This is a genomic window from Thermobifida alba (assembly GCF_023208015.1).
Taxonomy (GTDB): domain Bacteria; phylum Actinomycetota; class Actinomycetes; order Streptosporangiales; family Streptosporangiaceae; genus Thermobifida; species Thermobifida alba.
Genome location: NZ_CP051627.1, coordinates 227,927 through 341,715, shown reverse-complemented (window position 1 = coordinate 341,715; position 113,789 = coordinate 227,927). Strand labels below are relative to the sequence as shown.

Genomic DNA, 113,789 nt, shown 5'->3' with positions numbered 1-113,789 from the left:
CTGGGCGGCGGCGACGTGCACGCCCGCGTCTCCGGGGTGGTCGACCACATCGCCGACGACGACGCGCACGCCCTGGACATCGTCCGCCGGATCGTCGCCACCCTCGGCCCGCGGCCCGCACCCGCCTGGGAGGTGCGCCCGCCCCGTCCCCCCGCGGCCGACCCCGAGGAGCTCTACGGCGTCGTCCCCACCGACACCCGCACCCCCTACGACGTGCGCGAGGTGATCGCGCGGATCGTCGACGCCGGTGAGTTCACCGAGTTCAAGGCCGAGTACGGCCCCACCCTGGTCACCGGGTTCGCCCACGTCCACGGCCACCCCGTCGGCGTCGTCGCCAACAACGGCATCCTGTTCTCCGAGTCCGCGCTGAAGGGCGCGCACTTCGTGGAACTGTGCGACCGGCGCTCCGTCCCGCTGCTGTTCCTGCAGAACATCTCCGGCTTCATGGTGGGCCGCGACTACGAGGCCGGCGGCATCGCCAAGCACGGCGCGAAGATGGTCACCGCCGTGGCCTGCGCCCGGGTCCCCAAGTTCACCGTCGTCATCGGCGGCTCCTTCGGCGCGGGCAACTACAGCATGTGCGGCCGCGCCTACTCGCCGCGGTTCCTGTGGATGTGGCCCAACGCCCGCATCTCGGTGATGGGCGGCGAACAGGCCGCGTCCGTCCTGGCCACGGTGCGCCGCGACCAGCTGGCCGCGCGCGGCGAGGAGTGGCCCGCCGAGGCCGAGGAGGAGTTCAAGGCCCCAATCCGGGCCCGCTACGAGGAGCAGGGCAACCCCTACTACTCCACCGCGCGCCTGTGGGACGACGGCGTCATCGACCCCGCCGACACCCGCACCGTGCTGGGACTGGCCCTGTCCGCGGCCCGGCACGCCCCGCTGGAGCCGGTGGGCTACGGCGTCTTCCGCATGTAGGCCGGCCGAGGAACGGAGCCCGTGATGACGACCCCCTTTCCGACCGCCCTGTCCGGGGCGCACACCGTCCTGGTGGCCAACCGGGGCGAGATCGCGGTGCGGATCATCCGCACCCTGCGGCGGCTCGCGCTGCGCGCGGTGGCCGTGCACAGCGACGCCGACGCCGACGCGCCCCACGTGCGCGCCGCCGACGCCGCGCTGCGCGTCCCCGACTACCTGGACGCCGCCGCGATCATCGAGGCCGCCCTGGCCGCCGGGGCGAGCATGGTCCACCCCGGCTACGGCTTCCTGGCGGAGAACGCCTCCTTCGCGCGGGCCTGCGCCGCGGCGGGACTGGTCTTCGTCGGCCCGCCGCCGGAGGCCGTCGAGACGATGGGCGACAAGATCCGTGCCAAGCGGACCGCGGCCGCCGCGGGGGTGCCGCTGCTGCCCGGTTTCGCCGAGACCCCCGGCCGCCCCATGTCCGACGCGGAACTGGCGGAGGCCGCCGCCCGGGTCGGCTACCCGCTGCTGCTCAAACCGTCGGCGGGCGGCGGCGGCAAGGGCATGCGCCTGGTGCGCCGCCCCGCCGACCTGGCGGAGGCAGCGGCCGCCGCGCGCCGGGAGGCCCGCTCCGCCTTCGGCGACGCCACCCTGCTGGCGGAGCGGTTCGTGGAACGCCCCCGCCACATCGAGGTGCAGATCCTCGCCGACGCCCACGGCAACGTCGTGCACCTGGGGGAGCGCGAGTGCAGTCTGCAGCGCCGCCACCAGAAGATCGTGGAGGAGGCCCCCTCGCCCCTGCTCACCCCCGACCGCCGCGCCGCGATGGGGAAGGCCGCGGTGGCCGCCGCCCGGGCCTGCGGCTACGTGGGCGCCGGCACCGTGGAGTTCGTCGTGCCGGCCGCCGGGTCGGCCGTCCCCGGCACCGCGGCCGACCACTTCTTCCTGGAGATGAACACCCGGCTCCAGGTGGAGCACCCGGTCACCGAGGCCGTGGCCACGATCCGCGGTGAGCGCGGCATCGACCTGGTGGAGGCGCAGCTGCGCCTCGCGCTGGGCGAGGCGCTGCCGTTCACCCAGGACGACGTCTCCTGGAGCGGGCACGCGGTCGAGTGCCGGATCTACGCCGAGGACCCGGCCCGGGGCTTCCTGCCCACCGGGGGCCGGGTGCTGCTGCTGGACGAGCCCGCCGGACCGGGGGTCCGGGTGGACTCCGGGATCGCCGAGGGGACCGAGGTCACCTCCGCCTACGACCCGATGCTGGCCAAGGTCGTCGCCTGGGACCGCGACCGGGCGGGCGCGCTGCGGCGGGCCGACGCCGCACTGGCCCGGTACACGCTGCTGGGCTGCGGGGTGAACACGGCGTTCCTGCGCGCCCTGCTGGCCCGTCCCGAGGTGGCCGCCGGGGACCTGAGCACCGAGCTGACCGAGCGGCTGCGGCCGGAACTGGCCGCGGGCGGGCAGGCGGGCGAGGAGGTCCTGGCCGCCGCCGCCCTGGACCGCCAGCTCGGCCTGCGCCCGGCCGCCGGCACCGCGAACCGCTTCGCCGTGCCCGACGGCTGGCGCCTCGGCGCCCCCGCCTGGACCGTCTGGCGGCTGCGCCCCGCCGGGGGCGACGCCGTCACGGTGCGGGTCCGCGCCGAACCGGGCGCCCCCGACCGCTTCCAGGTGCGTCTGGGCGACGGCGAGCCCGTGCCCGCCACCGCGGCGCGCTCCGCCGACGGGCGCGGCCTGCACGTCGTCCTCGGCGGGCGCGCCCACCGCTACGCCCGCGCCGCGGCAGGCCGCGACCTGTGGCTGGGCCGCGACGGCGCGGCCTGGCACATCCGGGAGGAGACCCGCACCGCCCCGCTGCGGCGCACCGCCGCGCCCGCCGACGGCGCGGTGCGCAGCCCCATGCCCGGCACGGTGCTGGCCGTGCCGGTCGCCCCGGGCGACACCGTGCGGGCGGGCCAGACCGTCGCCGTGGTCGAGGCCATGAAGATGGAGCACCCCGTCACCGCCCCGTGCGACGGAACCGTCGCCGAACTGCGGGCCCGCCCGGGGCAGTCCGTGGTCCTGGACGCCCTCCTGGCCGTCGTCACGCCGGCGTCCGGCCCGGAGCGCTCCGCACCCACCGCCACCGAGGAGCAGAGTTGATGCCGCACCGTCTCAGCCCGGAACACGAGGAACTGCGCCGCACCGTCGAGGAGTTCGCCCGCACCGAGGTGGCTCCCGTCATCGGCGACTACTACGAACGCTCCGCCTTCCCCTACGAGATCGTCGCCAAGATGGGCCGGATGGGCCTGTTCGGGCTGCCCTTCCCCGAGGAGGTGGGCGGCATGGGCGGCGACTACTTCGCGCTCTGCCTGGCCCTGGAGGAACTGGCCCGGGTGGACTCCTCGGTGGCGATCACCCTGGAGGCGGGGGTGTCGCTGGGGGCGATGCCGATCCACCGCTTCGGCACCCCCGAGCAGAAGGCGACCTGGCTGCCCCGGCTCTGCTCGGGCGCGGCGCTGGGCGCGTTCGGCCTGACCGAACCGGGCGGCGGCTCCGACGCCGGAGCCACCCGCACCACGGCCCGGCTCGACGGCGGCCAGTGGGTGGTCAACGGCACCAAGTGCTTCATCACCAACTCCGGCACCGCCATCACCGCGCTGGTCACGGTGACCGCGGTGACCGGGAGGCGGCCCGACGGGCGGCCGGAGATCTCCGCGATCATCGTCCCCTCCGGCACCCCGGGCCTGTCGGTGGGGCAGAAGTACTCCAAGGTGGGCTGGACCGCGTCCGACACCAACGAACTGGTCTTCGCCGACTGCCGGGTCCCCGAGGACAACCTGCTGGGCGAGCGGGGCCGCGGCTACGCCCAGTTCCTGCGCATCCTGGACGAGGGGCGCATCGCCATCGCCGCGCTGGCCGTGGGCCTGGCGCAGGGCTGCGTGGACGAGAGCCTGCGGTACGCGGGCGAGCGGCAGGCGTTCGGCCACGCGATCGGCCGCTACCAGGCGATCCAGTTCAAGATCGCGGACATGGCGGCCCGCGTGCACACCGCCCGCCTGGCCTACTACGACGCGGCCGCGCGCATGCTGGCCGGGCAGCCGTTCAAGAAGGAGGCGGCCATCGCCAAACTGGTGGCGTCCAACGCGGCCATGGACAACGCCCGCGACGCCACCCAGATCTTCGGCGGGTACGGGTTCATGAACGACGTCCCCGTGGGGCGGTTCTACCGGGACGCCAAGATCCTGGAGATCGGCGAGGGCACCTCGGAGATCCAGCGGATGCTCATCGCCCGGGAGTTGGGCCTGCCCGCCTGAGCCGGGGCGGCGTCCGGCCCGGGGAGAAGGCCTGACGAGGCAGACCGACCGGCCCCTCCCACCGGCACGCCACCCGGCACGCATCTCGCCACCGCCGGGCAGGAACAGCAGGAGACGAAAAGGACGGAAGTGTTGCCCGCAGCGCGGTTTCCCACCCGGTGGTCGACGTGCCGGTTTTTCGAGAAATGAAGGAAAACAGCCTGGAACGCTGGTAAAGTCGCAGGTCGTTCAGTATGCTCCCCGCGCACGCGGGGATGGTCCCTGACTAACTGATGCGCGTCACACCACGCGCCCATGCTCCCCGCGCACGCGGGGATGGTCCCTGGTCGGGGTGGCTGTCGGCGATGGCGGTGAGATGCTCCCCCCACACGCGGGGACGGTCCGCTCGATGATCTTGACGGAAACGGCCCGTGTCCTGCGGTTCGGTGCCCCACGGTGTCACGATCACGGCCGGTTCCGGCGGGCGCGGGGGCCGGGAGGAGTGGGCGTGCATCCCCTCTCCCCTCTTCCCCGCCGGACCACGACCGCCCCGGCCGCGCTGCGCGCGGCCGGGGCGGCTCCGTTCGCGCACGCTCCCGGGCGTCGGCGCGCTCCCGGCCTCCCGTCGGCCCCTCTCCCCGTTTCCGGGAGGGGCCGCGCCCACGGGTGCGGGCGGCCGGTGGACCGGTCAGGAGACGTGGTCGGCGGGACCGGACTTGATCGCCTCGACCAGGCGGCCGATCTGGTCCTCGGGCAGGTGCTGGGCGAGGTCGGCCTCGCTGACGATGCCGACCAGCTCCCGGTTCTCGATCACCGGGAGCCGTTTGATCTTGTGCTGGGTCATCTCCTGCAGCACGGTCTCGATGTCGGCCGAGGCGTCCACGTAGAACGGCTTGCCCTGGGCGAGTTCGATCGCGTTGCAGGTGTCGGGGTCCTTGCCCTCCGCCAGGCACTTCACCACGATGTCGCGGTCGGTGATGATGCCTTTCAGCTTGCCGTCCTCACCGCAGATGGGCAGGGCACCCACCCCCAGGTCGCGCATCATGCGGGCCGCGCTGGTCAGGTTGGTGTTCGCCTCGACGCACTCGACGCCCCGGTGCATGATGTCCTTGGCTGTGGTCATGAGATCCCCCTTCTCTCGTTCCGCGGGCCCGAGCCGGCTCGGGCGGAACGTGTCGGGGCACCTACCCGGCAACCGTGACGACATCCATCACAGCGGACAAATCACCCGGCAAGCGCCGCGGGGGTCTCAGCGGCGGCGGCAGACCATGATCTCGGTGGTCGGGCTCTCCGTCCGGGCCCGCACCAGGCGCCGTTCCAGCGGGTAGAGGGCGGCTCCGGCGAGCCACCCGGTCGGCTCGGTGAGCGTGGCCGCGCGCAGCGTCCCGCCCCACACCTTGCGCCACACCGGGCCGGCGTCGACCTGCGCGTTCATCAGCACCAGGAACGGGGCCCGGTGCAGCACGTCGAAACCGGCGCGGTCCAGGCAGGCGGTGATCCACCCGATCGTGCGGTTGACCTGGTTGGCGCCGCGCTGGGTCGGACGGTGCAGGAAGTTCTCCGAGAGCACGAAGTACCCGCCGGGCCGCACCAGCCGGGCGATCGACTCCACGGCGGCGGTGTAGCGGTCGTCGTCGGTGATGTGGAAGAGCACGTCCATGCAGGAGACCGCGTCGAAGTCGGCTCCGGCCAGCGCGTCCCCCGGGTCGGCGATGTCCAGGCGCTCGAAGCGCAGCGCGGGGAAGCGGTCGCGCAGCCGTGCCACGGCCGCCTCGGTCAGGTCGCTCCCGGTGATCGAAGCGGCGCCCAGCTGCTGCCAGGCGCGCACGTAGAAGCCGGTCCCCGAGCCCACGTCGAGCACGCTCGCCCGGCTCCAGTCCACTCCGAGGGATCCCATCCGCTCCAGGAACACGTCCCGGCGCACCCGGTACATCCACTCGTTGAACGGTCTGCCCAGAGCCCGGTAGCCGACCCCGGTCTCCGTCCAGTCCGTCCCCAGGCGCTCCTCCCAGAAGGCCCTGCGTTCGTCGTGGGAAGTCATGCCCGCATGATTCCCGGTCGGCCTCCGCGGGTCCAGCATCCCGCGCCGGGAGGCACGGCAAAGAAGCGGGGCACGACACACCCGGTGCCGGACCCCGCCCGTCTGCTTTGCCTACCGCCAGGAGGGGTGACCGCCGGTGGGGGTGGTCTCCGCGGAGGCGTCGCCGACCGCGATGGCGTGCTCGACCAGACGGATCAGGGTGGCCTTGGTGGACGCCCTGTCCCGCGCGTCGCACTGCACGATCGGGATGTCCTCGCTGAGCGTGAGGGCGTCGCGCACCTCGCTGATGGAGTGGGGGTAGTAGGAGTCGAAGCCGTTGATCGCCACGATGAACGGCAGCTTCGCCTCCTCGAAGTAGTCGATGGCCGGGAAGCAGTCCGCGAGTCGGCGGGTGTCGACCAGGACCACCGCTCCGATGGCTCCTTTGACCAGGTCGTCCCACATGAACCAGAAGCGGTGCTGGCCCGGGGTGCCGAACAGGTAGAGGATGAGGTCGGAGTCGAGGGAGACCCGGCCGAAGTCCATGGCGACCGTGGTCGTCTGCTTGTCCGGTGTCTTGGCCAGATCGTCCACGCCCACGCTGGCGCTGGTCATGACCGCTTCGGTGGTCAGTGGAACGATCTCAGAGACCGACCCCACAAACGTCGTCTTCCCGACGCCGAAGCCCCCGGCGACGACGATCTTCACCGACGTCATCGCGTTCGCCACAGCACCGCCCTCGTCGGCTGGGCTAGAGCTTGCGAAGTCCACTGAGTACCCTTTCAAGCAGGTTGACGTTGGGCCGGCTGTCGGTGTTCAGCGACGACCTGATCTGCACAAGACCCTGTTCTGCCATGTCCGCCACCAGGACCCGCGCGACACCGAGCGGTATCCGGCACAGGGCGGAGATCTCCGCCACGGACCGCCACTCCTGGCAGAGGTCGCTGATCGCCTGGCACTCGGGGGTGAGGGTCCCGAACTCGCTGCGCGCCGTCGCCGTCGTGGAGATCAGTGCCTCCAGCGGCAGGTTGGTCTTCGGCTTGGTCCGACCGCGGGTCACCGCATAGGGCCGTACCAGCGAACTGGGCGCACTCTCACCGATCGACCACTGCTGTCCGGTGACCTGTTGGGCCGTTCCCGGCAGCTCCCCGCCGCTCGGCGGCTCGGGCAGCGGCCTGGGCGCACCGGCCGGCGAGTCGCCGAACCACGAGGTGCTCCCGGTGTCTCTACCGTGAGGTGGTGCCACCACTTCCTCCTGTCGGTGGTGGGTCAGTGGATGCCCGGGGTACGTGCCGCCGGGGTCAGTGCCCGACCGGCCCGCTCGACGAGCAGTGTCATCTCGTAGCCGACCAGGCCGAGGTCGCATTCGGCGGCAGCGAGCACCGCGAGGCATGATCCATCGCTGATAGCCATGATAAGGAGCAGCCCGCGCTCCATTTCGACCACGGTCTGGGCGACCGCTCCCCCTTCGAAGACCCGGGCCGCGCCTTGGGTGAGGCTGGAGAGACCGGAGGCGATCGCAGCCAACTGGTCGGCACGATCGGTGGGGAATCCGGCTGAGGCCGCCAACGGTAGACCATCTGACGACACCACGATCGCGTGTGCCACGTCGGGCACGCGGTTGGCGAAGTCAGTGATCAGCCAGTTGAGTTCGTTCACCGGTTGACTCATCTGCTCTCCTGTCGGTCCCAGCCTTCACATCGGCCGATCTGGTCAACGGCCGACAGCCGAGAGTTTCTCGCGGATGACTTGATTGCGATCCCATGTCCGAGAAGTGCAGATGATGTTAATTCATTACTCATCGGGTATCCACTCCTCAGTACGGGCCCGGATGGCCTCGCCGCCACAAGACACCGACCTTCGAATCGGACATTACTCCTCCTGGGACGAGCGCTTGTTCAGGGCGTCCCGCCCCTGCCGGATGCCCTGCTGGAAGCTGGAGAACCGGCTGCGCACCCGATCCGCGGAGCGCGAGGTGATCTGCTTGAAGTTCTCCGGTGCCGGCGCGGTGCCCGGGACCAGGTTCGCCTTGGGCACCCGCTTGGGCAGCCCCGAGGCCGTGATCCCGCCCGCGATCGGCTCGCTGGTCCGCTCGGCGGCGGTCTTCCACCCGACGTCCGCCTCGGAGCGCCACTCGTCCTCGGGACGCGACGGCGTCGGGGACGGCGTGGGCGGCGTGGGCGGCTCGGCCGCGCCGAGCCCGTCGGGGGTGCTGACGGCGCTGATCGGCCCCGTCTCGGCCGCGGTGACCGCCGGGTTGACGGTGCGGCGGCGGAACCAGTTCGACTCGATGGAGTCGAAGATCGGCAGCGGGTCGTTGGACTCGTGCTCCGGGGAGGGCGGAATGATCGTGTTCTGGCTGCCGCCCGCACCGTACCGCTTGGACAGGTAGGCGGTGGAGCCGTAGCCCTCGCGGACCTCCGGCCGCTCCGGGGCGTCGCCGCCGCTGCCGGGGTAGGGCCGGGACAGCGGGTTCTGCCAGTTGCGGCCGTCCCCCGCGCCCCGGTTCGGGTCCTCCAGCGGGTTGGCCGGACGCTGCTGCTCGGGCCGGTCCACGGAGTAGCCGTAGACGCTCTGGCGGTCGGAGCGCGGCGGCTCCGGAGCGGCCGGCCGCGGTCCCGAGGCCGCCGGCGGCGCCGGGGGCCCGGACACCGGCGGCGCCGGGGGCCCGGACACCGGCGGGGCCGTCGGACGGTCGGGCTCCGGCGCGGGGGAGGCCGCCGGTTCGGCGGGAGCGGGCCGGGAGTCGGCGGAGGCGGTGCGGGAGCGCTTGGCCCAGCCCGCGTCCCACAGGTCCTCTCCGCTGGGCGGGTGCTCCGGCGTCTGCTGGGCCCGCTGCGCGGCGCGCGTGGCCGGGTCGGGGCGCTTGGGCAGTCCCGACGGCGTGCTGCTGCGCTCCCACACGGGGCGGTCGTTGCCCTCGGGCGGCTGCCACACGCTGTCGGCGGGGTCGGCGGGCGCCGGGGAGGAGGCGAAGGCGGCGGTGGCCTCGGCGTAGGTGTCCGGCACGGTTCCGCGCGGCGGGTTGAGCGCCGGGGTCGCCGGCTCCACCGGCGTGATCAGCAGGTCGTTGGGCAGCGTCACGGACGCGGTGATGCCGCCGTTGTGGGCGGCGCGCAGCCGCACCTGGATGCCGTGCCGGTTGGCCAGGCGGCTGACCACGAACAGGCCCATGCGGCGGGAGACCGCGACGTCGATGAGCGGCGGCTCGGCGAGCCTCTGGTTGGTGCTCTCGATCTCCTCGGGCGCCATGCCGATGCCCGAGTCGGTGATCTCGACGACGACGTCCCCGCTGTCCGTCGGCTGGGCGCTGACCGAGACCTGGGTGTCGTGCGAGGAGAAGACGGTGGCGTTCTCCACCAGCTCGGCGATGAGGTGGATGACGTCGTTGACCGGGCGGCCCAGGACCGAGATGTGCGAGGGGGCGCGGACGTTGACCCGCGCGTACTGCTCCACCTCGGAGACCGCGGCGCGCAGCACGTCGACCAGCGGGACCGGCTGCGCCCACTTGCGGGTGTTGTCCTGTCCGGAGAGGACCAGCAGGTTCTCGTTGTTGCGGCGCATGCGGGTGGCCAGGTGGTCGAGCTGGAACAGCTCGGCCAGGCGGTCGTCGTCCTGCTCGCTCTGCTCCAGGTGCTCGATGAGGCGCAGCTGCCGTTCCACCAGGCTCTGGCTGCGCCGGGAGAGGTTGACGAACATCGCGTTGACGTTGGCGCGGAGTGCGGCCTCGTCGGAGGCCAGCCGCAGCGCGGCGCGGTGGACCTCGTCGAAGGAGCGCGCCACCTCGCCGAACTCGTCGGCGGACTCCACCTCGATCGGGGTGATCTTCACCTCTCCCGGACGCACGTTGGTCTCGCGCATCCGGCCGATCGCGTCGGGCAGGTCCCGGGCGGCCACGCGCATGGCCCCGTCCCGCAGGAGGCGCAGCGGGACGACCATGCTGCGCGCCACCCACGAGGTACTGAGGAAGACGAAGACGATGAGGAGGAGCACGCCGAGGCTGTCCAGCAGCAGCAGGGCGCGTCCGTTCTCCTTGTGCAGGGTGGCCTCGGAGCGCACCAGGGTGGCCATGGAGCTCTCCACCTGCGCCAGCGCCTCCATCGCGCTGATGGCGGTCTCCCGGTAGCTCTCCGGGTCGTCCCCGTCGGTGATGCCGGTCAGGCTCTGGCCCTCCTCGGCCCGCAGCAGGGCGCGCAGCCGCATGGTGCCCAGCCGGCTGACGTCCAGGCCCCCGTAGTTCTCGTCGAACAGCGCCTCCTGCTCGGGGGTCGCGCTGTTGCGGAAGTTCCGGATCTCGTTGTTGTAGCGCGCCTGGGTGCTCTCGATGGAGTCCTGGACGCCGCCCGACATCGAGTCGCGGATCAGGGAGTGCAGCATCAGCGCGGTCTCGTAGGACTGGTCGTCGCGGGCCCTGCCCAGCGCGGTGAGCGCGCGGATGCTCTCACGCAGCGCCGAGGAGGTGTCGGTGGTGCTGGCCAGCGCTTCGACGAAGTCGGTGAGGGTGCCGATGATCTGGCGGTACTTGGTGACCGCCGGAAGCATCGTGACCCGGGTGTGGGCGACCTCCTCGCGCACCCCGTTCAGCTTCTCCAGGGAGTCCAGCATGGCGTCCAGGCGGTCCCGGACGATCGGCTCCCCCGGGTCGCCCATCTCGTTGGCCGCCGCGCGGACGTCGTTGAGCTCCTGGTCGACGACGCTCTGCTGCTCCTGCAGCTCGACCGCGCGCTCGTTGGAGCGCCGCTGCGGGTTGGGGTCGTCCGCGATGTAGGCGGCGACGAGCATCCGCTCCTTGCCCAGCTCGTTGCCCAGCTGCACGATCTCCTCGGCGAGGATCGCCATCGCCTCGGTGCGTTCGTTCCTGAAGGTGTCCAGGGCGCTCTCGGACAGCCGCGCGGCGCCCAGGACCAGCGCCGCCGCCGTGGGGACGACGACGAGCGCCACCAGCCGGGAGCGGACACGCCAGTTCCGGGGGTCCCACCACCGCCTGGCGGGCTGCTCGGCCGCGGCCTCTGTCGTCTCGGCCTGCTCCGGCACGTCGTCGTTGGCGTCAGCGCCGTTGTTTGTCGCTCGTGTCGACACGGACCCTCGCAACCTTTCGTGTCACCGCCTGGGGCACCGGGGTCAAGAGCCCCGTGGGGGTGGGTACCGGACAGCACCACGCGGCCCGCTGTGGTACACAGTGCGCCGTCTGAGGTGTCATGTGTAGGGAACCCGGTATCAGGAAGGGAGATCTTGCCGCCGCAGGACTCACCTCGTGGGGCTGAGGCTTCGCGCAGCGCCGAACCGGGAACAGCGTGCGTGAGCCGTTAGCGTACCAATTAGGACAGGCACCCCGCACTACCCCGATCCACCCCTAATCACCGGAGTCACCTAGGACCGGTTTATACCGCTTGGCCCTACTGGTCTAGTCTTTCGCGCCTTCTTCGCCGAAATTTCTCGCACCGCGGGGTCGGATCGGCCTCATTCCATCACATGGATAACTTTTTGCACACGTCCCGCCCGCGGCCTGGGGACAACCTCCCCGGACGGGCGCCGCCGGAGCGCTCAGGTCCCCGTCCCCGACCCAATCCGCAGCTCGAAGGAGCCGAGCGTCCCCCCGTCCACGAAGAACTCCTCCCCGGCCGCGAGCGGCCGGGTCCGCGCCGGAAGCGAACCGACCGGAGCCCCGCCGGTCCCGGCTCCCCCCGCGAACGGGCCGTCGACCGTCCCGCCCGCCACCACGGCGCCGTCCGCGCTCACCTCGACGGCGAGCACGGCGCCGGCGGCCTCCTCCGCGGTGACGAGCGCCGGCCCGAGGGTCAGCGCGACCGGCTCCTGCCGCGGCGTGCTCCACAGGCAGGCGAGCGTGTACCCGGCGACCTCTCCCGTGCCGTGGTGGAACGCGACCGCGCCCGCCTCGGCGACCAGCGCCGCGGCCCCGGCGGGGAGCACCACCCCGTCGTCGGTGCCGCGCACCAGCGCCGGGTCGGCGGTGACGGGGCCCGACCCCGCGCGGTGCAGCGCGACGGGGCGGTCGGGCACCAGCGGGGCGCACAGCCGCGTCTCGAACTCCACGATGACCTCCACCGGCGCGGCCAGCGCCCGCCGGTGGGCGCTGCGCAGGGCCTCGGCGCCGTCGGCCAGCAGCCGCAGGACGTCCTCGTGTCCCGGGTAGCCGAGGACACAGCCGTCGTCCACCACTCCCGGACGCCGCTCGCCCCCGCTCGGGGAGAGATAGGTGACCCAGCGCATCGTCCACCCCCTGTCGTCCGGGCGCACCGTGGGCCCGGACACCGGTCCCAGGGGGAAACCTACCGGTTCCGCCCGGCCGGGCCCGGGCGGGCGGCGCCGGCGGGGCTCACAGCGGGTTGTGCTCCCTGCCGGTGCCGCCGCACATGCGGCACTGCTCCAGCACGCGGATCCAGCCGATCACTCCGGCGGCGTCCCGCCTGGGACGTTCCGGCCGCCACTGGCCCGTCCCGCCGCAGTAGCGGCACGGCAGGTCGGACCGGTCGCACCACTCGCACCCGTCCACCTCGCACCGTGCCCGGAGCGTCTCCACCGGCACTCGACCGCCCCCTGTCGTCTCCTCCGTCACTCTCGGAGGTCAGCGTGGCACAGCGGGACAGGTCCCGTCCACCGGAACGGACCCGGTGTGCGGCGGGGTCATCCGGACTCCCGGATCATCAGGTGCGTCTCCAGGATCAACTGGACCGGCTCGGTGGTCTCCCCCGTGATCCGGTCGACCAGGAGCCGCGCCATCTCCCTGCCCATCAGCTCGGTGGGCTGGTTGACGCTGCTCATCGGCGGCTCGGCGTGTTCGGCCACGGTCGAGTCGTCGTAGCCGATCACGGCGACGTCCTCGGGCGCGCTGCGCCCCGCCGCGCGCAGCACCCGCAGCGCCGCCAGCCCCATCAGGTCGGAGGCGGCGAACACCGCGTCCAGGTCCGGGGCGCGCTCCAGCAGTTCCCGCATGGCGGCCGTGCCGCTGTCGTAGGTGAAGTCGCCGTAGCTGACCAGGTCCTCGTCGTACTCCAGGCCGGCGTCGAGCAGCGCCTCGCGGTAGCCCTGGAGGCGCTCCACGCCGGCGACCATGTCCTGGGGGCCGGCGATGGTGGCGATGCGGCGGTGCCCCGTCTCGATCAGCCGCTGGGTGGCCTGGCGGCCGCCGCCGAGGTTGTCCATGTCGACGTAGGACACCTGCTCCTCGGGGACCTCCAGCGGCCGGCCGCCGTAGACGTAGGGCACCCCGGCCTCGTCCAGCATCTGCGGCAGCGGGTCGTCGCGGTGCAGCGACAGCAGCAGGACGCCGTCGACGTGCTGGCCGGCCAGGTAGCCGCCGAGCCGTTCGTGTTCGGCCCCGGAGCGGCCGGTGGCCAGCACGAACTGGAAGCCGCGTTCGGACAGGGCCACGCCCACCCCGAGGACGATCCCGGCGTAGAAGGGTTCGGCGAAGAGCCTCTGGTTGTCCTCCGACACCACCAGGGCCACGGTGTCGGTCCGTCGGGTGACCAGGGTGCGGGCCGCACGGTTGGGCACGTAGCCCAACTCCTTGATCGCCCGCTTCACGGCCTCCCGCGTGGCCGGACTCACCTGGTCGGAGCCGTTGATCACGCGGGACACCGTCCCCCGTCCGACTCCCGCCAGGGCGGCCACCATCTCCAGTGTCGGACGCCGCCGACGCTCCATGCTCTTCCCCCAACCCACGGCCGCGCCGTCCCGATGTCCTCCTTTTGTATCCTGGGCGACACCGGGACGGCGAGGTTTTGATCTGTTTTCTCGGAACAGAGCCGGCTAGCGCTGTCCGATGATCCCTCCGTCACGGATGACCCGCGAGTACCACCGGCCGCTGTCCTTGACCGTGCGGACCTGGCTCTCGTAGTCCACGTGCACGATGCCGAAGCGCTTGCCGTAGCCCAGCGCCCACTCGAAGTTGTCCATCAGCGACCAGGCGAAGTAGCCCTTGAGGGGGACGCCCGCCTCGATCGCGGCGTGCACCGCGCGCAGGTGCGCGTCCAGGTAGGCGATCCGGTCGGTGTCGTGCACCGCGCCGTCGACGAGCTCGTCCTCGAAGGCCGCGCCGTTCTCGGTGACGTACAGGGTCAGCCCCGGGTAGTCGGCGGCCAGCCGGGTGAGCGTGTCGTACATGCCGCTGGCGTCGATCGGCCAGCCCATCGCGGTGACCGGCAGACCGGGGTCGACGTCGACGACGTGCTCGCTGCCCACCGACGGCGAGTAGTCGTCGGACGGCAGCCGGTCGGATCCGCCGTTCTCCCGGTTGCCCGACACCCAGCTGGGGTTGTAGAAGTTGACGCCCATCATGTCCAGCGGCGTGGAGATGGTCTCCAGGTCGCCGTCCTGGACGAAGCCGTAGTCGGTGATCTTGGCGACGTCGGCGAGCAGGTCCTCCGGGTAGCGCCCCTTCACCAGGGGTTCGGTGAAGATGCGGTTGCGCAGCGCGTCGATGCGGCGCGCGGCGTCCACGTCGGCCTCGCTGTCGGTGTAGGGGCGCACCGTGGTCTGGTTGTGCACGATGCCGACCAGCGGGGTGCGGCCGGCCTGGCGGCCCAGGTCGCGGATGACGTTGACGGCCAGCCCGTGGCCCAGCATCAGGTGGTGCGCGGCGGCCAGCGCGGCGGCGGGCTCGCGGCGGCCCGGCGCGTGCACGCCGGAGGCGTAGCCGAGGAACGCCGAGCACCACGGCTCGTTGAGGGTGTTCCAGTGGGTGACCCGGTCGCCCAGGCGGTTGTAGACGATCTCCGCGTAGTCGGCGAAGCGCTTGGCGGTGTCCCGGTTGGGCCAGCCGCCCGCGTCCTCCAGGGCCTGGGGCAGGTCCCAGTGGTAGAGGGTCGGCCACGGGTCGATGCCGGCCTCCAGCACGCAGTCCACGAGCCGGTCGTAGAAGTCCAGGCCGGCCTCCAGGGGCTTGCCCCTGCCCTCGGGCTGGATGCGCGGCCAGGCCACGGAGAAGCGGTAGGCGCCGACGCCCAGGTCGCGCATGAGCGCCACGTCGTCGCGGTACCGGTTGTAGTGGTCGCAGGCGGGGTCGCCGGTGTCGCCGTTCTCGACCTTGCCGGGGGTGGCGCAGAAGGTGTCCCAGATGCTGGGCCCGCGGCCGTCGGCCGTGGTGGACCCCTCGATCTGGAACGCGGCGGTGGCCACTCCCCACACGAAGTCCGCGGGGAAGTGGACGTCCGGTTTCGGTTTCTCCTCGGCCTGGCCGAGGGGGGCGGTCGACTGTGAGGTCACTTGATGGCACCTTCCATGATCCGGCCGATCAGCTGGCGGCCGAGGACGAAGAACAGGATGAGCAGAGGGAGTGTGGCGACGACGGACCCGGTGAACATGAGCGCGAAGTCACGCGAGTACGCCGACTGGTTGAGCTGGTTGATGGCGAGCTGGACCGTCGGGTTGGCCGGGGTCAGCACGGCCAGCGCCCAGGTGAACTCGTTCCACTGCGTCATGAACGTCAGCAGGCCGAGCACCACCATGGCGGGCCGCAGCGCGGGCAGGACCACGTTCCAGTAGATGCGGAAGGTGGAGCAGCCGTCCATACGCGCCGCTTCGAGCAGTTCGTCGGGGATCGCCTGGACGCAGTACTGGCGCATCATGAACACGCCGAAGCCGCTGACCATGAAGGGCACGATGATCGCGGTGAGCTGTCCGCGCCAGCCGAACCACTCCATGAGCATCAGCAGCGGGATGATCCCCATCTGCACGGGCACGGCCATGGTCAGCACCACGCCGACGGCGGCGGCGTTGCGTCCCCGGAAGTTCAGCTTGGCCAGGGAGAATCCGGCCAGCGAGGAGAAGAGCACCACCGACAGCGCGAGTACGGTGGCGGAGACCGCCGAGTTGATCAGACCGAGCGTGAAGTTGGCGGAGGTGTTGGCGAAGAGGCGCTCCAGGTTCTCCAGGAAGTTGCCCCCGGGCCACATGTAGGGCGGACGGGCCGAGGCCGCGGCCGAGTCGCGGCTGGCCACGACGAACATCCACCACAGGGGGAAGACCGACAGCAGGACGGTGAGGGAGAGCCCGATGTAGGTCAGCGGGGTGGCCTCGCGCATCCCGGTGCTGCCGCCGTTCTTCCGCTTCCGCTTCGCGGGCTGGGCGGCCGCCGGGGCGGCGTCCGGGGTCGGGGTCAGGGTGGTGGTCATCATGCCCCCTTGATCCTGCTGCTGAGCAGCGCGTTGAGTGCGCTGAGCGCCACGACGAGCATGAACAGCGTCCAGGCGATCGCGGAGCCGTAGCCGTAGTTGTTGAAGCGGAAGGCCTCCTCGAAGATCAGCATCATCGTGGTCTGGAACTGTCCCTGGGAGCCGCCGGAGACGCCTCCGAAGATCACCGGCTCGGTGAACAGCTGCATCTGGCCGATGGTGGAGACGATCACGGTGAAGATGATCGTGGGCCGCAGCATCGGAACGGTGATCTGCCAGAACTGCCGGGTGCGGGACGCCCCGTCGATGGAGGCGGCCTCGTAGATGTCCCGGGGGATGGCCGACATGGCCGCCAGGTAGATCAGCGCGTTGTAGCCGGTCCAGCGCCAGTCGACCATCACCGCGATGGCGATCCAGGAGGAGAAGGTGCCGCCCTGCCAGTTGATCGGGTCGATGCCGATGAAGCCCAGCGCGTAGTTGATGAGGCCGAACTGGGTGCCGAACAGCTGGGAGAAGACGATCGCCACGGCCGCCACGGAGGTCAGGTAGGGCAGCAGCAGCCCCATCCGGAAGAAGTTGACCGCGCGGATCCTGCGGCTCAGCGTGTCGGCCAGGTACATGGCCAGCAGCAGCTGGGGGACGACGGCGATGATGAAGATGCCGAAAGTGTTGTACAGCGAGTTCCAGAACTTGGCGTCCTGGACGAGGCGGATGTAGTTGTCGATCCCGACGAACCCCTGGTTGCCGCCCAGCAGCGTCCAGTCGTGCAGCGACACCCAGACGGTGTAGAGCAGGGGGAACAGGCCGAAGATCGCGAAGAGGATGAAGAAGGGAGAGATGAACAGGTAGGGGGAGACGCGGAGGTCCAGGCGGGTCCAGAAGATCTGCCTGCGTTCCTTCTTCGCCCTGGCGTCGTTCCCGGGCGGGGGGAGGGCGGGTTCCTCCGTGCCCCCGGGCGGGGCGCCGCCGCGTCTGAGAAGAGTCACGTCAAGCGCTCCTCGTCATGAGAGATCAGATGTCAGATGGAAGAGAGGAGACGGTCCGCCCGACACGGGGGGAGGGGTTCGGGGGGGTCGGGACGGGCCGTCTGCTCTGGGTTCGTCCGTACGGGGTCCGCGGACCCGTCCTGTGGAGGGGCCCGCCGCGGTCGGCGGGGGCACGGGACGGGTCCGCGTTCACCTGCGGCCGGTGGACGTGTCCGGTCCGGCGGGTTACTCGCCCGAGGCGCGCTTCGCGCCGTCGAGCGCCTGCTGCCAGGCCTCTTCAGGGGTGGCCTGGCCCTGCTCCATGGCCTGCATCGCCTTGCGGAACTCCTCGGAGACCTGGGCGTTGTTGACGCCGTAGTAGACCGGCTTCAGCTCCATGGCGGTCTCGGAGTAGATCTTGCCGACCGGGGCCTGGTTGAAGTAGTCACGGGTGAACTCGGTGACGGCCGGGTCCTCCAGGGCCTGCGGCGAGGAGGGCAGGGTGTTGGCGGCGTTCCACGCGGAGATCTGGCCCTCGGGGCTGGTCAGGAACATGGCCAGCTTGGCGGCCTCCTCGGGGTGCTCGCTCTGGGTGGTCACGGCCAGCCAGGAGCCGCCCCAGTTGCCGCCGTTACCGGGGACGCTGGCGACGTCCCACTGGTCGCGGCCGCTCTCACCGGCGGTGTTCTCGATGTGGCCGAGCATCCAGGCCGGGCAGGGCAGGGTCGCGAAGACGTTGTTCTGGATGCCCGTGTTCCACTCGTCGGACCACATCTCCAGGTTGGCGGAGAGGCCCTCGTCGATCATCTTCTCGACCAGGTCCCAGCTCTCCAGGATGACCGGGTTGGAGTCGGCGACGAGGTTGTTGTCCTCGTCGAAGAAGGTGTGGGTGCCGCCCTGGGCGTTGATGGCGTTGAAGTAGGGGGTGACCGTGGAGACGAAGGCGGCGCCGGTGTCGGCCTTCTGGAACTCCTTGCCGACCTCGATGAAGTCTTCCCAGGTCTCCCAGCTCGCGCTGACCTCTTCGCGGTCGGTGGGCAGGCCCGCGTCCTCGAAGAGGGTCTTGTTGTAGCACATGCTCATGCCGCCGATGTCGGTCCCCAGGCCGAGGATCTCCCCGTTGGGTCCCTTGCCCATCTCCCACTTCCAGGGCAGGAAGTTCTCCTCCAGGTCGGCCGCGCCGTACTCGGCGAGGTCGACGAAGTTGTCGCCCTGGCTGAGGAAGAACTGCTGGATGATGCCCTCTTCGATGGCGACGATGTCACCCGCGCCGCTGCCCGCCGCGATGTTCTGCTGCAGCTGGGGAACGTAGTCGGCGTTGAGGTCGGTGACGTTGTTCTCTTCGATGACGATGTCCGGGTTCTCTTCCATGTACTGCTGGAAGAGCTCGTCGTAGCCGAAGACGCCGAAGGTGTCGACGGTGAGGGTGATCTTGCCGTCCCCGGCGGAGTCACCGTCGCCGCCGCAGGCGGCGGTGCTGAGGAGCGTCACGACTCCCAGCGCCGCAGCGGCCGTCTTCCAGTGCCGACGATCAAAAGTTCGCATGTGTGCGACCCCTCGCTCAAAGTGGAATGTCTTGGATCGCGTCCCGTGTGGTCCCCCGCTTTGGGAGCGCTCCCAAGAGAGTGGCCCACACCACTGGGATCCGTCAATCCCAGATCATGCCTGCGCAACACAACCGTTACCTGAAAAGTCTTGCGCACGCCCGGAAAAAACGGAAAACCGCCCGGTCCCGCAGGGGGACCGGGCGGCAGACGCTCCGCGCCGGCATCCGGGGCCGCGGATCAGGCCCGGTCGCCGACCGCGAAGACCACGCCCTGCCAGGTCTGCTCGACGTACTCCCGCACCTCGTCGCCGGCCAGCAGCTCGCTGAGCGTGCGGATCGCCGGGTCCTCGGCGTCCTCGGCCCGGACCACCAGTCCGTTGGCGTAGTTCTCGACGTACTCGGCGGAGTCGCTGGGCTCCCAGGCCAGTTCGTTGGCGGTCTCGGTGAGGTCGGCCTCGATGGCGTAGTTGCCGTTGACGACCGCGGCGTCCACGTCCGCCAGCGACCTGGGCAGCTGCGCGGCCTCCAGCGGGATCACCGTGATGCCGCGGGGGTTGTCGGTGATGTCGGCCTCGGTGGCCAGCGCCCCGGCCTCGGGGTCCACCGTGATGAGCCCTTCGGCCTGGAGGGTCTGCAGTGCGCGGTCCAGGTTGGCCGCGTCGTTGGGGACCGCGATCTCGGCCCCGTCGGGCAGGTCCGCCACGCTCTCGTGCTTGTCCGAGTACAGCCCCAGCCGTTCCACGTGCACGTCGCTGACGTAGACGAGCTCGTCGTCGGGGTTGGCCTTCTGCCACTCCGCCAGGAAGGTGCGGTGCTGGAAGTAGTTGGCGTCCAGCTCCCCCTGGGCCAGCTGCGGGTTGGGCTGGTTGTAGTCGGCGATCTCCACGATCTCCAGGTGCAGGCCGGCGTCCGCGGCGAGGTTGTCCTGGACGAAGCCCAGGATCTCGCCGTGCGGCACCGGGTTCACCCCGATCCGCAGCGTGGTCAGGTCCTCCTGCGCCGCCTCCGTCCCGCTGCCGGCGTTCTCGCTGGGAGCGCCGCACGCCGACAGCGCCGCCGCCAGGGTGAGTGCTCCGATCGCCGCTGTCGTCTTGCGCATGCCACTGCCCTTTCTCGTGTCTTCGGTTCGCGTCCGGCCCGCCCGCCCTCCGGGCGGGCGGGGTCGTGGCGTCTCACCGGTGGGAGACCCGGCGGACGAGGAGGTCGCCCGTGCTCTGCACGGCCTGGACCACCAGGACCAGCAGGACGACGGTGGCCCAGAGGTAGTACTCGTCGAAGCGCTGGTAGCCGTAGCGGATGGCGATGTCGCCGAGCCCGCCGCCGCCGATCGCCCCGGCCATGGCCGAGTACGAGATCAGCGTGACGACCGTCATGACCAGTCCGGCGATCAGGCCCGGAAGCGCCTCGGGCAGCAGGACCTTGGCGACGATGACGGTCCGGCGCGCCCCCATCGCCTGCGCCGCCTCGACGACGTCGCGGCCCACCTCGCGCAGCGCCGTCTCCACCAGCCGGGCGTAGAACGGGATGGCGCCGATGCTCAGCGGGACGATGGCGGCGGTGGGCCCCAGCGTGGTCCCGGTGATCAGCCTGGTCAGCGAGAGCACCGCGACCATCAGCACGATGAACGGCAGCGAGCGGCCCACGTTCACCACCGCGCCGAGCAGCGCCCGGACCGCCGGGGCGGGGGTGAGCCCGCCGCGGTCGGTGCAGACCAGCAGGACGCCCAGCGGGAGGCCCAGCACAGCGGTGACGAGGGTGGCCCACACCACCATGTAGAGGGTGTCCAGGGTCCCCAGCCACAGGACCGGCCCCATGTCGGGCCAGCGCTCGACCAGCTCGTCCAGCCATCCCGTCATGGGACCTCCTCGACCAGCACGCCGTTGTCGGCCAGGTGGGCGAGCGCCTCCGCGCGGCGCTCGCCGGCGATCCGCACGGTGAGCCGGCCCACCGGATGCCCGGCGACCTCCTCCAGGGCTCCCGCGACCATGCCGACGTCCACGTCGAAGAGCCGGGTGAGCTGCGACACCAGCGGCTCCCCGGCCTTGTCCACCCAGGTCAGGGTCACGGCGCCGGGCCCGGGGTCGGGCGGGGGCGCAAACAGGGAGCGCGCCAGCAGCGACCCCGGGGTCCGCAGCAGGTCCAGGACCCGTCCCGCTTCGGCGAAGGAGCCGCGCTCCATGATCGCCACGGAGTCGCAGACCCGTTTGACCACGTCCATCTCGTGGGTGACCAGCAGGATGGTCAGGCCGAGTTCGCGGTTGAGGTCGCGCAGCAGGTCCAGGATGGCGGCCGTGGTGGCCGGGTCCAGGGCCGAGGTGGCCTCGTCGGACAGCAGCACCTTGGGGCGCGGGGCGAGGGCGCGCGCGATCCCCACCCGCTGCTTCTGCCCGCCCGACAGCTGGGCGGGGTGGGCCGCGGCCTTGTCGGCCAGCCCCACCAGGTCCAGCAGTTCGGCCACGCGGCGGCGGCGCTCGGCCCGGGGCACGCCCGCGATCTCCAGCGGGAAGGCGACGTTGCCCGCGACGGTGCGCGAGGACAGCAGCGCGAAGTGCTGGTGGATCATGCCGATGCCGCGCCGTGCCGCCCGCAGCTGTGTCGGACTCAACTCGGTGAGATTCCGCCCGTCCACCCGGACCTCCCCGCGGTCGGGGCGCTCCAGCAGGTTGACGCAGCGCAGCAGCGTGCTCTTGCCGGCGCCGCTCTGCCCGACGACACCGTAGATCTCGCCCTGTCGGACCCGCAGGTCGACGCCGCGCAGCGCGGCGACCTCGCGGCCCCTCAGCCGGTAGACCCGGTGCAGGCCCACAGCGTTGATCACGGTTTCCCCCGGAGCGGTCACATGACGAACAAAGGCACCCGTGCCCCCACAAAGTGCCAGGTCAGGACAGTATCAGGCGGAGAGCCGGGACTGTGCCACCGCCCTCTGGACGCCTAAAACCCATAATATCAGTAGAAATTAGGAGTTTTCCCTCCGCTCCGCACTCCGGAGCATCGACGCGGTTTCCGGTCCGCAAAGCCGCCTACACTCGGTTCCGCCGGGCCAGTTGCGGCCGCCCGATCCCCCGACACCTCAGGAGCGGCCCCGCGGCCCCACCCCAGGAGCAGGGGCCCGCCTCCCGCAGGGCGACGACCACCCCGCCCGCAGGACCTCTGTGTGCGTACCGAGGAGCGAAGACGTGCTGCCCAAGCATTCGAGCGGCGACGGCCGAGAAGACCCCTACGCCGATTTCTGGGCGCCCGACCCGACCGACGCGACCTGGCGCGACCGCCTGGCGGACCTCGCCGAGGCGTTCGCCGTCCGGGCCGGCGGCCCGCGCCGGCTCCCCCTGGCGGCCGCGGCGCTCGGCCTCGTCCTGGCCGCCACCCCCCTCTCCGTGCACACCGCGCCCTCCGCGGCCGCGGCCCCGGCCGCCCCGGTGGTGCCCGCCGAGAGCCTGGACTCGCTGCTGGACCGGGCCGAGGCGCTGAGCGAGGAGTACAACGGCGAACTCCGCGACATGGAGGCCGTCATCGAGGAGGCCGAGCAGGCCCAGGAACGGGCCGACGCCACCCGCAAGGAGGTGGACGAGGCCCGCGAGCAGGTCCGCTACCTGGCGGTGGCCACCTACACCAGCAGCGGCCTGGACCCGGCGCTGAGCCTGCTGCTCGACTCCGAACCGCAGGAGATCATCGACACCGTGTCCGTGGTCGACCACCTGGCCAACACCAACAACGACAAGATCTCCTACCTGGTCGAGGCGATGGAGCGCGACGAGAAGGCGCAGGCCAACGCCGAGGAGAAGCTGGAGGAGGTCGAGGCCGACCTGGACGAGCTGGAGAGCCGCCGCTGGGAGGTCCGCCGGCTCATCGCCGACTACCCGGTCCAGCAGATGGGGCCGCCCGACAACCTCACCCCGCGGACCCGCCAGATGCGGGACCTCATCATCGAGAAGTTCGGCCGCAACGACGCGAACGGGGGCGTGGGCTGCTACCGCCCCCACGGCGGCTGGGTCGTGGGCGAGCACCCCAAGGGGCGGGCGTGCGACTTCATGGTCAACGCCAACGGGCAGATGCCCACCCCCGAGCAGCAGGCCCACGGCCAGGCGATCGCCGACTGGGCCGTGGAGCACGCCGAGGACCTCGGCATCATGTACGTCATCTGGCGCCAGGAGATCTGGGACATCCGCCGCGACAGCGGCTGGCGCCCCATGGCCGACCGCGGCAGCATCACCGAGAACCACTACGACCACGTGCACATCTCGATGTTCTGACCGCGCGCCGCGGGGCGGGTCCGCGGGGCGGGCCCGCCCCGCTCACCCGGAGAGCAGGGGGGTGTACAACCAGACCGTGCACCCGACGCAGACGGTGAGCGTCACCACGATCGCGGTGACGAAGACGAACCAGGACACGAAGCCGTACCTGGGCGGCTTCCCGTACTCGGGCGGCCCCGCGCGAGACGGCATCCTCGGCCCCCTGTGTCTCCGCCTCTCCAGTACCGCCACCCTACGTCCGCGGCCCCGCTCCCCCCAGGGCATTCGCCTGGTCCGGCCAGAGGGGTTTACCGGGCGGCCCGGGGCCCCGGAAACGTGAATACCGCGTTTCCCGTCGTCACAGGAAGAAAGCGTGCGGTCACCCCGTCCGCGCGGCAGACCGGTCGGTCTTTTTCACGGGTTTGCGGCCATCCGCCCATCTCATCGATAGCAATCGGACAACAATCCGGTACCGGACGGCCGCCGTGTGTTCCAAAAGGGTGACGATTCCCCCTTTTCCTCCCCGAGGGGACCGCCGGGGCCTCATTCTTGAGAGGGATAGGATCTGAAGGCTTTGTCATGAGCGCAGGGCTTCACCCCGGTCGAACCGCGGTCCTCAGCGGTCCCGGGAGAACACCAGACGGAACCGTGAAAGAGTCAACGCGCGTCCCAGTCCTGACGTAAGCAGCTGGCGCGAGGGGAGTCATGAGCGACAACGGACCCTACACCCAGCCACCTCAGTACCCCGGTGGCGAGGGCAACCCAGGCGGGCAGCCCGGACCGTACGGAGGCGCCTACGGTCAGGGCGGACACCCCGATCCCAACACCGGGGGGCAGCCCGGCTACCAGAGCGGGCCCTACCAGAGCCCCTACGGGGACGGAGGCACCGGCGGACAGCAGCCTCCCGGGTATGGCTCGGGTCCGTACCCCGCTCCGGGCGGCCCGCAGTACCACCAGGCCAACCAGCCGCCCTACCCGAACCAGGGCTACCCCGGCCAGCAGCCGCCCCCGTCCGGCAAGAGCAACGCGGGCCTGTGGATCGTGATCGCCGGCGGCGTGGTCATCGTCCTGCTGGTCGTCGCGGTGATCGTGGTGCTGTTCAGCCGCGGCGGCGGCGACACTCCCCCGGTCGCCGAGTCCCCCCGGGCCGAGCAGACCCAGGAGCCCCAGGACACCGCGCCGGCGGACGACGACAACGGCGGCGGCGACGTCACCCCCGCGGGCGGTCCCCCCTACGCGCCGCCCGAGGACCCCTGCTCCGTGCTGTCCGAGGGGCTCCTTTCGGAGTTCGGCGCCTCCTCCAGCAGCAAGAACATCACCGACAACTCCTCCAGCTGCAGCTGGAGCACCGAGGTCGACGGCCTCTACGGAACGCTGCGGGTGGAGTACGCCACCCCCTACGGGGGCTCCGACTCGGTCGAGGCGGCCAAGGAGGACTACGCCTTCGACTACGACTACGCCACCGACGAGGAGGACTCGATCTTCGACCTTGAGGTGATCGAGGAGCAGGAGCTCGACTACGGCAGCGAGTCGGTGCTGATCTTCGCCGAGGAGGAGATCATCTCCCCCGGCAACCGCACCACCGTCCTGATCCGCCAGGACAACATCAACATCTCCGTGGAGTGGAGCGTCAGCGACTTCAGCTCCAACAAGGCCCCGCAGAGCTTCGGCGACGTGGAGTCCGTCATGAAGCGGGCGGCCGAGGAGGCGCTGGGCGCGCTGTAACCCCCGAGTCCCCGACGGGAGCGCGTGGTCCCCGACCCGCGCTCCCGTTTCTTTTCCCGGCGGCGTCCGCTCCGCGGCGTTGTCAGTGTCCGGAGGGGGCGGGATACTACTCCCTCGCAGAGCGCCCCAGCCCGCTGGTTCCGGAAGGACGTCCCCGTGATCACCGTCGTAGGCGAAGCACTCATCGACCTCATCAGCGCCGAGAGCGGCACCTACCGCTCCGCTCCCGGCGGCGCGCCCGCCAACACCGCGGTCGCGCTGGCCCGGCTGGGCGTGGAATCCTCGCTGCTGGCGCGGATCAGCACCGACCGCTTCGGCCGGCAGTTGCGCGCCTACGTGGGCTCGCGCGGCGTGAGCACCCGCGACCTGGTCACCGCCGAACAGCCCACCACCCTGGCCATCGCCGCCCTCGACGAGACGGGCCGGGCCGACTACGACTTCTACGTCAGGGGCACCGCCGACTGGCAGTGGCGCCCCGAGGAGCTGCCCGACCCCCTCGCCGACGACGTGGTCGCCCTGCACGTGGGTTCGCTGGCGATGGCGATGCCGCCGGGGGCGGCCGTCCTGGAGGAGTGGGTGGCCCGGCAGCGCGGCCGGGTCGTGGTCAGCTACGACCCCAACATCCGTCCCGCGCTGGCGGGCAGCCCGGCCGCCGCCCGGGAGCGGGTGGAGCGCCAGGTGGCGCTGGCCGACCTGGTCAAGGTCAGCGACGAGGACGTGTACTGGCTGTTCGGGCACGACGGGGCCGCCGACCCCGCCCTGCTGCTGGAGGCCGCCCGCTCCTGGCTGCGGCGGGGACCGGTCCTGGTCGCGGTCACCTGCGGCGGGGAGCAGACCCTCGTCGTGGTGCGGGGCCGGGAGGACCGTCCGCTGTCGGTGGCGCCCGAGCCGGTGGAGGTAGTCGACAGCGTGGGCGCGGGCGACGCGTTCTGCGCCGGGCTGCTCGACGCCCTCGGCCAGGCCGGGGCGCTGGGCGCGGGCGGCCGCGAACGGCTGGCCGCCCTCACCGACGCCCAGCTCGCCGTGTGCGTGGCGCACGCCCACCGGGTGGCCGCCCACACCTGCCGCCGCGTGGGCGCCGACCCGGGCGAGCTCGACCTCGCACCGCTGGAGTTCTGAGGCCGCTCCGGGCGCCTCGGGGCCCCGGTTCCGGAGTCTTTCCGGACCGGGGTCCGCCACGCCCGTGACTTCTGCGCAAACCGGCCTACACTGGAAGCTTGTGGGTCCTTGACACACACGTTCGGCCGGGGCGCGCCCCGGCTGCCCCGCCGGCGGCTGCCCCGCCGGCACCCCGGACCCGGAACGGCTCCGGGCGATCACCCGCGTCCGCTGTCCGTTCCCCGCCCGGACGACTCTCCAACCGTGCCGTCCCGGCACGCCACACCGGAATCTTCGTCTGGAGGGACGGGCCGATGTCCGTTGCGTACGCCCGCGACTACCTCTGGCTTCAGGAGAGCCAGCCCGACCTGGCCGAAGCCTACTGCCTGAGCTATGTCAGAGGGCTGTCCCGGCCCGAGGCGCTGCGCCGTTTCGGCGCGGACGAGCGGGCCCTGCGTTCCCTGCCCATCGTCGAGGCCGTGGAGGCCTGCCTGTGCGCCGAGGAGGACCTGCCGCTCACCGTCCACGCCCTGTCCCTGGGGGAGTGGACCGTGATCGTGGAGCCGACGGGCTGCTCCTGCACCCGGCCGCAGGTGTACCGGAAGCTGTCGGTGGGGACCGAACTGGTCTGCGTGCGGGTGGTCATGGGGTACCGCTACGAGTTCCGCTGGGTGGTCGACGGGGTGCTGCGCTTCTTCTTCGACGCCCGCCTGCCCGACCAGCGGGGCGGCTCCGATCCGGACCGTCTCGCCGCGGACCTGCTCGCACTGGGCCTGACCGAGCCGGCCGAGCCCGGCCGGGCCGATCCCGGTCCGGCCCTGCTGGCGCTGGCCGACCGCGTCACCGGGGTCCGGCTGCGTCCGGAGCACCTCAGCGGTCCCCTGCTGGGCGCCGAACTGGACGCGCCGCTCCCGGCGGCCGCCCGCTGAGGGTCCGGCGGACCGGCCGGATCAGGCCGGGGAGCGGTCCGGCGCCGGGTCCACATCCACTCCGACGGCGTCGGCGACGGAGGTGTAGCCCTCGCGGCGGGCCAGCGCGGCCAGCCCCCGGTGGATCCGGCGCGGCCACAGCGGCCCGCCGTAGATGAGGCCGGTGTAGCCCTGGACGAGGCTGGCGCCCGCCCGGATGCGCGCCCACGCGTCCTGCGGGGTCTCGATGCCGCCGACCGCGACGAGGACCAGCCGGTCCCCCACCCGGGCGCGCAGTCGGCGCAGCACCTGCAGGGAGCGCTCCTTCAGCGGCGCGCCGGACAGTCCGCCCGCGCCGATCGCGGCGACCTCGTCGGGGTCGGTGGCCAGCCCCTCGCGGGAGATGGTGGTGTTGGTGGCGATGATGCCGTCCAGTCCCAGGTCCAGGGCCAGGTCCGCGACGGCGTCCACGTCCTCGTCGGCCAGGTCGGGGGCGATCTTGACCAGCAGCGGCAGGTCGGGGCGGCCGGCCTCGTCGAGGGTCCGGCGCACCGCCTCCAGCAGCGGCCGGAGCCGTTCGGCGGCCTGCAGGTCGCGCAGCCCCGGCGTGTTGGGCGAGCTGACGTTGACCACCAGGTAGTCGGCGACGTCGGCGAAGCGGCGCGCGCTCGTGACGTAGTCGGCGACGGCCTCGTCCTCCGGGACGACCTTGGTCTTGCCGATGTTGACGCCGATGAGGAGGTCGCGGGCCCGGCGGGCGCGCTGGGCCCGCAGCCGCCGCGACACCGCCTCGGAGCCCTCGTTGTTGAATCCCATCCGGTTGACGACGGCGCGGTCGGCGACCAGGCGGAACAGGCGGGGCCGGGGGTTTCCGGGCTGGGGGTGGGCGGTGACGGTGCCGATCTCGACGTGGCTGAAGCCCAGGGCGGTGAGCGCCGGCACGCCGCGGGCGTTCTTGTCGAAGCCCGCGGCCAGGCCGAGCGGTCCGGGGAACTCCCGGCCCAGCACGCGCACCCGCAGCTCCGGGTCGCGCGGGCCGAGCAGGCGTCCCATCAGGCGGGTCGTGCCGGGAACGGCGCTGAGCGCGCGCAGGGAGGCGAAGCTGGCCCGGTGGGCCTGCTCGGCGTCGACGCGGCGCAGCAGGGTGTGGAAGAGGAACTGGTAGAGCACGTGGTGGACTCTATCCTTCGGAGCCGCGGTTGTGCTCGGCGAGGAAGCGCTCCAGTTCCGCGCCCAGTTCCTCGGCGGTGGGCAGTTGCGACTCGTCCTCCGCGAGCAGCGAGTCGACGTCGAGGCCGCTGCGGGCGGCCATGAAGTTGTCGTACTGGATCTCCAGGTTGCGCACCACGCGCTGGACGTCCTCGGAGGCCTCCACCTGGCGGTTGATCTCGCCGTCGGTCCGCCGGGCCTCCTCGGCGAGCTTCTCGGTGGGCAGGGCCAGTCCGGTGGCGCCGGCGACGTACTCCAGCACGGCGAGTCCGGCGCGCGGGTACTCGGACTGGGCGAGGTAGCTCGGCACGTGCACGGCGTAGCCGATGACGTCGTGCCCGGCCTGGCCCAGCCGGTACTCCAGCAGCGACATGGCGTTGCCCGGCACCTGGATCCGGCCGACCCAGGGCGTGTGGTCGGCGACGAGGTCGGCGCGGGTGGCGTGCGGGGTCGCGGTCACCGGGCGGGTGTGCGGCACCGCCATGGGGATGCCGTAGAAGCAGACGGTCAGCCGCACCGACAGGCGTTCGACGAGCTGGCGGACCGCCGCGGTGAACGCCTCCCACTCGCGGTCCGGTTCCAGGCCGTGCAGCAGCAGGAAGGGGGTTCCCTCCAGGTCGTGCAGGAGGGAGAGGGACAGCGCGGGGTCGGCGTAGTCGACCCAGGTGGTCTCGTCGAAGGTCATGACCGGGCGGCGGGACCGGTAGTCCAGGAGCCCGTCGACGTCGAAGTCGGCGAGTACGGTGGTGCGCAGTTCGCCGAGGAGGGCCGCCACCGCCTGTTTTCCGGCTGCGCCTGCGTCCACGAAACCGTCCAGCGACACCAGCAGGACCGGTGCGGACAGTTCGGGAAGGTCGGATCGAAGCTCGTAGAGATCAGCGGGATCTCGCACCTGGACGGGTCTCCGTTCTCACGCTTCCGTGTGATCGGATCTTCAGGATACCGATCCACGGTTGACTGGCCTGAACACACCTCAATCGCCAACAACCCGGCATCCTGCCGCTCTATTTCCGTTCTTGGCACTGCCTGCGGATTCTGAGGGTCCGCAGGCGGTTGAGGACGGCGGCGACCTCCTGGCGGCGCACCGCGGCGTAGTCGCCGTGGTAGCCGCGTCCCAGGTAGGTGACGCCGTGCTCGCGGAGCCGCTCCTCCAGCAGGTCCAGGGCCTGCCCCAGGGTCCGCTCGCCGTCGGCGATCCCGTCCTCGACCAGGGCGCGCAGCGCCAGGCCCGCCCCGACGACCTGGGCGGGGTCCACCAGTTGGGCGAGGTGGCGCAGGTCGATGTCGGTCTCGCCGAAGGTGAGCACGTCCATGTCGCGCCGTTTGATCCGGACGCGTCCGCGGGCCGAGGCGTCCACCGAGGCGGGGTCGACGACGCGGCGGGCCGGGGCGGACAGGTCGGCGTCGCGGCGCGGCCGGGCCAGGGCGCGGGCCTGCCCGGTGACGTCGCGGGCGCGGTAGGCGTCCAGCATGACCACGTGGTCGGCGACGTCGAAGTAGTCGCCGCTGGCGCCCATGACCAGCACGGTGGAGACGCCGTGGACGCGGTGCAGCGGCCGGACGAGGTCGACGAAGGGGATGAGGGGCTCGCGGTCGCCGTGCACCAGCCGCTGCATGCGCTCGTCGCGGACCATCAGGTTGGTGGCGGTGGTGTCCTCGTCCACCAGCAGCACGGAGGTCCCGGCCTCCAGGGCCTCGGCGATGTTGGCGGCCTGGGAGGTGGAGCCGGAGGCGTTGTCGGTGGTGAAGTCGGAGGTGTCGGCTCCGGTGGGCAGGTTGCGCACGAACGCGCTGACGTCGGTGCGCACCACGCGGCGCCCCTCCTCGGCGCGGATCTTCACGGCGTCGGCGCGGGTGACGACGAGTTCGCGGCCGTCTCCGGGCACGTGGTCGTAGACGCCGCGCTCCAGGGCGTGCAGCAGGGTCGACTTGCCGTGGAAGCCGCCGCCGACGACGAGGGTGATGCCCTCGGGCACCCCCATGCCGGTAACCGTTCCCCGGTGCGGCAGCTCCACGGTGACGCGCAGGCTCTCGGGGGAGGCGAACGGGACGGCGTCCGGCATCGGCAGGTCGCTGACGCCGCTGGCGCGGGGCAGGATCGCGCCGTCGCCGACGAAGGCGACGAGCCGCAGCTCGGCGAGGCGGTCGCGCAGCGCGACGGTGTCGGCGACGCTGTCGGCGAAGGCGGTGGCCGCCGCGGTGTCCAGGGCGTCCCAGCACAGGGCGTCGACCAGGTCGGGGACGGTCCGGCACAGGGCGCGGCCGGCGCCGCGGCCGTCGATGCGGCGGCCGTGTCCGGGCAGGTCCACGCCGAGCCGCAGCAGGACCGCGCCGTCGCGGATCTGGCAGGAGGAGCGGTCGAGGACCTGCTGGCCGCCGGCGTCGATGCGCACCCGCGAGTCGCGGAGCCTGCGGCGGGCGCAGCGGGCCAGGTGGTCGGCGGTGGCGCGGCGGCGCACCGGGTCGCGCCAGGCGTGCTCGGGCATTCCCGCGGTCGCGGCGGGCACGTGCACCAGGATCCGGGAGGGCGGGGCGAAGGGGTCGGCCTGGACCTTGGCGACGGTGAGGGTGAAGTCGCCGAAGTCCCAGTCGCCGGCCAGGGACCGGTAGCGGCCGTAGGGGGCGCCGTCCATGCGGCGCAGCTCCTCCTCCAGCCGCCGGGCGTCGCGGTGTCCCCGGATCGGTTCGGCCTCGCGGCGCCGGTGGTGCTCCCCGCTGCCGTGGTCGTCGCGGTCCCGTCCGCGCCGCCGTCCGCCGTACCCCGCCGACATGGCCGTGTGCCCCCCCGTGTGCTCGGTTGCCACGTCCCAGGATGCCACGGGGACCCGCGCCGGGTGCGCTGCGCGGGTCCCCGTGGCCGGCGGGGCTCAGCCCTGGGCAGTGTCGGTGGCGGCGACCCTGGTCAGGTCGCTGCCGCGGGTCTCCCGCGACACCCACACCGCCACCAGGGTGAGCGCCGACGCCGCGGTCACGTACAGCGCGACGGGCAGGCTGGAGCCGAACGCGGCGAGCAGGCTGGCCGCGATGAGGGGGGCCACCCCGCCCGCGGCGATGGACGCGAGCTGGTAGCCGATCGACGCGCCGGAGTAGCGGACCCGGGTGCTGAACAGCTCGGAGAAGAACGCCGCCTGCGGGCCGTACATGGCGCCGTGCAGCACCAGGCCGACCGTGGCGGCGAGCACGACGAGGCCGAACCTGCCGGTGTCGATCAGCGGGAAGAAGGCGAAGCTCCACGCGGCGACCCCGGCCGCGCCCAGGGCGGTGACCGGCCGGCGGCCCAGGCGGTCGGAGAGCGCGCCCCACAGCGGGATGGAGACGAAGTGGACGGCCGAGCCGATGAGGACCGCGTTGAGCACCAGGGAGTTGTCCAGGTTCGCCTGCTGGGTGGCGTAGACGAGGATGAACGCGGTCACGACGTAGTAGGAGACGTTCTCGGCCATGCGCACGCCCATCGCGATGAGGACCTCGCGCCACTGGTGGCGCAGCACCTCCAGGATGGGGGCGCGCTCCGGTGCGCCGCTCTGCTCGGCGCGCCGGGCCGCCTCCTGGAAGACGGGGGACTCGCTGATGGCCATGCGGATCCACAGGCCGATGAGGACCAGGACGCCCGACAGCAGGAAGGGGATGCGCCAGCCCCAGTCGAGGAACACCGCGTCGTCCATGGTCACGGCGAGGACGGCGAGGACTCCGGTGGCCAGCAGGTTCCCGCCGGGCGCGCCGCCCTGGGGCCACGACGCCCAGAAGCCGCGGTGCCGGTCGCTGCCGTGTTCGCTCACGATGAGCACCGCGCCGCCCCACTCCCCGCCGAGCGCGAAGCCCTGGACCACGCGCAGCAGGGTGAGCAGGATCGGGGCGCCCAGTCCGATGGCCGCGTAGGTGGGCAGCAGGCCCATGAGGAAGGTGGCGCCGCCCATCATGAGCAGGCTGATGACGAGGAGTTTCTTGCGTCCGAGCCGGTCGCCGTAGTGGCCGAAGACGAGTCCGCCCAGGGGGCGGGCCACGAAGCCGACCGCGTAGGTGGCGAAGGAGAGCAGGATTCCGGTCATGGCGCTCTGCTCGGGGAAGAACACCGGGCCGAAGACGAGCGCGGACGCCGATCCGTAGAGGAAGAAGTCGTACCACTCGACCGTGGTGCCGACCAGGCTGGCGCCGACGATCTTGCCGATCCTGGTCCGCTGCTGCGGCTGGGGTTGGGTCATCTGGGGTCCACCACTCCGTGTTCCGGGGGGCCGGCGGTTTCTCGGCCGGCGCGGGGAGCGGGTGTGCGGTCGTCCGGCTCCCCGTACCGCCCCACGGTAGGAATCCGCTGTGATCCGGGACACTGCGCGGTGGCACACCGTGCGGGGGGGCGGTCGTGGTGGTTTCCCACACCCGCCGCGGCGGCGGCCGCGACCCGCCCGGTCTCCGTCGGCGGCGCCGCCCGGCCGTGCCGGATCCCGCGGCCGGGCGGCGGGGTCCGGGTCAGTCCGCCGGGTGGCGTCGCCGCCACTGCGCCCCGGCGGACGGGGCGGCGGTGAAGGCGGCGACCAGGTCGTCGGCCAGGTCCAGCAGGTCGGCGCGGCCCTCCAGGCCGTCGGCCAGTGCCGGGGGCAGCGCGGCCTCGCCGTGCCGGGCGCCGAGGAGGTTGCCGCAGACCGCGCCGGTGGAGTCGCTGTCGCCGGAGTGGGTGACGGCCAGGGCGAGGGCGTCGGTGACCTCCTCGGGGGTGCGGTGGACCAGGGCCGCGTACACCGCGATGGCCAGCGCCTCCTCGGCGGTCCAGCCGCCGCCGAAGGACTCGACGGTCTCGGCGTCCGGGGTGCCGTCGGCGGCCGCGGTCCGTGCCGCGACCAGGGCCTTCGTGGTCTCCTCGTGGCCGGGGCGGGTGCGCAGCGCGGCCAGGACCGCGTCGAGGGCGGCGTCCAGGCCGTCTCCGGCGAGGAGGCGCCGGACCAGCAGCGCCGTGGCCCCCGAGGCGAGCCGTCCGGTGGGGTGGCCGTGGGTGAGCCCGGCGGCCCGGTCGGCCCAGTCGAAGACGTCGGCGTCGGTGGCGGCGTGCGCGGGGAGCAGTCCGAAGGGGGCGCTGCGCATGACCCCGCCGCAGCCCTTGGAGGCGTTGGCGGCGGCCTCTCCCCTGCCCTGCCGTCCCAGGTCGGCCTCGCGCAGGGCGGTCAGGCAGGTGGTGCCGGGGGCGCGCTGGGCGTACAGCCACTCCCGGCCGGCCAGCCAGCCGGTGTGCCCGCCGGTGGGGGCCGGGGCGTGCTGGGTGTGGTACCAGCGCAGGTAGGCGTCGTGCACGGCGGGGACCGGGTCGAACTCTCCGCCGTGGACCGCCTGTCGGCTGCGGGCGCGCAGGAGGCCCTCGACGGTCCACAGGGTCATCTGGGTGTCGTCGGTGACCCGCGCCCGCGGGTCGGCGTGGGACCGCACGCCTCTCGGGCCGTGCGCGGCGCGGATCTGGCGCAGCGTGTGGAACTCCACGGGGGCGCCGAGCGCGTCGCCGAGGGCGCCTCCCAGGAGGCAGCCGCGGACCCGCGACCGGTACGCGGCGGTCCGTTCGCTGTCGGGTGTCAAGGACCCTCCTCATCCGTCGGGGGAAGGAGCAAGGGCCAGCATGCCACCGGTCGGCGGGGGCGGGGAGCGCCGCTGCGGGGCGGCCCCGCGGCGGTCAGGAGCCGCGGTGGTGGCGTCCGGTGGGGCGGGTGAGGACGGCGATCCGCCGGGCCACGACGGCTCCGGCCGCGACGACGACGGCGAGGGTGAGTCCGGCCGAGGCGAGGGGCGCCTCGGTGGAGACCAGGTCGAGGGCGGGCTGGCCGACCTCGGTGCCGGCGGTGGTCTGCCCGTCCTCTCCCGAGGTGTCGGCCGGGCTGTCCGGCGCGGGCTGCTGGTCGCCGGGGGACGCGGCGTCCTGGGGCGGTTCCGCGGCGGCCGGGGCCTCCTCCTCGGCCCCGTCCTGGTCGGACTGCTGCGGCTGCTGCCCGGCGTCCTGCTGCGGCTCCTCCGCCGCGGCCTCCTCCGGGGTGGCCTCCTCCTCCGGGGTGGGGTCCTCCGGCTCGGGCAGCGGGGAGACCGCGCTGTCGCAGGGCTCGGAGGGGTTCTGGAAGGGGTGGGGGGTGCCCGGGGTGCCGTTTCCGTCACCCCACTCGGTGATGTAGTACTCGACGTTGATGTGCCCGGCTCCGCCGGTGACCGTGTAGCTGGTGTCGTTCCAGGACTCCCCGGTCAGCTCGGCGAAGGTCTTGCCGTCGATGTCGAGCATCACGTTGCAGCCCTGCGAGGGGTCGCCGGGGCCGCGGTCGCCGATGAAGAACTCGGCGGTCTTGCCCTCGTAGACCACGTAGCCTTTGGTTCCCAGCGGCCAGCTGGGCGCCGCGAACAGGCCCTTCTGCATGGGCTCGCCGGAGGCGGGCGGCCCGGTGTCGCCGTTGATGCCGGAACCGTCGTCCCAGAAGTAGGAGGCTTTGACCTCGCCGTGCAGCAGCACGTCGTCGGTGGGCGTGGAAGGTGTCATGAGAGAACCAAGGGGTCGGCGGCGGGAAGGTCGCGGAGCCCTGGGTGGTGCCCCGGCGCTCGCGGGGAGCGCGGCGGGGCGCCGCGGCCGCGGGGCCGGGCGTGCGCTGTGCGGTCACCGTCACAGACAGCGGTTCTGGGGGCGGCGGAGCACTGGCCGTGCTCCGCACCGCGTGGCGGGCTCCACCCCCCACGAGCGCCCGTGGACGCGCGAGAGGGCTGGTTGGTTGACCTGGTTTGATCAAACTCTCGTTACAAACCGGTCACGAGGACTCTAATCGACAAAACACCCCAAACAAGAGTAAAAAGGGTAAAATTACCTAAAGTGACCCTCCCGCCACGCCCGCGGGGGTGCGGACACGCCGTGGGGGCGGCCCGGATCCCCGGACCGCCCCCACGGTCGACGCCCTCTGTGCCTCAGGTCACCTGCGCGCGCCGGGCGAAGCGGGGGTCGCGCCACTCCTCCGAGGCGACGACCTCCACCAGTGCTGTGGCCGCGTCGTAGACGTCCACGTGGCGCAGGTACAGCGGGGCGAAGCCGAAGCGCAGGATGTCGGGGGCCCGGAAGTCCCCGACGACGCCGCGGGCGATGAGCGCCTGGACCATCGCATAGCCGTCCGCGTGGCGCAGCGCGACCTGGCTGCCGCGGCGGGCGTGCTCCAGCGGCGTCACGCACTCCAGCCCCGCCGCCGCGGTCACCTCCAAGAACAGGTCGGTCAGCGCCAGGCTCTTGGCGCGCACCTGGTCGAGGTCGACGCGCTGCCACAGCTCCAGGCTCGCCTCCAGCGCGGCCGCGGCGACCAGCGGCTGCGAGCCGCTGAGGAACCGGCTCGCCCCGGCCGCGGGCTCGTACTCCCCGGCGAAGTCGAACGGCCGGGCGTGCCCGTGCCAGCCGCTCAGCGGCTGGCGGGCGCGCTCGTGGTGGCGGCGGGCCACGTAGGTGAAGGCGGGCGCGCCGGGACCGGCGTTGAGGTACTTGTAGGTGCAGCCCACCGCGAAGTCCGCGCCCGCCCGCGACAGCTCGACGGGCAGCGCGCCCACGCTGTGGCACAGGTCCCACACCACGAGCGCGCCGTGGGCGTGGGCCAGCTCGGTGACGGCGGCCATGTCGCGCAGCACGCCGGTGCGGTAGTCCACGTGGCTGAGCAGCACCACGGCGGCGTCGCCGGGCTCCAGCGCGGCGGCCAGCGCGGCGGCGTCGTCCACGTCGGCCCGGCGCACGCTCGCGCCGTCGAACAGCTCCGCCACGCCCTGGGCGATGTACAGGTCGGTGGGGAAGTTCCCGGCCTCGGCCACCACCACGCGGCGGCCGGGGTTCAGCCGCAGCGCCGCCACCAGCGTCTTGAACAGGTTCGCCGACGTGCCGTCGCCCACCACGACCTCGTCGGCCCCGGCCCCGACCAGCGGCGCGAGCAGCGCGCCCAGCGTGCGCGGCTTGTCCCACCAGCCCGCCTCGTTCCAGCTGGCGATGAGCCGCTGCCCCCACTCGCGTTCGACCAGCTCCGCGACGCGCGCGGGGGTCGCCCGGGGCAGCGCGCCCAGGGAGTTGCCGTCGAGGTAGACGACGCCGTCGGGGAGGACGAACTCGTCGCGGAAGGGCGCCAGGGGGTCGGCGGCGTCGCGCGCCGCGCAGTCGTCACGGGTGATGGGGGTGGTCACGGTTGTCGACTCCTTCACTCGCCGGGGCGTGCGTCCACGGCTCAGATCCCGGTGCGCAGCTGCCAGAGCTCGGGGAAGACGTCCTGCTGGACGTTCCCGCTCAACCATCGCAGACCGGAGGACCCGCCGGTTCCCGGTTTGGCGCCCAGGGTGCGCTTGACCGCCATCAGGTGGCGGTGCCGCCAGCGGGTCACCCGTTCGGCGGTGTCGAGCAGGGCCTCGGCCAGGGCCAGCAGCTCGTTGCCGGGCCGGTCGTCGGCGTAGACCAGCTCCCAGGCGCGCACCACCTGCGGGTGCGGCTCGACCGGGAGGGTCCAGTCGCGCTCCACCCGTTCGGCGGGCACCGGCAGGCCGCGCCGGTGCAGCAGCCGCAGCGCCGCGTCGTACAGGCTCGGCTCGCCCAGCGCGCGCCGCAGCCGCGCGCCGGCCCGCGGGTCGGCGCGGTGCGGCCGGATCATGGCCGCGGACTTGTTGCCGAGCAGGAACTCCAGGTGGCGGTAGCTGTACGACTGGAACCCGGAGGCCTCGCCCAGGTGGTCGCGGAACCGGTTGAACTCGGTGGGCGTCAGCGTGGCCAGCAGCTCCCAGGAGTCGACCAGCACGTCCTGGGCGCCGTGGCCGCGGCGCAGCGCGGCCAGCGCGGCGGGCACGTCGTCGGCGTCCAGCGCGTCGCGGGCCCGCTCCCACTCGTGCCGGACGAGCGTGAACAGCAGTTCCATGACCTGTGTGGCGATGATGAACGAGGTCTCGGCGGGCTCGTCGGTGGCGGGCCGCTGCAGCGACAGCAGGGTGTCGATGGCGCCGTAGCGGGCGTAGGGGGTGGTGCCGTCGAAGGCGAGGGTGGGGCGGCCGCGGTTGCGCTCGGCGCGCTCCTGGCGGGAGAGGGCGGCGGACGAGGGCACGGGGGTCACCTCCCGGGGACGGGGCGGGTCCTGGCAGGTCTCCAGGATGCCGCCGACCCGGCCGCCCGGGAAGGAGAAATAAAAGGCAATTCGGGCCTTTCGGCCGCACAATCGAAGGCGTTTCCCGTTTTTCCCTTATGATCGGCAACCATGGTGGATGCGGTGGACTGGCGGATCCTCACCGAGCTGCAGGAGGACGGCCGCCTCTCCTACAACGAGCTCTCCCGCCGGGTGGCGCTGTCGCCCCCGGCCGTCGCCGAACGGGTGCGCCGCCTGGAGGAGCGCGGCGTGATCACCGGCTACCACGCCCACGTCGACCTGTCCGCCGTGGGCCTGCCGGTGGTCGCCCTGGTGCAGATGGGCTGCTACGGGCCGCTGTGCCTGCTGCGCGACGAGGCGGCGCTGGCCCGCCCGGAGATCCTGCAGCTGCACCGGGTCACCGGCGACGCCTGCTGCGTGCTGCTCGTGGGCGTGCCGTCGATGGAGCGCTTCGAACGGCTCATCGACGACCTCGCCGAGCACGGCCGCCCCTCCTCCACGATGGTGCTGTCCTCCCCGGTCGGCTGGCGGGCGGTCACCCCCGCGGCGGCCGACCGGTAGCCTCGGTGCGGTGAGCGTCCTCATCGATCCGCCCGCGTGGCCGGGGCCGCGCGGCCTGCTCTGGTCCCACCTGGTCAGCGACTCCTCCTACGCGGAGCTGCACGCGTTCGCCCGCGCCCTCGGGGTGCCGGAGCGCGCCTTCGACCGGGACCACTACGACGTGCCCGAGACGCTCTACGCCAGGGCGCTGGACCTGGGGGCGCTGCCGGTGTCGAGCCGCACGCTCGTGGCGCGCCTGCACGCCTCAGGGCTGCGACGGCGCAAGCCCCGCCGCCTGCTCCGCTAGCCGGGCGATCTCGGCCTCCAGGTTGGCCCGGGCGCGCTCCTCCCACCGCTCGCGGCCCCGCGCCGTGCGGTACAGGCGCGGCGCGGCCAGCAGCTCGCGCAGCACCGCGGTGCGGCCCCGCGCGAAGTCCACGTCGCCCACGTGCGCGTACTCCTCGCGCACCGCCGCGGCGTAGGCGGCGTACTCCGCCTCGTCCGCGGCCAGGACCGCCAGGTCGGCGTCGCACAGCACCTCGGCGTCGGCGTCGCCCGGGGCCGGGGCGTGGTCGGCGGTGGTCCGCACCAGCCGGGCCACCTCGGCGACCCGGTCCGCGTCCAGTCCGCACGAGGGCAGCAGCAGTTCCGCGAGCTGGGCGCTGTTCTCCTCGTCCGCGCCGGGCTCCCCCCGGTACACCGCGTCGTGGAACCAGGCGGCGTAGCGCACCAGGTCGACGTCGCGGGCGGCGTCGGCGAGCTCCGCCACGGCGGCCAGCACCGCCTTGAGGTGGTCGAGCGTGTGGTAGCGGCGGTGCGGCTCGGCCCACCGGGCGAGCAGTTCGGCGCCCACCGACGCGGCCCCCTCTCCCGGCCCGGCCAGCCGCTTCCACTCCCCGGCCAGCTCGAACAGCAGTCGGGCCATCGGCGTCTCCTCCTCCTGCCGCGTGTCCCCGCCCCTCCGGCGGCACCCCGAGGATGCCCGTTCCTGCGCGAATCTACCCGTCCGGCGGCCCCCGGCCGGGGACCCACGCCCGTCCCGCCGGCCGCCCTCCCTGCCGAAAGTCAGGGGCCGCTCCTGCCGGTCGCCGGATGCGGCGCCCGGCCCGCGCTCCGTAGCGTCGGGACCGCACACCCGAGGACGGAGGAGAGCACGTGATCAGCCTGCGCGGACTGACCAAGCGCTACGGCGCCAAGACCGTCGTGGACGACCTGACCCTGGACGTCCTGCCCGGCAGGGTCACCGGGTTCCTCGGCCCCAACGGGGCGGGCAAGAGCACCACGATGCGGATGGTCCTGGGACTGGACCGCCCCACCAGCGGCAGCGCCCTGGTGGGCGGCCGCCCCTACGCCGCCCTGCGCCACCCGCTGCGCGAGGTGGGCGCGCTGCTGGACGCCAGGGCCGTGCACCCGGGCCTCACCGCCCGCACCCACCTCACGGCGCTCGCGCGCAGCAACGGCCTGCCCGTCTCCCGGGTGGCCGAGGTGCTGGAGACCGTGGGCCTGACCGAGGTGGCCGACCGCCGCACCGGCTCCTTCTCCCTGGGGATGGGGCAGCGCCTGGGCATCGCCGCCGCGCTGCTGGGCGATCCGGCCGTGCTGCTGTTCGACGAGCCGGTCAACGGCCTGGACCCGGACGGGGTGCGCTGGGTGCGGCGCCTCATGCGGTCGCTGGCCGCCGAGGGGCGCACCGTGTTCGTCTCCAGCCACCTGATGAGCGAGATGCAGGCCACCGCCGACCAGCTGGTGGTGCTCGGCCGGGGGCGGCTGATCGCCGACGCCCCCGTCGCCGAGGTGGTCGCGGCCGGTTCGGGCCACGCGGTGCGGGTGCGCAGCCCGCAGGCGTCCCTGCTGGGCGGGCGGCTGGCCGCCGAGGGCGCCCTGGTGGAGCAGGGCGCCGCCGACGAGCTGCTCGTCACCGGGCTGAGCGCCGAGCACATCGGCGGGCTGGCCCACCGGGAGGGGGTCGTGCTGCACGAGCTGAGCCCCCGGCCGGTGTCCCTGGAGGAGGCGTACCTGGAGCTGACCGCCTCCAGCGTCGAGTACTCCGCCGCCACGGCGGACCGGAACGGAACGGGAGTCTGACATGGCGAACACGACGGCGCGGACCGGGACGGCGCGCGCGGGCGGCGGTCTCCCCGGCGCCCTGGCCGCCGAGTGGACCAAGCTGTGGGGCCTGCGGTCCACCTGGACGTGCCTGGCCGCGGCGCTGGTCCTGGCGGCGGGCACCTGCGTGATGGGCGCGGAGTCCATCCTGCACTCCGGGGGCGCGACGCGGATCGACGCCCAGGCCCTGACCCAGATGGCGACCCTGCTGCCCCAGTTCGCCCTGGTCGCCCTGGCCTCGCTGGTCGTCACCGGAGAGTACGCCGCCGGCGCGGCCCGCACCACGCTGACCGCCGTGCCGCGCCGGGGCGTCCTGCTGGCGGCCAAGGCCGTGGTGACCGCGGTGGTGGCCCTGCTGGCCGGGGTCCTGATCGGCCTGGTCTCCCTCGCGGTGACCGCCTGGTACTTCGGCGACGCGCTGGAGGTGAGCGCCTCCGGCCTGTTCCACGCCCTGCTGGGGCCCGGCCTGTTCCTCGCTCCGCTGGCGCTGCTGGTCCTGGGGGCCGGTGCGGCGCTGCGCAGCACCGCGGGCACGGTGACGGGCGCCATCGGCCTGCTGGTGGGCGTCCCCCTGCTCGCGCAGATCATCGGCAGCCGGAGGCTGCTGGAGGTCGTCGACTACACCCCCACCCCGCTGGGGCAGGTCCTCACCTCGGGGGTGGACGTCCCGCACTCCCCCGCGCTGTCGGCCCTGTTCATGGTCTGCTGGGCCGCGGGCGGGCTGGCCGTGGGGTACGCGGCGCTGCGCGGCCGGGACGCCTGAGCGGCTGCCGCCCCCGCGACCGCGTCGCGGGGGCGGCAGCCGCTAGCGTCGAGGGGGCAGCCGCTGCCGGGACGGGAGGACGGAGGAGCCGGGTGATCCGAGTACTGCTGGCCGACGACGAGGCGACGGTCCGGGCCGGGGTGCGCGCCATCCTCAGCGCGGACCCCGGCATCGAGGTGGTCGCCGAGGCCGCCGACGGGCACGAGGCCGTCGCGCTGGCCCGGTCGCACCGGCCCCACGTGGCGCTGCTCGACATCCGCATGCCCCGGCTGGACGGCCTGGCCGCGGTCGCCGAGATCCGCAGGGCCGTGCCCCGGACCGCGGTGGCCGTCCTCACCACCTTCGGGGAGGACGCCTACATCGCCCGCGCCCTGGCCGACGGCGCGTCCGGCTTCCTGCTCAAGTCGGGGGACCCGCACGAGCTGATCGCGGGGGTGCGCGCGATCGCCGACGGCGCGGCGTTCCTGTCGCCCCGGGTGGCCCAGCGGGTCATCACCGAGCTCAGCGGCGACCGGCTGGCGCGCGCCGACCGGGCGCGCCGCCGCGTCGCGGCGCTCACCGGCCGGGAGCGCGAGGTGCTGGCTCTGGTGGGGGCCGGGCTGTCCAACGCCGAGATCGCCCGCCGCCTGTTCCTGACGGAGGGCACGGTCAAGAGCTACGTCAGCACGATCCTGAACCGCCTGGACGTCCGCAACCGGGTGCAGGCCGCGATCCTGGCCCACGAGGCGGGGCTGGCCGACGGGCGCTAGGCCCCGGACCGCCGCACGTCCGCGCCGGGGCGGTTCACAGGCTGTCCAGCAGGACGATGGCCGCGAGCACCGCGGCCCCGGCGCAGGGCAGCGCCACGAACGCGACGAGTCCCCCGCGCACCCGGTCGCGGACCTGGCGGTAGTAGCGGGAGGTGCGGCTGCGTTCGGCCGGCTCGGCGGGCGGCTGCTCCCGCCGGCCGTCGAGGTCCCTGCCCAGGGCGGGCAGGCGGGCCTCGACCCGCCATCCTCCCGCGTGCTCGCCGGCCCGCAGGACCCCGCCGGCCAGGCGGACCCGCTCGCGCAGTCCGATCAGCCCGTGTCCGCCGCCGGCCGGCGCCGCCGCGGGCCCGGGCGGCGGGTCGTTGACCACCCGCACCTCCACCCGGTCGGGGGCGTGGTCCAGCCGGACGGTGACCGCCGCCCCGGGGGCGTGCCTGCCGGCGTTGGTCAGGGCCTCCTGGACGACCCGGTACACGGCGCGGTCGGCCATCTCCGACAGCGGCGGGACGGGTCCCCGGCGCAGGAGGGTCACGGCCATGCCGGCGGCGCGGGCGCGGTCCACCAGGGCGGCCACGTCCTCGCCCGCGGGCCGCACCGGGGCGGGGTCGGCGTCGTCGCGCAGCACCCCGATGATCTCGCGCAGCCGCTCGGTGGCCGCGGCGGCGTTCTCCCGCAGGTCCCGCGCGGCCTGCCGGACGTGCGCGTCCGCGCCGGGGGCGACCTCCAGCGCGGCCGCGCGCAGGGCGATCAGGCTCAGCTCGTGGCCGAGGGAGTCGTGCATGTCCTGGGCGATGCGGGAGCGTTCGCGCAGCCGGGCCCGGTCGGCGACGATGCGCTGCTCCCGTTCCAGGTGCTCGGCCAGTTCCCAGCCCGCGGTGGCCAGTGCCGCGCGCTGGCGCCGGTACTTGCCGACCACCCACGGGAACAGGAGGTGGAACGTGAGGAGCGTGACCGCCCGGAACCAGCCCGTCGCCGCGGCGGGGTGGGCCAGGACGACCTGCAGGACGACGCCCGCGCCGATCAGCGCGAAGACGACCGTGGTGGCCCGCGAGTGCGGGGTGCGGCTGCCCACCAGGTAGGCGGTGACCACGGTGAGCAGTGCGAAGACGGGCAGCCACGCCAGTCCCAGGAACGCGGCGGCGAGCGCGGCCAGCGGGTAGGGGCGGGCCAGCAGCACGATGCCGAGCAGGGCCAGGACCGCCGCGGCGGCCTCGGCGACGACCGGGGCGGTCTGTGCCTGCTGCCACAGCTCCCAGCGCGCGCCGACGGCCGCCAGGGCGAACACCGGGGCCAGGACGAGGACGAGCAGGGCGTCCTCGATCCGCGCGCGCCGGGTGGACCAGTCCCCGGCGGGGCGGAGGGCCTTTCTGACGTCGCGCAGTCCCGTGGTCGACAACCTCATGGAGGCGACGCTAGTCCGGGGTACGGGGGGCCGACCACCGCCGAAAGTCAGCTGTCGAAACCCGAAAAGATCGGGCAAAAACTACACAACCACCCGTCACTTTACGTCACAGATGTCCGACCCTCTGCGATGTTTCCTGTGTGGCATCGGCGACCCGTCAGCGAGGGAGCGGAACATGAGAGTGCGGACAGCGTTCGCGATCGCGGCCGTGGCCGTGGTCCTGGCCGCGGGGACCGGACCGGCGTCCGCCGACGACGCCGTCACGGTGTTCCCGCCGAAGGCGGAACCGGGGTCCACGGTCGCCGTGCGGGCCTCCTGCGCCGGCGGGGCCCAGTGGGTGGAGTACACCTCGCCCGCGTTCTCGGAGGTCTCGCGGGTCGCGCTGGACGGGGCCGCGGACTCCGAGGAGCACTTCGCCCTGGACGCGGACCTGGAGCCCGGCCAGTACCAGGTGAGGGCGGAGTGCGGGTCCGCCGACTCCAGCCGGATGCTGTACTCCGGCGTCACCGTGGTCGCGCCGGACGGCGCCCCGGACGGCGCGCCGGACGCGTCGGCGGACCTCGCCGGCCCGCCGGCGGGGCCCACCCCGAGCGGCGCGCCGGACTCGGGGGGCGGCGGCCTGCACCGCACGGCCGACCCGGCCGGCTCCGCCGCGCTGCCCACGGCGCTGGCGGTCGGCGTCCTGGCGGCCTGCGCCCTCGTCCTGGCCTCCGGCCGGCGGGGGGTGCGCCGTGGCCGCTAGACGACGAAGAAGCACCGGCGCCGGGGCCCTGGCGGCCGTGGTCCTGGGGGTGGCGTTCGCGCTGGCCGACGGCGGGATCGGCGCCGCCGTGCCGGAGCGGGCGCTGGAGCGCTCGGCGCCGGTCCGGTTGACGATCGAGGCGATCGGGGTGGACGCGCCCCTGATGGAACTGGGGCTGAAGCCCGACGGCACGCTGGAGGACCCGCCGCTGGAGGAGGGCAACCTGGCGGGCTGGTACTCGCTGGGCGCCTCCCCGGGGGAGCGGGGGCCCGCCGTCATCACCGGGCATCTGGACACCCGGACCGGGCCGTCGGTCTTCGCCCGCCTGGCGGAACTGCGTCCCGGGGACACCGTCCGCGTCCTGCGCGCCGACGGGTCCCGGCCGGTCTTCGTGGTGGAGCGGGTGGAGCAGGTGGCCAAGGAGGACTTCCCGACCGAACGGGTCTACGGCCCGCTCGACCGCCCGGAGCTGCGCCTGATCACCTGCGGCGGGACGTTCGACCCCGCCACCGGCCACTACTCGGACAACACCGTGGTCTACGCCCGCCTGGCGGCCCCGGACTCCTGACCCGGCGCGGGCCGCCGGGCGTCGCGCAGGATCTGCCAGCCCAGCACGGCCAGCGGCACGGCGGTGAGCACGGCGCTGCCGATCCACCAGGCCGCGCTGTCGGCGAGGAGCGTCGCGCCGACCAGCACCGCCACCGTGTACAGGCCGGCGGAGGTCAAAAACGCCGTGAGGTAGCGTCGGTGGAAGCCGCGGGGGGTCGTGGTGAGCCGCGCGCCGACGACGGCGCTGCCCACCCCGACCGAGAGGCCGACGACGGCGCTGCCGACCGCGAGGACCACCGGGTCCAGCGGGACGAAGCCGAGGACGAGCAGGACCGCGGGGAAGAACAGGGCCAGGGCCAGCACGAAGACGCCGTATCCGCGGGTCCGGGCCCGCATCCGGCGGTCGACGGCCGCGGCCTCGGCCAGTGCGTCGCGCGCCGTCTGCTCCGCTGAGGCGCGGTTGTCCATCGCTTTCCTCCCGCATCCGACCGCTTTCCACCGCGACGGCCGCGCGTCGCCCCGCCGGCACGCGGCCGGCAGGGCGCCACACTACCCGACGGCGGCACGCGGTGCTTGCCCCACCACGTGCCGCCGTCTCCCTCCGGTCCCGGAAAGCCCGCTTCCTCACCCCTCCGGGACCGGCTCGGCGCTGGTCAGCCCCGCGCCCCCGCCGCCCGGGCACAGCGCAGCGCGTCGTTGACGGTGCGCAGCACGGGCGGTTCGACCACCCGTCGGGGGTCGAGGCGGGCGCCGCCGCGCACCGTGAAGGTGTGCGACTCGCCCGGGAGCAGGGTGACCAGCATGTCGTCCGCCTCGGCCCCCGGGTCGAGGCGGTCCGCGAACAGCGCGAGGTCGCGCAGCAGGCTCTGCGCGGTCACGGTGACGCGCAGGTCGTCGCCGTCGGGCACGACGCGGGTGGCGTAGGCCGGCTCGGGGTAGGCGATGTCGCGGTCCTCGGCGAAGAACCAGTACGCCCGGCGCGCCCCGGTGTCCGCGGTGACCAGTTCCGCGGCCGCGTCGCCGGGGCGGGCCACCCGGCGGGGCAGCGGCACCCGGGCCGCGCCGCGGGCGGGCACGGTGAAGGGCGTCTCGGTGTGGGCCAGCACCGTGCCGTCGAGGGCGCGCCGCGCCACGTGCGCGGTGGCCGCCCACTCCTCGTCGGTGTCGTTGGCCAGGACCAGGACCAGGCCGTCGCCGTCGGGCTGCACCGTGGCCAGGCGGTCGGCGTAGACCGCGCGCAGGGCGTACCAGAGGGGTTTGCGCCGTCCCCCGCCGTCCACGGCCGACCACGAGGTGACCGGCCAGCAGTCGTTGAGCTGCCAGACGACGCTTCCGGTGCAGTCGGGCCACTGGGCGCGGAAGTGCTCGATGCCCAGGGTGATCGCCCTGGCCTGGTTGACCTGGGTCAGGTAGTGCCAGTCGTCGAAGTCGGCGGGCTCGCCGAAGTGCGGGGCCAGGCCGCGGGCGAGTTTGCCGTTGCCGTCGGCGGCCTTCTGGTGGTGCAGCATGCCGGGCGAGTCCGGGCGCAGCTCCTCGTCGGGCAGCGCCGAGCGCAGGGTGGCGTGGGTGGGCGGCGCCTGGAACCCGAACTCGGCGACGAAGCGGGGCCGGTAGTCGCGGTAGGCGGTGTAGTCCACCTCGTTCCACACGTCCCAGATGTGCACGGTGGCGTGCCGGGGGTCGTTGGGGTGCACGTCCGGCGTGCCCGAGTAGGGGCTGCCCGGCCAGTAGGGGCGGGTGGGGTCGACCTCGGCGACGACGCGCGGCAGCAGGTCCAGGTAGTAGCCCTCGCCCCAGCTGCGGCCGGCCAGCGGCTCCTGCCAGCCCCAGTCCCAAAAACCCCAGATGTTCTCGTTGTTGCCGTTCCACAGCACCAGGCTGGGGTGGGGCGCGAGGCGGGCCACCGCCTCGCGGGCCTCCGCCTCGACCTCCTCGGCCAGCGGCGGCTCCTCGGGGTAGGCCGCGCAGGCGAACAGGAAGTCCTGCCAGACGAGGACGCCGCGTTCGTCGCACAGCTCGTAGAAGTCCTCGCTCTCGTAGCGGCCGCCGCCCCAGATCCGCAGCAGGTTCATGTTGGCCGCGACCGCCTGGTCGATGCGTTCGGCGTAGCGGTCGCGTCCCACCCGGGTCACGAAGCAGTCGTCGGGGATCCAGTTGGCCCCCTTGACGAGCACGGGGACGCCGTTGACGACGATGGCGAAGCGGCGGCCGCCCTCGTCGACGCCGGTGTCCAGTTCGACGCTGCGGAAGCCGACGCGGCGCTGCCAGGAGTCCAGTTCCGCGCCGTTCCCGGCGAGTCCGACCCGCAGGTCGTACAGCGGCTGGTCGCCGTAGCCGCGGGGCCACCACAGCCCGGGGTCGGCGACGGTCACCTCGACCTCGGCGCGGCACACCCCGCCGGGCAGCACGACGGTGTGCTCCCGGCCGGCGACGCGGGCGCTCAGCGCCAGTTCGGCGTCCTCGCCCGCCTCGCTGCGCTCCACCTCGACGCGGACCAGGACGCGGCCCTCCACGGTGCCGTCGTGGGCGGTGGCCACGGTGACCTGCGGCACCACCCGGGCCAGGCGGGCGGTGCTCCAGGCGTGCAGCCGGATGGGCCGCCAGATGCCGGAGGTGACCAGGGTGGGCCCCCAGTCCCAGCCGAAGTTGCAGGCCATCTTGCGGATGAACGGGAACGGCTCGGGGTAGGCGTTGGGCCGCTCGCCGAGCTCGTCGCGCAGCGCCTCGGCGTAGCCGTAGGGGGAGGCGAAGTCGACCCGCAGCTCGTTGCCGCCCGGGCGCAGCGCGCCGCGCAGGTCGAAGCGGTAGGAGCGGTGCATGTTGCGGCTCTCGCCGACCGGTTCGCCGTTGAGGAGCACCGTGGCCACGGTGTCCAGCCCCTCGCACTCCAGGTCCACCCGTTCGGCCCCGGCCAGGGCCGCGGCGTCGAAGGCGGTGGTGTAGCTCCACCCGGTGCGGCCGATCCAGCCGAGTCCGGTCTCGTTGCGGCCCTGGTAGGGGTCGGGGATGAGGCCGGCCGCCATGAGGTCGGTGTGCACGCATCCCGGCACGGTCGCCGGTATCCCCGCGGGGCCGATCCGCACCGGGACCCGCCCGGGGTCCTCGGCTCGCAGGGTCCAGTTCTCGCGCAGTTCGATGCGCACGGCCATGGCGTCTCCACACGTGAGGCGAGTGTGTTGCACGTCGGGGGTGCGACCCGGGCGCCTGGAGGAGGGAGGGGGCGTAACCCGGTGCCGGGCCGCACCCGACTCGCGCGGCGGCCGTGGTCGGGCCACCGCGATTTCCATGAGACTACTAAACCGGTTCAGGGTCAAGAGGCCGAGATCAAAATGAATCGGTTCAGCAATAGCCGAAAAAAAGAGGTTTCCCCGTTGCCGGGCATGCGTGGGAGCCGGTCGGCGGCCTGCGCCGACCGGCTCGTCGAAGCGTCCTCAGACCGCGGCCCGGGGCCGGAAGGGCTGCACGTAGTGCCCTTCCGAGACCTCCACCAGCTCGCTGGGGACCTCCTGGCCCTCGGCCAGGTGGTAGGGCTGGGCCGAGGAGTCGGCGGCCTCGCGGGCGCGCAGCTCCTCCTCGACCTCCTCCCACTTCTTGTGGAACTGCGGCACCGAGGCGAACAGCTTCTTGGTGTAGGGGTGCCGCGGGTCGCCGAACACCTTCCCGGTGAGTCCGCGCTCCACGATCTCCCCCTTGTGGAGGATCACGGTCTGGTCGCTGATGTAGTTGCCCAGCGCCAGGTCGTGCGTGACGAACAGGATGCCCATGCCCCGCGCCTTCAGGTCGGCCAGCAGGTTGAGCACGTCGATCCGGGTGGAGGCGTCCAGCATGCTGATCACCTCGTCCGCCACCAGGTAGTCGATGTCCAGCAGCAGGGCGCGGGCCAGCAGCATGCGCTGCAACTGGCCGCCGCTGAGCTGGTGCGGGTACTTGCCCAGGACCTGGTCCGGGTCGAGCCGCACCACCTTCAGCGCCTCGGCCACGCGGTCGCGCCACTCGGCGTCGGAGACGCCCGGGTGGTACTCCGAGCGGATCATCGCGAAGACCCGGTCGGCCTTGAAGACGGGGTTGTAGCTGCTGAAGGGGTCCTGGAAGACGCCCTGGACCCTGCGGTAGTAGTCCTTGAGCTGCCGGTGGCCGCGCAGCGTGGACACGTCGACGCCGTCGCAGGTGATCGTCCCGGAGCTCGCCGAGGCGATCCGCAGCGCCATCTTGCCCAGGGTGCTCTTGCCGCTGCCGCTCTCCCCGATCAGGGACACCACCTCGCCGGGACGCACCTCGAAGGTGGCCTCCCGCACGGCCGTGAACTCGCCCCCGCCGAAGGCGCCCACCTTGTAGACCTTGGTGACGCGGTCGAATTTCAGCATCTGCTCACTCGGCCTTCCAACAGGCGACGTGGTGGTCGCTCTCCACTTCCACGAACGGCGGCTGCTCCAGGCACTGCTCGTCGGCCAGCGGGCAGCGGTCCCGGAACCGGCAGCCCTGCGGGGGGTTGAGCAGGCCGGGCGGGCTGCCCGGGATGCCGCTCAGCCGCCTGTCCTCGTACTTGACGCCCACCTCGGGAAGGGAGTCCAGCAGCATCTTGGTGTAGGGATGCCTGGGCATCTCGATGATGGTCTTGGCCGGCGCCTTCTCCGCGAGCCGTCCCGCGTACATCACCATGATGCTGTCGGCGATCTGGTAGACCAGCGAGATGTCGTGGGTGACCACGATCATGCTCTTGACGAACTCGCGGTCGCGGAACTCCACCAGGGTCTCGGCGACCGCCCGCTGGGTGGAGACGTCCAGCGCCGAGGTCACCTCGTCGGCGATCAGCAGCGACGGGTTGAGCAGGGTCGAGATGACCATGACGGTGCGCTGCTTCATGCCGCCCGACAGTTCGAGCGGGTAGCGGTCCAGCACGTCCCGCTCCAGCCCGACCAGTTCCAGGCGGCGGTGCAGCTCGTCGCGGATCTCCCGGAAGCGGACCCCCCGCGACTCCAGCAGTTCGGCGATCATCCTGCCGATCTTGCGCGTGGGGTTCATCGCGCTCATCGCGTACTGCGGGATGATCGAGATCCGCTTGTAGCGGAAGTCGTTCATGGCCCGGTCGTCCCAGACCGGCACCGTGTCGCCGTCCAGGACGACGTCGCCGCCGATGTAGCGCATCCGGCCGTCCAGCCGGATCAGGCTCTTGCTGAGTGTGGACTTGCCGCTGCCCGACTCGCCCGCCAGGCCCATGATCTCGCCGTCGGCGAGGGTGAAGGTGGGGCCGTCGAGGGCGCGGACGTCGCCGCGCAGGGTGCGGTAGTAGACCCGCAGGTCCGAGACTTCGAGGGTCACCTGCTCACATCTCCCTCAGCTTGGGGTTGAAGACCTCGTCCAGACCCACGTTCATGATGTACATCGCTCCGACGATCGCGGTGATGCCCAGGCCCGGGGGCACGAACCACCACCACACGCCCAGTTGCAGGGCGCCCCACTTGACGGCCTGGTGCATGATCAGGCCCAGCGACATGCCGTCGCTGGGGCCCAGCCCCACGAAGTCCAGTCCCGCGGCGGCCAGCACGGCCCCGCCGAAGAGCAGGATGAACGTCATGAACAGGTAGGAGCTCATGTTCGGCGCGATGTCGCGGACGATGATCTTCCAGGGCCGCACCCCGCTGAGGCGGGCCAGGTCGACGAAGTCGCGGGAGCTGAGCGACAGCGCCTGGGAGCGGACGGCGCGCGCGGCCCACGGCCAGGAGGTCATGCCGATGAAGAAGGACTGCGTCGCCACGCTGTAGGAGTCCACGTAGGCGGCGATGATGAACAGCACCGCCAGGGTGGGCAGCACCAGGACGACGTTGGTCAGCATGTTGAGGACCTCGTCGATCCAGCCGCCCTTGTACCCGGCGACGAAGCCGATCGTCATGCCGATGACGGCCGCGATGCCGCCGCCGAGGAGGCCCACCAGGAAGGTCGCCCGGACGCCGTAGGCGAACTGGGTGAACAGGTCCTGGCCGAACTGCGTGGTGCCGAACCAGTGCTCGCCCGAGGGCGGCAGCAGCGGCGGCGCGTACCGGTCGCCGGGGCCGTGCTCCAGAAACGGCGGGACGACCAGTCCGACCAGCAGGAACAGCAGCACGATGGTCAGGCCGACGATCAGCTTGGGGTTGCGCAGCGCGAAGTACAGGGCCTCGCGCCGGGGGGCCTCCGGCGCGGCGGCCGCGGGTTCCTCCGGCGCCGTGGTCGGGTCGGGCAGCGGCTGCGCGGCGGTCATTTGGCCCCTCCCTGCATCTGGACGCGGACCCGCGGGTCGACCAGGACGTAGACGACGTCGATGATGAAGTTGGCGATCAGCACGCCGATGACGATGAACAGGAAGGCTCCCTGCAGCAGGAAGAAGTCCTGGTTCTGGATCGCCTGGAGGATGAGGTAGCCCAGGCCCTGGTAGGAGAAGACGATCTCGGTGAGCAGCGCGCCCGCCACGACCGTGCCCAGCTGCACGGCCAGGCCGGTGATCTGGGGCAGCATGGCGTTGCGGAAGGCGTACCGGCGGACCAGTCGGCGCGGCGCGCCCAGGGCCTGCAGGTAGTTGGAGTACTCCGATTCCAGCTCGTAGATGATCATGTTGCGCATGCCGATGGCCCAGCCGCCCAGGGCGACCAGGAACAGCGACAGGAACGGCAGGAACCAGTGCTCCAGCAGGCTGGCGATGAACGTCCAGGTGAAGGCGGGCTGGAGGGAGAGGCCGTAGGAGCCGGCGGCGGGGAACCAGCCCGCGACGATGCCCAGGCTCCAGGCCAGCAGCAGCGCCAGCCACATGTAGGGGGTGGCGGTCAGCACGTAGCCCAGCGGCAGGATGGTGTTGTCCAGCCACTTGCTGCGCGCGGCGTAGGCGCCGAACCAGTTGCCGACGAACCAGCTGATGACGATGGAGGGGAGCAGCAGCCCCAGGCTGTATGGGACCGCTCCCATGATGAGGTCGGTGACCGGTGTGGGGAAGTTCCAGATGCTGATCCCCAGGTCCCCCTGGAGCAGCGACACCCAGAAGTTGAGGTACTGCTGCCAGAGCGGCTGGTCCAGGCCGAACATCTTGTTGAAGTAGTCGTAGAGCGCCTCGGCCGCCGCGGAGTCGCTCAGGGAGGCGCGGGCGAGGCGGCTCTTGATGGGGTCCCCGGGCATGAGCCGCGGGATCATCCAGTTGATGGTGACGGCTGCGAAGAAGGTCAGAACGTAGACGAAGATCTTGCGGCCGAAGTATCTGCGCAACGGGCCCTCCTGGGCTCGGTGGTCGCACGGGCCCCCGCCCCGCCGCCCGGCGCGGTGGGCCGGGCGGCGGGGCGGGGGCGGTTCAGCGGACCACGTCTCGGGAAAACTCTCCGCCTACTCTTCTTCCGGAGCGGGCTCCAGCTCGGTCAGCATCAGGATGCCGCCCAGCTGGAAGTAGCCGCGCCAGGTCGAGGGCAGGTAGTTGTTGTCGGTCTCGCTGGAGGGCCAGTTGGTCCACACCGAGGTGTTGGTCTGCGACCACAGGCCGTTGTACCAGAGCGGGATGATGGGCAGCTCCTCGAGGTGGATCCGCTGGATCTTGCCGGCGACCTCGCGGATCTTCTCGGTGTCCTCGACGGGGATGCTGTCGAGTTCGCCCACCAGCTCCCAGATCTCCTCGTTCTCGTAGCGGCCGAAGTTGGTCGTGCCCTGCTGCTCCTGGATCGGCAGCCGGAACATGTAGTCGTAGTAGGTCCACGGCGTGTTGCTGATCTGGCGCTCGTTGTTGATCACCAGGTCGAACTCGCCGCTGTTGCGCTGGTCCACCAGGGCGTTGAACTCGGGGAAGTCGGCGGTGACCTTGATGCCGACCTCGGCCGCGCTCTCGCTGATGACCCGGGCGGCCTCCATCCAGTCGGTCCAGCCGCTGGGGACGATGAGGCTCAGGTCGATCGGGTCGCCGTCGGGCGTCTCGACGAAGCCGTCGTCGTCGGTGTCCTCGTAGCCGGCCTCCTTGAGGAGGTCCTTGGCGACCTTGGGGTCGCGCGGGGTGGCGTACTCCTCGACGACCCCGGTGTCGATGTACTCCTCCCACACGGGCAGCAGGCCGGTGGGGTCGGCCTCGGTGACCAGGCCGCCGTAGACGTTGTTGACGATCTCGTCCATGTCGATGGAGGCCGAGAGCGCCTTGCGGAACTCGGGGTCGTCCATCGGCGCCTTGGTGGTGTTGGGCACCAGCCAGGCGGTGTTGGCCGGGATCATGTAGGGCTCTTCGGGGTAGTAGGTCTGGACCTGGTACCCGCCCTGGACCAGCTGGGCGATGCCCGGCAGGAAGTTGTTGTTCATGTCGATGTTGCCCTGCAGCACCTGGCTCAGCGCGGCCTCGTTGCTGGTGTTGACCACATCGACGATGTAGGTGGGGGCGACCTCGTGGCCGAGCGCCTCGATGGCCCACCAGTCCTCGTTCTTCTTCCAGACCTGGCGGTCCTGGTCGTGCGTCTCGTAGAGGTAGGCGCCGGTGCCGACGGGGTCCTCGTTGGCGCCGGTGAGGATCTCCTCCTCGGAGCGCTCCGACCACAGGTGCTCGGGCACGATGGCGTTGGAGTACAGCCAGTTCGCCCACTGCGCGTAGTTGGCCTGGGAGAAGGTGAACCTGACCGTGTGGTCGTCGACCGCCTCGGCGCTCTCCAGCCACTCCCACAGGTTGTGGTAGGTGGAGGCCTCGTACTTGCCGACCTCGACGGTGAAGACCACGTCGTCGGCGGTGAAGTCCTCGCCGTCGCTCCACGTGACGCCCTGGCGGAGCTTCAGCTCGTAGGTCGTGTCGTCGACCCACTCGCCGCTCTCGGCGAGCCAGGGGATGTACTCGCGGGACTGCGGCTCGTAGAGGAACAGGGTCTCGTAGACCAGGCCCACCGTGCCGGTGGCGTGTCCGCCGGTGTCGAGGGGGTTCCAGGTGCTCGGCGGCCCCCACTGGGTGCCGCCGGTGTAGAGGGTCTCCGCACGGGGGTAGTCGCCTGCCGCGCCACCGTCGCCTTCCGTGTCACCCGCGCAGGACGTGGCCAGCAGGCTGACCAGCGCGAGGGGGATCAGAAACCTGTAGCGGTTTCGCATCGTCCTTCTTCTCTCCTCCATCTGTCGCCGGCGGCGTGTCCTCCGGCGACAGCCGACTGGGAGCGTTCCCAAACCCCGGCCCCCCGTAGCCGGTCCATCTGGGTACGCGGATGCCGCCCGAGGCGGCTGCTTCTCTCTCCCTCCCCGTCCGCAGCATGACGTGGGTCACGGACGGGAGTGAACGAAAGAACATCAATAAACCGGTTCAGCGTCAAGACACCGTTATGAAAACTAAACCGGTTTACGCGAATCAGCGCAGGTCAACGGCCATTTTAGCCGCTCCGTGCCACGGGCCCGGACGAAGGACGCGGGTCCTCCTTGCGGAGGAGTGCGGGGCCGGCGGGCGGGTCAGGACGGGGCCGGGCCGGTGCTGGCCCGCGGCACCAGGCGGCTGGGCGGGGTCTGCCGGGAGCGGGGCGCTCCCCCCTCGATGACCTCCATCAGCAGGGACGCGGCGATCCGGCCGTGCTGGGTCACCGCGCGCCCGACCGCGGTCAGCGCGGGCCGGATGACCTGGCAGATCCTGGAGTCGTCCCAGGCGACGATGGACAGCTGCCCGGGGACCGGCACGCCCATCTCCTGGGCCGCGCCCAGCGCCGCCACCGCCATCAGGTCGTTGTCGAAGACGAGGGCGCTGGGCGGGTGCGGACCGGACAGCAGCTCCCGGGTGAGGTCGGCGGCCCGGGAGTCGGAGTAGTCGGCGTGGACCACCTCGGCCAGGGTCAGCCCGGCCTCCCGGGCCGTCCGGGCGAAGGCCCGCGAGCGCACCTCGGTGTGCACGAACTCCGCCGGTCCGGCCACCCGGACGATCCGCCGGTGGCCCAGCCCGGCCAGGTAGCGGACCACCTCGCTCATGGCGTCGGCGTCGTCGGTCCACGCGCACGGCAGCCCCTGGGTGTGCTCGGGGCCGCCGATCACCACCGCCGGCAGCCCCAGCTCCTTGACGTAGGGCAGCCGGGGGTCGTCGCGGCGCAGGTCCACCAGCAGGACGCCGTCGACCCGGCGCTCGGCGTGCCAGCGCTGGTAGGTGGCCGTCTCCACCTCCCGGTCCTCCGCCGAGCGCATCATCAGGGAGAACGGGCTGCCGTCCAGTTCGATCTGGATGCCCCCGATCAGCTGCATGAAGAACGGTTCGGCGGCCAGCGTCCGGGCGGGCCGGTCCACGACCATGCCGATCGCCCAGGCCCGGCCGTCCGACAGCGACCGCGCCGCGCTGCTGGGCGCCCACCCCAGCTGCTCGGCGATGTCGAGGATGCGGCGGCGGGTGGCGTCGGAGACCCCGGGGCGGCCGTTGAGCGCGTAGGAGACCGCTCCCTTGGACACTCCCGCGGCTTTGGCGATGTCAACGATCGTCGGGCGCCTCATCCGTCTCCCCCGTGGCTGATGAACCGGTTCATCTGGGGTGAGGTTACCAACGGCCGTTTCCCCGCGAGCGCGCCGCAGGAGTGGTCCGACCACGCGCCCCGCGGGGTGCGCGGCGCCGCGGGGCGGTCCCGCCGCCCCTTCCGTCCGCCCGCCGGTGTGCGGAAACGTGCCGCGGCCCCGGGGGCGCACCATTTTCCACCATTGCCCCCGCCGTGTTCCCTTCTCCGGGGCCGCGGCGTACGCTGGGCGTTCGTGCCTGCCTTGTTCTCCCCGCGCGGACGGCGGTCGCCGTACCGCCGAAGAGAGGGACCCGTGCCCGTCCTGACCGGGATCGCGCACGTCACCCTGTCCGTGCGCGACCGCGACGACAGCGTCGAGTTCTACCGTGACGTCCTGGGCTTCCGCGAGTACGAGACCACCGACGACGCCCGGTGGCTGCGCACCACCTGCCGCCACCCCAGCGGGCTGCTGCTGTGCCTGACCCAGCACCGGGACCACTTCAACGCGCGCTTCGACCCCCGGCACGCCGGCCTGGACCACCTGGCCTTCAGCGTCTCCTCCCCCGAGGAGCTGGAGCAGTGGGAGCGGCGCCTCGACCTGCTGGAGGTGGAGCACACCCCGATCCTGCGCCGCGACCACGGGTCGCTGCTGGTGTTCGAGGACCCCGACGGCATCCAGCTGGAGCTGTACTGCCCGGCCCGGCCCGCGGACTGAGCCGCCTGCCCCTCCCCGCGGCGCCGGGGGCGGGGGCCTCCGCCCCCGCACGGGGACCGCGCCGGCGCGGTCCGGTCACTCCACGGGGACCAGCTGCACGCGGATGTCGCGCTCCCGCAGCTGCTGCACCGCACTGTCGGGGAGCCGGTCGTCGGTGATGATGAGGTCGAACTCCGCCAGGTGGGCGACCGTGAAGGTGCCGAACTTGCCGTACTTGGTGCTGTCCACCGTCAGCACGCTCTTGGAGGCGACGCGCAGCAGCTCCTGCTTGGCCACGACCTTGGCCTCCGAGGGCGTGGTGGAGCCCCGGTCGAGGTCCCAGGAGCTGCTGGCCACGAACGCGATGTCCACGTTGACCCTGCGGAGGAACTCGGCGGTGAACTGCCCGACGGAGGAGTGGTCGGCGTGCGAGACCACGCCGCCGGTGTGGATGAGCTCGATGTTGGGGTACTCCATGAGGTGGCCGACCACGTTGAAGTCGTTGGTCACCACGGTCAGCCCGGCCTTGTCGGTGAGCAGCGGCACCATCTGGAGCGTGGTCGTCCCCGCGTCCAGGTAGATCGTGAAGTTCTCCCGGACCAGCTCGGCGGCGGCCCGGGCGATGGCGCGCTTGGCCGGCACCTCCAGCTGCGCCTTGGCGAGGTAGGACGGCTCGCTCTTGAGCCGCGCGGCCAGCCGGACTCCGCCGGTCACGGACAGGACCTTGCCCTCGTTCTCCAGGGCCTGGATGTCCCTGCGCACCGTCATGTGCGAGACGGACAGCATCGACGTGAGTTCACTGATGCTGAGGACGTGGCGTTCCTGCAGCAGCTTGAGGATGTGTTCGCGACGCTGGTCGGGGATCATCTTCTGGCCTTCGTTCGGTTCTGCTCGGTGCGGGGGGCGCTGTGGGGCGCGCATCTCTTTCTTAGCAGTTCCGCCCGCCCAGGCCGCGCCCGTCCCCGCCCTCTCCGGCCGCCGGGGAGGACGGCGCGGGGCGGGTCCCGGGAGCGGGTGCGGCGGCCCCGGGGCCGCCGCGCGCCCCCGTTTCGCGGAAAATGGCGCGCATCCCGGAATTCATATCACTTCGAAGGAAATTCGTAACAGGAGGAAATATCTCTTCAGAAGTCTTCCCGCCTGGGGAAACGAAAAACTCACGGCTTTCTCACCCGGGCGGCGCTATCCTCTGACCTCTAACCCCGCTCGTAACCGAAAACCGCAGACCCCCCGAGGGGGACCAACCCCCGCCCCGCACAGGCTCCCCGCGGACACGGTTCGCAGGTGCCGGGGTTGAGTGACGACGATGACCACTGACCTCTCAGCGCAGGACGCCCCGTTCACCCGACACGTTCTCGACACCGCCGGCCGCCTCTTCGCCGCGCACGGCCCCGAGGCCGTCAGCCTGGACGCCGTCGCCGCCCGGGCCGGCGTCGACCCGGCCGACATGCGCCGCGCCTTCCCCAGCAAGCTCGCCCTGGTCCACCGGCTCGTGCTCGACCGCGTCCGCGCGCTCGTGGAGCACGGGCCGGCCGCCGAGGCGTCTGCTCCGCCGGTGGAGCAGATGCGCCAGCTCATCCGCCGCCACATCGAGTTCAACTGCCGCTACCGCACCGAACTGGAGCTGTGCCGGGTGCTGCTGCCCACCCTGCGGACGATGTCCCCGGTCCGCTACCGGGAGCTGTCCCGGCTGCTGCGCGCCTACCAGGACCGGATCCACCGCATCCTCGAACGGGGCCGCACCGACGGCGTGTTCTCCCCCGGCGGCGGCTCCCGCGAACCGGTGACGGCCGCGACCGTGCTGAGCACCCTGGAGTCCAGCCTGAACTGGTACGAGCCGGACGCGCGGATGACCCCCGAGCAGCTCGGCGACGTCTACGAGGACCTGGTGCTGCACCACCTGCTCGGCGTCGCGCGCGACTGACCCGGCGGCGCCCCGTGCGCGGGGCCCGCCGGGCGGTCTACCGGAAGACCAGTTCGGCGTCCCGGATGAAGTGCGCGACCTTCTCCGCGGACAGCGCCGAGCCGTCGGCCGTGACGTGGTTCGCGCCGCTCCAGACGTTGAGGCAGGCGATCGCGTCGACCTTGAGCCGGCGGGTCTCCTCCGGCAGCACGATGCGGTTCACCCGCTCCCACGGCACCCGGTCGTCCTCCGGGTGCGCCCAGTGCCACAGCCACACCGGGCAGCCCAGCAGCGGAATCCCCAGCGCGGTCGCGGCGATCCGCGCCGCCCGCGCCACCACCTCGTGCTCGGGGTGCCGGTCCCCCTCCCAGGGGGCCAGGCACAGGTCGAAGCCCGCGCACAGCCGGACCAGCGCCTCCTCCAGTCCGGCCCCGCCCTCGCGGATCGCCTCGCCGGACATCCCCAGCGGGACGATCTCGGCGCTCTCGGCGCCCAGCACCCGCAGCGCGTGCCGCACCTCGGTCAGCCGCTCCCAGGACGTCCCCCGGGTGCCGGGGCCGAACTCGCCCTCGTCGCTGACGGAGACCACGCGCAGCCGCGCCCCCGCCGCGGCCAGCATGGCGATCGCCCCGCCGGCCGACAGGATCTCGTCGCCGGGGTGCGGGGCGACGGCGACCACGCTGCCGATCCCGGCCATGTGGACCGCGGGGAACTCGCGCAGCGCGGGCCACCCCCGCCAGGACGCCTCGGAGGTCCCCGGCCGGTCCAGGGGGTGTCGGCGCCGTTCCGCCCACCGTGTGGCGCGCATGGTGTGCCTCCTCTTCAGCGGCGGTCCCGTGTGCTGGTCACATGCCCCAAACCCCGCACCGCATGCGCGGAACCGGCTGGTCGGGACCGATCCGCTCCCGGCAGACTGGACGGATGAGCCACTCACCGCCCCCCGCGCCCGTGTGGATCGTCGCGGGTGCCCCCGGCGCGGGCAAGTCCACCGTCGCCGGCCTGCTGCTGCGCTGTGTGCGCCCCGTCCCGGCCCTGCTGGACAAGGACGTCCTCTACAGCGGTTTCGTCGCGGCCCTGCTGCGCGCGCACGGCCGCCCGCACGGCGAGCGCGAGGGCGCCTGGTACGACGAGCACGTCAAGGCACACGAGTACGGCGGGTTGACCGCGGCGGCGCGGCGCATCCGCGCGGCGGGCTGCCCGGTGCTGCTGGACGCCCCCTTCACCCAGCAGATCCGCGACCTGTCCCGGTGGCGCGCCTGGGTGGCGGAGCTGGGCGGGGAGCCGGTGCGGCTGCTGTGGGTCCGCAGCGACGCCGAGACGCTGCGGGAGCGCCTCGTCTCCCGCGGCCGGACCCGCGACGCCGGGAAGCTCGCGGACTTCGCCGCCTTCACCGCCCGGGTCCGTCCCGCCGAGCCGCCGGTGGCGCCCCACGTGCGGGTGGACAACGCCCGGGGGGCCGTCCCGCTGGCCGAGCAGGTCGACGCCCTGGTCCGCCGGCACTGGCCGGACTCCCACGCCGGCGGCCAACGGGACCGCCAAATCTGGGGAAATCCTGGGTGACAGGTCTGGACCAATCGGGTATACCGGCTCTTACTATGAGCTCTATGACACCACCCTTGCGCACCGAGCGGCTCCTCATCCGGGACTGGAGCGTCGACGACGCCGAGGCCGCCTATCGGATCTACGGCTCCTCGGAGGTGGCGCGCTGGATCACCATGGGCGCGGTCGACGGCGTCCCCGCGATGCGCTCGGTGCTGGAGGCGTGGGTGGAGGCGCAGCCCAACCTGGTGCCGCCGGCCGGCCGGTGGGCGGTGGTGCGCCTCGCCGACGGCGAGGTCATCGGCGGGCTGTCGCTGCGGCTGCTGCCGCCGTTCGAGGAGGACTTCGAGCTCAACTGGCAGCTGCGCCCCGACGTCTGGGGGCAGGGCTACGCCACGGAGGCGAGCCGGGCGCTCATCCGCTGGGCGTTCGAGCAGGGCCTCGAAGAGGTGTTCGCGGTCGCGCGGCCGGCGAACGAGCGCGCCATCGCCACGGCGCGCCGCATCGGCATGGAGTGGGTGGGCGAGACCGACAAGTACTACGACGGCCGCCGCCTTCAGGTCTTCCGCTGCCGCCCCTCGGACCTGTAAGCGGCCGCCTTCTCGCCCGTCCCGGCGGCCAGCCGGGCCAGTAGTTCGGCCTCGTCGATGATGTCGATGGCGGAGCCGGTGGCGTTGTAGGACTCGGCCCGGCGGTGCTTGGCCGTGCGCCCGCCCCCGTTGGCGCCCGTGACCAGGACGTCGGTGCGGCGCGTGACGTTTTTGGCGGGGACGCCGCCCGCCGCGGCGATGCGCCGCCACGCCTCGGGCTTGGACAGGGCGGCCAGCTCGCCGCTGACGCACACGACGCGCCCGAACAGCGGGCCGCCGGGGTCGGCGTCGGGGTTCGGCTCGGGCAGCGGCGTCTCGGCCTCCCGCCGCCACCGGTCGAACTTCGCACCGGGCGTCCACAGCGCCTCGGGGAGGGGGGCCGGCCCTGCGGGGCGCGCGGCGGTGCGCCGCGGCGGGCGGCGCAGCCGCCGGCACAGCTCGGGCAGCGTCGCCACGCCGTGCTCCCGGAACGCGGCGAGCATGATGTGCGCGGCGGCCTCGGCGTCGGCGTCGGCGGCGTGGTGGCGGCGCAGGTCGTGCCCGATGCGGCGGCAGACCGTGGGCAGCCGGTGGTCGCGCAGCGCGGGCCAGGTCCGCCGCGCGGTGTCCAGGGAGCAGACGTAGTCGAGCGGGTGGTCCGCCAGTCCGGTGTGGGCGCAGGCGGCCTGGATGACGCCCATGTCGAACACGGCGTTGTGGGCGACGAAGGGGCCGCCGTCGGCGAACTCCAGGATCGTGCGGTGCACCTGCGGCCAGGCGGGGGCGTCCGCGACCTGCTCGGGGGTGATCCCGTGGAACTCGGTGTTGAAGCGGTCGAAGTGGTCGACCGGCGCGGGGGGCCGGACCAGGGTGGTGTAGCGGTCGACGATCCGGCCGTCGGCGACCCGCACCAGTCCCACCGCGCAGACGCTGCCCCGGTCCCGGTTGGCGGTCTCGAAGTCGATGGCGGTCCAGGAATCGGGCATCGTCGGCGTCCTCCTTCCGGCCTGTGCCTTCCACCCTAGAGCCCGCGGCGGACCGGTCCGGGGGCTTCGGGGCCGTCCCTCGCACCTCGGAGGGTGATCCAGATCACCTCCACCCCTTGACGGTGTGCTACCGTCCCCCTACCGAACGAGAATGCCGCCCCCCGGGGGGTCGCTCCTGCCCCCGGACGCGGCGCCGTTCGGCATGGGAGCGCTCCCGAGGCGCTCGGCACTCCCTCTCCCCCTGGAGGAACGATGACCAGACCCCCCACCGCCCTGCGGGGCGCCACCCCGGCGGCCGTCGCGCTGACCGCCGCGCTCGCCCTCCTCCTCGCGCTGCTCTCCCCGGGCGTGGCCCGCGCCGCCGGGCTCACCGCCACCTTCACCAAGGAGTCCACCTGGGACGGCGGCTACACCGCCTCCGTCACGGTCCACAACGACACCGGCGGCACCGTCTCCCACTGGCAGGTCGTCCTCACCCTGCCGAACGGGACCACGGTCAACCAGGCGTGGAACGCCCAGCACACGGCCGACGGCACCAGCCACACCTTCACCGGGGTCTCCTGGAACAGCAGCATCGCGCCGGGCGGCACCGCCTCCTTCGGCTTCACGGCCAGTGGAAGCGGCGACCCCGTCGGCTGCACGGTCAACGGCGCGCCCTGCGCCGAGGGCTCCGACCCGGGCACCGACCCGGGCGGCCCGGGCACGGACCCCGGCGGCCCCGGCACCGACCCGGGCGCCGGCACCCCCGTCGAGCGGTACGGCAAGGTCGAGGTCTGCGGCACCAAGCTGTGCGACGAGAACGGCAACCCGGTGCAGCTGCGCGGCATGAGCACGCACGGCATCCAGTGGTTCGACCACTGCCTCACCGACAGCTCGCTGGACGCCCTGGCCCACGACTGGCAGGCCGACATCATCCGGCTGTCGATGTACATCCAGGAGGACGGCTACGAGACGAACCCGCGCGGCTTCACCGACCGGATGCACCAGCTGATCGACATGGCCACGGCGCGCGGCCTGTACGTGATCGTGGACTGGCACATCCTCACCCCGGGCGACCCCCACTACAACCTCGACCGGGCCAAGACGTTCTTCGCCGAGATCGCCCAGCGCCACGCGGGCAAGGAGAACGTGCTCTACGAGATCGCCAACGAGCCCAACGGGGTGAGCTGGGCCTCGATCAAGAGCTACGCCGAGGAGGTCATCCCGGTGATCCGCCAGCGCGACCCCGACTCGGTGGTCATCGTCGGCACCCCCGGCTGGTCCTCGCTCGGCGTCTCCGAGGGCTCCGGCCCCGCGGAGATCGCCGCCGACCCGGTCGACGCCGGCAACGTCATGTACGCCTTCCACTTCTACGCGGCCTCGCACCGGGACGACTACCTCGACGCGCTGCGCAGCGCGGCCCAGATGTTCCCGGTGTTCGTCACCGAGTTCGGCACCGAGTCCTACACCGGCGACGGCACCAACGACTACGTGATGGCCGAGCGCTACCTGGACCTGATGAAGCAGGAGAAGATCGGCTGGACGAAGTGGAACTACTCCGACGACTTCCGTGCGGGGGCGGTCTTCCGGCCCGGCACCTGCGCGGCCGGGGGCCCGTGGAACGGCTCCTCGCTGAAGTCGGCCGGGCAGTGGGCGCGCGACCAGCTCCGGAACGGCTGATCCCCGGCTGAGACCGGCCGCGCCGCGCACGGCGCGCCCGGAACCGGCGGAGCGGCCCGCGGGTGTCCCCGCGGGCCGCTCCTTCGTGTCCGTTGTCTCCGACCGGTTCGGGTGGTGGTCGGGGGGTCAGTCGGTCGTGCAGCTCAGCACCAGCGAGTCGGGGGCGCTGCCCGAGCCGATGAAGCCGAACGCGGTGGACTGCCCGGCGCCCAGCTGGCCGTTGTAGGACACGTTGCCGGCCGTGACCGAGCTGCTGCCGCTGAAGCTGGCGTTCCAGCCCTGGCTGACGGTCTGGCCGCCGGGGAAGGTCCAGCTCACCGTCCAGTTGGAGATGGCGGAGTCGCCCGCGGTGACCGTGACCTCGCCCTGGAAGCCGCCGCCCCAGCTGCCGATGGTGGCGTAGGCGGCCGTGCAGTCGCCCGTGGGCTCCACCGGCGGGTCCGTGGGCTCGGTCGGCGGATCGGTGGGCTCGGTCGGCGGGTCCGTGGGCTCGGTCGGCGGGCCGAAGACCGTGGCCTCCTGGGCGGTGTCGGCGATGCCGTCGGGGCCGTAGAAGATCCGCTGTCCCCACGGGGTCAGGCTGTCGCCGTCGAAGTCGTCGACCATGTCCAGGTACTCGACGCCGCCGCTGTTGCCGCTCCACGACCAGCCGATGTAGCCCAGGCCCAGCCGCTCGGCCTCGGCCATGATGGTGTCCTCGTCGGGGTTGCCGTCGGAGTGGTCGTGGCCGAACTCGCCGATGACGATCGGCAGGCCGGCGTTGACGAAGTGCTCCAGGTAGCTGGTGACCGTGGCGCCCTGCGCGTAGACGCCGTACATGTGGATCGAGAAGACGGTGTTGCCGGTCGGGTCGCTGGCGTAGACGCCGGCGGCGTTGTCGCGCATGGTGTGCGACCAGTCCTGGCCCCAGTTGGGGGCGTCCACCACGAGGGTGTGGTCGAAGCCCGCGCCGCGCAGCCGCTGGATGGCGGCGGAGGTGTCGGGGGCCCAGTCGGCCACCGTGGCGGCGTCGTTGCCGTAGGGCTCGTTGCCGATGTTGATCAGGACGTAGTCCTCCTCGCCCTGCAGCACGCTCTTCAGCTCGATCCAGTAGTCGACGGCCTGGTCGAGGGTGGAGGCGGCGCCCTCCTCCCCGTAGCCGGTGGTGTCGTGCACCTCCAGCATGCAGATGAGGCGGTTCTGCTTGCACAGGGAAATGACGCCGGCGACGTCGGAGGGGCCGTTCTTGGCCCAGCGGACGCCGTTGCTCAGCACCACGCGCACGGTGTTGGCGCCGTGCGCCTTGATGTCGGCGAAGGCGCCGGTGTGCTGGGGGTACCAGTTGTGGGGGTGGCTGACGCCGCGGATGACGAACTCCTGGCCGTTGGCCTCGTGGAGCCGTCCGTTCTGGACGTGCAGACCGGTGGCGGCGCCGGCCGGCTGCGCGATGACGAAGACGGAGGCGAGCAGCGCGAGAACCGTCGCTGCCGCGACCGTGAGGCGTTTTCTCATGGCCTTCCTCACGAAAGCAGGGGTGTACACGAGTGGATTACGCGGCCCCGCTTGCCGTTTCCCTCCTGAGGCGCCGACGCCACGATAGCCCCAGTGGTGCACTTCACACAACCGGTTCAGCCATTTTCCGGTGAACCGGTTTTTCTTTCCCGGAAAACCCCCAGAGCACCACCGATCATCCTTTGTCACAACTTTCCCGGCATGCCGCCGTGACCTGGGACGATACGGGACCGCCACCGGTGTCCCCACCCCCGGAAAACCGGCTGTTTTCCCGGTTTCCCGGGTATTCCCCGAGGTCGGAGGCGATCATGGGGGGAGCAGGGAAAATCCGGCGGCGCACGACCCGCCGGAGGAGAGGAGGGAATCGGATGGACACGTTCCCCCACCGCACCGCCGCCGAACAGCAATGGCAGGAGCAGCGGGCCGCACAACGGTTCGCCGAGACCGAACGGGCGCGCACCCGCACCCGTCAGCTGCAGGAACGCACCGGAGTCCCCGTCCACGACACCTTCGACCAGCTGCGGGCGCGCGCCGAGCGGCTCGCCGCGCTGCTGCGCGCCCCCGCACCCGCCCCCGCCGAGCCCGACCCCGTGCGGCGGCACCGCATCTACCAGCGCGTCATCGGCGCCGCCAACCAGGCGCAGTCGGTCGGCTTCCTGTACCGGGGCGCGCGCGCCGCCGCGTCCGTGGCCCGCCTGGTCCACGTCCACCACGGGCGGGAACTCCCCTGCGGCACCGGGTTCCTGGTCGCCCCCGACCTGCTGCTGACCAACCACCACGTGCTCGACTCCCCCGAGGCCGCCGAGCAGGCCGTCGCCGAGTTCGCCGCCGAGGTCGACGCCGACCTGCACCCCCGCACGCCGGTGCGGCACCGCCTCGACCCGGAGGGGTTCTTCGTCGCCGACCGGGAACTGGACTTCGCCCTGGTCCGGGTCCGCCCCGACGCCGAGGGCCGCCCGCCGGGCGCGGTCTTCGGCTGGAACCCGCTGCTGCGCACCCAGGGCAAGGTCGTCACCGGCGAACCGGTGAACATCGTCGGCCACCCCCGGGGACGCCTCAAGGAGATCGCGATCCGCGGCGGCCGGCTGCTCCAGCAGACCGAGGACTTCCTCCAGTACTCCGCCGACACCGAACCCGGCAGCTCCGGCTCGCCCGTCTACAACGACCAGTGGGAGGTCGTGGCGCTGCACCACTCGGCCGTGCCCCGGCGCGACGCCCACGGGCGGCGGCTGCGCACCGACGGCACGCCGCTGCGCCCCGGCGACCCCGACTCCGCGGCGGCCTGGCTCGGCAACGAGGGCACCCGCGTCAGCTCCATCCTGGACTTCCTCGCCGCGGCCGACCTCCCCCGCGCTCAACGGGACCTGCTCGCCTCCCTGGGGCCCGGCGCCGGACTGCCCCCCGCGGACGGCCGGGCCGCGCCCAAGGGCCCCCAGCCGTTCTGGGCGCGCGAACGCCTCCCCCGGTCGGGCCGGTCGGGGGTGCGCGGCAGCGGCGGCCCCGACGACGTCCACCTGGTGTTCGTGCACGGACGCGGCATGGCGGGCAAGGACCCCGCGCGGCTGCGCGCCGCGTGGACGGCCGCCCTCAACTCGGGACTGCTCGCGGCGGGCCTGCCCACCGTGCCGGCCGCGTCGGCGTGGTTCCCCTACTACGGCGACCTGCTCGCCGAACTGACCGCGGACGCCGCCGCGACCGAGTCCGTGGACCTCGCCGAGGCGCTGGCCCCGCCCCTGGAGGAGCCGCACGCGGTCTACGCGGCGCTGCTGGAGCAGGCCGCGCTGCGCTCCGGCATGCCCGCCGAACTGGCGGGCGGGCCCACCGACCAGGAGGGCGCCTCGGCCCTGGGCCTCATCGCCCCGCTGACCAGCCGCCTGCAGCGGGAGCTGAGCTGGGTGGCGGCCCGCAGCGGCCTGGACGAGGCGCTGATCGCCCTGTTCCTCCGGGACGTCGCCGCCTACCTGGGCGAGGAGGAGGTGCGGACCGCCGTCCTGGACCGGGTGGCCGAGGGCTTCCCGCAGAGCGGACAGGTCGTCGTGGTCGGCCACAGCCTCGGCACGGTCGTGGCCGTGGACCTGCTCAGCCGGGCCCGCCCCGACGTGACCGTGCCGCTGCTGGTCACCGTGGGCAGCCCGCTCGGCCTCGACGCCGTCCACGAACGGGTCCTCCTCCAGCCGCCCCGCCGCCCCGACCGCGTGGCGGCCTGGCTCAACGCGTGGACCCCCGCCGACGCCGCCACCATCGGCTGCCCGCTGAGCCCCGTGTGGGGTCCGGGACTGGTGGAGGTGGTGACCGCCAACTCCCGCAGGCGCCCCCACGACGTCGAGGAGTACCTGCGCCAGCCCCGGGTCGCCGTCCCCGTCGCCGAAGCCCTGTACCCGGACGGGGTCCCCGCGCCGCCGGGACTGGCCGCATAGCCCGGAGGGGGAGGGGAGGACCGGGCGGGGGCGGGGCTGAGCCCGTTGATGATCATGGCCCCAGAGCCATTTCAGAAGGCGGTGATGGCTCTGGGGCCATCAAGGATGCGGGTTACTGCTGGGGGGAGCGGCCGGGCCTCAGGCCCGGCCGCGGCCCCGCCCCCGGCCCCGGCCGCGGGCAGCGGCCGGAGGCCGCCACGCGGCCATGTCGGAGTCGGTGATACCGGTGCGGTCCTTCAGGTCCGCCAAGTCCTCGTCCAGGTAGGAGGCCGGGCTCTGCCCGTAGGCGTCGGGCTCGGCGTGCCACTGGTGCACCCAGGGGCGCAGTTCGGCCAGCCCCGCCAGCAGCGGCGTCATCCGGTCGCGGTCGGAGGCCCAGCCGTGCTCCTCCAGGCGGTTGTAGGCCAGGTCGGCCAGGGCGGTGGCCTGCTCGGCGTGGTCCCAGCCCGCCCAGCCGAGGAGCAGGGAGCCGTCGGAGTCGGCCTCCGCGCCGGGGTAGGAGACGAAGCGTTCCTTGGGGACGTCGAGCTTGCCCCGGTTGGACCAGTAGGAGGGGCGGCGGAAGTCGGCGGAGGTGTACTTCGGCGGGACGGGGATGTCGAGGCGGTGCTCCTTCTCGCCCTCGGCCAGGGTGGCGTTGCGGGCGTCCTCCTGGCGCTGCAGCTCCCAGACCTCCTCCCACTGGGCGCGCTTGCGCAGGCCGGAGTCCTTGTAGCGGAGCGCGGCCAGGTAGGGCACGTGCTCGGAGGCGACGATCTCGGCGATCACATCGACGAAGTCGGTGTCGGGGGCGTACAGGTCGGCCACGGCCACCGTCTCGGGGTGCAGGTCACGGAGGCGGTTGGCGAGTTCCAGGACCGAGCGGACCCGGGGGGCGTCCTCACCGGTGTCGGTGGGAGCGAACCACAGGGAGCGGGTTTCGCAGCGGTCCAGCAGCCAGGACTTGAGGGCGGCCTTCTCCTTCTTCTCCCAGGGTTCGGACTGCCAGCGGCGCTTGCACTCGGGACGTTCGATGAGCGCGAGGTCGCGGCGGGAGGAGATGAACTCGATGCGCTTTTCCACGACCCGCTTGTAGGCGTCCGGCCAGTGGGAGGGGAGGTCGGTGATGGGGGTGGAACCGTGGCGGGAGAACCACTCGGTTTTCGCTTCACCGGCGGCGACCTTGCGGGCGAGGACGATCTCGAAGGCGCGCTCACCCAGGTTGATACCCGGCACGTCGGCGGTATCCGGCAGCACCAGTTCGGCGTGCTCGGCGTCGGAGATCAGGCCATAGCGGTGGTAGACGTCCCAGTCCAACTCCTCCTGCAACGCGATCATCCGAGCCCGGATCGCGGCGTACTCGGCACGCGCCTCATTCAGACGGGATCGAGTGGGAGTGGCGGACTCCACCACAGCGGAGGGCTCCAGGGAGGAAAGACGCTGAGCCAGGGAGTCGAGTTCCCGAGCACGGTCTAGAGGGAGAGAAGCCGGGAGAGGGAACTCCTGAACCCTGGTGGCGTTAAAGGCGTAGCGCCCTTCCCAGGCTTCATCCTGGACCCCACGCCCAATTCCACTTCCGCCCTTAGACGTACAGTTCTGTTTCAACCAGAAGCACGCCGTTGAGGAATTCAGCACCCCGAGAAGTTCCAAGTGCTGGTCCTCCGTGGCGTCCTTGGGAAGCTTGATCACCGGAGCAGTCTGCTTGAAGACCTTGCCACCGCGGTCCAGGACGAAATGGTTGTGCGTAGCAACCTCAGCGAAGGCAATGGAGAGCGGGATTTTATAGCGCCCCGCAAAAAACATCGAATACTCAAACCATTTGAGCCCACGCTCTAGTTGAGTTTTCCCGTAAGCGACACGACCACGAAGAATTCCTCGATAAGGGTAGAGAAAACGTTCAATGGCTTTACTGCTCTCAGCCTCAAGAGTGCTACTTGAATAAGGCCAGACAGAAACTGTAGGATTTTTAATATCCCAGTCTCTTGTTGCGTCGCCTTCAACGATAGCCCGCTGATGCTCTCGGGAAATCCCATGACGTTGGAGTGCCCCACGTCCTACCATGTAGGCGCTGTCTTCACGGGTTACCGCACCAAAGCCGATCTCTTGAATTTCTGCTTCGAGCTTTCTAGTGCTTCTCTCCTGCAAAGATTCCATCAGGCTGTCAGCCCCGCCCCCGGCCAGACTCCACGGGTGGTCCTTGAACCTCTCCCAAGCAAGATCGGCGACGCTGACCCATTCGCTTTCGCTGCCCGGGTGGTCGATCTGGTTGGTGATGGCGGACCAGACCAGTCCTTCGGCGGGATTCTGTGGCTGGGACGGTTCACCTCGGATACCCAGGACCGCGCGGACGGTTGTGGTGTGGGTGTTGGGCATGTTGCGGCCGATGAGGATGACGGTGGGAGTGCCGTGGCCGGGGATGTAGGCGCCGGAGGTGTCGATGATGTGGGTCAGGCGCACCTCGTTGCGGAAGAAATCGTTGATGAGCTTCTTGCCGAACTCGCGTTTCATGAAGGAGTTCGCGGTGATCTGCCCGACCACTCCCGCGCCCGCTCCGTCGCCACCGGCGCGCTTGGCCAGGTTGAAGAACCGTTCGGCGAAAGGCACTGACAGGGCGTAAGTGCCTGCACAGGTGGCATACCGGTCCCGGTAGTTCTGGTTCTCTCGTTTGTCCTTGACCGTGATGTAGGGCGGGTTGCCCACCACCGCGTGGTAGCTGTGCACACCCAGCAGATCGTGCTCGGCTTCGTAGTCGTGGACGTCCTCGGTGGCGTAGTGGTGGACCTCGTCAGTCTGGAACAGTTCGTCCATTCGGCCGGGCGCTCCTCGGCCGTGGATGAGGGAGTCGCCGGTGGCCACCACGATCGGCCAGTCGGGGTTGCCCGCCGAGAGGGTGGTGATGCCCGCTTCCTTCATCGCTGCCACCAGAAGCCGGAACCGGGCGATCGCCACGGCGTAGGGGTTCTTGTCCACCCCGTGCACACTGCGCAGGGCGCGGGCGATCAGATCCCAGTCCGAGGCACCGGGTTCGGCCTCGCGCCACTTGGCTAGCAGTCGGTGGAATGCGCCCAGCAGGAAGTGCCCCGAACCGCAGGTCGGGTCGATGAGCCGGAAGCCCTTGTTGTCGGCCTGGTAGATCTTGTTGCCGTCGAGGCCGAACTCCTCAATGGCCGGTTCCAGGGTGTGGTCGAGGATGAACTCCTCCACAAACTCCGGGGTCTGAAAGAGCGCGTAGTTCTCGCGGATGTCCTCTGAGAGGTCCTGGTACAGGTCGCCGAGGAACCGGGTGTTCCACTCCTGGTCGGTGAAGTCGTGGCGGAGGTGGCCGTCGTCGCCGACCTCACGCCAGAACCCGATCAGGTTCTTGGCCGCCTGGTGGGACGGGGTGATGGTCCACATCGGGTTGTGGGCGCGGTCGAACAGCCCGGCCATGATCGGCGACACGCTCATCGCCTTGAAGGCGTGCACCAGCCAGTCGCGGTCGGTGCGGGAGCGGTCCTCGGCCACCCAGGCGTCCCGCAACTCCTGGGCGATGTCATAGCGCCCGGCAGCGTCGCGCGGCCCGGCGATGAACGGCTGCTCCAAAAGCCGGTTGTCCTCGCAGAACCGGACGAAGACCGTGGCCAGCACCCAGGCCACCGCCGCCTGGGTCACCCGCTCATCCCGCCAAGCTCCGTAGGTGGAAGCGGTCCGCTCAGCATCCAGTGCCCGCTGGTACTCACGCTTCAACTCGTGGACGAAGGGCTCACCGCTGTGTTCGTTGACCGCCTCGGGGTCCTCACTGCGTTCGCGGAGGTCCTTCTCCAGGATGCGGACCTGCTGTTGGAGATCCTTGAGTAGGGAAGCATGGTCGATCATGGGCACTCCTGGCCACAACGGGGACGGGGGATGGACAGACCCTCCCCATTGTGACCGATCAGAGTGACAACAGCGTCAACAACCCCAGAAACGCTAGACTCGCTCCTGCCGTGCCGCCCGCACGAACGCAGCCCACTCGGCAGCAGGGAAGAACAACGCGCCCAGGTCACGGTTCTTACTGTCCCGAACCCCCGTCACCGGGCCTTCGGACACCTCGACGCAGGCTCCTTCGTCCGTGGTGTAGCTGGCGGTGTGCCAGTGTCGCAGAGAGACCTCCACGCAGTTCTCACCGCCCCCGCTGTAGCTGTTCCTACACCACACCCGTTGCTCGACCACTTGACTCACTCTCCAGCGGCTTGCGAACCTCTTCGGCCAGCTCTATGGACAGTGTGGAGCTCAACGCCACCGACCGGTTGCCGCCGGTCATCACGTTGAACTCCCTGCCCTCGTCCTCGACGTAAACGCTAGATCTGTTCCTGCCGCGCCGCCCGCACAAACGCGGCCCACTCGGCAGCGGGGAAGAACAGCGCGCCCAGGTCACGGTTCTTACTGTCCCGAACCCCCGTCACCGGACCTTCGGAGACCTCGACACAGGCGGCCTCCTCGTGTGTGTAGCTAGAGGTGTGCCACTGGCGGGCGCTGGTGATCGTTTGGAAAGCAAGGCTGTTTTCAGTCATCGGCGTCCTTCAGGTTGGTGATCACTCGGTGGAGGAACGTGGGAGTCTCGCTCAGAGGCAGCGCTGCGGCCTGGATGAGCTCGAACCTTCGGGTATGGTCGGCGACTTCGTCTGAGCCCTCGAAGAAGTGTCCGTTGGGCGGAACGTCGATGTATCCCACTCGCTCATTCTCGCCAAGGCTCATAAGCGTGAAGTTGTAGGGCTGGGTCATACCCCTCGACAGGGGAAGCACCTGGATGTCGAGGTTGGGCCGGTTTACTAGTTCGAGCAGGTGCTCCAACTGGACGCGCATAACCTGCCGACCGCCGACGAGGCAGCGCAAGGCTGACTCGTCGATGATCGACCACATTTGTGGCGGATTGTCGCGTTCCAAGACGTTGGTCTGCCGTTGACGACGCGCGTCGAGCCGTTTCCTCTGTTGCTCGGGATTCTTGAGCAGTCCTCGGCTCATCAGTGCCTCGATGTAGTCCGGGTGTTGGAGTAGCCCTGGGATGAGGCCGACTGCATACTCTTGGATCTTGGTCGCCTCGTTCTCCAAGCCGTAGAAGGCGTTCCCCGCGACCTCCTCGTACTGGAACCACCACGGCTTGTGCTTCCGTGCGGCCTTGGCGATAGCGACAAGTTCTTCACGCAGGCTGTCGTCGGCTCCGTAGAGGCGGCACAGCCCGGCGACCGACTCGGTGTTGAGCCGAACGAATCGGCCGTTCTCAATGCGGTAGAGCTTGCTGACGTCCCAACCCATCTCGTCGGCGACCTGCTCCTGGGACAGTTTCGCCTCCGCGCGTAACCGCTTGAGCTGGCTGACCAGATAGTGCCTGCGCACCGGTGAGCCCTGGGTCACGACAGTCTCCTTCGCTCGGCCGACTCCGCTTCTGGGTGCTGTGACCATCATCCCACCGCGCGAAAACAGACATAGCTCAACAATACAGACCAGTTCTTTTGCATGCCTTGTAACTTACAGGCCTTGCATTTAACTTGGAGTCATCCAGTCACGGAGCCCGCCTCCTCCGGTGACCACACACCAGCCACGTCACTTTCCTTGGGAGAGCCATGTCTGCACAGGTCATGACCGGTGACACCCGTCAGTCCTTACTCGCCCGCCTGCAAGAGGAGGTCCACAGGATGGGCGGCACCGCGCTCATCGCCCTGTCCGCCACCGCCCACCCGGTGCTCTACGTCCGCGCGTCCACCCGCCTGGTCCCGGTCGTGGTGGTGGAGGACGCCCCCGGGAACCGGTGGTTCATCTGGGGGCGCACCGGGTCCGCGCACGTGACGCGGGTCAAGGAGGCCGCCGCCGCGCTGTGCGGGCGGGAGCGGCCGCCCACCCGGTCCCGCATCAACCTGGTGGCCGCGCGCCGCGCCTCGCTGAAGGGAGCCGCCTGATGACCGACAACACCAACGACACCGGCCACCCCGGCTCCGGCCGCCTGTGTGTGGTCTCGGAGTTCTGGGAACTGTCCGGCGACCCCGCGCTCTGCCCGGACCTGCGCCACCGCGTCCGCGCCAGCCTGGCCGGCTTCCCGCACGTCGTGGACGACGCCGAACTGGTCGCGGCCGAGCTGTTCGCCAACGCCTGCCGCCACTCCCGCAGCGGCCAGGGCGGCAAGGTCTCAGTCAGCCTGTCCGCCCTGCGCACCGGCCTGGTGCTGGTCACCGTCGCCGACCAAGGTCCCCGCCCCGACCCGCACACCGGAGGACCCCGCATCCCACAAGCCCGCCCACCCGGTGACCCGCTCACCGTCGGCGGCCGCGGCCTGCGTCTGGTGGCGGCCCTGGCCACCGACTGGGGCCACTGGACCACCGAAGACGGCGGCCACTCCGTCTGGGCCGTGTTCGAGCCCCCCTTGCCCGCCTTCGCCCACCTCTCCCACCGCCCCTAACCCCCGCATCCCCTGGTCCCCCACCACCAAGGACCCACCACCCCCGATGATCTTGACGCCGTGGGGGCCATATCCGCCCGTTATCGCCCACTCACGTCAACATCAACACCCACCCCAGGGGGCGAGCCTCCACGCAGCCGCACCGCGTCAGCCGTCCGCGCCGCTCGCCCCACCCACCCTCGGGCACCTCGCACCCCGGGCCTTCCCACACCCCCTGGAGACGCCCGCCTTCCCAACCCCTCCCCCACCCCAGACCAGGTCAAGGCTGCCGGGCCTCCCGGCCGAAGACCACCCGCATCCGTGAAAGCCCACCCATGCCCACACCCGACACCAACCCCGCACCCCACCCGCCTGGAGCACCCAAAGCCGAAAACCCACACGTCTGCTTCGGCCGCGAGGCGCGGCAGCCTTCACCGCCGCTCCGGTACCGGAGGGACTCAACCCCCTACCACCCAGGAAGCCAGCCCTCCACCCCCGGGAGGACTCAACCCCCTACCACCCAAAAACCCCGCCCCCCCGGAAGGACTCAACCCCTCACCGCCCAGGAAGCCAGCCGCACCCCGGGCCTTTCACCTCGCCCTGCCCCTTGGAAACGCCCGCCTTCCCAACCCCTCCCGCACCCCGGACCAGGCCAAAGCTGCCGGGCCTCCCGGCCGAGGATCACCCGCGCCCCACCCGCCCGGGAGGCCCACAACCGGAAACCTTTCCCGCTGCTTCGGCCGCGAGGCGCGGCAGCCTTCACCGCCGCTCCGGTACCGGAGGGACTCAACCCCCTCCTTCTCCACACCCAATCTGCCCCGCCCCAGGTTCCGGAGGGACTCAAACCCCTTCCCCTCCCACCCCGGCTTGGTCCAAGGGCCTCACCTGGTCCCCGGCCATGCCCACGCCCCTGAAGGCCCCGCACCCCACAGGGCCTCGCCCCTGCCACCGGGAAACCCCGCCCCAGGCCCCGGCCTTTCCCCCCTCCCCAACACCAGCCGCCTGGAGACGCCCGCCTTCCCAATCCCTCCCACACCCCAGCCCCCGGTCAAGGCTGCCGGGCCTCCCGGCCGATGCCCACCCGCAACCGTGACAACCCGTCCATGACCACCCCCGACACCGACGCCATGCCCAACCTCGACGCCGAACTTGACCCCAGTGCCATGCCCGACACCACACCCGCCGTGCCCGCACCCGCCCCCGCCGCCTTCGACCCCCGCCACGAACCCCTACGGTTCGGCTACACCCTCGCCGAACTCGACGACATCGCCGCAACCGCCGCCGCCACCGTCCACCACCGCAGCCACCTCAACCGCGACATCCGCGTCCAAGCCGCCTGGGAGGCCATCACCACCCACCTCTACGCAACCGACCAGGCCCCCACCCGCCACACCCTGCTCACCCTCGCCTGGACCGCCATCCGCCACGAAGCCCGCGCCGACTGCGCCTTCCGCGGCTGGCAGCCCGGCTACCACGCGACCACCCGCCCCGGCTTCGAACGCTACTGGGCCTTGGCCGCCAACCCGCATCCCAGCCCCGAGGCGGCCGTGGTGGACCGCCTCGCCCTCGCCCAGATCTGGCCCCGCCTACGCCCCCGCCACCGCCAACTCCTACTCGCCCTCGCGGCCCACGACGACTACACCCAAGCCGCCCAAGCCGTCGGCCTGAAATACCACAGCTACCTGTCCGCCCTCTCCCGAGCCCGCCGGGCCTTCCTCGCCCTATGGCACGAACACGAGACCCCGTCCCGCCCCTGGGGCCACGACGTGCGCGGCAAACAGCCCACCACCCGCACCGTCACCGGCACCGTCCTGCGCCTGCGCCAACGCCGCAAAGCCCAACGCACCACCCCACCCCAACCCTCCGGCCGCCGCAGAAAAGACATCGGCATCCCCGACAGCGAACTCGCCCGCCGCTACCAAGCCGGCGAATCCCTCGCCGCCATCGCCCACTCCGTCGGCCTCAGCAAAACCACCGTCCACACCCGCATCCAACCCCACCTGTGAAGGCCCGACGTGAGGCGTCCGCCCTGCGACAATGGCTCGGGAGACCTTCATCGGCCGCGAAGAAACCCAGCGATCCGACAATCCGACAGCCTTCCTCTGAGGAGCAGTGATGCCCACCGGCCTGGACAACCGCCCTGAAGCGACGACATACGAGGTCGAACGGCTGGTCCAGTTGGCCTGGCGTGGACAGATCCGGGTCCCCCACTTCCAGCGCGGGTTCCGGTGGGGCCGTGACGACGTGATTAGACTCTTCGACAGCATCATCAAGGGTTATCCCGTGGGCAGCCTCCTGCTGTGGCTCCGCCCCGCACAGAAGCAACGCCTCACCCTTGGAGCGCTTTCCATCGACGCGCCCAGCATGGAAGAAGCCCTGTGGGTGGTCGACGGCCAGCAGCGGGTCACCAGCCTGGCCAGCGCACTACACCCGGCTGGAATGCACGACTCCCGATTCGCCCTCGCCTACGACCTGAGAGAGGAAAGGTTCGTTCCGCTTCCTCCCACTACAGAGCCAAACACCGCTCCGCTTCCTTTCACCACGGAACCGCACATCCTCCCGCTACCTGTCCTCTTCGACCTCCCCCGACTCCTCCAGTGGTTCGCCCACCACCCCGAAGTAGCTGCTCTCCAGGACCGGGCCTACACGTTGACGACCATCCTCCGCCAGCACCCTGTCCCGGCCTACCTCGTGAAGCAGGAAGACCCGGAAGTCCTGCGGGACATCTTCGACCGGATGAACAGCTACGGAAAGCGGCTGAGCCGGGCGGAGATCTTCACCGCGCTGCACGCGGGCGACGAGTCCGACCAGGAACCCGCACTGACCTTCGGGGTCATGGCCGAGCAGATCGACAGACAGCGGGCATTCGGCCGGATCGACGACGACACGGTGCACTCCTCGGTCCTCGCCCGACGCGGCCCGAACGTGCATCGCGAGATTCGGCTCGAATTCAGTACTGCTGAACGCCAAGGAACCATCGACTTTCCAGGAGAGGACCGGGACACCGCGTTCCGGAAAGGCGAAGAGGCTCTGCTGCGCGCGGTCGAATTCCTCCAGGAGGACGCCGGGATTCCCCATTTCACCCTGCTGCCCTACCGCTACCTTCTGGTAGTCCTCACCCGGGTCTTCGGGCACTTCCCCAACCCCGATCCGACCAACCGGAGACTGCTGCGCCGCTGGCTGTGGCGGACCGCGCTGCTCGGCCCAGAGATCTTCCGGGGCAGCACCACGGGAGCCGTCCGGCAACTCTGCGGCAAGGTCCGTCCCGGTGACCTCACCGGCTCGGTCCAGGACCTGCTGGCAGCGGTCGAACGCCCCATACCTCCGCTTCCTGAGCTCCGCAGGTTCCGGACCAACGAGGCGTCAGCGAAGATCACCCTGTGCTCCTGGTGGGCGTTGCAGCCCTGTGACCCCAGCAACGGCAAGCCATTCGACACCAGTCAGCTTGCTGACGCGCTGATTGACCGGAGCACTGTCGCCGATGCCGTCAGATACGTCTACCCCCCGTCGCTCCTGCCCACGTCCCACCGCTGGTGGGCCGCAAACCGGCTGTTCATCCCGTTCACGGAGGACGAGGTCGGAAAAAACGCAGGGCACTCCCTGTGGTTTCGTCCGCCGACGATGAGCAAAAAGGTATGGCTGGACACCCTCCACTCGCACCTGCTGACCCCAGAGACAGCGGAGCTCGGCCGTGCCCAGAACATCGTCCCGTTCCTCCAGCAGCGGCAGCAGGCCATCACCAACCACCTGCGCGATTTCCTCGCGCGTATGTGCGAATGGGACTTCGAGGACACCCCGCCCATCGACCAGCTCCTCATCGAGGACCTGACCGACGAAGACGACCATGACACTCTCTGAGCACCGGTACGCGGTCCTGCTGCACGGGGACCGGGTGGGCACCCTCCACCAGCGCGGCGACCACACCCGGTTCACCTTCGCCCCCGAATACCTGGCGAACCCCCGGCGCGCCGTGCTCGGACTGCGCTTCGAAACGGACCCCGCCGACCGACACTCCGCCGCGCTGCGGCTGCCGCCGTGGTTCTCCAACCTGCTGCCCGAAGGGGTGCTGCGGCAGTGGATCGCCGACGACCGGGGAGTGTCCGCCGACCGCGAGATGGAACTGCTCGCCCAGGTCGGCCACGACCTCCCCGGCGCGGTTCGGGTGCTGCCCTGCGACGACGGAGAGGAACTCGCCGCCCCCGACTGGGACGAGCGGCCCGCCACGGTGCCGACGACCGCGCACGACGACCACCCGGAGATGCGGTTCTCCCTGGCCGGGGTGGCGTTGAAGTTCTCCATGCTCGCCGAAGGCGACCGGCTCACCCTCCCGGCCTTCGGGCGGGGCGGCGACTGGATCGTGAAACTCCCCGACCGGCTCTACCCGGACGTGCCCCGCAACGAGCACGCGATGATGTCGCTGGCCCGCGCGGTCGGCATCGACGTGCCCGAAGTGCGGCTGTACCACCGCGACCAGCTCGACTCCCTGCCCGCGCGGGTGTGGCCCGGCGACGAGGACCTCGCCTACGCGGTACGCCGCTTCGACCGCGACGAGAACCGCCGCCCCGTCCACATGGAGGACCTCGCCCAGGTGCGCGGCGTCTACCCCAACGAGAAGTACAACGGCAACTACGAGACGGTGGCGTCGCTGATCCACCGGGGCCGGGACCTTGGGGCACTGCGGGAGTTCGCCCGTCGACTCGCGTTCACCGTGCTCATCTCCAACGGCGACGCGCACCTGAAGAACTGGTCCCTCCTCTATCACGATCCGCGCCGACCCACCCTCGCCCCCGCCTACGACCTGGTGTGCACCAGCGCCTACATGGGCGACGGCGAAACACTCGGCATGAAGTTCGCGGGCTCCCGCCGCTTCGGGGACGTCACCGTTCGCGCTTTCACCCGCCTGGAACGCCGCCTGAAGGCCACCGACGCCCACCTGGCCGACGTCGTCGCCGACCTGGTCCACCGGGTCCGGGAGGCGTGGCCCGCCCAGGCGGAACTGCTCGCCGACCTCCCCGACCTACGCGACCGGGTCACCGAAAGCATCGAAGCGCGGAGCCGCACACTGCTCGCCTGAGACGGACCGAACGTGTGAGTCGGCGGTCAGCGTTCACCACCGCGATGATCTTGGCAAAAACGCCCCATAACCTGCGGGCGGTTCGGTGCCCCATGCTGTCAAGATCATCGGAAGCGGGTCAGCCCACAGCCGCACGGCGACGATGTGGTGGCACTGGAGGCCCGCGTAAGGATCGGGCTTGATCAGCAGCGTGGGGATTCCGCTTGAGGTCCGCCGCGCCGCCCAGTCGTGATCGAGCGGAGTGAAGTCGTCGTCGATCCACGCGGCCGGCTTCACCCGCCCAGCTTGTCGCCCAGACGGGCCGGACCAGTCCCGCGGAACCGGCGGCCGCGATCCAGGAGCTGTGGTCGGGGTTGAGCCACACCGGAACATCGGTGTACCCGTCAGGGGCCAGGCGACAGGGCCGGTACTCCGGCGGGACGGAACCGCCGGGACCGGGGAACGGGTTGAGCACGCCGTCCACGTCGATCAGGAGAAACGGGGGGCTGACTGCCATGGCCTGCCTTTCAGAGGTCGAGAAGACCCGGCCCGTGGCACGCGCGGGCGAAGTCGTGCAGGTACACGCCGTTGTCGCCGACGAACACGCTCTCGGGGTGGAACTCCGAGTGGACCCAGCCGTACGGCGGCGTCATGGCCCCCTCCGCGCGGCTCCCCGCCGATCGGGCGATGCCTGTCAGGTGCTCTTCGATGTCCTCGCACCCGGACCATCGACCGGCCTGCGTGAGCAGGCGCAGGGTTCTCAGCGCCCGCTCCGGCAGCGACGCCAGCCAGTCGGTGTCGGCTGGAGGGAGGTGGTGGGGGACCGCCGCGGAGTGCGGTTCCACGGCCGCGGAGACACCGTCCCCATCGGTGGCCGCGCGTACGGACACCCCAGGTTCTCCAGGAGCATTCCCAGTGTGGTGCCCGTGCGCCTCGCCGCGAGGACTCTCGGGACGCTCACCCCCGCCCGCCATGCGGCCGCGAGATCGCTGCTTTCGTCACTCGGCATCGTCGTCGACGCGGCCCCAGTAATCGGTGTAGGGAACGGCGGCGCCGAGCGCTCTGTCGCGGTATTCCACATACTCGGCGGTCAGGCTTTCGTCGATGCGCTCGGCCCCCAGGAACTCACCGGCCCCGGTGTAGTGCATCCTGAGGACGTCTTCTCGTCGAAAAGCCAGAAGTCGTGGTCCGGAAGGTCTGGGGCGGGGTGCTCGGAGAGGTCGAGAACACTGATCTCCTCGCCGTCCCTGACGTTTCCCGGATAGCCCCAGGAGAGTTGGAACCTCAGATAGTCGCTCAGCGGGGGGTGAGAACGCGGACGCGCCGCAGCGTTCTCCCGGTACCGGTGATACCACGGACCCAGGGGTTGTGCCGCCACTCCTCGGGGAATTCCCCGCCGGAGAGGAAACGGTCGAAGTACTCGGCCTCCTCTGCGACACGGTACGTGTCGAGCGTCTCCAGGCGGAAAGCCGACGACGTGAACGAAGCGAAGTATTCCGCGAGTCCTTCCTCAGAGATCACGGGCAACCCTCTCCAGGAGCTCCCGGGGGACCTCGACGGCGGCCTCTCCCCGCGGAAGGTCCACCTGCCCCGCCAGTTCGCTGTCGCTGACCACGTACCCCTGGATCACGTACGTTCCTCGGTCGGTTGCGTAGACGGTCGGACACGTGCCGTTCCGACACGTTCCGTCGATCCTGGTCAGACGCACGAGGCCGCTCTCCCTTCAGCAGAGTTTCCGCCCTCCCCCGCCACGACGTTAGAAGCCTCCGTCCTCGGAAGACAAGCACGAATGTTTTCCGCGACGGGAAACCCCCGGACCTTCACCGCCCTCGGCGATCTCGACAGAAATGGCCCGTGTTCCACGGTTGGGTGCCCCACGGTGTCACGATCATGGCCGTGAAGGCGGTCGGGTGGCCGGTGTGCTTCGGCCGCGAGGCGCGGCAACCTTCACCGCCGCTCCGGTACCGGAGGGACTGTCGTCGTCCCGCAGCGCTTCACCTCCCCAACCCCGCGGCGCTTCACTTCCCCAGCCCCGCGACACTGCGCCTTCCCAGCCCCGCGGCGCTTCACCCCCGCACACCCGCCACCCGGAAATCCCTCCGAGACCCCGGGGCTCGGGCAGGGCTGCCGGGCCTCCCGGCCGAAACACACCCGCTGGTCCAGCACCCACCCGCACCCCGCCCCGCAGCCGCCCCCAACCGCCATGATCGTGACACCATGGGGCACCAAACCGCAGAACATAGGCCATTTCCGCCAAGATCATGGCCGTGAAGGCAGTCGGGCGACCGGTCTGCTTCGGCCGCGAGGCGCGGCAACCTTCACCGCCGCTCCGGTACCGGAGGGACTGTCGTCGTCCCGCAGCGCTTCACCTCCCCAGCCCCGCGGCGCTTCACTTCCCCAACCCCGCGACACTGCGCCTTCCCAGCCCCGCGGCGCTTCACCCCCGCACACCCGCCACCCGACAACCCCTCCGAGACCCCGGGGCTCGGACAAGGCTGCCGGGCCTCCCGGCCGAAACACACCCGCTGGTCCAGCACCCACCCGCACCCCGCCCCGCAGCCGCCCGCCGACCGGCTCGCACCCACCGGTTGGCACGAAGGCGACCTGGTGCCCGCTCGTGTCAAGACCAACGGCGGTGCTCAGCCCACGTAGCGCCGCGCCCGGGAGTGCCGCTGGGGTTCGGCGAGCATCCGCAGGCCCCGTTCGACCGAGTACGGCACGGGGCGGCGCTCCCGCAGGACCCACGGCAGGCCCGCTGCCGCCTCGGCCACCGCCCGCAGGCTGGTCGCGTCCCGGGGCACGGCGCGCAGCACCGCGCCGGTGCGCAGCAGCGCCCCGCCCGCCGGGCGGCGCAGCCACGCCGTCCACAGCGTGTTGCGGATGCCCAGGCGGCGGCGGACACGGCTGTCGCGCACCCGGGACGCGGCGTGGTGCACCACCATGTCCTCCACCCAGCACATCCACCACCCGGCGGCGGCCAGGTCCAGCGACAGCAGCTCCTCCTCCCCGCCCAGCCACAGCCGCGGGGAGAACCCGCCGGCCTCGGTGAACGCGCTCACCCGGAACACCGACGCGCCCGCCAGCACGCTCAGCAGCACCGGCCCCGGCAGGTCCGGCGGCCCCGGCAGCGGGGAGCCCCGCAGCTCCGGGGTGATCGGGTCCTCCCGCCCCTCCGGCTCCACCAGGATGCGCGCGGTCAGGCAGCCGAGCCGGGGGTCGGCGTCGAACAGGTCGGCGGCGCGCGCCAGCGAGCCCGGCTCCCACCAGGTGTCGTCGTCGCAGAACGCCACGTACGGGGTGTCCAGCGCCTCCACGCCGACGTTGCGGGCCACCGCGCCCAGGTTCACCGGGGAGCGGACGAGCGCCGCCTCCGGGTGCTGTGCGGCGACCGCGTCGGCGGTGCCGTCGGTGGAGGCGTTGTCCACCACCACGACCGGGGGCCGCTCCGGCAGGTCGCGCAGCCGGCGCAGGGTGTGCAGCACCTCCGGGCGGCGCTGGTGGGTGATGACCACGACGCCGACCCGCGGCCCGGCGCTCACCCCGCCTCCAGCACGCGCAGGTCGCCCTCCACCGACGGCGGCAGGCGGCGGCGGGCCGCGAGCACGCGCGGCAGGGCGCGCAGCACGTCGGCGAGGGCCGCGCGGGCCGGGGCGTCGGCCCGCGCGCGGCGGGCCAGGTCCGCGGTGGCGGCGAGCGCGCGCGGCACGGGGCGGCGCAGCCACATGGTGAGCACCGCGTTGCGCTGCTCCAGGCGGCGCCGCCACGGGCCGGGCGGCCGCCGCACGGAGGGGTGGTGGCAGGCCCACACCTCCGGCAGGTGGCACGGCTCCCATCCGGCGGCGGCCAGGTCCAGGGCGAGCAGGGTCTCCTCCCCGGCGAAGAACAGCAGCGGGTTGAACCCGCCGACCTCCTCGAACGCCGCGACGCGCACGACCGCGGCGCACGCCATGAACCCCAGGACGCGGGGGCCGGGCAGGCCCGGCACGGTGCCCAGCCCGCGCGCCAGCTGCTCGTTGAGGGGGTCGGGGCGGCCCTCCGCGCCGACCCGCACCGACGCCGCCACCAGCCCCAGCCGGGGGTGGGCGTCGAAGGCGTCGGCCGCCCGCTCCAGCGCCCCCGGCTCCCACCAGGAGTCGTCGTCGCAGAACGCGGCGTAGGGGGTGCGGGCCAGGGACACGCCGACGTTGCGGGCGGCGGCCCCGACGTTGCGGGCCAGCGTCACCACCTGCACCTCGGGGAAGAGGTCGCGCACCGAGTCGGCGGTGCCGTCGGTGGAGGCGTTGTCCACGACGACCACCGGCGGGCGGGGCCGCAGCCGCCCCAGCATGCGCAGCGTCCGGTGCAGCTCCTCCCTGCGGTTGCGGGTGGCGACGACGACGGTGACCGGTCCCCCCGTCTCCCGGTGCTGCCTCACGTGCTCTCCCCTTTCTCCTCGCGGCCTCCCCGGCGCGGGGAGGTGCGGGTCAGTTCGCCGGGACCACCCACTCGGACACGGGCGGCAGTCCCCGCTGCGCGCGGAAGTAGTTGATGGTGCGGCGCAGCCCTTCCTCCAGCAGCACCCGGGGCCGCCAGCCGAGGCGTTCGGCGGCCAGGGTGATGTCGGGGCGGCGGAACCGCGGGTCGTCGACGGGGCGGTCCACGAAGACGACCGGCGAGTCCGAGCCGGTGATCTCCCGGACCAGACGGGCCAGCGCCAGCACCGACAGCTCCTCGTCGCTGCCGATGTTGACCGGGCCGGTCAGGTCGCTGCGGGCCAGCGCCAGCAGTCCCGCCACGGTGTCGTCCACGTAGCACACCGACCGGGTCTGGCGGCCGTCCCCGGCGACGGTGAGCGGCTCCCCGTCGAGGGCCTGGCGGATGAAGGTGGGCACGACACGGCCGTCGCCGGGGCGCAGCCGGGGCCCGTAGCTGTTGAAGATCCGCGCGATGCCCACGTCGGTGCCGCGCGCGCGGCGGAAGGCCATCGTCAGCGACTCGGCGTAGCGTTTGGCCTCGTCGTAGACGCTGCGCGGGCCCACCGGGTTGACGTTGCCCCAGTAGTCCTCGCGCTGCGGGTACTCCAGCGGGTCGCCGTAGACCTCGCTGGTGGAGGCGAGGACGAACCGGGCGCCGTGCGCCTCGGCGAGCGCCAGGGCGTTGCGGGTGCCGAGACTGCCCGCCTCCAGGGTCTCCACCGGCAGCCGCAGGTAGTCGCGGGGCGAGGCCGCCGACGCCAGGTGGAACACGTAGCCGAAGGGTCCGTCCAGGTCCAGCGGTTCGGTCAGGTCCGCCTCGACCAGGCGGAAGCCGGGACGGTCGAGCAGGTGGACGACGTTGGCGGCGCTGCCGGTGGCGAAGTTGTCCGCGCACACCACGTCCATGCCCTCGTCCGACAGTCGTTCGCACAGGTGGGAGCCGATGAATCCGGCTCCGCCCGTCACCAGGGCGACGGGTCGCTGCCCTCGGGCCATAGCGGTCTCCTCTGTTGGCGGCGGGCCGGGGCCGACCGGGTGCGGCCGGGCCCGGCCCCGTCCGATCAGGGCCAGGACGTCTCCTCGGAGGGGCAGACGACGAGTTCGCGGACCTCGCAGCCGGGCGGCTGGCGCAGCGCGAACAGCACGGCGCGCGCCACGTGCCCGGGCGGGTTGAGCTTCGCGTCGGGGCCGGGCCGGTACTGTTCGCTGCGGCCGTCGAAGAACGCGGTGTCCATGCCGCCGGGCACCAGCAGGGTCACGCCGACCTGCCCGGCGAGTTCCGCGGCGAGCGCCCGGGTGAACCCGACCACCCCGAACTTGGAGGCGCAGTAGGCGGAGGCGTCGCTGAGGGCGCGCAGCCCCAGCGTGGACGCGCAGTTGACGACGGTGCCGCCGCTGGCGCGCAGGTGCGGCAGCGCGGCGCGCACCACCGCGGCGGTGCCGAGCAGGTTGACGCGGACCACCCGCTCCCAGTCGTCGGCGGGCACGTCCTCCAGGCGTCCGCAGGCGTCGGTCCCGGCGGCGTTGACCACGGCGTCGACCCTTCCCCCCGCCTGCTCCGCCAGCTCCGCCACGGCGCGTTCGGCGGCCTCCCGGTCCACCAGGTCGGCCTTGGCGAACGGCCAGTCCCGGCCGGGGTGGTGGCGGTCCAGCACCAGCGGGGTGCCGCCCGCGGCCTCCACCGCCTCGGCCACGGCCGCCCCCAGACCGGAGGCGCCCCCGGTGATCAGCGTGTTTCCCAACGGGCGCATCGCGTTTCCCTTCTGTCGGTCGTCGGTCGGCGGGGCGGTGCGTCAGCCGGGCGCGGCGCGCACGGCCTGCACCAGTCCGGTGGTGGAGCGTCCCGGCAGCAGCGGCAGGCACACCACCTCGCCGCCGTGGCGGCGCACCACCGGGGTCTCGGGCAGGTCGTCGGCGGTGTAGTCGCCGCCCTTGACCCACACGTCGGGGCGGAGGCGCTCCAGCGCCGCCAGCGGGGTCGGCTCGTCGAAGACCCACACCGCGTCCACGCACTCCAGCGCCGACAGCACGTGCGCGCGGTCGTGCTGGCCGACCAGGGGACGGCCCGGCCCCTTCAGGGCGCGCACCGAGGCGTCGCCGTTGAGGCAGACGACGAGGCAGTCGCCCAGGGAGCGGGCCCGGCGCAGCAGGCTGACGTGTCCGGCGTGCAGCACGTCGAAGCAGCCGCCCGCGGCGACGACGCGCCCGCCCCGGGCGCGGGTCTCCTCGGCCACGGCCAGCGCGTCGCCGCCGGGCACCGCCGTCGGCGCGGCGGGCGTCCGGCCGGTTCCGGTGCGGCCGACGGCGGCCGCGCCGCCCGCGCGCACGAACCCGGTGGCCGCGGCCACGGCCCGCGCCACGGCCCGGTCCGCGGGGTGGCCGTCGGCCAGGGCGGCGGCGGCGTGCGCGGCGAAGGCGTCACCCGCGCCGCAGACGTCGCCCGCGCCGGGCAGCGGGTCGGCGGGCACGTGCCGGACGCCGCCCCGCGCGTCCGCCCACACCGCGCCGCGCGCGCCGAGGGTGACCGCCACCGAGTCGCACCGCCAGTGCCGCGCCAGCCGTGCCGCCCGGCGCGCGGCGGCGGGCACGCCGCCGGCCCGCGCCTCGGCCGCGTTGGGCGTGGCCAGCCGCGTCCCGGGCACCGGGGGGCCGCCGCGCGGGTGCGGGTCCCACACGACCGGCACGGTCCCGGCGAGGCCGGCGAGCAGGCCGCGCACCCCGGCGAGGTCGGCGAGGCCGCGGCCGTAGTCGGAGACCAGGACCGCCGCCGCGCCGTCGACGGCCTCGGCGAGCCGGTCGGCCGCGGCGGGGGGCGCGGCGCGGCCCGCCCCCTCGTCGAGGCGCGCCACGGTGCGCCCGTCGGCGCGGACGCGGGTCTTGACGGGGGTGCGTCCCAGCAGGGGCAGGGCCACCACGGCCACCGCGTCGTCCAGCAGTGCGGCGAGGCGCTGCCCGGCGGCGTCGCGGCCGAGCGCGGTGACCAGCACCACGGGGCGGTGGTGCCGGGCGGCGCACCACGCGGCCAGGGCGGCCCCGCCGGGGCGGTGCCGGGCGCGGGCGTCCTCCACCACGGGCGCGCCGGGCGCGTCCGGGCAGTCGCGCCGGGAGGTGCCGTCCAGGTCCACGTCGAGCAGGGCGTCGCCGACCACCACCAGCGGCCCGGTCCGCGCCGTCACCGGTACGCCTCCCCGTCGCCGTTGCCCGCGACCCGGGCCAGCGGCCCGGCGGGGGCCAGGGCCGCGTCCACGGTCTCGCAGAACAGGTGGACGAGGGCGAGGTGGACCTCCTGGACGGTGGCGGCGCGGGCGGCGGGCACCGCCACGGCCTCGTCGCTGGCGGCGGCCAGCGCGCTGGGCGCGGCCCCGGTCAGCGCCCAGCAGGTGACACCGAGTTCCCGGGCGGCCAGCGCCGCCGCGATGACGTTGGCGCTGGCGCCGCTGGTGGACAGGCACACCAGCAGGTCGCCGGGGCGGGCGTGGGCGCGCAGCTGCCGGGCGTAGACCTGCCGGTAGCCGTAGTCGTTGGCGATGGCGGTGAGGCTGGAGGTCTCGGCGTGCAGGGCGATGGCCGACAGGGGCCGGCGCTCGCCCTCGAACCGGCCGGTCAGCTCCGCGGTGAGGTGCTGGGCTTCGGCGGCGCTGCCCCCGTTGCCGCAGGCGAAGAGGCGGCGGCCGGAGCTGAGCGCGGCGGCGGCGGTGCGCCCCCACTCCTCGACCCGTGCGGCGTCGGTGGCCGCCAGGGCCTCCCGCAGTTCCGCCAGGCGGGCGTGCATGGCTACTCCCCTCCCGGACTGTTGGGCGCGGCCAGGGCGTGGGGGCGCGACGGCGCCTGCTCGGGGACGAGGAGGGGGCGGCCGGCCAGGCGCAGCGCCTCGGTGTAGCACTCCTCGGTGCCGCGGGCCACGGCCTCCCAGGAGAACCGGGCCGCGACCCGGTCCGCCCCGGCGATGCCGTAGCTCTCGGCGGCGACGACGTCGCCGAGCAGGAACCGCAGGTGCGCGCCGAGCGCGCCCGGGTCGCGGGGCGGCACGAGCAGTCCGGTGACCTCGTGCACCACGGTGTCGCGGTGGCCGCCGACGTCGGAGGCGACCACGGGGACGCCGCAGGCCATCGCCTCCACGGTGCTCATCCCGAACGGCTCGTACCAGGGGACGTTGACGGCGGCGTCGGCGGAGCGCAGCAGGGCCGGGACGTCCTCGCGGGCCACCCGGCCCAGGAAGCGCACCCGGTCGGCCACGCCCGTCTCGCGGGCGATCCGGTGCAGCCGCACCGCCTCGGGGTCGGTACGCAGCGCGGCGGCGTCGGGGCCGCCGGCGACGAGCAGTTCGGCGTCGGGGACCGCGGGCAGCGCCCGGATGACGGTGTCCACGCCCTTGCGCGGCACCAGGCGGCCCAGGCTGACCAGGCGCGGCCGCTCGCCGCGCGGCGCGCACGGCCCCTGGGGGGTGAAGCGCTCCGGGTCCACACCGCAGGGCACCACCCGGATGCGGGCGGGGTCCACCCCCCAGGAGCGCAGCTCCCGCTGCTCCTCGGTGGAGGTGGCCAGGACCAGGGCCGCGCCCAGCGCCACGGACCGCTCCGCGGCGATCCGCTCGGGCGGGCTGGTGTCGGCGGCCCCCTGGTGGCGGCGTTTGGTCACGCCGAGGGCGTGGAAGGTCTGCACGACGGCGACACCCGTGTCCCGGGCGGCGTGCAGGGCCGCCGCACCGCTCATCCAGAAGTGGGCGTGCACCACGTCGGGCGCGTCCCGGGCCCATGCGGCGCGCAGCCGCCGGGCGAACTCCGGCATGTGCGGCAGCAGGTCGTCCTTGCCGATCTCCACCGGGGGCCCCGCGGCCACGTGCCGCACCCGCACGCCGGGGCCCAGGGCCGCCTCCTCGGGGGCGTCCCCGTCGGTGCGGCGGGTGTACACCACCACCTCGTGCCCCCGCCGGGCCAACGCCAGGGAGAGCTCGGCCACGTGGACGTTCTGCCCTCCCGCGTCCTCTCCGCCGAGCGCCGCCAGCGGGCTGGCGTGCTCGGAGACCATGGCGATCCTCACCGTGTCACCTCCTGGAGCAGCCGGTCCCAGTCGGAGTGGAACCGGGCGAGTCCGTACCTGCGCAGGGCCGCCGCGCGGGCCGCCGCCCCCGTCGCGCGGGCGAGCCCGGGGTCGGCGAGGAAGTCGCGCAGCGCCGCGCACAGCCGGTCGATCCGGGTCGTGACGACGCCCGCCTCCGGCGGCACCGCCTCGTGGGCCTCGGTGGTCCCCAGGACCGCCACGGGCAGGCCCAGCATCATCGCCTCGATCAGGGACAGGCCCAGCGACGTCCACCGGACCGGGTGGACGTAGGCGCGGCAGTGCGCGAGCCGCTCGTGCATGGCGTGCTGCGGCAGGTCCTCGTGGACGCGCAGCAGGTCCGGCGGCAGGCCCAGCCGGGCGGGCGCGTCGGCGACCCCCATGCCGAACAGGTCCAGCGGCGCGCTGCGCGCGATGCGCGGCAGCAGGTCGGTTCCGGTGGTCCGCCAGCGCCGCAGCGGTTCGTTGACCACCGCGCCCGCCCGGGCGCGGCGTCCGGTGTAGCGGTGGCCGGGGTCGGCGACGCCGTGCTCGACCACCGCGACCGGGGCGCGCCCGTTGTCCCAGAACAGCGCGTTGAAGTGGGTGACGTGCACGATCGTGACGTCGTCGCGGTCGGCCAGCGGGTGCCGGGTGTGCGGCACGTCGCCGCGGGGCGTGTTGTGCTCCACGTAGACCGCGGGCAGGTCGCGGCCGATACGGCGGCCCAGCAGGCGTTCGGCCAGGTCCAGTTCGTGCGGGCGCTGCGCGAGGACGAGGTCCACGTCGGTGTCGCGCAGCCGCTCCCAGGGCACCTCCACGGCGTTGTCCGGCCACGTCCAGGTGGCGGCGCGGCCCCGGCCGTCGGGGCCGCGGTCGGGGGTGACCGGCAGCAGGCACACGTGGCCGCCGTGCACGAACGACGTGGTCCACGAGCCGTGCACGTGCCACAGGAGGATGCGCAGGGTGCGGCGCGGCGCCGCGCCGCGGGCGGCCGCGGCGGGCGTCGGCGGGCGGTCTCCCAGCTGCGTCACCGGTCCTCCATCAGGTCGCGCACGGCCCGCACCACCTCGTCGGCGGTGACCGAGTTCAGGCAGGGGTGTCCGGGGACGGGGCACAGGCGGGCGCGGGTGTGGGCGCACCGCTGCGTCTGGTCGCCGAGCAGCCGCAGCCGGGTGCCGTAGGGCGCCCACGCCGAGGCGGGCACGACCGGGGAGAACAGCGACACCACGGGGGTGTGCACGGCGGCGGCCAGGTGGGCGGGGCCGGTGTTCCCGGCGACGAGCACCGCGGCGCGGTCCAGCACGTCGGCGAGCTCCGGCAGGTCGGTGCGTCCGGCCAGGTCCACGGCCCCGGCCTCCGCGACGGCCGCGGCGTCCGCCTTGTCCTCGGCGGAGGCGGTCACCACCACCCGGACGCCCGCGGCGGTCAGCGCCGCGGTGGTGTCGACGGCCAGCCGCAGCGGCAGCCGCCGCGCGGGCGCCGACGCGCCGACGTGCACCGCCACGTACCCGCCCGGCCCGGTCAGGCCGGTGGTGTCGGGCAGGGGGCGGCGCACCGCGAGCCGTCCGGCGTCGCCCTCGCCGAGCCGGTATCCGGCGGCTTCGGCCAGCGACAGCATCCGCTCCGCCTCGGGAATCCCGTCGGGGACGCGGTGCCGCAGGTCCAGCAGGCTTCCCGGGTAGTCGGTGCTGACCGCGCCGATCCACGGCACCCCGGCCAGCCGCAGCAGCAGCGCCAGCGGCAGCGGCGACTGGTGGAAGGAGGTGAGGATCAGCGCGGCGTCGGGGCGTTCGGCGCGCACCCGGGCGCACAGCGCCGCGACGGCGGCGCGGTCCACCGGCGGCGGGTCGGCGTCGATCCACGGCGCGCACCACTCGACGACCCGGTCCACGCCGGGCAGCATCCGACCCGCCGCAGCGCCCCGCGGCCCGGCCAGCAGCACCACCCGCCGGGCGGTGCGCGCCACCGCCCGGACGGCCGGACCGGCCAGCAGCACGTCGCCGAGGCTGTCCAGCCGCGCGACCAGGACGGTCGGGCCGCCGGCCCCGTCCCGTCCCCCCGCCGCGCGGCGCTGCGGCACGGGCGTGCGGCGCGGCGGGGGCGGGACGCGCCGCCGGGCGGGCGGGGCCGCGGCGGGTCGGCGGCCCACCGCGGACCGGCTCTGCGGCCGCGGGTCCGCCCGGACCGCGTCGGCCTGCTGCGGGGTCAGCCGCGTGACGGAAACCACACCCGTTCCTCCGCTCTGTCGGGTACGTGCGCGTCGACCAGCAGCCGCACGGCGCCGAGCAGGTCGGTCGCCGTGCGCGGCGCGGCCCGCCGTTCGGCGTCGAGGGTGGCGGGGGTGGGCACGAGCACGCCGCGGGCCCCGGCCGCCGCGGCGGCGGCCATGTCGGCGCCGATGTCGCCGACGACCGCGCAGTCGCGGGGGCGCAGGCCCAGCGCGGCGGCGGCGTCCTCGACCATGCCGGGGGCGGGTTTGCGGCAGCGGCAGCGGTCCTCCTCGGCGTGCGGGCAGACCCGCCACACGTCGAAGGGGCCGAGGAGCGCGTCGACGCGGGCGTTGACCGCGTCGACCTGGGCGCGGGTGAGCAGGCCCCGCGCGATCCCCGACTGGTTGGTGACCACCCCCACCCGCAGGCCCGCGCGGCGGGCCAGCGCCACGGCGGCGCGGGCGGTGGGGCGGGGGCGCACCTTCTCGGGGTCGCCGTTGTAGGGCACGTCCTCCACGAGGGTGCCGTCGCGGTCGAACAGGACCGCCCGCAGCGGGGGCTCGGCCCCGGCCAGGCGGGCGGCGCGCAGTTCGCCGTACAGCCGCTGCGCGCACGCCAGCGGCGGGATGAGGGCGCTGGTGACGGCCATGTCGGTGACCTCGGCGGCGGTGCGCGGCCCGGGGCTGGTGCGCCGCCACGCGAACTCGGCGGTGCGGGCCAGCCACAGCCCGCCCAGCACCGCACTGAGGCGGCGGCGTCCCGCGACGGCGGCGGCCAGGCCCGCGGCCAGGACCGCGGTGGTCGCCGCGTGCCGGCGGAGCCGGCCGGGCGCCTCCCCCACGCGGTCGCGCCAGCGCGGCCCGTGCAGCCGCCGCATCAGCGCGTCGTCGGCGTTGCCGCGCTGCGCGCGCAGGCTCGCCCAGCGTCCGCCCGGCCGCGGCGGGTGCGCACACACCCGTGCGCCGCGCACCAGGCGGTACCCGGCGTCCAGGACGCGCAGCGCCAGGTCGGTGTCCTCCCGGTAGGCGCGGGGGAAGCGGGGGTCGAACCCGCCGGCCCGGTGCAGGGCGGTGCGCCGGTAGGCCATGTCGGCGGTGATCCAGCGGGCGCCGCGCAGTCCCAGGGCGGCGCGTTCGGCGTCGGTGGGGCGGTGCCCGTCCGGCAGCGGCACCTCGATGCGGCCCTGGCTGCCCGCCACGTCGTCAGGCAGGTCCGCCAGGTCGGCGCGGAGCCGCCGCGGCCAGTCCGCAGGCGGCTCCACGTCGTCGTCGAGGAACACCACCCACGCGGCGTCGGTGGCGCGCCAGCCCACCTCCCGGGCCACGGCGGGGCCGTGGCCGCCGGACCGCAGCAGGCGCAGCAGCGGCGCGTCGGGCAGCACCAGCGGCTCCGCGTCCGGGTCGGGCCGGTCGTCGACCACGACGATTTCGGCCGGCGCGTCCTCGGGGGCGGCCTCCAGCAGGGGGCGCAGCACCCGTCGCAGGCTGGGGCGTCCCACGGTGGGGACGACCACCGCGTAGTCGGTCCGCGGCACGGGTCAGCCCCTTCCGTGCCGTCGGACGACGTAGGGGCCGAGGACGAGCAGGTCCACGGGCGCGGAGCCGAAGCACTCCAGCGCGTCGTGCGGGGAGTCCACCATGGGCCGTCCCGCCGTGTTGAGGCTGGTGTTGACCAGGACCGGCAGTCCGGTGCGGGCCTCGAAACGCTCCAGCAGGCGGGCGAGGAGCGGTTCGGCGGCGGCGTCCACGGTCTGCACGCGGGCGGTCCCGTCGACGTGCACCACGGCGGGGATGCGGTCGCGCCACGCGGGCGCCACGTCGTGCACGAACAGCATGTACGGGCTGGGCAGCGGCCCGCGGCTGAAGACGTCGGCGGCCCGCTCGGCCAGCACCATCGGCGCCACGGGCCGGAACTGCTCGCGGCCCTTGACCCGGTTGAGGCGTTCCGGGTTGGCGGCGTCGCCGGGGTGGGCGAGCAGGGAGCGGTGCCCCAGGGCGCGCGGCCCGAACTCGGCGCGGCCCTGGAACCAGGCGACGAGCCTGTTGTCGGCCAGCGCCGCGGCGACCGTGTCGGCGAGGTCGGCGGGGCGTTCGTGGGCGACGTCGGCCTGCGCCAGGACCGCGGCGAGCTCCGCGTCGGTCCAGGAGCGGCCCAGGTCGGCGCCGCGCATCGGGGTGATCGGCTCCCCCGCCTCGGCGGCGAGGTGCAGCGCGCAGCCCAGCGCCGTGCCCGCGTCGCCCGCGGCGGGCTGCACCCACACGTCGGTGAACGGGCCCTCCGCGGCGATCCGCGTGTTGGCCACGCAGTTGAGCGCCACCCCGCCCGCCAGGGTCAGCCGGGACTGCCCGGTGCGTTCGTGCAGCCAGCCGAGGACGTCCAGCAGCACCTCCTCCAGGCGGCGCTGCACGCTGGCGGCCAGGTCGGCGTGGTCGGCGGTGTACTCCTGGTCGGGGTCGCGGCGCTTGGCGAGGGCGCCCCAGTCGACGTCGGCGACGTGGATGCGCCCGCCGCCCTCGTAGCGGACCAGGTCGCGCAGTTCGGCGAGCATGCGGGGGCGGCCGTAGGAGGCCAGCGCCATCACCTTGTACTCGTCGCTGGAGCGGCGGAACCCCAGGTGCTCGGTGAGGTCCTCGTACATCAGCCCCAGGGAGTGCGGCAGCTCCTGGCGGACCAGCACCTCCAGCTCGCCGCCGGTGTAGACCCCGGCCAGGTGGGAGGCGGCCTCGCCGCGGCCGTCGGCGACGAACACGGCGCTGTCGGCGCTGCCGCCCGCGGGCGGGGCGGCCAGCCCCGCGGAGGCGGCGTGCGCCACGTGGTGCGGGATGTGCCGCACCCGGGCCGGGTCCAGGCCGGGCAGGGCGGCGGCCAGGAACGCGGGGGCGCGGCGGGCGTAGAGGGTGCGCAGCCTCTCCCAGGGCGGGTCCTGTCCGGGGCCGTCGGGCACCACGAGGGCGGGATCGTAGGAGTAGCCGACGGCGTCGAGCTCCTCGGCGCGCAGCCCGGCCTCGGCCAGGCACCACCGCATGGCCTGGACGGGCAGCTCCCACGCGGAGAACGGCACGGCCTCCTTGCCGTGCTTGCGCCTGCTGAACCGCTCCTCTTCGGCCGCCGCCACGATCCTCCCGTCGACGACGAGCGCGGCTGCCGGATCGTGAAAAACGGCGTTGACGCCGAGGAATCGCATCAGGTCGTCCCCTCTCGCCTCGTAACGGAGCATCGACTACCAGGAGAAGCGCTTCTCAAACACTGCGTCGCCAACCCCGCCAAAACGGGCACGACCAGCGGTGCCGGGGTAGGGCGGGGCGGGGCCGGGGTAGGGGCGGGACATGGGCACTTCGTCCGGGACGCCCGGGGCGCGCATCCGGGTGGTGGAGGGTCTGGACGCGCTGGCGGCACTGGTCGGCGGGGCGGACCGGCCGCTGTACCTGCGCCACTCGCGGGGGCCGGACGCCGACGCGGCCGAGACCAGCCGGGACTACGAGAGCGGTCTGGCGCTGCCGGGGCTGTCGGCGACCGTGCTGACCCCGCAGCCGTGGTGGACCCGCCCCTCGCCGACTGGCTGGCCCGCCAGATCTGCACGTACGTGGAGCTCACCGACGCGGCGGACGACCGCGCCGCCTGGGTGCTGTCGGGCCGGGTCGTCGGCCGCGGCCCCGACCACGAGCCGCTGCTGGCCGACGCGGTGCCGGTGGCCCGGCTGTCGCGGGCCGCGGTGGACCAGGCCCGCGACCGCTACGCCGCGCGCTTCGACGTGGGCCGCGGCTCCGCGGACTGCCCCGGGCCGGGCCGTCCCCGGCCGCCGGGAGCGCTGCCGCGCCCCCGGCGGCCGGGCGGGCCTCACCCGGTGGCGGGGCTCCCGCCGCGGGCCTTGGCCCTGGTCCGTTCCCGGGTCTCGTCCCGGGGACGGGGCACCTCCATGACGGGGCGGTCCTTGGGGCGGCGCACCCGCACCACCCCGTTGCGCACCGACACCTCCATCATCGGCTGGGCCGCGGTGGCCGGGCCGTGGACCACCACGCCGTCGGCGGCGCGGAAGGTGCTGCCGTGCCAGGGGCAGCGGATGCAGTCCCCGTCGACGATCTCCCCCTGGTCCAGCGGCCCGCCCAGGTGGGCGCAGACGCCCACGAGCGCGCGGACCTGGCCGCCGGTGCGCACCACCGCCAGCGGCACCTCGCCGACGTCGGCGCGGGTGGGCCTGCCCTCCGGGAAGTCCTCGACCCGGCCGATCTCCTGCCAGTCGGACGGCATCCGGTCGATCAGGTAGTCGGCGCGGTTGGCTCCGCTGGCCCGGTAGTAGGACAGGTGGCCGCCGAGCATCCCGCCGACCGCGACGGCGCCCATGCCCATCGCGCCGAGCAGCGCCCCCATCGGGTGCTGCCCCCGGGAGCGCGCCAGCGAGGACAGTCCGAACAGCGCGATGCCCGCGCCGTTGGTCAGCGCGTGGACCACGCCGGTGCGCTGCTGGCGCTCGTGCTGCCGGGTCAGGTCCACCCACCCGGCCACCGCCGTCGGGACGGCCGCCAGCAGGCCGACGTTGACCAGCAGGTGCGCCGAGCGGCGCAGCCCGGGACCGCTGCCGGGCACCATGTCCAGCAGCGTCGCCGACAGCCACGCGCCGATCGGCACCTGCACCAGCACCGGGTGCGCCGGGTGGCCGAGGGGCACGCCGTGCAGCAGGTCACGGGCCTTGCCCCCCTCGGGTATGGCGCGGTCCACCAGCTGTTTGGCGAAGGCCGCGATCCGGTCCAGGCGCTCGTACCGCTCGATCTTGCGAATGGGTTCACCGAGTCTCATGGGCGCCCGGCTACCCGGGAGGCGGTCACCCCAACCCGCCGTTTTCGGCCAAGATCGTGCCGGGGGCCGCGGCGCCGGGCCAAGGTTTGCCCCGCGCCCGTTTCGGTAGGCGTGCCGCATGGCAGAAGACCGCGCTACCCCGCCCGCCGTCGCCGTTCCCCGGCCTTCCGGTCCCGACCGGGAGCGGCCGATCCTGCTGGTGCTGCGCGCGCTGGGGCTCGGCGACTTCGCGACGGCGGTCCCCGCGCTGCGCGCGCTGGACCGCGCCTTCCCCGGGCACCGCCGCATCCTGGCGGGCCCCGACTCCTACGACGACCTGCTCGCGCTGGCCGGCCTGGCCTGGGAGACCGTCACCGTGGACGGTCCGCACACCCCGCCGTGGAACGGGCTGGACCCCCCGGACCTGGCGATCAACCTGCACGGCCGCGGCCCGCAGAGCGTGCGCGCCCTGGCCGCGCTGCGCCCCCGGCGGCTGTGGACGCACCGCGGGACGGAGCAGGCGGCCGCGCGGGGCCCGGACTGGGTCGACGACCTGCACGAGGTGGACCGCTGGTGCCGGCTGCTGTCCTACCACGGCGTCCCCGTGGACCCCGAGGACCTGCGCTGGCCCGCCCCCGTGGGCGGCGCGGCCCCCGCCGAGACGGCCGTGGTCCACCCGGGGGCGGCGTCCGCGTCCCGCCGCTGGCCGGAGCTGCGGTTCGCCGAGGTCGCCCGGCACCTGCGGGAGCGCGGCCTGCGGGTGGCGGTCACCGGCTCCGCCGAGGAGCACCGGACCGCCGAGCGCGTCGCCCGGGTGGCGGGGCTGGTCCCGCAGGACAACGTGGCGGGCGCCACCGGGCTGTCCCAGCTCGCGGCGCTCGTGGCGGGCGCGCGCCTGGTGGTCAGCGGCGACACCGGGGTGGCGCACCTGGCGACCGCCTACGGCACCCCGTCGGTGGTGCTGTTCGGCCCCTGCCCGCCCGGGCTGTGGGGGCCGCGGATCGACACCGACCGGCACCGCTGCCTGTGGGCGGGCACCACCGGCGACCCGCACGCCGACCGCATCGACCCGGGCCTGGCGTCCATCACCGCCGACGAGGTACTGGCGGCCTGCGACGACCTGCTCGCCGCGAGCCTGCGGTGACGGCGCGGCCGGGGCTGCCCGGTCACTGCCGGGCCCGGCGGGTGCGGGAGCGGTTCTCCCTGCGCAGCGCGTCCACCAGCTCGTCCTTGTCCATCGTGGAGCGGCCGGGGATGTCCAGTTCCCGGGCGCGTTCGTACAGGTGCCGGCGGGAGGCTTTGGCGTCCACGCCCTCGGCGGTCCCGGTGTCGCCGCCCCGCCCGGCGCGGGGGTTGGCGGCCTGCCGGTCCGACGGCCCGCTGTCCTCCTTGGCCTCCCAGTGGTCGCCGACCTTCTCGAACCGGTGCTTCAGCGCGGCGTAGGCGGTGCGGTGGGCGCGTTCGCCCTCGCCGTAGGTCTCGACCGCCGCGTCGTGCGCCTCGGACCAGGTGTGCTGGGCCTCCTCGGAGGAGCGCCGCAGCGTGCCGGGCAGTTCGTCCCTGGCGGGCATGTCCCTCACCTCTCTGCTGTCGTGTCCGGACCCCGCGGGTCCTCGACCGCGCCGCGGACCGGCCTCGCCGCGGACCGGCGCGGCCGCCGCATCCGGCGCAGCACGGCGGCCAGCGCACAGCCGTACACCAGGTGCGCCGCCGCCATGACGGCCGTGCGGGCGGGCGCGTCGCGGTGCGCGGGCGGCTGCACGGTCACCCGCGGCACCCAGCCCTCGTAGCTGGCCAGCCACACCCCCAGCCCGTAGGCCAGGCCGGTGCGGACGCGGGGCGGCCGTCCGCCGGTCAGCACGCCGAAGACGGCGCCCGCCGCCGTGCCGAACCCCCCGTGCGCCACGGCGGTCGCGAGGTTCTCCCCGGGGCGGGGGGTGTACTCCCGTCCGCCGGGCAGGAAGCGGCGGGTCAGCAGTTTCGGCGGCAGCCGTCCGACCCGGCCCTCCCCGCGGGCGGCCGCCATGACGGCGCTCATGGCCGCCGTCGCCGCGAGCCCCGCCACCGCCCCCTGCACGGCCGACCTCACCACACCCATGCTCTCCTCCCCGGCACCGGCCGATGTCGCGTCCTCGTCTCCGCGGCTACCGACCAGAGCGGCCGGCAAACCCCGCGGCTCCGGGCGGGGCGTGTTTGCGGCCGGACGTGTTCGGTAGCGGAACCGGACACGGACGTCGGATCCGCAGCAGCCACGGGAGGCAGACATGGCGCACAACCGCCTCGGCGGTGACACCGCCGAACTGTGGACGCGTTTCCACGAACTCGTCAACATGACCGGTCACGAACTGCGCTCCTGGCTGTTGACGGAGGCCTCGGGGCCGGAGGGCTTCGCCTCCGACCCCTCGCTGGACCTCGACGTCAGCGGGCGGGACGTCGTCCACGTGCTGAACAAGCGGCGCACCGACCTGACCGACGAGGACGTGCAGACCATGCGCGCCGTGGTGGACGAGGTGTCGTCGCTGCTGGTGGAGCCGCGCCCGGACGACGAGACCTGGCGGCGCACCCTGATGAGCCTGGGCCACGACCCGCTCAAACCCGACTCGCCCCGCCCCGGGGAGGACCCGGAGATCAGCGGGTAGCGGCATGCCGCACGACCGCGTCCGACGACCAGGAAGGCGAACCGTGACACTCTCCCCGCCCCGCGCGTCCCGCACCGAGCGGGCACGGATCGGCGCCGCCCTGCTGCTGCCCACCCTGCTGCGGGGGGTCGTCGTCCGGCGCCCCGGCGGCGTGGCCGCGGCCGACGCGCTGGACGCCGACCGGCACGCGGTGCAGACGCTGCGGCGGCTGCGCGCCGCCCACGGCCCCGGACCGGTCCGCGCGGACCTGTTCGGCCGGCGTGCGGTCCTGCTGCTCACCCCCGGCCAGGTGCGCCGGGTGCTGGCCGGCTCCCCCGAGCCGTTCTCCCCGGCCAGCCTGGAGAAGCGGGGTGCGCTCGGGCACTTCCAGCCGCACGGGGTGCTCATCTCCCAGGGGGTGGAGCGGCAGCGGCGGCGGGAGTTCCACGAGGCGGCGCTGGAGACCGGCCGCCGGGTGCACTCCCTGGCCGGCTCCTTCCTGCCGGTGCTCCGCGAGGAGGTCGAAGTCCTGGACCGCGCCCTGGGCGCCGACGGCGAACTGACCTGGTCCCGGTTCGCGCCGTCGCTGTGGAACGCGATCCGGGCCGTCGTGCTGGGCGGGGCGGCCCGCGACGACCGGAGGCTCACCGACCTGCTGGCGCGGCTGCGTTCCGACGCCAACTGGTTCTACCTGCGGCCGCGGCGCGAACGGCTGCGCGCCCGGTTCGACGAACGGCTCCGCGGCCACCTGGACCGGCCCGACCCGCACAGCCTGGCGGGCGCGTTCGCCGAGGACGCGCCGGGCGGCGTCGACGCGGCCGGGCAGGTGCCGCACTGGCTGTTCGCGTTCGACGCCGCCGTGATCACCGCCTTCCGCGCGCTCGCGCTGCTCGCCGCGCACCCCGAGCAGGCGGAGGCGGTGCGCGCCGAACTCGGCGGGCACAACCCCGCCTCGGCGGAGGGAGTGGCCCGGCTGGAGCGGCTGCGGGCCACCGTGCTGGAGGCGGTCCGGCTGTGGCCGACCACGCCGGCCCTCCTGCGGGACAGCACCGCCGACACCGAGTGGGACGGCGCGGTCGTCCCCGCGGGCACGACCTTCGTCGTCTTCAGCGCGTTCTTCCACCGCGACCCCGAGCGGCTGCCCTACGCCGACCGGTTCGCGCCACAGATCTGGCTGGACGGCACCGCCGAACGCGACGGGATGGTCCCGTTCAGCGGCGGCCCCGCCGAGTGCGCGGGCCGCGAACTGGTGCTGTTCACCGTCACCGCGCTGCTCGCCGCGCTGCTGGAGCGCCGCGAGGTGCGGCTGGTCGAACCCGCCGGACTGCGCCCGGACCGGCCGCTGCCCCACTCGCTCAACCACTTCGCCCTGCGCCTGGCCACCGGTCCCGTGCGGCTGCACGGCACGGGCGGGGACCGCACGCCGCTGCCGCGGCAGAGAACCGAAACCGTCCAGGAGGGAGCGACGACCATGTCCGACCCGACCTTCGTCGAGGTGCAGAAGGCCCTGTCCGGGATCGACTACCCGGCGGACCGGGACGCCCTCGTCAGCCACGCCCGCGAGCACGGGGCCGCCGACCGCGTCCTGGCGGCGCTGCGCGGCGTCGCCGACCGCCGCTACTCGGGCCCCGACGAGGTGAGCAGGGCGGTGTCGGAGGCCTCCGGGGGCCGCTGACCCGCCCGCGCTCCGGCGGGGCACGCCCGCGAGGGGCGCGCCCCGCTCCGCTGCGCGGCCCCGGTCGCGGGGCACGCGGCCCCGCACCGGCCGGTCAGTCGATGCCGTACGCCGCGTAGGGGCGGCCCAGGACCGGCAGCGCGACGTTGCGCACCCGCACCCCGCCCGGGGTCATCCCGTACTCGGTGCCCCGGTGGGCGTGCCCGTGCACCGCCAGCGTCGCCCCCGCCGTGTCGATGGCCTCGGCCAGCAGGTAGCTGCCGAGAAAGGGGAAGATCTCCGGCGGCTCCCCGGCCAGGGTGTCCTTGACCGGCGAGTAGTGGGTGAGGGCGACCGTGGTGTCGGCCTCCAGCGTCGTGAACGCCTCCCGCAGCTTCTCGGCCGCCACCCGGGCGTGCCGGACGAAGCTCTTCATCTCCGGTTCGCCGAACTCCGAGGCGCACTTGCCCGCGAAGCCCATCGCGAAGCCCTTCACCCCGGCGATGCCGAGCCGCCCTCCCGGGCAGTCGACGACCGTGCCCTCGCCCTCCAGGACGGTGATCCCCGCGGCCCGCATCAGCTCGGTGATCTTGTCCTGCGCGTCGGACTGGTAGTCGTGGTTGCCGAGGACCGCCACGACGGGGACGGGCAGGTCGCGGAACTCCTCGACGACCACCCTGCCCTCGCCGACCGTGCCGTGCTTGGTCAGGTCCCCGGCGAGCAGCAGCACGTCGACGCCGTCGGCCAGCCCGCCGAGCCGCTGCCGGTAGCGTCCGCGCATCTCCTCGTCCAGGTGCACGTCGCCCACCGCCGCGACGGTGATCATGTCAGTCGCTCCTCTCGGACCGGGCCGTCGAACCGGACCACCGACAGTTCGTCGTGGACGCGGTAGTCCGGCATCCGCTCCCGCGCCACCTCCAGGACCCTGTCCCGGCGCCGCGGGCAGGAGACCTGTCCGGACAGGTAGACGTCGTCCCCCACCACGCGCACCCGGATTCCCTGCTCCGCGGTACGCGGGTCCTCCGCCAGCGCCTGCTGGAGGTGGCCCGCCGCGTACTGCGGCGGCTCGTGCGGCATCGCGCTCCCCTTTCCACCGGTCACACCCAGGAGGCCCAGCAGCACCAGGAACGCCCGCGCGTACGGGGAGGCGCCGACCTCGGCGTCCACCCGGCCCCAGTCCACCTGTTCGCGCAGCGCGCGGACGGTGGCCAGCGGCCCGGAGAAGTCGCACTCGTGCTCGGTGAAGGCGCGCAGCCGCATGACCACCAGGTCGGTGGCGTCCAGCACCGGCACGTGCACCGAGTCGACCTTCAGCGGGGCGGCCCGGGCCAGCAGGGCGGGCGTGACCGGGATGTCGGCGGGGCTGTGGATGAGGTCCACCACGACCTCCCCGTCGTGGGCTTTGACCAGCCAGTCCTCCACGGTGTCGACGGGTCTGAGGCCCGCCTTGGCGAGCACCTCCAGGGCGCGTTCGGCGTCCTCGGGCAGCACCGCGAAGTCGACGTCGTGTCGGGACGGCGGGGCGCCGCGCGCGAACGCCGCGAACCCTCCGCTCAGCGCGAACGGCACCCCGTCGGCCTTGAAGGCCCCCGCCACGCGTTTGAGCGTGGTCAGCAGGTCCCGGATGTGCGGTTCGTGCTCCATCGGCGTCTTCTCCCGCGCGGACCGGACGGCGGCGTGTCGGCTCCTCCCCCGCAAGCCGCGTGATGCTGCGTGGACTCCTCCGCTACCCGGATTCCGCCCGGTGAAGCGGGGGCCCGCGCCGCGGGGCTCAGCGGCGGGAGCGGTGGCGCGCGCCGCGGGGCCGGGGGACGCCGCCGCGCTGCTGTGCGGGGAGCTGGTTGAGGTCGCGGCCGGCCCGGTCGTTGAGCCGGGTGAGCAGCCGCATCCCCCACCGGTCGGCGCGGGGGGCGGCCTCCAGCCCGCTGGTGGGCCCCTCGTCGCCCGGTCCCGGCAGCACGCGGTTCATGGTGCGCAGCACGGCCTGGGTGAGGCCGGGCGCCACCCCGTGGACGGCGGTGGCGGCGCGCGCCATCGGGGTGAGGGTGAGGTGGTGCCGCCCGTCCTGGACGGCGTCGACGATCCGGCGTGCCGCGCGCGCCGCGTTCATCGACACCAGCGGGGCCCCCGCCAGCAGGGAGAACCAGGCGTACTCCAGGGCGGGGCGGCCCGCGTAGTGGGCGCGGCGCGGCGACCCGGTGCGCATCAGGCCGGGCACCACGGTGAGGACGCGGGTGCCGTCGCGGGTCAGCGCCGCGTCGAGCCCTTCGGAGAGGCCGACCTGCGCGAACTTGGCGCAGGCGTAGGGCAGCAGGTGGGGCGGGCTGATCTTGCCGCCGACCGAGGTGATGTTGACCAGCACCCCGCCCCGCAGGTGCGGTCTGGCCTCCTGGAACACCCACAGGGGCGCCCAGAACATGATCCGCATCGCCTCGTCGAACTCGGCCTCGCCCAGCGAGTCCAGCGGGGCGCTGTGGATGGTCCCGGCGTTGTTGACCACGACGTCGAGCCCGCCGAAGCGGTCGACGGCCTCGGCGACCATGTCCCGCACCTGGTCGCGGTCGCGCAGGTCGCAGGTGATCGGGTGGGTCTCGACGCCGAGGGTGCGCAGGTCGGTGGCGGCCCGCCGCAGTTCGTCGCCGTCCCGGGCGCACACCGCGACGCGGCAGCCGCGCGCCCCCAGCTCCCGGGCGAGCAGCAGCCCCAGCCCTCGGGAGCCCCCGGTGACCAGTGCGGTGCGGCCGCGCAGCCGGTACCGGCGGGCGCGCCGGAGCGCGTATCCGGTGGCCGCCGCGGCCGTGGCCAGTCCCAGCAGTGCCGTGCGTGGTTGCATGCCGCCTCCCCGTCAGTCGTGACCGCTGCGCAGACCCACTCACCGATCCGGGACGCCCCAAACTCCGGCGTGTTGTCCTCCGGCAAAACAACTTCCCGGTTTCGGCCGCGTTCGTTCCCCTTCTGTGATCTTTTGCTTACAGTGGGTGGCGAAATCCGGGTCCAAATGGGGACCTGAATCCCATCCGCCACTTCGACCCGTTTTTTCCGGAACGACGGCACCGCAGACCATCCAGGCGCCCCGCACCGCGGCAGACGCGACCGAGCCGGGCGGAGCGGACCCGCCGTCGCCACACCCGTCCGAAGTGCGCGCGGACCACACCATGACCCTGCGGGGGACGTTTCGCAATGTCCGTTTCGGTTTCACACAGCGGTTGCGGCTCCGACGGCAGACGCAGTCGGCGCGGCCGGTCAACCCGCCACGCCGACGAAGCCTACCTGCGTCAGACCCGCGAGCTGCTCGACGAACTCGACCGCGTCCGCGAGAACCCGGACGCCCGCGAACGCATCTATCTCAAGCTGACCGAACTGCACGCTCCCGTGGCCCGACGCATCGCCCGCCAGTACCGCAACCGCGGCGAGCCCGAGGAGGACCTGCGCCAGGTGGCGATGGTCGGGCTGTACAACGCGATCCGCAACTTCAACCCCGCCTACGGCAAGGAGTTCATCTCCTACGCGCTGCCGATGATGACGGGCGAGGTGAAACGGCACTTCCGGGACCGCACCTGGGCGATCCGGGTGCCGCGCAAGTACCAGGAGCGGCGCGCCGAACTCAACCGGGTGACCGCCGAGTTCACCCAGCAGCACGGGCGCTCGCCGACCGTGCGGGAGCTGGGCGAGCTGCTGGAGATGGACGAGGAGGAGACCCTCGAGCTCATCGACGCGGCCCGCGCCTACAGCACGCTCTCCCTGGACGTGCCGTTCGGTCCCGACGACGACGGCGCCACCCTGGGCGACACCCTGGGCGGGCTCGACGACGCGCTGGAGCGCGTCGTCGACCACGCGGCGCTGCGTCCCGCACTGGCCGCGCTGTCCCCCCGGGACCGGCGCATCCTGCTGCTCCGGTTCGCCGGGGACAAGACCCAGGCGCAGATCGCCGACATCGTGGGGCTGTCGCAGATGCACGTCTCGCGGCGGCTCGCCGCCATCCTGGCGACCCTGCGCCGCCAGCTCGTCGGCGACCACTGACCGACGCGGCCCCGGGGCCGGCGGGGGACAGCTCCCCGCCGGCCCCGTCCGCTGCCCGGGCCGGGTCCGGCGCCCCGCCGGCCGCCGCGGCTCCACGGAAATCCACGGAAAACTTCCGTCATCCCCGGTTGCGCCGTGTTCGTCCCCCCGCCGCCCGGGTAGTCGCCGTCACTCGGACGCCCGAGACCGGAGGAACGTCCCCACCCGACGGCAAGGGAGCAGGAATGTTCCGTCACGACAAGCGCCTGCAGTTCGAGGCCAGACCGGAGAAGCCCGACCCGCTGTTCGCGAAGAAGCTCCAGGAGCTGGTCGGCGGGGCCTACGGCGAGATGACCGTGACCATGCAGTACCTCTTCCAGGGGTGGAACTGCCGCATGGAGGGCAAGTACAAGGACCTCATCATGGACGTGGCCACCGAGGAGATCGGCCACGTGGAGATGCTCGCCACGATGGTGGCGCGGCTGCTGGAGGGAGCCCCCGCCGAGACCACGGCCGAGGCGGTGAAGGACCCGGCCGTGGCGGCCGTCGTCGGGGGCATGGACGTGCAGCAGGCGATCGTGTCGGGCGGCGGGGCCACCCCCGCCGACTCCGCGGGCACCCCGTGGAACGGCAAGTACATCGTGGCCAGCGGCAACCTGCTGGCCGACTTCTACGCCAACGTCGCCGCCGAGGCGCAGGGGCGGCTGCAGACCGCGCGCCTGTACAACATGACCGACGACCCCGGCGTGAAGGAGATGCTGAAGTTCAACCTCGCCCGCGACACCGTGCACCAGAACATGTGGCTGGCCGCGATCGAGGAGCTCAAGGAGGACGGGCTGGAGGGCACGATCGCGCCCGACGCCCTGTTCGACGAGGAGAACCAGGAGCACGCCAACACCATCTGGGGCCTGTCCGCGGGCAGCACCGCGGCCCAGGGCGGCTGGACGCGGCGGCCCGCGCCCGACGAGCGGCACGAACTGCGCTACCTGGAGGACCCCGAACCGCTGGGCGGACCGGCCTCGGCCCCGCCGCCCGACCCCGAGCTGTACGGCACGTTCGCCGGGGTGCCCGGCCAGGGCTCGCGGAAGGGCGCCCAGCGCGCCCCCGGCCCCCGGGAGAGCCTGACCGACAAGGTCAAGGGGGTCCTCGAATGACGTGCCCCTGACCGGGGCCCGCACCCGCGTCGGCGCCGGACCCGCTCGGGTCCGGCGCCGCACGCGACGACCGCGTCCACACGGCCGACGGCGCCGTTCCCGGTCGCCCGTACCGCACGCGACCGGCCGGCGGGAGGAGAGGACCAGAATGCGAGCGCTCACCTGGCACGGGCCGCGCGACGTGCGCGTGGAGACCGTGCCCGACCCCTCCGTCCAGGAACCCACCGACGCGGTGATCCGCGTCACCAGCTCCGGGCTGTGCGGCTCCGACCTGCACCTGTACGAGGTGCTGGCGCCCTTCATGCACGAGGGCGACCTCCTCGGCCACGAACCGATGGGCGTGGTGGAGGAGGTCGGCAGCGAGGTGACCGGCCTGCGCCCCGGCGACCGGGTGGTCGTCCCGTTCCAGATCGCCTGCGGCCACTGCTTCATGTGCGAGCAGGGGCTGCAGACCCAGTGCGAGACCACCCAGGTCCGCGAGCAGGGCATGGGCGCCCGGCTCTTCGGCTACACCAGCCTCTACGGCGCCGTGCCCGGCGCGCAGGCGGAGTTCCTGCGCGTCCCGCACGCCGACTACGGCCCCATCAGGGTTCCCGAGGGGCCGCCCGACGACCGGTTCGTCTACCTCTCCGACGTGCTGCCCACCGCGTGGCAGGCGGTGCGCTACGCCGCCGTCCCGCCCGGCGGCAGCCTCGCGGTGCTGGGGCTGGGCCCCATCGGCGACATGTGCTGCCGCATCGCCCAGCACCTCGGCGTCGAGCAGGTCTTCGGCGTGGACGTGGTGCCCGAGCGGCTCGACCGGGCCGCCCGGCGCGGGGTGTCCACCTTCCGCTTCGACGACCACACCGTCGAGGAGATCCGGGAGCGCACCGGCGGGCGCGGCCCCGACGCCGTCATCGACGCCGTCGGCATGGAGGCGCACGGCGCGCCGGCGGCCAGGGCCGCGCAGCGCCTCGCCACCCGGCTGCCCCGGGGGATGGGCACCAGGCTGATGAGCACCGCGGGCGTGGACCGGCTCACCGCCCTGCTCACCGCCATCGACCTGGTCCGGCGCGGCGGCACCGTCTCCCTGTCCGGCGTCTACGGCGGCATGGTCGACCCGCTGCCCATGCTCACCCTGTTCGACAAGCAGATCCAGGTGCGCATGGGACAGGCCAACGTCCGCCGGTGGGTGGACGAGATCATGCCGCTGCTCACCGACGACGACCCGCTGGGCGTGGACTCCTTCGCCACCCACCGGCTCCCCCTCGCCGAGGCGCCGCGCGCCTACGCCGCGTTCCAGCGCAAGGCCGGCGGGATGGTCAAGACGCTGTTCCAGCCGTGACCCGCGCCCCGCGCGGCCCGTCCGGGGCGCGGCCGCCGCGCCCCGCGTTCCCCCTCAGGCCCCCGTCCGCCGACCGAGGAGGGAACGTGCCACCCGTACTCCGAGCCGCTGTGGACCGTCCGTCGCCCGACCGGGCGCGCGGCGGGCGAAAGCGCGGCCGCGCCGAGGCGGCGTGGGCCCTGGGCGCGGTCTGCGCGGCCTTCGCCGTCGCCGGGCTCACCCTGGTCCCGCCGTGGCTGGGGCTGGGCTGGGACGAGGTCGTCTACGTCAGCCAGTACGACCCGCGCAACCCCGCCGCGTTCTTCAGCGCCCCCCGGTCCCGGGGCGTCTCGCTGCTGGCCGCGCCGGTGGTGCTGGTGACGGACTCGGTGGTGGCGCTGCGGCTGTGGCTCGCGGCGGCGGCCGCCGCCGCGATGTTCGCGGCGTTCTGGCCGTGGCTGCGGCTGTGGCCGCGCGGCTCGGTGGCGCCGCTGGCGGCGCTGGGGTACGCGAGCCTGTGGGTGAGCCTGTTCTACGCGGCCGCGGCGATGCCCAACCACTACACGGCGATGGCCGCGGTGGGCGCGGTCGGCTGGTTCCTGGTGGCACTCCGCGAGCCGGGCTCCCGGGCCGCGCCGGCCGGGCTGGCGGTGATGCTGGCGGTGGCCGGGCTGATGCGGCCCAGCGACGCGTTCTGGCTGACCGCGCCGCTGGGGCTGGCGGCGCTGCTCGTCCCGGCGTGGCGGCGTGCGGGGCTGGTCGCGGCCGTCGCCGGGGGCGCCCTGGCCGGTGTGGCGCCGTGGCTGGTGGAGGCGGAGGCGGCCTACGGGGGCGTGCCGGAGCGGCTGGCGCGGGCCGCCGAGATCCAGGGCGGCACCGGGTGGACCCTCAGCGCGGGGTACGCGCTCAGCACCCTGGACGGGCCGCTGCTGTGCCGCCCCTGCACCGAGGACCTGGTGCGCTGGCCCGCGCTGCTGTGGCCGATCGCCCTGGTGGTGCTGGTGGTCTTCGGGGTGGCGGTCGCGCAGCGGGCACGGCGGCCGGCGGTGGGCTGGCTGCCGGTCGTGGTCGCGGTGTCGACGGCCTTCACCTACCTGTTCCTCGTCTCCTACTCGGCGCCGCGGTTCCTGCTGCCGACCCACGCCCTGCTGATGCTGCCCGCCGCGGCCGGACTGCGGGACGCGTGGGCGTCGACGCGCCCGGCGCTGCGCCCCGTGCTGGGCACCGGGCTGGCCGTGGCGGTCGTCGGCCACCTGCTCATCCAGGGGGCCATCCTGACGCACTGGGCCGCCGTCCACCTGGCGGCCCGCCAGGACTACGCCCGGCTCGCCGGCGAGCTGCGGGAGGCGGGACTGCGCCCGCCCTGCCTGCTCACCGGGGACGACGCCATCCCCGTCGCCTACTACACGGGGTGCGCCTCGGCCGCCCCGTCGGGCAACAACACCACGCACACCCTGGAGGAGCTGCTCGCGCTGGGGCGCACCGTCCCGTTCGGGCTGCTCGCCAGGGACGGCGACCCGCCCGACTGGGCGGCCGAGTGGCCCGCCCTGCCGTTGGGGCCCGACGACGATCCGCGCGCCTGGGTGCTGTACGTGCCCGCGTGGAGTCCGGCGGCCGCGCCCGAGTGAGGCGCGGCGCCGCGCGGTAACCCGTCCCGCCCCAGGGCTCCGGGACTTCTCCCGTTCCTGCCCCCGTGGGTGGTCCCGGTGGCCGCACACCGGGTCCGGGAGCGCTCCCACCCCGGTCCCCGGCACGGGGCAGCCGTTCCACTCCCCCAAAATCACCCCGCTGACCAGCCGTTCCGTGGACACTGGTGGTTTCACGGATGCACTGTCACCGGGCGATGACGAATAGTGGCGGTGCAGCCGAGGTAAGGAGTCGGTCACCCCCGAGTCTCTTTACCGCAACCTTTTTGAGTGGCTCACCCGCAACGGCTTTCCAGGCTCGCGCGGAACGCGACACCCGCCGGCCACCGGAGCGGCTCCCCTGCGCTCCGACGGTCACGAGGGCCCCGCCCCCGGTCCCCCGGGGTGCGCGGTTCCGGTGGGGCGGGACCGTTCGATGTCCCCACGGCGAACGGTCCGGCCCGCTGCCCGACACCGGGCGACCGGATTGTCGGTCCGCGCGACGCCTGGACGGTGCCGCTCACTCCCTGTTGTCGGGCTGACCCGCCCCGCCGGCGCGCACCGTGCGCGGCCGGACCCGGGTCACGCCCCCGCACCGAAGAGGAACAGAGAATGTCGATCACCACCCCCCGCCGGGGCGCGTCGCTGCTCTCCCGCGCCGTCGCCGTGGCGGCCGCGGCGGCCGCCACCGTGGCGCTGGCCGCTCCGGCCCAGGCCGCCAACCCCTACGAGCGCGGCCCCAACCCGACCCAGTCCATGCTGGAGGCGCGCAGCGGCCCCTTCTCCGTCAGCGAGGAGCGCGCCTCCCGCCTGGGTGCGGACGGCTTCGGCGGCGGCACCATCTACTACCCGCGGGAGAACAACACCTACGGCGCGATCGCCATCTCCCCCGGCTACACCGGCACCCAGTCCTCCATCGCCTGGCTGGGCGAGCGCATCGCCTCCCACGGCTTCGTGGTCATCGCCATCGACACCAACACCACGCTGGACCAGCCGGACAGCCGCGCCCGCCAGCTGAACTCGGCACTGGACTACATGCTCACCGACGCTTCTTCCTCGGTGCGCAACCGCATCGACGCCAGCCGCCTGGCGGTCATGGGCCACTCCATGGGCGGCGGCGGCACCCTGCGCCTGGCCTCCCAGCGCCCCGACCTGAAGGCCGCCATCCCGCTGACCCCCTGGCACCTCAACAAGTCCTGGCGCGACATCACCGTCCCGACGCTGATCATCGGCGCGGACCTGGACACCATCGCTCCGGTCAGCTCGCACTCCGAGCCGTTCTACAACAGCATCCCCAGCTCCACCGACAAGGCCTACCTGGAGCTGAACAACGCCACCCACTTCGCGCCCAACATCACCAACAAGACCATCGGCATGTACAGCGTGGCCTGGCTCAAGCGCTTCGTGGACGAGGACACCCGCTACACCCAGTTCCTCTGCCCCGGACCGCGCACCGGCCTGCTCAGCGACGTCGACGAGTACCGCTCCACCTGCCCGTTCTAGGAACGGCACGGGCCTTTGCGCCCCCTCACCCGGCGGCGGCCACGGAACGTGGCCGCCGCCGGCCTTCTGTTCCCCCTCCCCGGTCCCCGGCGGCGCACCCGCGGCACCGGACGCCGCCCTGTCCTGCGGAAACCGGCGTAACCGAATCAGGCTCGGGTGAACACTGGTGGTTTCACGGATGCGTGGTGACTGTGAGATGCCCCATAGTGGCAGCGCGGTCGAGATAAGGAGCTGATAAACCCCGAGTTTCCTTACCGCGGCTGCTGAGCGTCCCCGTTCAGGAGTCCGCGGGACCCGGGTCCGGGTGGCACCGGGCCCCGTCCACCGGTCGCGGCGGCCACGCCCTCCACCCCCCGGGGAGGGGCGGCGGCGGACCGTTCGGAGCCCCACGGCGAACGGTCCGGCCCGTTCCCCGGCGCCGGACGCGACCCGGACGGCCGGTCCCGCAGCCCTCCCGAACAGCCCAGCTCACCCCCCTGTTGTCAGGCGGGGAACCCGGCACCGCCGACACCTGCGCGTGCGGCCAGCGCCGGGCCCCGCCCGGAGACGAAGAGGAACAGAGTATGTCGGTCACCACCCCCCGCCGGGAGACCTCGCTGCTCTCCCGCGCCCTGCGGGCCACCGCCGCGGCCGCCACGGCGGTCGTCGCCACCGTGGCGCTGGCCGCTCCGGCCCAGGCCGCCAACCCCTACGAACGCGGCCCCTACCCGACCGAGTCCATGCTGGAGGCGCGCAGCGGCCCCTTCTCCGTCAGCGAGGAGCGCGCCTCCCGCTTCGGCGCGGACGGCTTCGGCGGCGGCACCATCTACTACCCGCGGGAGAACAACACCTACGGCGCGATCGCCATCTCCCCCGGCTACACCGGCACCCAGTCCTCCATCGCCTGGCTGGGCGAGCGCATCGCCTCCCACGGCTTCGTCGTGATCGCCATCGACACCAACACCACGCTGGACCAGCCCGACAGCCGCGCCCGCCAGCTCAACGCCGCGCTGGACTACATGCTCACCGACGCCTCCTCGGCGGTGCGCAACCGCATCGACGCCAGCCGCCTGGCGGTCATGGGCCACTCCATGGGCGGCGGCGGCACCCTGCGCCTGGCCTCCCAGCGCCCCGACCTGAAGGCCGCCATCCCGCTGACCCCCTGGCACCTCAACAAGTCCTGGCGCGACATCACCGTGCCGACCCTGATCATCGGCGCCGAGTACGACACCATCGCCTCGGTCACCCTGCACTCCAAGCCGTTCTACAACAGCATCCCCAGCTCCACCGACAAGGCCTACCTGGAGCTCGACGGAGCGAGCCACTTCGCGCCCAACATCACCAACAAGACCATCGGCATGTACAGCGTGGCCTGGCTCAAGCGCTTCGTGGACGAGGACACCCGCTACACCCAGTTCCTCTGCCCCGGACCGCGCACCGGCCTGCTCAGCGACGTCGAGGAGTACCGCTCCACCTGCCCGTTCTAGTCGGGAAGGGCCCCGTCCCCGACGGGTCGACCCACTCTCTCCCCCCGGCGGCGGCCCCCGTGGCCGCCGCCGGCCGTTGTCTCCGGGGGTGTGCGGAGCCTCGGACGGCGGGCCGGGACCCGGTCAGCGGCGGGTCCCGGCCCGGTCCGCGTTGCGGGCCGTCACCTCCGCTGCGGGGCGTCCGCCTGCTCGGTGACGACGGCGGCGTAGGGGTGGTGCAGGTCGAAGGCGGGGCGCTCGCTGCGGATGCGCGGCAGCGAGGTGAAGTTGTGCCGCGGCGGCGGGCAGGAGGTCGCCCACTCCAGGGAGCAGCCGTAGCCCCACGGGTCGTCCACGGTGACCTTCGGCGCCTTCTTGTGGGTCACCCAGACGTTGTAGAGGAAGACCAGGGTGGAGGCGCCCAGCACGAAGGAGGACACCGACGAGATCTGGTTGAGCAGCGTGAACCCGTCGCTGGGCAGGTAGTCGGCGTAGCGCCGCGGCATGCCCTCCGCGCCCAGCCAGTGCTGCACCAGGAAGGTGCCGTGGAAGCCGAAGAACAGCGTCCAGAAGTGCCACTTGGCCAGCGTCTCGTCGAGCATCTTCCCGGTGAACTTGGGCCACCAGAAGTAGAAGCCCGCGAACATCGCGAACACCACGGTGCCGAAGAGGGTGTAGTGGAAGTGGGCCACCACGAAGTAGGAGTCGGCGACGTGGAAGTCCAGCGGCGGGGACGCGAGCATGACCCCGGTGAGTCCGCCGAACAGGAAGGTCACCATGAAGCCGATGGTGAACAGCATCGGGGACTCGAAGGTGAGCTGGCCGCGCCACATGGTGCCGATCCAGTTGAAGAACTTCACGCCGGTGGGCACCGCGATGAGGAAGGTCATGAAGGAGAAGAACGGCAGCAGCACCGCGCCGGTGGGGAACATGTGGTGCGCCCACACGGTCCCGGAGAGGCCGGCGATGGCGATGGTGGCGCCGATGAGGCTCTTGTAGCCGAAGATCGGCTTGCGGCTGAACACCGGCAGGATCTCGGTGGCGATGCCGAAGAACGGCAGGGCCAGGACGTAGACCTCCGGGTGGCCGAAGAACCAGAACAGGTGCTGGTAGAGGATCGGGCCGCCGTGCGCGGGGTCGTAGACGTGGGCGCCCACGATCCGGTCGGCGAGCAGCGCGACGAGGGCCGCGGTGAGCACCGGGAAGGTGAGCAGGATCAGCACGCTGGTCAGCGCCGCGTTCCAGGTGAAGATCGGCATGCGGAACATGGTCATGCCGGGCGCGCGCATGCACAGGATCGTGGTGATGAAGTTGACCGCGCCCAGGATCGAGGCCAGGCCGGCCAGCGCCAGTCCGAGGATCCACAGGTCGCCGCCGATGCCGGGGGAGCGCACCGCGTCCGACAGCGGCGCGTAGGCGAACCAGCCGAAGCTCGCCGCGCCGCCGGGGGTGAAGAACCCGGAGACCGTGATCAGGCCGCCGAACAGGAACAGGTAGTACCCGAGCTGGTTGAGCCGGGGGAAGGCCACGTCGGGCGCGCCGATCTGCAGCGGCACCAGCACGTTGGCGAAGCCCGCGAACAGCGGTGTCGCGAATAGGAACAGCATCACCGTGCCGTGCATGGTGAACAGCTGGTTGTAGGTCTCGTTGTTCATCAGCTGCATGCCGGGGAGCATCAGCTCGGCCCGGATCAGCAGCGCCATGACGCCGGCGACGACGAAGAACACGAACGAGGTGATCAGGTACAGGTACCCGAGGACCTTGTGGTCGGTCGACGTCATCCAGTCGACGATCTTCGAGCCGGGCCGCGCCCGGACTGACGGCTTCGGAGCCGCCGCGACCTGTGTGGCCACGATTCATCTCCCCTTCGGGTCGCCCGCCTCGTCCCGGGGTGCCCGGCGGGACTCCGCCGGGACGCGCCACGCTCCAGACAGGCAGTGACAAGCAAAGAATTAACGCACAAATAGTTGGCGCACTAATTACTTGTAGGATGCTACACAGGGTCCGAGGGGACCCTCAGTGGGGGTGAGGATTGTGAGCAGCGGCGATCCCGGCATCGGCGATCCGCTGACCCTGGAGAACCAGGTCTGCTTCGCGCTGACGATCGCGGCGCGCAACGTGGTCGCGCTCTACCGTCCGGTGCTGGCCCCGCTCGGCCTGACCCACCCGCAGTACCTGGTGATGCTGGCGCTGTGGCAGTTCGCCCCCCTGTCGGTCAAGGAGTTGGCGACCCTGCTGGAACTGGACTCCGCGACCCTCTCCCCCCTGCTCAAGCGCCTGGAGGCGGCGGGCCTGGTGCGCCGGGAGCGCGACCCCGAGGACGAGCGCCGGCTCGTGGTGACCCTCACTCCCGCCGGCCGCGAGATGCGCGAGCAGGCCCGGGACATCCCCGAGCGGATGATGCGCCTGCTGGGCATGGACGCCGCGGAACTCCACCAGCTCAACGCCGTGCTCTCCCGGCTCAACGCGGCGGCGACCGGCGCCGGCCGCGCCGACGCCGACTCCTGAGCCCCGCATCCCGCCCCCTTCGTCCGGACCGGTCCTGCACCCACCCGGTGTCGGCTCCCCGAACCCCCGGGATAACATCCACGCTATCAGTTAGTGCATTAATGGTTTGGGCACTAAGTCCCAGATCGGACGGGACCTTCGACCCGGTGGGCCGCGGGTCCGATGGGAGGCACGAGCATGGCGAACCGACTGGTGGAGACGGCCGCCCCGCGCAGGGCGGTCCCCAGAAAGGCCGTCTTCTGCGCGTTTCTGGCGGTCCCCGCGCTGATGACCGGCTGGATGCGGTTCGGCCACCCGCTGTGGGCGGTCGCCGCCGGAGTGGTCCTGGTCCTCACCTTCGCCGTGGCCGCGCTCTCCCACCGGCGCCACGGGCTCTTCGGGCCGCGGCGCGGGGTCGTGGAGCTGTACGGCGGCCCCCTCGACGGCGAGCGCCTGGACCTGTCCGGCCTGTCCGAGGAGCAGCTCTCCGCGGGACTCACCCTGCCCGTCCGCGGCGGCGGCAGCTCCCGCTACGCCCCGGACGCCGCAGGCGTCCTGCGCCACGTCGGCGACGGGTGAGGACTCCTCCCGGCCGCGGCCCGGAAGACGACCGGGCGGGCGGCCCGGCACGGCGGCTCCGCGGCCCGGAACAGGGCGCGGCTGGGCGGGGAGCGCAGACGGAGGAGGCGGCGATCTGCTGCCGGAGACGACGGGGAGCCCGCCGGAAGGTAGGCCGGGCGGGACTCGAACCCGCGACCCAGGGATGATGAGTCCTGGGCTCATGCGTTCACGGTGCCGGCCGGGCGGCCGTGGCGGGGTACCGCCCCGCGGTGGCACCCGCCGCAGCCGCGCCGGTCCCGACGCTGATCGCGCCGCCGGTACGGGCCGGTACCGGGCAGCTGAATGAAGCGCGGCCCCCGCCCACCAGCACGGTGGACGGGGGCCGCGCTCGTTTCTACGGTTACCCGTGCCGCCAGGACGGGCCGTCGGGGGAGCCCAGCCAGACCGTGTGGCCCCGCGCTCCGACGGTCAGCCCGAACTCCTCGACCCCCGGGCGGCCTCGCTGGTCCCACCAGGCGTGCGCCTGCTCCAGTTCGTCCCACAGTCGGCGCGGCCCGCCCTGCTCGACCCGGTCCTCGTACACCCGCGCCCACGACGGCGAGTCGGTGGCGGAGAGCCAGATCACCATGCCCTCGGGGCTGCGTCGCATGCCGAACCGCCAAGCGGGGAGCATCAGCATCAGCGGCAGCACGACCGTCCCGTCGAGCAGGAGGTCCTGCCCGGCCTCGATCGGGCGGATCTGGTCGGCGGTGGCGTTCAGGTCGTGCGGTGTACCGCCCCTGTTGCGCTGGGCGCGCAGCCACATGAACGACAGGCCTTGGATGAACCGGCCTTCGGCGGTGTCGCCGCGCACCCGGAGCCGGGCGAGCACACCGCCCGGGCCGGACGGCTGGGGCGACCACGGGGTGACGACCAGGCCGCCGTCGCGGATCTGTACGAGCCAGTCCTTCGGGACGTCCCGCACCGTGCAGGTGGCGATGATCCGGTCGTAGGGTGCGAGTGCGGGGAACCCGGCCGCACCGTCGCCGGTCACGACCCGTGTCCGGTATCCGGCGGCCTCCAGTGCGCCCCGCGCCCGCTCGGCGAGCACCGGGTCGACCTCGACGGTCGTGACCCGGTCCGCATCCCCCACCAGTTCGCAGAGGAGCGCGGCGTTCCATCCGGTGCCGGTGCCGATCTCCAGGACCCATTGGCCGGGGTGGACGTCCAGCGCGTCCAGCATGGCGGCCATGATGCTCGGCGCGCTGGAGGACGACGTGGGGAGGCCCGGTCCGTTCTCGGCGCCGTCGTCGACCTGCGTCACGACCGCGTCGTCGGTGTCGACCAGGCGCCGCCACCGGTCCGGGTCGGCGGCCCGGTCCACGGGTCGGCCGCGGTGCCAGATCCGGTCGGGGATGAACGGGTGGCGCGGCACCCGCGCGAACGCCTCGGCGACCCGGTCGGACACCCCCGCCGCGCGCAGTGCTGCTTCGAATGTCATGCTCAGACCTTCCCGCTGCCGCCGCACGCCTGACATGCCACCCACCTCTGGTGGCTCTTGCCCTGCGTCTGTCCGTCCGAGTAGACCCAGCTCCCGCCGTCACCGTCGCAGGCGCCACAGTCCTTCTTGCTGTTGTTGTCGTCGGTGTCTTTCTTTCCCCAGGCCATGTTCTTCCCTATGGATACGAGCTCCTGCCGCCGGTGTGTCGACGGGAGTGATCTTCTGTGGTTGACCGCCCGGCCTCGGGCCAGGGGCAGGAGGGCCGGGCGGCCGGTTGGGGAGGGGCGTCCCAGCGGAAGGCGGGGGCGCCCTTAGGGCGTCGCCTCACCCCCGAGAGGCGACGGGACCGGTTCGATGCGGTCGACGGGCAGCAGCACCGGGTCGCTGACCAGGTCCTCTCCCGTGGGTCGCGCCCGTACCTCGGGAGTGA

General features: G+C 72.9%; 101 protein-coding genes and 2 pseudogenes (2 of these 103 running past the window's edge). 37 read left to right on the top strand and 66 right to left on the bottom strand.

The window, feature by feature from the left end; genetic code table 11:
• The 3 genes in view from FOF52_RS01520 to FOF52_RS01510 are tightly spaced (at most 24 nt apart) and all read left to right on the top strand, a layout consistent with a single transcriptional unit that may run on beyond the window.
• Positions 1-915 carry the 3' portion of a carboxyl transferase domain-containing protein gene (locus tag FOF52_RS01520; protein ID WP_282574039.1) on the top strand. Its footprint begins 696 nt before the window's first position, so 915 of the gene's 1,611 nt are visible here — the last part of the coding sequence; the start codon falls outside the window, past its left edge; it ends in the stop codon at positions 913-915.
• A 24-nt stretch (positions 916-939) separates the two neighbouring features.
• On the top strand, positions 940-3,036 hold the full coding sequence (locus FOF52_RS01515) for an acetyl/propionyl/methylcrotonyl-CoA carboxylase subunit alpha (protein ID WP_248592037.1): 2,097 nt from the start codon (positions 940-942) through the stop codon (positions 3,034-3,036).
• Positions 3,033-4,190, top strand: coding sequence for an acyl-CoA dehydrogenase family protein (locus FOF52_RS01510; protein ID WP_282573792.1), 1,158 nt, complete (start codon positions 3,033-3,035; stop codon positions 4,188-4,190). Before FOF52_RS01515 ends, FOF52_RS01510 begins: the two co-directional genes overlap by 4 nt.
• Before the next feature lie 667 nt (positions 4,191-4,857).
• Here the strand turns inward: FOF52_RS01510 and FOF52_RS01505 are convergent.
• The 16 genes from FOF52_RS01505 to FOF52_RS01430 all read right to left on the bottom strand — a co-directional run bounded on the left by FOF52_RS01505 (position 4,858) and on the right by FOF52_RS01430 (position 21,642).
• Positions 4,858-5,292 carry a CBS domain-containing protein gene (locus FOF52_RS01505; protein WP_248592035.1) on the bottom strand — a complete coding sequence of 145 codons (435 nt, stop codon included), beginning with the start codon at positions 5,290-5,292 and terminating at the stop codon, positions 4,858-4,860.
• Between the two features lie 126 nt (positions 5,293-5,418).
• Positions 5,419-6,210, bottom strand: coding sequence for a class I SAM-dependent methyltransferase (locus tag FOF52_RS01500; protein WP_248592034.1), 792 nt, complete (start codon positions 6,208-6,210; stop codon positions 5,419-5,421).
• A gap of 111 nt (positions 6,211-6,321) precedes the next feature.
• Complete coding sequence (locus FOF52_RS01495; protein WP_248593714.1) at positions 6,322-6,906, bottom strand: GTP-binding protein; 585 nt, start codon at positions 6,904-6,906, stop codon at positions 6,322-6,324.
• A 34-nt stretch (positions 6,907-6,940) separates the two neighbouring features.
• Positions 6,941-7,438, bottom strand: a complete 498-nt coding sequence (locus FOF52_RS01490; protein WP_248592033.1) for a DUF742 domain-containing protein — start codon at positions 7,436-7,438, stop codon at positions 6,941-6,943.
• A 20-nt stretch (positions 7,439-7,458) separates the two neighbouring features.
• Complete coding sequence (locus FOF52_RS01485; RefSeq protein WP_248592032.1) at positions 7,459-7,860, bottom strand: roadblock/LC7 domain-containing protein; 402 nt, start codon at positions 7,858-7,860, stop codon at positions 7,459-7,461.
• Positions 7,861-8,061: 201 nt separating this feature from the next.
• Positions 8,062-11,268, bottom strand: coding sequence for a sensor histidine kinase (locus FOF52_RS01480; protein ID WP_248592031.1), 3,207 nt, complete (start codon positions 11,266-11,268; stop codon positions 8,062-8,064).
• A 465-nt stretch (positions 11,269-11,733) separates the two neighbouring features.
• A complete protein-coding gene (locus FOF52_RS01475) occupies positions 11,734-12,462 on the bottom strand; it encodes a hypothetical protein (RefSeq protein ID WP_248592030.1) in 729 nt (242 codons plus the stop codon).
• Positions 12,463-12,526: 64 nt separating this feature from the next.
• Positions 12,527-12,736 carry a hypothetical protein gene (locus FOF52_RS01470; protein ID WP_248592029.1) on the bottom strand — a complete coding sequence of 70 codons (210 nt, stop codon included), beginning with the start codon at positions 12,734-12,736 and terminating at the stop codon, positions 12,527-12,529.
• A gap of 98 nt (positions 12,737-12,834) precedes the next feature.
• Positions 12,835-13,857, bottom strand: coding sequence for a LacI family DNA-binding transcriptional regulator (locus FOF52_RS01465; protein ID WP_248592028.1), 1,023 nt, complete (start codon positions 13,855-13,857; stop codon positions 12,835-12,837).
• Positions 13,858-13,962: 105 nt separating this feature from the next.
• Complete coding sequence (locus FOF52_RS01460; RefSeq protein ID WP_248592027.1) at positions 13,963-15,417, bottom strand: GH1 family beta-glucosidase; 1,455 nt, start codon at positions 15,415-15,417, stop codon at positions 13,963-13,965.
• The gene (locus FOF52_RS01455; RefSeq protein WP_425265540.1) at positions 15,414-16,325 is read right to left on the bottom strand and encodes a carbohydrate ABC transporter permease; all 912 of its coding nucleotides are present in this window, start codon (positions 16,323-16,325) and stop codon (positions 15,414-15,416) included. The genes FOF52_RS01460 and FOF52_RS01455 overlap by 4 nt, the downstream gene beginning before the upstream one ends.
• Positions 16,325-17,311, bottom strand: a complete 987-nt coding sequence (locus FOF52_RS01450) for a carbohydrate ABC transporter permease (protein WP_248592025.1) — start codon at positions 17,309-17,311, stop codon at positions 16,325-16,327. Before FOF52_RS01450 ends, FOF52_RS01455 begins: the two co-directional genes overlap by 1 nt.
• Before the next feature lie 225 nt (positions 17,312-17,536).
• Complete coding sequence (locus FOF52_RS01445; protein ID WP_248592024.1) at positions 17,537-18,835, bottom strand: ABC transporter substrate-binding protein; 1,299 nt, start codon at positions 18,833-18,835, stop codon at positions 17,537-17,539.
• Positions 18,836-19,074: 239 nt separating this feature from the next.
• Positions 19,075-19,935 (bottom strand): MetQ/NlpA family ABC transporter substrate-binding protein, encoded by an 861-nt coding sequence (locus tag FOF52_RS01440; protein WP_248592023.1) that lies wholly within the window; start codon positions 19,933-19,935, stop codon positions 19,075-19,077.
• A gap of 73 nt (positions 19,936-20,008) precedes the next feature.
• On the bottom strand, positions 20,009-20,692 hold the full coding sequence (locus tag FOF52_RS01435; protein ID WP_248592022.1) for a methionine ABC transporter permease: 684 nt from the start codon (positions 20,690-20,692) through the stop codon (positions 20,009-20,011).
• Entirely contained in the window at positions 20,689-21,642 is a 954-nt protein-coding gene (locus FOF52_RS01430; RefSeq protein ID WP_282574038.1) for a methionine ABC transporter ATP-binding protein, read from the bottom strand. Before FOF52_RS01430 ends, FOF52_RS01435 begins: the two co-directional genes overlap by 4 nt.
• Before the next feature lie 370 nt (positions 21,643-22,012).
• On the opposite strand from FOF52_RS01430, the gene FOF52_RS01425 reads away from it, so the two are divergent.
• Entirely contained in the window at positions 22,013-23,086 is a 1,074-nt protein-coding gene (locus FOF52_RS01425) for a coiled-coil domain-containing protein (RefSeq protein WP_248592021.1), read from the top strand.
• A gap of 42 nt (positions 23,087-23,128) precedes the next feature.
• Here FOF52_RS01425 and FOF52_RS01420 read toward each other — a convergent pair whose 3' ends face one another.
• Entirely contained in the window at positions 23,129-23,278 is a 150-nt protein-coding gene (locus FOF52_RS01420) for a hypothetical protein (RefSeq protein WP_248592020.1), read from the bottom strand.
• A gap of 492 nt (positions 23,279-23,770) precedes the next feature.
• Between FOF52_RS01420 and FOF52_RS01415 the strand changes: the two genes are divergently transcribed.
• The 3 genes from FOF52_RS01415 (at position 23,771) to FOF52_RS01405 (ending at position 26,817) form a co-directional block, all read left to right on the top strand.
• Positions 23,771-24,790 carry a hypothetical protein gene (locus tag FOF52_RS01415; RefSeq protein ID WP_248592019.1) on the top strand — a complete coding sequence of 340 codons (1,020 nt, stop codon included), beginning with the start codon at positions 23,771-23,773 and terminating at the stop codon, positions 24,788-24,790.
• A gap of 156 nt (positions 24,791-24,946) precedes the next feature.
• Positions 24,947-25,909 (top strand): carbohydrate kinase family protein, encoded by a 963-nt coding sequence (locus FOF52_RS01410; protein WP_248592018.1) that lies wholly within the window; start codon positions 24,947-24,949, stop codon positions 25,907-25,909.
• Between the two features lie 293 nt (positions 25,910-26,202).
• Positions 26,203-26,817 (top strand): DUF6461 domain-containing protein, encoded by a 615-nt coding sequence (locus FOF52_RS01405; protein WP_248592017.1) that lies wholly within the window; start codon positions 26,203-26,205, stop codon positions 26,815-26,817.
• A 21-nt stretch (positions 26,818-26,838) separates the two neighbouring features.
• Here the strand turns inward: FOF52_RS01405 and FOF52_RS01400 are convergent, their stop codons facing one another.
• From FOF52_RS01400 to FOF52_RS01365, 8 genes are all read right to left on the bottom strand, one after another.
• Positions 26,839-27,966 (bottom strand): quinone-dependent dihydroorotate dehydrogenase, encoded by a 1,128-nt coding sequence (locus FOF52_RS01400; RefSeq protein ID WP_248592016.1) that lies wholly within the window; start codon positions 27,964-27,966, stop codon positions 26,839-26,841.
• Positions 27,967-27,976: 10 nt separating this feature from the next.
• On the bottom strand, positions 27,977-28,897 hold the full coding sequence (locus FOF52_RS01395) for a proteasome assembly chaperone family protein (protein WP_248592015.1): 921 nt from the start codon (positions 28,895-28,897) through the stop codon (positions 27,977-27,979).
• A gap of 112 nt (positions 28,898-29,009) precedes the next feature.
• A complete protein-coding gene (locus FOF52_RS01390; RefSeq protein WP_248593712.1) occupies positions 29,010-30,776 on the bottom strand; it encodes an ABC-ATPase domain-containing protein in 1,767 nt (588 codons plus the stop codon).
• A 96-nt stretch (positions 30,777-30,872) separates the two neighbouring features.
• Positions 30,873-32,204, bottom strand: coding sequence for an MFS transporter (locus FOF52_RS01385; protein WP_248592014.1), 1,332 nt, complete (start codon positions 32,202-32,204; stop codon positions 30,873-30,875).
• Between the two features lie 262 nt (positions 32,205-32,466).
• Positions 32,467-33,558, bottom strand: coding sequence for an ADP-ribosylglycohydrolase family protein (locus tag FOF52_RS01380; RefSeq protein ID WP_248592013.1), 1,092 nt, complete (start codon positions 33,556-33,558; stop codon positions 32,467-32,469).
• Between the two features lie 94 nt (positions 33,559-33,652).
• Positions 33,653-34,498: a hypothetical protein gene (locus tag FOF52_RS01375; protein ID WP_248592012.1), complete on the bottom strand. Its 846-nt coding sequence runs from the start codon at positions 34,496-34,498 to the stop codon at positions 33,653-33,655.
• Between the two features lie 416 nt (positions 34,499-34,914).
• On the bottom strand, positions 34,915-36,156 hold the full coding sequence (gene kynU, locus FOF52_RS01370) for a kynureninase (RefSeq protein WP_248592011.1): 1,242 nt from the start codon (positions 36,154-36,156) through the stop codon (positions 34,915-34,917).
• Between the two features lie 41 nt (positions 36,157-36,197).
• Complete coding sequence (locus tag FOF52_RS01365; RefSeq protein ID WP_248592010.1) at positions 36,198-37,058, bottom strand: tryptophan 2,3-dioxygenase; 861 nt, start codon at positions 37,056-37,058, stop codon at positions 36,198-36,200.
• 150 nt (positions 37,059-37,208) lie between these two features.
• Here FOF52_RS01365 and FOF52_RS01360 point away from each other — a divergent pair, with 150 nt between their 5' ends.
• Both FOF52_RS01360 and FOF52_RS01355 read left to right on the top strand, forming a co-directional pair.
• The gene (locus FOF52_RS01360) at positions 37,209-37,658 is read left to right on the top strand and encodes an Lrp/AsnC family transcriptional regulator (protein WP_248592009.1); all 450 of its coding nucleotides are present in this window, start codon (positions 37,209-37,211) and stop codon (positions 37,656-37,658) included.
• A 10-nt stretch (positions 37,659-37,668) separates the two neighbouring features.
• A complete protein-coding gene (locus FOF52_RS01355) occupies positions 37,669-37,944 on the top strand; it encodes a DUF4031 domain-containing protein (protein WP_248592008.1) in 276 nt (91 codons plus the stop codon).
• Here FOF52_RS01355 and FOF52_RS01350 read toward each other — a convergent pair.
• Entirely contained in the window at positions 37,903-38,562 is a 660-nt protein-coding gene (locus tag FOF52_RS01350) for an HD domain-containing protein (RefSeq protein WP_248592007.1), read from the bottom strand. The genes FOF52_RS01355 and FOF52_RS01350 overlap by 42 nt on opposite strands.
• Before the next feature lie 230 nt (positions 38,563-38,792).
• On the opposite strand from FOF52_RS01350, the gene FOF52_RS01345 reads away from it, so the two are divergent.
• From FOF52_RS01345 to FOF52_RS01335, 3 genes are all read left to right on the top strand, one after another.
• Positions 38,793-39,722 (top strand): ABC transporter ATP-binding protein, encoded by a 930-nt coding sequence (locus FOF52_RS01345; RefSeq protein WP_248592006.1) that lies wholly within the window; start codon positions 38,793-38,795, stop codon positions 39,720-39,722.
• Position 39,723: 1 nt separating this feature from the next.
• A complete protein-coding gene (locus tag FOF52_RS01340; protein WP_248592005.1) occupies positions 39,724-40,506 on the top strand; it encodes a hypothetical protein in 783 nt (260 codons plus the stop codon).
• 92 nt (positions 40,507-40,598) lie between these two features.
• The gene (locus FOF52_RS01335) at positions 40,599-41,255 is read left to right on the top strand and encodes a response regulator transcription factor (RefSeq protein WP_248592004.1); all 657 of its coding nucleotides are present in this window, start codon (positions 40,599-40,601) and stop codon (positions 41,253-41,255) included.
• 34 nt (positions 41,256-41,289) lie between these two features.
• On the opposite strand, the gene FOF52_RS01330 is transcribed toward FOF52_RS01335, so the two are convergent.
• Positions 41,290-42,657, bottom strand: coding sequence for a sensor histidine kinase (locus FOF52_RS01330; protein WP_248592003.1), 1,368 nt, complete (start codon positions 42,655-42,657; stop codon positions 41,290-41,292).
• A 175-nt stretch (positions 42,658-42,832) separates the two neighbouring features.
• Between FOF52_RS01330 and FOF52_RS01325 the strand changes: the two genes are divergently transcribed.
• Complete coding sequence (locus FOF52_RS01325; protein WP_248592002.1) at positions 42,833-43,399, top strand: hypothetical protein; 567 nt, start codon at positions 42,833-42,835, stop codon at positions 43,397-43,399.
• Positions 43,389-43,967: a class F sortase gene (locus FOF52_RS01320; protein ID WP_248592001.1), complete on the top strand. Its 579-nt coding sequence runs from the start codon at positions 43,389-43,391 to the stop codon at positions 43,965-43,967. The genes FOF52_RS01325 and FOF52_RS01320 overlap by 11 nt, the downstream gene beginning before the upstream one ends.
• Here the strand turns inward: FOF52_RS01320 and FOF52_RS01315 are convergent.
• The 8 genes from FOF52_RS01315 to FOF52_RS01280 form a co-directional block, all read right to left on the bottom strand.
• Entirely contained in the window at positions 43,937-44,416 is a 480-nt protein-coding gene (locus tag FOF52_RS01315) for a hypothetical protein (protein ID WP_248592000.1), read from the bottom strand. The two genes, FOF52_RS01320 and FOF52_RS01315, sit on opposite strands and share 31 nt — an antisense overlap.
• A 185-nt stretch (positions 44,417-44,601) precedes the next feature.
• The gene (locus tag FOF52_RS01310) at positions 44,602-47,097 is read right to left on the bottom strand and encodes a glycoside hydrolase family 2 protein (protein ID WP_248591999.1); all 2,496 of its coding nucleotides are present in this window, start codon (positions 47,095-47,097) and stop codon (positions 44,602-44,604) included.
• A 282-nt stretch (positions 47,098-47,379) separates the two neighbouring features.
• Complete coding sequence (locus FOF52_RS01305; protein WP_248591998.1) at positions 47,380-48,312, bottom strand: ABC transporter ATP-binding protein; 933 nt, start codon at positions 48,310-48,312, stop codon at positions 47,380-47,382.
• Between the two features lie 4 nt (positions 48,313-48,316).
• The gene (locus tag FOF52_RS01300; protein WP_248591997.1) at positions 48,317-49,267 is read right to left on the bottom strand and encodes an ABC transporter ATP-binding protein; all 951 of its coding nucleotides are present in this window, start codon (positions 49,265-49,267) and stop codon (positions 48,317-48,319) included.
• 4 nt (positions 49,268-49,271) lie between these two features.
• Positions 49,272-50,186, bottom strand: coding sequence for an ABC transporter permease (locus tag FOF52_RS01295; RefSeq protein WP_248591996.1), 915 nt, complete (start codon positions 50,184-50,186; stop codon positions 49,272-49,274).
• Entirely contained in the window at positions 50,183-51,178 is a 996-nt protein-coding gene (locus FOF52_RS01290) for an ABC transporter permease (protein ID WP_248591995.1), read from the bottom strand. Before FOF52_RS01290 ends, FOF52_RS01295 begins: the two co-directional genes overlap by 4 nt.
• Before the next feature lie 114 nt (positions 51,179-51,292).
• Positions 51,293-53,011 (bottom strand): ABC transporter substrate-binding protein, encoded by a 1,719-nt coding sequence (locus FOF52_RS01285; protein WP_248591994.1) that lies wholly within the window; start codon positions 53,009-53,011, stop codon positions 51,293-51,295.
• Between the two features lie 348 nt (positions 53,012-53,359).
• Entirely contained in the window at positions 53,360-54,376 is a 1,017-nt protein-coding gene (locus FOF52_RS01280) for a LacI family DNA-binding transcriptional regulator (RefSeq protein ID WP_248591993.1), read from the bottom strand.
• A 312-nt stretch (positions 54,377-54,688) separates the two neighbouring features.
• On the opposite strand from FOF52_RS01280, the gene FOF52_RS01275 reads away from it, so the two are divergent.
• Entirely contained in the window at positions 54,689-55,090 is a 402-nt protein-coding gene (locus FOF52_RS01275) for a VOC family protein (RefSeq protein WP_248591992.1), read from the top strand.
• A 75-nt stretch (positions 55,091-55,165) separates the two neighbouring features.
• Here FOF52_RS01275 and FOF52_RS01270 read toward each other — a convergent pair whose 3' ends face one another.
• Positions 55,166-55,936, bottom strand: a complete 771-nt coding sequence (locus tag FOF52_RS01270; protein ID WP_248591991.1) for a DeoR/GlpR family DNA-binding transcription regulator — start codon at positions 55,934-55,936, stop codon at positions 55,166-55,168.
• Between the two features lie 436 nt (positions 55,937-56,372).
• Here FOF52_RS01270 and FOF52_RS01265 point away from each other — a divergent pair, with 436 nt between their 5' ends.
• Complete coding sequence (locus FOF52_RS01265; RefSeq protein WP_248591990.1) at positions 56,373-56,990, top strand: TetR/AcrR family transcriptional regulator; 618 nt, start codon at positions 56,373-56,375, stop codon at positions 56,988-56,990.
• Between the two features lie 37 nt (positions 56,991-57,027).
• Here the strand turns inward: FOF52_RS01265 and FOF52_RS01260 are convergent, their stop codons facing one another.
• A complete protein-coding gene (locus tag FOF52_RS01260) occupies positions 57,028-57,777 on the bottom strand; it encodes a PIG-L deacetylase family protein (RefSeq protein WP_248591989.1) in 750 nt (249 codons plus the stop codon).
• Between the two features lie 113 nt (positions 57,778-57,890).
• On the opposite strand from FOF52_RS01260, the gene FOF52_RS01255 reads away from it, so the two are divergent.
• Positions 57,891-58,529, top strand: a complete 639-nt coding sequence (locus FOF52_RS01255; protein WP_248591988.1) for a P-loop nucleotide/nucleoside kinase family protein — start codon at positions 57,891-57,893, stop codon at positions 58,527-58,529.
• A gap of 44 nt (positions 58,530-58,573) precedes the next feature.
• Complete coding sequence (locus FOF52_RS01250; RefSeq protein WP_248591987.1) at positions 58,574-59,098, top strand: GNAT family N-acetyltransferase; 525 nt, start codon at positions 58,574-58,576, stop codon at positions 59,096-59,098.
• Here FOF52_RS01250 and FOF52_RS01245 read toward each other — a convergent pair.
• The gene (locus FOF52_RS01245) at positions 59,065-60,063 is read right to left on the bottom strand and encodes an exonuclease domain-containing protein (protein WP_248591986.1); all 999 of its coding nucleotides are present in this window, start codon (positions 60,061-60,063) and stop codon (positions 59,065-59,067) included. The two genes, FOF52_RS01250 and FOF52_RS01245, sit on opposite strands and share 34 nt — an antisense overlap.
• A 252-nt stretch (positions 60,064-60,315) precedes the next feature.
• Here FOF52_RS01245 and FOF52_RS21840 point away from each other — a divergent pair, with 252 nt between their 5' ends.
• On the top strand, positions 60,316-61,722 hold the full coding sequence (locus tag FOF52_RS21840; RefSeq protein ID WP_282573791.1) for a cellulase family glycosylhydrolase: 1,407 nt from the start codon (positions 60,316-60,318) through the stop codon (positions 61,720-61,722).
• Between the two features lie 126 nt (positions 61,723-61,848).
• Here FOF52_RS21840 and FOF52_RS01230 read toward each other — a convergent pair whose 3' ends face one another.
• Positions 61,849-63,213: a cellulase family glycosylhydrolase gene (locus FOF52_RS01230; protein ID WP_248591985.1), complete on the bottom strand. Its 1,365-nt coding sequence runs from the start codon at positions 63,211-63,213 to the stop codon at positions 61,849-61,851.
• A gap of 368 nt (positions 63,214-63,581) precedes the next feature.
• On the opposite strand from FOF52_RS01230, the gene FOF52_RS01225 reads away from it, so the two are divergent.
• Positions 63,582-65,630: a trypsin-like peptidase domain-containing protein gene (locus FOF52_RS01225; RefSeq protein WP_248591984.1), complete on the top strand. Its 2,049-nt coding sequence runs from the start codon at positions 63,582-63,584 to the stop codon at positions 65,628-65,630.
• A 138-nt stretch (positions 65,631-65,768) separates the two neighbouring features.
• On the opposite strand, the gene pglX is transcribed toward FOF52_RS01225, so the two are convergent.
• The 4 genes from pglX to FOF52_RS01205 form a co-directional block, all read right to left on the bottom strand.
• Positions 65,769-69,464: a BREX-2 system adenine-specific DNA-methyltransferase PglX gene (gene pglX, locus FOF52_RS01220; protein WP_248591983.1), complete on the bottom strand. Its 3,696-nt coding sequence runs from the start codon at positions 69,462-69,464 to the stop codon at positions 65,769-65,771.
• Between the two features lie 93 nt (positions 69,465-69,557).
• Positions 69,558-69,743, bottom strand: a complete 186-nt coding sequence (locus tag FOF52_RS01215; RefSeq protein WP_248593710.1) for a DUF397 domain-containing protein — start codon at positions 69,741-69,743, stop codon at positions 69,558-69,560.
• A 185-nt stretch (positions 69,744-69,928) separates the two neighbouring features.
• On the bottom strand, positions 69,929-70,141 hold the full coding sequence (locus FOF52_RS01210; protein WP_248591982.1) for a DUF397 domain-containing protein: 213 nt from the start codon (positions 70,139-70,141) through the stop codon (positions 69,929-69,931).
• On the bottom strand, positions 70,134-70,982 hold the full coding sequence (locus tag FOF52_RS01205; RefSeq protein WP_248591981.1) for a helix-turn-helix domain-containing protein: 849 nt from the start codon (positions 70,980-70,982) through the stop codon (positions 70,134-70,136). Before FOF52_RS01205 ends, FOF52_RS01210 begins: the two co-directional genes overlap by 8 nt.
• Positions 70,983-71,191: 209 nt before the next feature.
• On the opposite strand from FOF52_RS01205, the gene FOF52_RS01200 reads away from it, so the two are divergent.
• The 5 genes from FOF52_RS01200 (at position 71,192) to FOF52_RS01180 (ending at position 77,074) form a co-directional block, all read left to right on the top strand.
• Positions 71,192-71,524 (top strand): hypothetical protein, encoded by a 333-nt coding sequence (locus FOF52_RS01200; RefSeq protein ID WP_248591980.1) that lies wholly within the window; start codon positions 71,192-71,194, stop codon positions 71,522-71,524.
• A complete protein-coding gene (locus FOF52_RS01195) occupies positions 71,524-72,021 on the top strand; it encodes an ATP-binding protein (RefSeq protein WP_248591979.1) in 498 nt (165 codons plus the stop codon). Before FOF52_RS01200 ends, FOF52_RS01195 begins: the two co-directional genes overlap by 1 nt.
• A 1,052-nt stretch (positions 72,022-73,073) precedes the next feature.
• Positions 73,074-74,006, top strand: a complete 933-nt coding sequence (locus FOF52_RS01190) for a hypothetical protein (RefSeq protein WP_248591978.1) — start codon at positions 73,074-73,076, stop codon at positions 74,004-74,006.
• Between the two features lie 109 nt (positions 74,007-74,115).
• On the top strand, positions 74,116-75,858 hold the full coding sequence (locus FOF52_RS01185) for a DUF262 domain-containing protein (protein WP_248591977.1): 1,743 nt from the start codon (positions 74,116-74,118) through the stop codon (positions 75,856-75,858).
• Positions 75,845-77,074, top strand: coding sequence for a type II toxin-antitoxin system HipA family toxin (locus FOF52_RS01180; protein ID WP_248591976.1), 1,230 nt, complete (start codon positions 75,845-75,847; stop codon positions 77,072-77,074). Before FOF52_RS01185 ends, FOF52_RS01180 begins: the two co-directional genes overlap by 14 nt.
• A 33-nt stretch (positions 77,075-77,107) precedes the next feature.
• Here the strand turns inward: FOF52_RS01180 and FOF52_RS01175 are convergent, their stop codons facing one another.
• From FOF52_RS01175 to FOF52_RS01100, 14 genes and pseudogenes are all read right to left on the bottom strand, one after another.
• Positions 77,108-77,350 carry a hypothetical protein gene (locus FOF52_RS01175; protein ID WP_248591975.1) on the bottom strand — a complete coding sequence of 81 codons (243 nt, stop codon included), beginning with the start codon at positions 77,348-77,350 and terminating at the stop codon, positions 77,108-77,110.
• Between the two features lie 230 nt (positions 77,351-77,580).
• Positions 77,581-77,943, bottom strand: coding sequence for a protein kinase family protein (locus tag FOF52_RS01170; protein ID WP_248591974.1), 363 nt, complete (start codon positions 77,941-77,943; stop codon positions 77,581-77,583).
• Between the two features lie 108 nt (positions 77,944-78,051).
• Positions 78,052-78,574: pseudogene (locus tag FOF52_RS22005) on the bottom strand (DUF6879 family protein).
• A 1,118-nt stretch (positions 78,575-79,692) separates the two neighbouring features.
• Positions 79,693-80,592: a glycosyltransferase family 2 protein gene (locus FOF52_RS01150; protein WP_248591970.1), complete on the bottom strand. Its 900-nt coding sequence runs from the start codon at positions 80,590-80,592 to the stop codon at positions 79,693-79,695.
• Positions 80,589-81,467: a glycosyltransferase family 2 protein gene (locus FOF52_RS01145; protein ID WP_248591969.1), complete on the bottom strand. Its 879-nt coding sequence runs from the start codon at positions 81,465-81,467 to the stop codon at positions 80,589-80,591. Before FOF52_RS01145 ends, FOF52_RS01150 begins: the two co-directional genes overlap by 4 nt.
• Before the next feature lie 49 nt (positions 81,468-81,516).
• The gene (locus tag FOF52_RS01140) at positions 81,517-82,503 is read right to left on the bottom strand and encodes a UDP-glucuronic acid decarboxylase family protein (RefSeq protein ID WP_248591968.1); all 987 of its coding nucleotides are present in this window, start codon (positions 82,501-82,503) and stop codon (positions 81,517-81,519) included.
• Positions 82,504-82,568: 65 nt separating this feature from the next.
• Complete coding sequence (locus tag FOF52_RS01135; protein ID WP_248591967.1) at positions 82,569-83,258, bottom strand: SDR family oxidoreductase; 690 nt, start codon at positions 83,256-83,258, stop codon at positions 82,569-82,571.
• Between the two features lie 42 nt (positions 83,259-83,300).
• On the bottom strand, positions 83,301-84,683 hold the full coding sequence (locus FOF52_RS01130) for a PfkB family carbohydrate kinase (protein ID WP_248591966.1): 1,383 nt from the start codon (positions 84,681-84,683) through the stop codon (positions 83,301-83,303).
• Positions 84,680-85,279 (bottom strand): D-sedoheptulose-7-phosphate isomerase, encoded by a 600-nt coding sequence (locus tag FOF52_RS01125; RefSeq protein ID WP_248591965.1) that lies wholly within the window; start codon positions 85,277-85,279, stop codon positions 84,680-84,682. Before FOF52_RS01125 ends, FOF52_RS01130 begins: the two co-directional genes overlap by 4 nt.
• A 2-nt stretch (positions 85,280-85,281) precedes the next feature.
• Entirely contained in the window at positions 85,282-86,547 is a 1,266-nt protein-coding gene (locus tag FOF52_RS01120; protein ID WP_248591964.1) for a glycosyltransferase, read from the bottom strand.
• Positions 86,544-87,578, bottom strand: a complete 1,035-nt coding sequence (locus FOF52_RS01115) for a glycosyltransferase (protein ID WP_425265513.1) — start codon at positions 87,576-87,578, stop codon at positions 86,544-86,546. The genes FOF52_RS01120 and FOF52_RS01115 overlap by 4 nt, the downstream gene beginning before the upstream one ends.
• The gene (locus tag FOF52_RS01110; RefSeq protein WP_248593708.1) at positions 87,575-88,627 is read right to left on the bottom strand and encodes a glycosyltransferase family 9 protein; all 1,053 of its coding nucleotides are present in this window, start codon (positions 88,625-88,627) and stop codon (positions 87,575-87,577) included. Before FOF52_RS01110 ends, FOF52_RS01115 begins: the two co-directional genes overlap by 4 nt.
• Before the next feature lie 125 nt (positions 88,628-88,752).
• The gene (locus FOF52_RS01105; RefSeq protein ID WP_248591963.1) at positions 88,753-90,291 is read right to left on the bottom strand and encodes an HAD-IIIA family hydrolase; all 1,539 of its coding nucleotides are present in this window, start codon (positions 90,289-90,291) and stop codon (positions 88,753-88,755) included.
• 3 nt (positions 90,292-90,294) lie between these two features.
• Positions 90,295-91,941 (bottom strand): carbamoyltransferase family protein, encoded by a 1,647-nt coding sequence (locus FOF52_RS01100; RefSeq protein ID WP_248591962.1) that lies wholly within the window; start codon positions 91,939-91,941, stop codon positions 90,295-90,297.
• Between the two features lie 142 nt (positions 91,942-92,083).
• Between FOF52_RS01100 and FOF52_RS22080 the strand changes: the two are divergent.
• Positions 92,084-92,487, top strand: a pseudogene (locus FOF52_RS22080) (DUF6098 family protein); the annotation flags it as partial.
• 107 nt (positions 92,488-92,594) lie between these two features.
• On the opposite strand, the gene FOF52_RS01095 reads toward FOF52_RS22080, so the two are convergent.
• Complete coding sequence (locus FOF52_RS01095; protein ID WP_248591961.1) at positions 92,595-93,551, bottom strand: Rieske (2Fe-2S) protein; 957 nt, start codon at positions 93,549-93,551, stop codon at positions 92,595-92,597.
• Between the two features lie 118 nt (positions 93,552-93,669).
• Here FOF52_RS01095 and FOF52_RS01090 point away from each other — a divergent pair, with 118 nt between their 5' ends.
• A complete protein-coding gene (locus FOF52_RS01090; protein ID WP_248591960.1) occupies positions 93,670-94,674 on the top strand; it encodes a glycosyltransferase family 9 protein in 1,005 nt (334 codons plus the stop codon).
• A 22-nt stretch (positions 94,675-94,696) separates the two neighbouring features.
• Here FOF52_RS01090 and FOF52_RS01085 read toward each other — a convergent pair whose 3' ends face one another.
• A complete protein-coding gene (locus tag FOF52_RS01085) occupies positions 94,697-95,101 on the bottom strand; it encodes a ChaB family protein (RefSeq protein ID WP_248591959.1) in 405 nt (134 codons plus the stop codon).
• Positions 95,102-95,106: 5 nt separating this feature from the next.
• Entirely contained in the window at positions 95,107-95,628 is a 522-nt protein-coding gene (locus tag FOF52_RS01080; RefSeq protein ID WP_248591958.1) for a DUF1440 domain-containing protein, read from the bottom strand.
• 166 nt (positions 95,629-95,794) lie between these two features.
• Here FOF52_RS01080 and FOF52_RS01075 point away from each other — a divergent pair, with 166 nt between their 5' ends.
• Both FOF52_RS01075 and FOF52_RS01070 read left to right on the top strand, forming a co-directional pair.
• Positions 95,795-96,169: a DUF3140 domain-containing protein gene (locus FOF52_RS01075; protein WP_248591957.1), complete on the top strand. Its 375-nt coding sequence runs from the start codon at positions 95,795-95,797 to the stop codon at positions 96,167-96,169.
• A gap of 43 nt (positions 96,170-96,212) precedes the next feature.
• Positions 96,213-97,823, top strand: a complete 1,611-nt coding sequence (locus FOF52_RS01070; RefSeq protein ID WP_248591956.1) for a cytochrome P450 — start codon at positions 96,213-96,215, stop codon at positions 97,821-97,823.
• Positions 97,824-97,917: 94 nt separating this feature from the next.
• On the opposite strand, the gene FOF52_RS01065 is transcribed toward FOF52_RS01070, so the two are convergent.
• From FOF52_RS01065 to FOF52_RS01055, 3 genes are all read right to left on the bottom strand, one after another.
• Positions 97,918-98,628, bottom strand: a complete 711-nt coding sequence (locus FOF52_RS01065) for a metallophosphoesterase family protein (RefSeq protein WP_248591955.1) — start codon at positions 98,626-98,628, stop codon at positions 97,918-97,920.
• Positions 98,625-99,446: a nucleotidyltransferase gene (locus FOF52_RS01060; protein WP_248591954.1), complete on the bottom strand. Its 822-nt coding sequence runs from the start codon at positions 99,444-99,446 to the stop codon at positions 98,625-98,627. Before FOF52_RS01060 ends, FOF52_RS01065 begins: the two co-directional genes overlap by 4 nt.
• Before the next feature lie 127 nt (positions 99,447-99,573).
• Positions 99,574-100,635, bottom strand: coding sequence for an SDR family NAD(P)-dependent oxidoreductase (locus tag FOF52_RS01055; protein WP_248591953.1), 1,062 nt, complete (start codon positions 100,633-100,635; stop codon positions 99,574-99,576).
• 347 nt (positions 100,636-100,982) lie between these two features.
• Here FOF52_RS01055 and FOF52_RS01050 point away from each other — a divergent pair, with 347 nt between their 5' ends.
• The 6 genes from FOF52_RS01050 to FOF52_RS01025 all read left to right on the top strand — a co-directional run bounded on the left by FOF52_RS01050 (position 100,983) and on the right by FOF52_RS01025 (position 108,852).
• The gene (locus FOF52_RS01050) at positions 100,983-101,822 is read left to right on the top strand and encodes a SigB/SigF/SigG family RNA polymerase sigma factor (protein ID WP_248591952.1); all 840 of its coding nucleotides are present in this window, start codon (positions 100,983-100,985) and stop codon (positions 101,820-101,822) included.
• A gap of 224 nt (positions 101,823-102,046) precedes the next feature.
• The gene (locus FOF52_RS01045) at positions 102,047-102,955 is read left to right on the top strand and encodes a manganese catalase (protein WP_248591951.1); all 909 of its coding nucleotides are present in this window, start codon (positions 102,047-102,049) and stop codon (positions 102,953-102,955) included.
• Between the two features lie 148 nt (positions 102,956-103,103).
• Entirely contained in the window at positions 103,104-104,279 is a 1,176-nt protein-coding gene (locus tag FOF52_RS01040) for an alcohol dehydrogenase catalytic domain-containing protein (RefSeq protein ID WP_248591950.1), read from the top strand.
• An 86-nt stretch (positions 104,280-104,365) separates the two neighbouring features.
• Positions 104,366-105,886 carry a hypothetical protein gene (locus FOF52_RS01035; protein WP_248591949.1) on the top strand — a complete coding sequence of 507 codons (1,521 nt, stop codon included), beginning with the start codon at positions 104,366-104,368 and terminating at the stop codon, positions 105,884-105,886.
• A 609-nt stretch (positions 105,887-106,495) separates the two neighbouring features.
• On the top strand, positions 106,496-107,386 hold the full coding sequence (locus tag FOF52_RS01030; RefSeq protein ID WP_248591948.1) for a cutinase/poly(ethylene terephthalate) hydrolase: 891 nt from the start codon (positions 106,496-106,498) through the stop codon (positions 107,384-107,386).
• A 563-nt stretch (positions 107,387-107,949) separates the two neighbouring features.
• Positions 107,950-108,852: a cutinase/poly(ethylene terephthalate) hydrolase gene (locus FOF52_RS01025; RefSeq protein ID WP_248591947.1), complete on the top strand. Its 903-nt coding sequence runs from the start codon at positions 107,950-107,952 to the stop codon at positions 108,850-108,852.
• A 161-nt stretch (positions 108,853-109,013) separates the two neighbouring features.
• On the opposite strand, the gene ctaD is transcribed toward FOF52_RS01025, so the two are convergent.
• Positions 109,014-110,612: an aa3-type cytochrome oxidase subunit I gene (gene ctaD, locus FOF52_RS01020; protein ID WP_248593707.1), complete on the bottom strand. Its 1,599-nt coding sequence runs from the start codon at positions 110,610-110,612 to the stop codon at positions 109,014-109,016.
• Between the two features lie 253 nt (positions 110,613-110,865).
• Between ctaD and FOF52_RS01015 the strand changes: the two genes are divergently transcribed.
• Positions 110,866-111,339 (top strand): MarR family winged helix-turn-helix transcriptional regulator, encoded by a 474-nt coding sequence (locus FOF52_RS01015; protein WP_248591946.1) that lies wholly within the window; start codon positions 110,866-110,868, stop codon positions 111,337-111,339.
• 177 nt (positions 111,340-111,516) lie between these two features.
• Entirely contained in the window at positions 111,517-111,897 is a 381-nt protein-coding gene (locus FOF52_RS01010; protein WP_248591945.1) for a hypothetical protein, read from the top strand.
• A gap of 382 nt (positions 111,898-112,279) precedes the next feature.
• Here the strand turns inward: FOF52_RS01010 and FOF52_RS01005 are convergent, their stop codons facing one another.
• Positions 112,280-113,359 (bottom strand): methyltransferase domain-containing protein, encoded by a 1,080-nt coding sequence (locus tag FOF52_RS01005; protein ID WP_248591944.1) that lies wholly within the window; start codon positions 113,357-113,359, stop codon positions 112,280-112,282.
• Positions 113,360-113,670: 311 nt separating this feature from the next.
• Positions 113,671-113,789, bottom strand: the 3' end of a protein-coding gene (locus tag FOF52_RS01000) for a hypothetical protein (protein ID WP_248591943.1). The gene runs 217 nt beyond the window's last position; the window shows 119 of its 336 coding nt (coding positions 218-336); the start codon falls outside the window, past its right edge; it ends in the stop codon at positions 113,671-113,673.

Excerpts from the sequence above, each read along its gene's own strand:
- FOF52_RS01230 (WP_248591985.1), bottom strand. The coding sequence starts at position 63,213 with ATGAGAAAACGCCTCACGGTCGCGGCAGCGACGGTTCTCGCGCTGCTC.
- FOF52_RS01080 (WP_248591958.1), bottom strand. The coding sequence starts at position 95,628 with ATGGGTGTGGTGAGGTCGGCCGTGCAGGGGGCGGTGGCGGGGCTCGCG.
- FOF52_RS01270 (WP_248591991.1), bottom strand. The coding sequence starts at position 55,936 with ATGATCCCCGACCAGCGTCGCGAACACATCCTCAAGCTGCTGCAGGAA.
- pglX (WP_248591983.1), bottom strand. The coding sequence starts at position 69,464 with ATGATCGACCATGCTTCCCTACTCAAGGATCTCCAACAGCAGGTCCGC.
- FOF52_RS01095 (WP_248591961.1), bottom strand. The coding sequence starts at position 93,551 with ATGAGACTCGGTGAACCCATTCGCAAGATCGAGCGGTACGAGCGCCTG.
- FOF52_RS01255 (WP_248591988.1), top strand. The coding sequence starts at position 57,891 with ATGAGCCACTCACCGCCCCCCGCGCCCGTGTGGATCGTCGCGGGTGCC.
- FOF52_RS01225 (WP_248591984.1), top strand. The coding sequence starts at position 63,582 with ATGGACACGTTCCCCCACCGCACCGCCGCCGAACAGCAATGGCAGGAG.
- FOF52_RS01100 (WP_248591962.1), bottom strand. The coding sequence starts at position 91,941 with ATGCGATTCCTCGGCGTCAACGCCGTTTTTCACGATCCGGCAGCCGCG.
- FOF52_RS01090 (WP_248591960.1), top strand. The coding sequence starts at position 93,670 with ATGGCAGAAGACCGCGCTACCCCGCCCGCCGTCGCCGTTCCCCGGCCT.
- FOF52_RS01260 (WP_248591989.1), bottom strand. The coding sequence starts at position 57,777 with ATGCGCGCCACACGGTGGGCGGAACGGCGCCGACACCCCCTGGACCGG.
- FOF52_RS01010 (WP_248591945.1), top strand. The coding sequence starts at position 111,517 with ATGGCGAACCGACTGGTGGAGACGGCCGCCCCGCGCAGGGCGGTCCCC.
- FOF52_RS01390 (WP_248593712.1), bottom strand. The coding sequence starts at position 30,776 with ATGTCGGCGGGGTACGGCGGACGGCGGCGCGGACGGGACCGCGACGAC.
- FOF52_RS01495 (WP_248593714.1), bottom strand. The coding sequence starts at position 6,906 with ATGACGTCGGTGAAGATCGTCGTCGCCGGGGGCTTCGGCGTCGGGAAG.
- FOF52_RS01055 (WP_248591953.1), bottom strand. The coding sequence starts at position 100,635 with ATGCAACCACGCACGGCACTGCTGGGACTGGCCACGGCCGCGGCGGCC.
- FOF52_RS01505 (WP_248592035.1), bottom strand. The coding sequence starts at position 5,292 with ATGACCACAGCCAAGGACATCATGCACCGGGGCGTCGAGTGCGTCGAG.
- FOF52_RS01455 (WP_425265540.1), bottom strand. The coding sequence starts at position 16,325 with ATGACCACCACCCTGACCCCGACCCCGGACGCCGCCCCGGCGGCCGCC.
- FOF52_RS01485 (WP_248592032.1), bottom strand. The coding sequence starts at position 7,860 with ATGAGTCAACCGGTGAACGAACTCAACTGGCTGATCACTGACTTCGCC.
- FOF52_RS01185 (WP_248591977.1), top strand. The coding sequence starts at position 74,116 with ATGCCCACCGGCCTGGACAACCGCCCTGAAGCGACGACATACGAGGTC.
- FOF52_RS01085 (WP_248591959.1), bottom strand. The coding sequence starts at position 95,101 with ATGCCCGCCAGGGACGAACTGCCCGGCACGCTGCGGCGCTCCTCCGAG.
- FOF52_RS01375 (WP_248592012.1), bottom strand. The coding sequence starts at position 34,498 with ATGACACCTTCCACGCCCACCGACGACGTGCTGCTGCACGGCGAGGTC.
- FOF52_RS01060 (WP_248591954.1), bottom strand. The coding sequence starts at position 99,446 with ATGGAGCACGAACCGCACATCCGGGACCTGCTGACCACGCTCAAACGC.
- FOF52_RS01330 (WP_248592003.1), bottom strand. The coding sequence starts at position 42,657 with ATGAGGTTGTCGACCACGGGACTGCGCGACGTCAGAAAGGCCCTCCGC.
- FOF52_RS01445 (WP_248592024.1), bottom strand. The coding sequence starts at position 18,835 with ATGCGAACTTTTGATCGTCGGCACTGGAAGACGGCCGCTGCGGCGCTG.
- FOF52_RS01005 (WP_248591944.1), bottom strand. The coding sequence starts at position 113,359 with ATGACATTCGAAGCAGCACTGCGCGCGGCGGGGGTGTCCGACCGGGTC.
- FOF52_RS01210 (WP_248591982.1), bottom strand. The coding sequence starts at position 70,141 with ATGACTGAAAACAGCCTTGCTTTCCAAACGATCACCAGCGCCCGCCAG.
- FOF52_RS01340 (WP_248592005.1), top strand. The coding sequence starts at position 39,724 with ATGGCGAACACGACGGCGCGGACCGGGACGGCGCGCGCGGGCGGCGGT.
- FOF52_RS01325 (WP_248592002.1), top strand. The coding sequence starts at position 42,833 with ATGAGAGTGCGGACAGCGTTCGCGATCGCGGCCGTGGCCGTGGTCCTG.
- FOF52_RS01250 (WP_248591987.1), top strand. The coding sequence starts at position 58,574 with ATGACACCACCCTTGCGCACCGAGCGGCTCCTCATCCGGGACTGGAGC.
- FOF52_RS01465 (WP_248592028.1), bottom strand. The coding sequence starts at position 13,857 with ATGGAGCGTCGGCGGCGTCCGACACTGGAGATGGTGGCCGCCCTGGCG.
- FOF52_RS01190 (WP_248591978.1), top strand. The coding sequence starts at position 73,074 with ATGCCCACCCGCAACCGTGACAACCCGTCCATGACCACCCCCGACACC.
- FOF52_RS01125 (WP_248591965.1), bottom strand. The coding sequence starts at position 85,279 with ATGCACGCCCGCCTGGCGGAACTGCGGGAGGCCCTGGCGGCCACCGAC.
- FOF52_RS01195 (WP_248591979.1), top strand. The coding sequence starts at position 71,524 with ATGACCGACAACACCAACGACACCGGCCACCCCGGCTCCGGCCGCCTG.
- FOF52_RS01295 (WP_248591996.1), bottom strand. The coding sequence starts at position 50,186 with ATGACCGCCGCGCAGCCGCTGCCCGACCCGACCACGGCGCCGGAGGAA.
- FOF52_RS01385 (WP_248592014.1), bottom strand. The coding sequence starts at position 32,204 with ATGACCCAACCCCAGCCGCAGCAGCGGACCAGGATCGGCAAGATCGTC.
- FOF52_RS01500 (WP_248592034.1), bottom strand. The coding sequence starts at position 6,210 with ATGACTTCCCACGACGAACGCAGGGCCTTCTGGGAGGAGCGCCTGGGG.
- FOF52_RS01050 (WP_248591952.1), top strand. The coding sequence starts at position 100,983 with ATGTCCGTTTCGGTTTCACACAGCGGTTGCGGCTCCGACGGCAGACGC.
- FOF52_RS01515 (WP_248592037.1), top strand. The coding sequence starts at position 940 with ATGACGACCCCCTTTCCGACCGCCCTGTCCGGGGCGCACACCGTCCTG.
- FOF52_RS01045 (WP_248591951.1), top strand. The coding sequence starts at position 102,047 with ATGTTCCGTCACGACAAGCGCCTGCAGTTCGAGGCCAGACCGGAGAAG.
- FOF52_RS01415 (WP_248592019.1), top strand. The coding sequence starts at position 23,771 with ATGAGCGACAACGGACCCTACACCCAGCCACCTCAGTACCCCGGTGGC.
- FOF52_RS01405 (WP_248592017.1), top strand. The coding sequence starts at position 26,203 with ATGTCCGTTGCGTACGCCCGCGACTACCTCTGGCTTCAGGAGAGCCAG.
- FOF52_RS01350 (WP_248592007.1), bottom strand. The coding sequence starts at position 38,562 with ATGGCCCGACTGCTGTTCGAGCTGGCCGGGGAGTGGAAGCGGCTGGCC.
- FOF52_RS01075 (WP_248591957.1), top strand. The coding sequence starts at position 95,795 with ATGGCGCACAACCGCCTCGGCGGTGACACCGCCGAACTGTGGACGCGT.
- FOF52_RS01065 (WP_248591955.1), bottom strand. The coding sequence starts at position 98,628 with ATGATCACCGTCGCGGCGGTGGGCGACGTGCACCTGGACGAGGAGATG.
- FOF52_RS01310 (WP_248591999.1), bottom strand. The coding sequence starts at position 47,097 with ATGGCCGTGCGCATCGAACTGCGCGAGAACTGGACCCTGCGAGCCGAG.
- FOF52_RS01200 (WP_248591980.1), top strand. The coding sequence starts at position 71,192 with ATGTCTGCACAGGTCATGACCGGTGACACCCGTCAGTCCTTACTCGCC.
- FOF52_RS01025 (WP_248591947.1), top strand. The coding sequence starts at position 107,950 with ATGTCGGTCACCACCCCCCGCCGGGAGACCTCGCTGCTCTCCCGCGCC.
- FOF52_RS01435 (WP_248592022.1), bottom strand. The coding sequence starts at position 20,692 with ATGACGGGATGGCTGGACGAGCTGGTCGAGCGCTGGCCCGACATGGGG.
- FOF52_RS01440 (WP_248592023.1), bottom strand. The coding sequence starts at position 19,935 with ATGCGCAAGACGACAGCGGCGATCGGAGCACTCACCCTGGCGGCGGCG.
- ctaD (WP_248593707.1), bottom strand. The coding sequence starts at position 110,612 with ATGACGTCGACCGACCACAAGGTCCTCGGGTACCTGTACCTGATCACC.
- FOF52_RS01280 (WP_248591993.1), bottom strand. The coding sequence starts at position 54,376 with ATGAGGCGCCCGACGATCGTTGACATCGCCAAAGCCGCGGGAGTGTCC.
- FOF52_RS01180 (WP_248591976.1), top strand. The coding sequence starts at position 75,845 with ATGACACTCTCTGAGCACCGGTACGCGGTCCTGCTGCACGGGGACCGG.
- FOF52_RS01285 (WP_248591994.1), bottom strand. The coding sequence starts at position 53,011 with ATGCGAAACCGCTACAGGTTTCTGATCCCCCTCGCGCTGGTCAGCCTG.
- FOF52_RS01420 (WP_248592020.1), bottom strand. The coding sequence starts at position 23,278 with ATGCCGTCTCGCGCGGGGCCGCCCGAGTACGGGAAGCCGCCCAGGTAC.
- FOF52_RS01135 (WP_248591967.1), bottom strand. The coding sequence starts at position 83,258 with ATGCGCCCGTTGGGAAACACGCTGATCACCGGGGGCGCCTCCGGTCTG.
- FOF52_RS01245 (WP_248591986.1), bottom strand. The coding sequence starts at position 60,063 with ATGCCCGATTCCTGGACCGCCATCGACTTCGAGACCGCCAACCGGGAC.
- FOF52_RS01140 (WP_248591968.1), bottom strand. The coding sequence starts at position 82,503 with ATGGCCCGAGGGCAGCGACCCGTCGCCCTGGTGACGGGCGGAGCCGGA.
- FOF52_RS01360 (WP_248592009.1), top strand. The coding sequence starts at position 37,209 with ATGGTGGATGCGGTGGACTGGCGGATCCTCACCGAGCTGCAGGAGGAC.
- FOF52_RS01315 (WP_248592000.1), bottom strand. The coding sequence starts at position 44,416 with ATGGACAACCGCGCCTCAGCGGAGCAGACGGCGCGCGACGCACTGGCC.
- FOF52_RS21840 (WP_282573791.1), top strand. The coding sequence starts at position 60,316 with ATGACCAGACCCCCCACCGCCCTGCGGGGCGCCACCCCGGCGGCCGTC.
- FOF52_RS01265 (WP_248591990.1), top strand. The coding sequence starts at position 56,373 with ATGACCACTGACCTCTCAGCGCAGGACGCCCCGTTCACCCGACACGTT.
- FOF52_RS01305 (WP_248591998.1), bottom strand. The coding sequence starts at position 48,312 with ATGCTGAAATTCGACCGCGTCACCAAGGTCTACAAGGTGGGCGCCTTC.
- FOF52_RS01040 (WP_248591950.1), top strand. The coding sequence starts at position 103,104 with ATGCGAGCGCTCACCTGGCACGGGCCGCGCGACGTGCGCGTGGAGACC.
- FOF52_RS01030 (WP_248591948.1), top strand. The coding sequence starts at position 106,496 with ATGTCGATCACCACCCCCCGCCGGGGCGCGTCGCTGCTCTCCCGCGCC.